The organism is Arenibacter lacus (assembly GCF_008711145.1).
Lineage (GTDB): Bacteria > Bacteroidota > Bacteroidia > Flavobacteriales > Flavobacteriaceae > Arenibacter > Arenibacter amylolyticus.
The window spans coordinates 1-115,343 of sequence record NZ_VVIN01000004.1 but is presented as its reverse complement, the minus strand read 5'-3'; the positions used below and the strand labels follow the sequence as shown (position 1 = coordinate 115,343).

101 protein-coding genes and 1 tRNA gene (1 of these 102 running past the window's edge) are annotated in these 115,343 nt (G+C 41.1%); 29 read left to right on the top strand and 73 right to left on the bottom strand.

What is annotated here, in order from left to right; translation table 11 throughout:
• From F1E73_RS03125 to F1E73_RS03110, 4 genes are all read right to left on the bottom strand, one after another.
• Window positions 1–367 carry the start of a bifunctional 5,10-methylenetetrahydrofolate dehydrogenase/5,10-methenyltetrahydrofolate cyclohydrolase gene (locus tag F1E73_RS03125; RefSeq protein WP_086476086.1) on the bottom strand. It extends 518 nt beyond the left edge of the window, so only the first 367 of its 885 coding nucleotides appear in the window; its start codon is at window positions 365–367; the stop codon falls past the left edge of the window.
• Between the two features lie 92 nt (window positions 368–459).
• A complete protein-coding gene (locus tag F1E73_RS03120) occupies window positions 460–795 on the bottom strand; it encodes a four helix bundle protein (protein WP_317132942.1) in 336 nt (111 codons plus the stop codon).
• A 51-nt stretch (window positions 796–846) separates the two neighbouring features.
• Window positions 847–2,184, bottom strand: coding sequence for a signal recognition particle protein (ffh, locus tag F1E73_RS03115; protein ID WP_086476085.1), 1,338 nt, complete (start codon window positions 2,182–2,184; stop codon window positions 847–849).
• A gap of 140 nt (window positions 2,185–2,324) precedes the next feature.
• A complete protein-coding gene (locus F1E73_RS03110; protein WP_150451066.1) occupies window positions 2,325–4,085 on the bottom strand; it encodes a hypothetical protein in 1,761 nt (586 codons plus the stop codon).
• 119 nt (window positions 4,086–4,204) lie between these two features.
• Here F1E73_RS03110 and F1E73_RS03105 point away from each other — a divergent pair, with 119 nt between their 5' ends.
• The 3 genes from F1E73_RS03105 (at window position 4,205) to F1E73_RS03095 (ending at window position 8,435) form a co-directional block, all read left to right on the top strand.
• On the top strand, window positions 4,205–4,702 hold the full coding sequence (locus F1E73_RS03105; RefSeq protein WP_086476165.1) for an RNA polymerase sigma factor: 498 nt from the start codon (window positions 4,205–4,207) through the stop codon (window positions 4,700–4,702).
• A 273-nt stretch (window positions 4,703–4,975) separates the two neighbouring features.
• A complete protein-coding gene (locus F1E73_RS03100; protein WP_150451065.1) occupies window positions 4,976–5,890 on the top strand; it encodes a FecR family protein in 915 nt (304 codons plus the stop codon).
• Entirely contained in the window at window positions 5,874–8,435 is a 2,562-nt protein-coding gene (locus F1E73_RS03095) for a carboxypeptidase-like regulatory domain-containing protein (protein WP_223883341.1), read from the top strand. The genes F1E73_RS03100 and F1E73_RS03095 overlap by 17 nt, the downstream gene beginning before the upstream one ends.
• A gap of 130 nt (window positions 8,436–8,565) precedes the next feature.
• Here the strand turns inward: F1E73_RS03095 and F1E73_RS03090 are convergent, their stop codons facing one another.
• The 4 genes from F1E73_RS03090 to argS all read right to left on the bottom strand — a co-directional run bounded on the left by F1E73_RS03090 (window position 8,566) and on the right by argS (window position 17,675).
• On the bottom strand, window positions 8,566–11,967 hold the full coding sequence (locus tag F1E73_RS03090; protein WP_150451064.1) for a DUF1080 domain-containing protein: 3,402 nt from the start codon (window positions 11,965–11,967) through the stop codon (window positions 8,566–8,568).
• A gap of 21 nt (window positions 11,968–11,988) precedes the next feature.
• Window positions 11,989–13,257 (bottom strand): Gfo/Idh/MocA family oxidoreductase, encoded by a 1,269-nt coding sequence (locus F1E73_RS03085; protein WP_086476080.1) that lies wholly within the window; start codon window positions 13,255–13,257, stop codon window positions 11,989–11,991.
• A 149-nt stretch (window positions 13,258–13,406) separates the two neighbouring features.
• Entirely contained in the window at window positions 13,407–15,737 is a 2,331-nt protein-coding gene (locus F1E73_RS03080; protein ID WP_191088977.1) for a LamG-like jellyroll fold domain-containing protein, read from the bottom strand.
• Window positions 15,738–15,890: 153 nt separating this feature from the next.
• The gene (gene argS, locus F1E73_RS03075) at window positions 15,891–17,675 is read right to left on the bottom strand and encodes an arginine--tRNA ligase (protein ID WP_150451062.1); all 1,785 of its coding nucleotides are present in this window, start codon (window positions 17,673–17,675) and stop codon (window positions 15,891–15,893) included.
• A 151-nt stretch (window positions 17,676–17,826) separates the two neighbouring features.
• Between argS and F1E73_RS03070 the strand changes: the two genes are divergently transcribed.
• Both F1E73_RS03070 and F1E73_RS03065 read left to right on the top strand, forming a co-directional pair.
• The gene (locus F1E73_RS03070; protein WP_150451061.1) at window positions 17,827–18,252 is read left to right on the top strand and encodes a hypothetical protein; all 426 of its coding nucleotides are present in this window, start codon (window positions 17,827–17,829) and stop codon (window positions 18,250–18,252) included.
• Window positions 18,253–18,319: 67 nt separating this feature from the next.
• A complete protein-coding gene (locus F1E73_RS03065) occupies window positions 18,320–19,891 on the top strand; it encodes a BCCT family transporter (protein WP_317132943.1) in 1,572 nt (523 codons plus the stop codon).
• Window positions 19,892–19,920: 29 nt separating this feature from the next.
• Here the strand turns inward: F1E73_RS03065 and ctlX are convergent, their stop codons facing one another.
• The 38 genes from ctlX to rpsL all read right to left on the bottom strand — a co-directional run bounded on the left by ctlX (window position 19,921) and on the right by rpsL (window position 45,138).
• Window positions 19,921–20,850: a citrulline utilization hydrolase CtlX gene (gene ctlX / locus F1E73_RS03060; RefSeq protein ID WP_150451059.1), complete on the bottom strand. Its 930-nt coding sequence runs from the start codon at window positions 20,848–20,850 to the stop codon at window positions 19,921–19,923.
• A 245-nt stretch (window positions 20,851–21,095) separates the two neighbouring features.
• Entirely contained in the window at window positions 21,096–22,010 is a 915-nt protein-coding gene (locus tag F1E73_RS03055; protein WP_150451058.1) for a dimethylarginine dimethylaminohydrolase family protein, read from the bottom strand.
• 97 nt (window positions 22,011–22,107) lie between these two features.
• Window positions 22,108–23,391 (bottom strand): citrate synthase, encoded by a 1,284-nt coding sequence (locus tag F1E73_RS03050; RefSeq protein ID WP_086476073.1) that lies wholly within the window; start codon window positions 23,389–23,391, stop codon window positions 22,108–22,110.
• Window positions 23,392–23,513: 122 nt separating this feature from the next.
• Window positions 23,514–25,055 carry a glycogen synthase gene (locus tag F1E73_RS03045; protein ID WP_150451057.1) on the bottom strand — a complete coding sequence of 514 codons (1,542 nt, stop codon included), beginning with the start codon at window positions 25,053–25,055 and terminating at the stop codon, window positions 23,514–23,516.
• 143 nt (window positions 25,056–25,198) lie between these two features.
• On the bottom strand, window positions 25,199–26,488 hold the full coding sequence (gene eno, locus F1E73_RS03040; protein ID WP_086476071.1) for a phosphopyruvate hydratase: 1,290 nt from the start codon (window positions 26,486–26,488) through the stop codon (window positions 25,199–25,201).
• A 117-nt stretch (window positions 26,489–26,605) separates the two neighbouring features.
• A complete protein-coding gene (carA, locus tag F1E73_RS03035) occupies window positions 26,606–27,718 on the bottom strand; it encodes a glutamine-hydrolyzing carbamoyl-phosphate synthase small subunit (protein WP_086476070.1) in 1,113 nt (370 codons plus the stop codon).
• Window positions 27,719–27,892: 174 nt separating this feature from the next.
• Window positions 27,893–28,429 (bottom strand): 50S ribosomal protein L17, encoded by a 537-nt coding sequence (gene rplQ / locus F1E73_RS03030; protein WP_086476069.1) that lies wholly within the window; start codon window positions 28,427–28,429, stop codon window positions 27,893–27,895.
• 56 nt (window positions 28,430–28,485) lie between these two features.
• Window positions 28,486–29,478 (bottom strand): DNA-directed RNA polymerase subunit alpha, encoded by a 993-nt coding sequence (locus F1E73_RS03025; protein ID WP_086476068.1) that lies wholly within the window; start codon window positions 29,476–29,478, stop codon window positions 28,486–28,488.
• Window positions 29,479–29,496: 18 nt separating this feature from the next.
• Window positions 29,497–30,102: a 30S ribosomal protein S4 gene (gene rpsD / locus F1E73_RS03020; RefSeq protein WP_086476067.1), complete on the bottom strand. Its 606-nt coding sequence runs from the start codon at window positions 30,100–30,102 to the stop codon at window positions 29,497–29,499.
• A gap of 104 nt (window positions 30,103–30,206) precedes the next feature.
• Window positions 30,207–30,599 (bottom strand): 30S ribosomal protein S11, encoded by a 393-nt coding sequence (gene rpsK / locus F1E73_RS03015; protein ID WP_086476066.1) that lies wholly within the window; start codon window positions 30,597–30,599, stop codon window positions 30,207–30,209.
• A 13-nt stretch (window positions 30,600–30,612) separates the two neighbouring features.
• Window positions 30,613–30,987 carry a 30S ribosomal protein S13 gene (gene rpsM / locus F1E73_RS03010; protein WP_086476065.1) on the bottom strand — a complete coding sequence of 125 codons (375 nt, stop codon included), beginning with the start codon at window positions 30,985–30,987 and terminating at the stop codon, window positions 30,613–30,615.
• 2 nt (window positions 30,988–30,989) lie between these two features.
• The gene (gene ykgO / locus F1E73_RS03005) at window positions 30,990–31,106 is read right to left on the bottom strand and encodes a type B 50S ribosomal protein L36 (RefSeq protein WP_073370549.1); all 117 of its coding nucleotides are present in this window, start codon (window positions 31,104–31,106) and stop codon (window positions 30,990–30,992) included.
• 9 nt (window positions 31,107–31,115) lie between these two features.
• Window positions 31,116–31,331 (bottom strand): translation initiation factor IF-1, encoded by a 216-nt coding sequence (infA, locus tag F1E73_RS03000; protein ID WP_013305172.1) that lies wholly within the window; start codon window positions 31,329–31,331, stop codon window positions 31,116–31,118.
• 3 nt (window positions 31,332–31,334) lie between these two features.
• On the bottom strand, window positions 31,335–32,678 hold the full coding sequence (gene secY / locus F1E73_RS02995) for a preprotein translocase subunit SecY (RefSeq protein WP_086476064.1): 1,344 nt from the start codon (window positions 32,676–32,678) through the stop codon (window positions 31,335–31,337).
• Window positions 32,679–32,690: 12 nt separating this feature from the next.
• On the bottom strand, window positions 32,691–33,143 hold the full coding sequence (rplO, locus tag F1E73_RS02990; RefSeq protein WP_086476063.1) for a 50S ribosomal protein L15: 453 nt from the start codon (window positions 33,141–33,143) through the stop codon (window positions 32,691–32,693).
• A gap of 14 nt (window positions 33,144–33,157) precedes the next feature.
• The gene (gene rpmD / locus F1E73_RS02985; protein WP_086476062.1) at window positions 33,158–33,337 is read right to left on the bottom strand and encodes a 50S ribosomal protein L30; all 180 of its coding nucleotides are present in this window, start codon (window positions 33,335–33,337) and stop codon (window positions 33,158–33,160) included.
• Window positions 33,338–33,451: 114 nt separating this feature from the next.
• Window positions 33,452–33,976, bottom strand: coding sequence for a 30S ribosomal protein S5 (rpsE, locus tag F1E73_RS02980; RefSeq protein ID WP_086476061.1), 525 nt, complete (start codon window positions 33,974–33,976; stop codon window positions 33,452–33,454).
• A gap of 7 nt (window positions 33,977–33,983) precedes the next feature.
• Window positions 33,984–34,340 (bottom strand): 50S ribosomal protein L18, encoded by a 357-nt coding sequence (gene rplR / locus F1E73_RS02975; RefSeq protein WP_086476060.1) that lies wholly within the window; start codon window positions 34,338–34,340, stop codon window positions 33,984–33,986.
• Between the two features lie 11 nt (window positions 34,341–34,351).
• On the bottom strand, window positions 34,352–34,894 hold the full coding sequence (rplF, locus tag F1E73_RS02970) for a 50S ribosomal protein L6 (protein WP_086476059.1): 543 nt from the start codon (window positions 34,892–34,894) through the stop codon (window positions 34,352–34,354).
• A gap of 20 nt (window positions 34,895–34,914) precedes the next feature.
• Window positions 34,915–35,313, bottom strand: coding sequence for a 30S ribosomal protein S8 (gene rpsH / locus F1E73_RS02965; RefSeq protein ID WP_086476058.1), 399 nt, complete (start codon window positions 35,311–35,313; stop codon window positions 34,915–34,917).
• Between the two features lie 64 nt (window positions 35,314–35,377).
• The gene (rpsN, locus tag F1E73_RS02960) at window positions 35,378–35,647 is read right to left on the bottom strand and encodes a 30S ribosomal protein S14 (RefSeq protein WP_026812262.1); all 270 of its coding nucleotides are present in this window, start codon (window positions 35,645–35,647) and stop codon (window positions 35,378–35,380) included.
• A gap of 1 nt (window position 35,648) precedes the next feature.
• The gene (gene rplE, locus F1E73_RS02955) at window positions 35,649–36,200 is read right to left on the bottom strand and encodes a 50S ribosomal protein L5 (RefSeq protein ID WP_086476057.1); all 552 of its coding nucleotides are present in this window, start codon (window positions 36,198–36,200) and stop codon (window positions 35,649–35,651) included.
• 2 nt (window positions 36,201–36,202) lie between these two features.
• A complete protein-coding gene (gene rplX / locus F1E73_RS02950) occupies window positions 36,203–36,517 on the bottom strand; it encodes a 50S ribosomal protein L24 (RefSeq protein ID WP_086476056.1) in 315 nt (104 codons plus the stop codon).
• 13 nt (window positions 36,518–36,530) lie between these two features.
• A complete protein-coding gene (gene rplN, locus F1E73_RS02945; RefSeq protein ID WP_150451056.1) occupies window positions 36,531–36,899 on the bottom strand; it encodes a 50S ribosomal protein L14 in 369 nt (122 codons plus the stop codon).
• Window positions 36,900–36,901: 2 nt separating this feature from the next.
• Complete coding sequence (gene rpsQ / locus F1E73_RS02940; RefSeq protein ID WP_086476054.1) at window positions 36,902–37,159, bottom strand: 30S ribosomal protein S17; 258 nt, start codon at window positions 37,157–37,159, stop codon at window positions 36,902–36,904.
• Window positions 37,160–37,172: 13 nt separating this feature from the next.
• Window positions 37,173–37,364, bottom strand: coding sequence for a 50S ribosomal protein L29 (rpmC, locus tag F1E73_RS02935; RefSeq protein WP_086476053.1), 192 nt, complete (start codon window positions 37,362–37,364; stop codon window positions 37,173–37,175).
• Between the two features lie 17 nt (window positions 37,365–37,381).
• Window positions 37,382–37,801, bottom strand: a complete 420-nt coding sequence (gene rplP / locus F1E73_RS02930; protein ID WP_086476052.1) for a 50S ribosomal protein L16 — start codon at window positions 37,799–37,801, stop codon at window positions 37,382–37,384.
• 20 nt (window positions 37,802–37,821) lie between these two features.
• Window positions 37,822–38,544: a 30S ribosomal protein S3 gene (gene rpsC, locus F1E73_RS02925; RefSeq protein ID WP_086476051.1), complete on the bottom strand. Its 723-nt coding sequence runs from the start codon at window positions 38,542–38,544 to the stop codon at window positions 37,822–37,824.
• A gap of 10 nt (window positions 38,545–38,554) precedes the next feature.
• Window positions 38,555–38,962, bottom strand: coding sequence for a 50S ribosomal protein L22 (gene rplV, locus F1E73_RS02920; RefSeq protein WP_086476050.1), 408 nt, complete (start codon window positions 38,960–38,962; stop codon window positions 38,555–38,557).
• A gap of 6 nt (window positions 38,963–38,968) precedes the next feature.
• Window positions 38,969–39,247, bottom strand: coding sequence for a 30S ribosomal protein S19 (gene rpsS, locus F1E73_RS02915; protein ID WP_026810026.1), 279 nt, complete (start codon window positions 39,245–39,247; stop codon window positions 38,969–38,971).
• Window positions 39,248–39,260: 13 nt separating this feature from the next.
• The gene (gene rplB / locus F1E73_RS02910; RefSeq protein ID WP_086476049.1) at window positions 39,261–40,085 is read right to left on the bottom strand and encodes a 50S ribosomal protein L2; all 825 of its coding nucleotides are present in this window, start codon (window positions 40,083–40,085) and stop codon (window positions 39,261–39,263) included.
• A gap of 9 nt (window positions 40,086–40,094) precedes the next feature.
• Window positions 40,095–40,385 carry a 50S ribosomal protein L23 gene (rplW, locus tag F1E73_RS02905; RefSeq protein WP_086476048.1) on the bottom strand — a complete coding sequence of 97 codons (291 nt, stop codon included), beginning with the start codon at window positions 40,383–40,385 and terminating at the stop codon, window positions 40,095–40,097.
• A 2-nt stretch (window positions 40,386–40,387) separates the two neighbouring features.
• Window positions 40,388–41,020, bottom strand: a complete 633-nt coding sequence (rplD, locus tag F1E73_RS02900) for a 50S ribosomal protein L4 (protein WP_150451055.1) — start codon at window positions 41,018–41,020, stop codon at window positions 40,388–40,390.
• On the bottom strand, window positions 41,020–41,637 hold the full coding sequence (rplC, locus tag F1E73_RS02895) for a 50S ribosomal protein L3 (RefSeq protein WP_086476046.1): 618 nt from the start codon (window positions 41,635–41,637) through the stop codon (window positions 41,020–41,022). Before rplC ends, rplD begins: the two co-directional genes overlap by 1 nt.
• Before the next feature lie 157 nt (window positions 41,638–41,794).
• The gene (gene rpsJ / locus F1E73_RS02890) at window positions 41,795–42,100 is read right to left on the bottom strand and encodes a 30S ribosomal protein S10 (protein ID WP_010230113.1); all 306 of its coding nucleotides are present in this window, start codon (window positions 42,098–42,100) and stop codon (window positions 41,795–41,797) included.
• An 11-nt stretch (window positions 42,101–42,111) separates the two neighbouring features.
• Window positions 42,112–44,238 carry an elongation factor G gene (gene fusA / locus F1E73_RS02885; protein WP_086476045.1) on the bottom strand — a complete coding sequence of 709 codons (2,127 nt, stop codon included), beginning with the start codon at window positions 44,236–44,238 and terminating at the stop codon, window positions 42,112–42,114.
• 9 nt (window positions 44,239–44,247) lie between these two features.
• Window positions 44,248–44,724, bottom strand: a complete 477-nt coding sequence (gene rpsG, locus F1E73_RS02880; protein WP_086476044.1) for a 30S ribosomal protein S7 — start codon at window positions 44,722–44,724, stop codon at window positions 44,248–44,250.
• Window positions 44,725–44,763: 39 nt separating this feature from the next.
• Complete coding sequence (gene rpsL / locus F1E73_RS02875; RefSeq protein ID WP_026810019.1) at window positions 44,764–45,138, bottom strand: 30S ribosomal protein S12; 375 nt, start codon at window positions 45,136–45,138, stop codon at window positions 44,764–44,766.
• 414 nt (window positions 45,139–45,552) lie between these two features.
• Between rpsL and F1E73_RS02870 the strand changes: the two genes are divergently transcribed.
• The 6 genes from F1E73_RS02870 (at window position 45,553) to rlmB (ending at window position 57,140) form a co-directional block, all read left to right on the top strand.
• Window positions 45,553–48,762, top strand: coding sequence for a SusC/RagA family TonB-linked outer membrane protein (locus tag F1E73_RS02870; RefSeq protein ID WP_191088976.1), 3,210 nt, complete (start codon window positions 45,553–45,555; stop codon window positions 48,760–48,762).
• A gap of 17 nt (window positions 48,763–48,779) precedes the next feature.
• Window positions 48,780–50,162 carry a SusD/RagB family nutrient-binding outer membrane lipoprotein gene (locus F1E73_RS02865; RefSeq protein WP_150451053.1) on the top strand — a complete coding sequence of 461 codons (1,383 nt, stop codon included), beginning with the start codon at window positions 48,780–48,782 and terminating at the stop codon, window positions 50,160–50,162.
• 17 nt (window positions 50,163–50,179) lie between these two features.
• On the top strand, window positions 50,180–51,091 hold the full coding sequence (locus F1E73_RS02860; RefSeq protein WP_086476041.1) for a DUF1735 domain-containing protein: 912 nt from the start codon (window positions 50,180–50,182) through the stop codon (window positions 51,089–51,091).
• A gap of 644 nt (window positions 51,092–51,735) precedes the next feature.
• Window positions 51,736–54,948 (top strand): SusC/RagA family TonB-linked outer membrane protein, encoded by a 3,213-nt coding sequence (locus tag F1E73_RS02855; RefSeq protein WP_150451052.1) that lies wholly within the window; start codon window positions 51,736–51,738, stop codon window positions 54,946–54,948.
• 4 nt (window positions 54,949–54,952) lie between these two features.
• Entirely contained in the window at window positions 54,953–56,317 is a 1,365-nt protein-coding gene (locus F1E73_RS02850) for a SusD/RagB family nutrient-binding outer membrane lipoprotein (RefSeq protein ID WP_150451051.1), read from the top strand.
• Between the two features lie 73 nt (window positions 56,318–56,390).
• Entirely contained in the window at window positions 56,391–57,140 is a 750-nt protein-coding gene (rlmB, locus tag F1E73_RS02845) for a 23S rRNA (guanosine(2251)-2'-O)-methyltransferase RlmB (RefSeq protein WP_086476038.1), read from the top strand.
• A 48-nt stretch (window positions 57,141–57,188) separates the two neighbouring features.
• Here rlmB and F1E73_RS02840 read toward each other — a convergent pair whose 3' ends face one another.
• Window positions 57,189–57,947: a rhomboid family intramembrane serine protease gene (locus F1E73_RS02840; protein ID WP_150451050.1), complete on the bottom strand. Its 759-nt coding sequence runs from the start codon at window positions 57,945–57,947 to the stop codon at window positions 57,189–57,191.
• Between the two features lie 91 nt (window positions 57,948–58,038).
• On the opposite strand from F1E73_RS02840, the gene F1E73_RS02835 reads away from it, so the two are divergent.
• The gene (locus F1E73_RS02835) at window positions 58,039–59,316 is read left to right on the top strand and encodes a replication-associated recombination protein A (RefSeq protein WP_086476036.1); all 1,278 of its coding nucleotides are present in this window, start codon (window positions 58,039–58,041) and stop codon (window positions 59,314–59,316) included.
• 55 nt (window positions 59,317–59,371) lie between these two features.
• On the opposite strand, the gene F1E73_RS02830 is transcribed toward F1E73_RS02835, so the two are convergent.
• The 9 genes from F1E73_RS02830 to F1E73_RS02790 all read right to left on the bottom strand — a co-directional run bounded on the left by F1E73_RS02830 (window position 59,372) and on the right by F1E73_RS02790 (window position 72,253).
• The gene (locus F1E73_RS02830) at window positions 59,372–60,337 is read right to left on the bottom strand and encodes a hypothetical protein (RefSeq protein ID WP_150451049.1); all 966 of its coding nucleotides are present in this window, start codon (window positions 60,335–60,337) and stop codon (window positions 59,372–59,374) included.
• Window positions 60,338–60,349: 12 nt separating this feature from the next.
• Window positions 60,350–61,789, bottom strand: coding sequence for a DUF5723 family protein (locus F1E73_RS02825; RefSeq protein ID WP_150451048.1), 1,440 nt, complete (start codon window positions 61,787–61,789; stop codon window positions 60,350–60,352).
• Window positions 61,786–62,331, bottom strand: coding sequence for a hypothetical protein (locus F1E73_RS02820; protein ID WP_086476033.1), 546 nt, complete (start codon window positions 62,329–62,331; stop codon window positions 61,786–61,788). The genes F1E73_RS02825 and F1E73_RS02820 overlap by 4 nt, the downstream gene beginning before the upstream one ends.
• A 53-nt stretch (window positions 62,332–62,384) precedes the next feature.
• A complete protein-coding gene (locus F1E73_RS02815) occupies window positions 62,385–63,074 on the bottom strand; it encodes a YjjG family noncanonical pyrimidine nucleotidase (protein WP_086476032.1) in 690 nt (229 codons plus the stop codon).
• Window positions 63,064–64,362, bottom strand: coding sequence for a polysaccharide deacetylase family protein (locus F1E73_RS02810; protein WP_086476031.1), 1,299 nt, complete (start codon window positions 64,360–64,362; stop codon window positions 63,064–63,066). Before F1E73_RS02810 ends, F1E73_RS02815 begins: the two co-directional genes overlap by 11 nt.
• 123 nt (window positions 64,363–64,485) lie before the next feature.
• Window positions 64,486–65,184, bottom strand: a complete 699-nt coding sequence (gene radC, locus F1E73_RS02805) for a RadC family protein (RefSeq protein ID WP_086476030.1) — start codon at window positions 65,182–65,184, stop codon at window positions 64,486–64,488.
• A gap of 112 nt (window positions 65,185–65,296) precedes the next feature.
• A complete protein-coding gene (locus F1E73_RS02800; RefSeq protein ID WP_086476677.1) occupies window positions 65,297–67,066 on the bottom strand; it encodes a RagB/SusD family nutrient uptake outer membrane protein in 1,770 nt (589 codons plus the stop codon).
• Between the two features lie 26 nt (window positions 67,067–67,092).
• Window positions 67,093–70,383, bottom strand: a complete 3,291-nt coding sequence (locus F1E73_RS02795; protein ID WP_086476673.1) for a SusC/RagA family TonB-linked outer membrane protein — start codon at window positions 70,381–70,383, stop codon at window positions 67,093–67,095.
• A 508-nt stretch (window positions 70,384–70,891) separates the two neighbouring features.
• Window positions 70,892–72,253 (bottom strand): UDP-N-acetylmuramate--L-alanine ligase, encoded by a 1,362-nt coding sequence (locus F1E73_RS02790; protein ID WP_086476672.1) that lies wholly within the window; start codon window positions 72,251–72,253, stop codon window positions 70,892–70,894.
• A 185-nt stretch (window positions 72,254–72,438) separates the two neighbouring features.
• Here F1E73_RS02790 and F1E73_RS02785 point away from each other — a divergent pair, with 185 nt between their 5' ends.
• The 4 genes from F1E73_RS02785 to F1E73_RS02770 all read left to right on the top strand — a co-directional run bounded on the left by F1E73_RS02785 (window position 72,439) and on the right by F1E73_RS02770 (window position 80,363).
• Window positions 72,439–72,756: a cupin domain-containing protein gene (locus F1E73_RS02785; RefSeq protein ID WP_086476671.1), complete on the top strand. Its 318-nt coding sequence runs from the start codon at window positions 72,439–72,441 to the stop codon at window positions 72,754–72,756.
• Window positions 72,757–72,796: 40 nt separating this feature from the next.
• Window positions 72,797–73,582 carry an SDR family oxidoreductase gene (locus tag F1E73_RS02780; protein ID WP_150451047.1) on the top strand — a complete coding sequence of 262 codons (786 nt, stop codon included), beginning with the start codon at window positions 72,797–72,799 and terminating at the stop codon, window positions 73,580–73,582.
• Window positions 73,583–73,838: 256 nt separating this feature from the next.
• Window positions 73,839–79,913, top strand: coding sequence for an alpha-2-macroglobulin family protein (locus tag F1E73_RS02775; RefSeq protein WP_150451046.1), 6,075 nt, complete (start codon window positions 73,839–73,841; stop codon window positions 79,911–79,913).
• A 75-nt stretch (window positions 79,914–79,988) separates the two neighbouring features.
• Entirely contained in the window at window positions 79,989–80,363 is a 375-nt protein-coding gene (locus tag F1E73_RS02770) for a DoxX family membrane protein (protein ID WP_086476668.1), read from the top strand.
• A gap of 108 nt (window positions 80,364–80,471) precedes the next feature.
• Here F1E73_RS02770 and F1E73_RS02765 read toward each other — a convergent pair whose 3' ends face one another.
• The 3 genes from F1E73_RS02765 to F1E73_RS02755 form a co-directional block, all read right to left on the bottom strand.
• On the bottom strand, window positions 80,472–80,996 hold the full coding sequence (locus F1E73_RS02765) for a DUF4136 domain-containing protein (RefSeq protein WP_150451045.1): 525 nt from the start codon (window positions 80,994–80,996) through the stop codon (window positions 80,472–80,474).
• A gap of 120 nt (window positions 80,997–81,116) precedes the next feature.
• The gene (gene obgE / locus F1E73_RS02760; protein ID WP_086476666.1) at window positions 81,117–82,118 is read right to left on the bottom strand and encodes a GTPase ObgE; all 1,002 of its coding nucleotides are present in this window, start codon (window positions 82,116–82,118) and stop codon (window positions 81,117–81,119) included.
• Window positions 82,119–82,266: 148 nt separating this feature from the next.
• On the bottom strand, window positions 82,267–83,382 hold the full coding sequence (locus F1E73_RS02755; protein WP_150451044.1) for an adenylate kinase: 1,116 nt from the start codon (window positions 83,380–83,382) through the stop codon (window positions 82,267–82,269).
• A 149-nt stretch (window positions 83,383–83,531) separates the two neighbouring features.
• On the opposite strand from F1E73_RS02755, the gene F1E73_RS02750 reads away from it, so the two are divergent.
• From F1E73_RS02750 to F1E73_RS02740, 3 genes are all read left to right on the top strand, one after another.
• Entirely contained in the window at window positions 83,532–84,686 is a 1,155-nt protein-coding gene (locus F1E73_RS02750) for a 5-(carboxyamino)imidazole ribonucleotide synthase (protein ID WP_150451043.1), read from the top strand.
• A gap of 30 nt (window positions 84,687–84,716) precedes the next feature.
• A complete protein-coding gene (purE, locus tag F1E73_RS02745) occupies window positions 84,717–85,208 on the top strand; it encodes a 5-(carboxyamino)imidazole ribonucleotide mutase (protein WP_086476664.1) in 492 nt (163 codons plus the stop codon).
• Window positions 85,209–85,396: 188 nt separating this feature from the next.
• Entirely contained in the window at window positions 85,397–87,421 is a 2,025-nt protein-coding gene (locus tag F1E73_RS02740; RefSeq protein WP_086476663.1) for a M3 family metallopeptidase, read from the top strand.
• A 71-nt stretch (window positions 87,422–87,492) separates the two neighbouring features.
• On the opposite strand, the gene F1E73_RS02735 is transcribed toward F1E73_RS02740, so the two are convergent.
• Window positions 87,493–87,876 (bottom strand): rhodanese-like domain-containing protein, encoded by a 384-nt coding sequence (locus F1E73_RS02735; protein WP_223883340.1) that lies wholly within the window; start codon window positions 87,874–87,876, stop codon window positions 87,493–87,495.
• A gap of 74 nt (window positions 87,877–87,950) precedes the next feature.
• On the opposite strand from F1E73_RS02735, the gene F1E73_RS02730 reads away from it, so the two are divergent.
• A complete protein-coding gene (locus F1E73_RS02730; RefSeq protein WP_086476662.1) occupies window positions 87,951–88,511 on the top strand; it encodes a sigma-70 family RNA polymerase sigma factor in 561 nt (186 codons plus the stop codon).
• 206 nt (window positions 88,512–88,717) lie between these two features.
• On the opposite strand, the gene F1E73_RS02720 is transcribed toward F1E73_RS02730, so the two are convergent.
• Complete coding sequence (locus F1E73_RS02720; protein WP_086476660.1) at window positions 88,718–89,554, bottom strand: UbiA prenyltransferase family protein; 837 nt, start codon at window positions 89,552–89,554, stop codon at window positions 88,718–88,720.
• A 138-nt stretch (window positions 89,555–89,692) separates the two neighbouring features.
• Here F1E73_RS02720 and gcvP point away from each other — a divergent pair, with 138 nt between their 5' ends.
• The 4 genes from gcvP (at window position 89,693) to F1E73_RS02700 (ending at window position 95,253) form a co-directional block, all read left to right on the top strand.
• Window positions 89,693–92,542, top strand: a complete 2,850-nt coding sequence (gene gcvP / locus F1E73_RS02715) for an aminomethyl-transferring glycine dehydrogenase (RefSeq protein WP_150451042.1) — start codon at window positions 89,693–89,695, stop codon at window positions 92,540–92,542.
• A gap of 165 nt (window positions 92,543–92,707) precedes the next feature.
• Window positions 92,708–93,766: a 3-oxoacyl-ACP synthase III family protein gene (locus tag F1E73_RS02710; RefSeq protein ID WP_150451041.1), complete on the top strand. Its 1,059-nt coding sequence runs from the start codon at window positions 92,708–92,710 to the stop codon at window positions 93,764–93,766.
• Between the two features lie 13 nt (window positions 93,767–93,779).
• On the top strand, window positions 93,780–94,331 hold the full coding sequence (locus tag F1E73_RS02705; RefSeq protein ID WP_150451040.1) for a methyltransferase: 552 nt from the start codon (window positions 93,780–93,782) through the stop codon (window positions 94,329–94,331).
• Between the two features lie 70 nt (window positions 94,332–94,401).
• The gene (locus F1E73_RS02700) at window positions 94,402–95,253 is read left to right on the top strand and encodes a glycosyltransferase family 2 protein (RefSeq protein WP_150451039.1); all 852 of its coding nucleotides are present in this window, start codon (window positions 94,402–94,404) and stop codon (window positions 95,251–95,253) included.
• Between the two features lie 44 nt (window positions 95,254–95,297).
• Here F1E73_RS02700 and pafA read toward each other — a convergent pair whose 3' ends face one another.
• Complete coding sequence (gene pafA, locus F1E73_RS02695) at window positions 95,298–96,980, bottom strand: alkaline phosphatase PafA (RefSeq protein WP_086476655.1); 1,683 nt, start codon at window positions 96,978–96,980, stop codon at window positions 95,298–95,300.
• A 115-nt stretch (window positions 96,981–97,095) separates the two neighbouring features.
• Between pafA and F1E73_RS02690 the strand changes: the two genes are divergently transcribed.
• Window positions 97,096–97,833, top strand: a complete 738-nt coding sequence (locus tag F1E73_RS02690; RefSeq protein ID WP_086476654.1) for an MlaE family ABC transporter permease — start codon at window positions 97,096–97,098, stop codon at window positions 97,831–97,833.
• Window positions 97,833–98,600 carry an ABC transporter ATP-binding protein gene (locus F1E73_RS02685; RefSeq protein WP_086476653.1) on the top strand — a complete coding sequence of 256 codons (768 nt, stop codon included), beginning with the start codon at window positions 97,833–97,835 and terminating at the stop codon, window positions 98,598–98,600. The genes F1E73_RS02690 and F1E73_RS02685 overlap by 1 nt, the downstream gene beginning before the upstream one ends.
• Here F1E73_RS02685 and F1E73_RS02680 read toward each other — a convergent pair.
• Genes F1E73_RS02680 through F1E73_RS02670 form a run of 3 tightly spaced genes read right to left on the bottom strand, consistent with a single transcriptional unit; the run spans window position 98,597 to window position 101,751 of the window.
• Window positions 98,597–100,057, bottom strand: coding sequence for a DUF389 domain-containing protein (locus F1E73_RS02680; RefSeq protein WP_086476652.1), 1,461 nt, complete (start codon window positions 100,055–100,057; stop codon window positions 98,597–98,599). The genes F1E73_RS02685 and F1E73_RS02680 overlap by 4 nt on opposite strands.
• A 2-nt stretch (window positions 100,058–100,059) precedes the next feature.
• Window positions 100,060–101,139 (bottom strand): mannose-1-phosphate guanylyltransferase, encoded by a 1,080-nt coding sequence (locus F1E73_RS02675; protein ID WP_150451038.1) that lies wholly within the window; start codon window positions 101,137–101,139, stop codon window positions 100,060–100,062.
• 9 nt (window positions 101,140–101,148) lie between these two features.
• Window positions 101,149–101,751: a SprT-like domain-containing protein gene (locus tag F1E73_RS02670; protein WP_150451037.1), complete on the bottom strand. Its 603-nt coding sequence runs from the start codon at window positions 101,749–101,751 to the stop codon at window positions 101,149–101,151.
• Window positions 101,752–102,297: 546 nt separating this feature from the next.
• Between F1E73_RS02670 and F1E73_RS02665 the strand changes: the two genes are divergently transcribed.
• Entirely contained in the window at window positions 102,298–103,362 is a 1,065-nt protein-coding gene (locus tag F1E73_RS02665) for an AI-2E family transporter (RefSeq protein ID WP_086476649.1), read from the top strand.
• A 35-nt stretch (window positions 103,363–103,397) separates the two neighbouring features.
• Here F1E73_RS02665 and F1E73_RS02660 read toward each other — a convergent pair whose 3' ends face one another.
• The 6 genes from F1E73_RS02660 to porV form a co-directional block, all read right to left on the bottom strand.
• The gene (locus tag F1E73_RS02660; protein ID WP_086476648.1) at window positions 103,398–104,078 is read right to left on the bottom strand and encodes an SDR family NAD(P)-dependent oxidoreductase; all 681 of its coding nucleotides are present in this window, start codon (window positions 104,076–104,078) and stop codon (window positions 103,398–103,400) included.
• A complete protein-coding gene (locus tag F1E73_RS02655; protein ID WP_150451036.1) occupies window positions 104,078–105,097 on the bottom strand; it encodes a M28 family metallopeptidase in 1,020 nt (339 codons plus the stop codon). The genes F1E73_RS02660 and F1E73_RS02655 overlap by 1 nt, the downstream gene beginning before the upstream one ends.
• A gap of 203 nt (window positions 105,098–105,300) precedes the next feature.
• Window positions 105,301–106,944 (bottom strand): pyruvate dehydrogenase complex dihydrolipoamide acetyltransferase, encoded by a 1,644-nt coding sequence (locus F1E73_RS02650; protein ID WP_086476647.1) that lies wholly within the window; start codon window positions 106,942–106,944, stop codon window positions 105,301–105,303.
• A gap of 4 nt (window positions 106,945–106,948) precedes the next feature.
• Window positions 106,949–107,947 carry a pyruvate dehydrogenase (acetyl-transferring) E1 component subunit alpha gene (gene pdhA / locus F1E73_RS02645; RefSeq protein WP_086476646.1) on the bottom strand — a complete coding sequence of 333 codons (999 nt, stop codon included), beginning with the start codon at window positions 107,945–107,947 and terminating at the stop codon, window positions 106,949–106,951.
• Between the two features lie 187 nt (window positions 107,948–108,134).
• Window positions 108,135–108,620, bottom strand: coding sequence for a cytidine deaminase (gene cdd, locus F1E73_RS02640; RefSeq protein ID WP_086476645.1), 486 nt, complete (start codon window positions 108,618–108,620; stop codon window positions 108,135–108,137).
• A gap of 89 nt (window positions 108,621–108,709) precedes the next feature.
• Window positions 108,710–109,855 carry a type IX secretion system outer membrane channel protein PorV gene (gene porV / locus F1E73_RS02635; protein WP_086476644.1) on the bottom strand — a complete coding sequence of 382 codons (1,146 nt, stop codon included), beginning with the start codon at window positions 109,853–109,855 and terminating at the stop codon, window positions 108,710–108,712.
• 434 nt (window positions 109,856–110,289) lie between these two features.
• Between porV and gldJ the strand changes: the two genes are divergently transcribed.
• Window positions 110,290–111,954 carry a gliding motility lipoprotein GldJ gene (gene gldJ, locus F1E73_RS02630; protein WP_086476643.1) on the top strand — a complete coding sequence of 555 codons (1,665 nt, stop codon included), beginning with the start codon at window positions 110,290–110,292 and terminating at the stop codon, window positions 111,952–111,954.
• Window positions 111,955–112,027: 73 nt separating this feature from the next.
• Window positions 112,028–113,302: a UDP-N-acetylmuramoyl-tripeptide--D-alanyl-D-alanine ligase gene (locus F1E73_RS02625; RefSeq protein WP_150451035.1), complete on the top strand. Its 1,275-nt coding sequence runs from the start codon at window positions 112,028–112,030 to the stop codon at window positions 113,300–113,302.
• Between the two features lie 30 nt (window positions 113,303–113,332).
• Here F1E73_RS02625 and F1E73_RS02620 read toward each other — a convergent pair.
• Both F1E73_RS02620 and F1E73_RS02615 read right to left on the bottom strand, forming a co-directional pair.
• Window positions 113,333–113,407, bottom strand: a tRNA-Val gene (locus F1E73_RS02620).
• 136 nt (window positions 113,408–113,543) lie between these two features.
• Entirely contained in the window at window positions 113,544–115,022 is a 1,479-nt protein-coding gene (locus tag F1E73_RS02615) for an arylsulfatase (RefSeq protein ID WP_150451034.1), read from the bottom strand.
• Between the last annotated feature and the right edge of the window lie 321 nt (window positions 115,023–115,343).

Genomic DNA, 115,343 nt, shown 5'->3' with positions numbered 1-115,343 from the left:
GGTGGAAACCGTCTACATCCTTATCTGGATCTATGGCCAATAACACCCGTTGGGTATCTATTTGGTCTGGTAATGGCAACTGCACAATAAATCCGTCTATATTCTCGTCTTTGTTGAGTTCTTCAATCTTATTTAACAACTCACTTTCGGAGGTGGTACTGGGTAGTTGCACTAGGGTAGATTCAAATCCTACGCGTTCGCAAGATTTCACTTTACTACCTACATAGGTTAGGCTAGCACCATCGCTACCTACAATTACTGCGGCCAGATGAGGCACTTTTTCTCCCCGTTCCCGCATTTTCGCCACCTCTTCGGCGATTTCCTCCTTAATTTGATTCGATACTTTTTTACCGTCTAAGATTGTCATTAATTTAAAGTTTAAAGATTAAGGTTCAAGGTTGGCACTAGGTAAACTTTGAGCCTTTATATTCTGATTTGGAAAGATAATTCATAAAGGAGCTAATTTTTTTTACTTTCCAAAAGCACCTTTTCCATTAGTTCGTCGAAAGTTTTTTTATCTATATATTTTCGATCCAGTGTGCGATAAAGCTGAGAACGAAGTTCGCCACAGGACGCTTTAGCTATACTTAAGAATTGCATAAACTCGCAGTTACCATTTCGTTCAAAACCCTCGGAGATAGTATCCATAATGGACCCAGAACTTCTATCCATCTGGTTCCTTAAAACATAATTTTTCCCTAAGGCAATGGTTTCAAATATTTGGTTTACTTCATTACAGATCTCCCTAGCCAATTGCCATATTTCCAAATCCTCAAATCTTTCAATCTTGGCCATTTTGGAGTTTTCTTTGAACATTAAACTTTGAACCTTGAACCTAAGACAAGCCTACCTCATCCCCTTCATGGAATTCATCATCTGCATCATCTTTTTACCGCCACCACCTTGCATCATCTTCATCATCTTGCTCATCTGGTTAAATTGTTTTAACAGCTGATTTATTTCTTGGATACTAGTACCACTTCCTTTCGCGATTCTCTTTTTACGACTGGCATTCAGCTTGGAGGGCGTGGCTCTTTCATCTGGGGTCATAGAATGGATAATAGCCTCGATATGTTTAAAGGCATCATCATCTATATCCAATCCCTTTAAAGCCTTGCCTGCTCCTGGGATCATCCCCATCAAATCCTTAAGACTCCCCATCTTTTTAATCTGCTGAATCTGACTTAGGAAGTCGTCCAGTCCAAATTTATTCTTGGCAATTTTCTTCTGGATCTTTCTGGCCTCTTCTTCATCAAACTGCTCTTGGGCACGTTCTACCAAAGACACCACATCTCCCATCCCTAGGATCCTTTCGGCCATACGAGAAGGGTAGAATATATCTATGGCATCCATTTTCTCTCCGGTACCGATAAACTTAATAGGCTTATCAACCACGGATTTAATGGATATGGCGGCACCCCCACGGGTATCCCCATCCAATTTGGTTAATATTACCCCATCAAAATTAAGGATATCATTAAAGGCCTTTGCAGTATTTACAGCATCCTGACCAGTCATGGAATCTACAACAAACAAGGTCTCTTGGGGCTCAATTGCCTTATGGATGGCCGCAATCTCATTCATCATTTCCTCATCTACGGCCAATCTACCCGCGGTATCTATAATCACCACGTTATTCCCATTCGCTTTAGCGTGGGCAATTGCTGCCTTGGAAATAGCAACAGGGTCTGTATTTCCACGATCGGAAAAGACCTCTACTCCTATCTGCTCCCCTACCACATGTAGCTGATCTATAGCTGCAGGCCTATATACGTCACAGGCAACCAATAAGGGGTTTTTGGTTTTCTTAGTCTTAAGAAAGTTTGCAAGCTTTCCTGAAAAAGTTGTTTTACCAGACCCCTGTAAACCCGACATTAAGATCACAGATGGTGTTCCAGAAAGATTGATTCCCTCTGCATCACCCCCCATAAGTTCGGTGAGTTCGTCTTTAACCAGCTTTACCATTAATTGGCTGGGCTGCAAGGAGGTCAATACGTTTTGGCCCAAGGCCTTTTCCTTGACCGTATTGGTAAACTCCTTGGCAATTTTAAAATTGACATCGGCATCCAATAGGGCTCTCCTAACCTCTTTTAAGGTTTCCGCAACATTAATTTCCGTAATTTGTCCATGTCCTTTTAGAACATGTAACGCCTTATCTAACTTATCACTTAAATTATCGAACATAGTCTTACCGTATTAACAGGAAAGCGCAAATTTAAGAATAAGTAAGGGAAGTGTGAAGCTTGAGATTAAAAATATAAACCTAAAAAGGGCAATCCCAGCTTGGGATTGCCCTTTTATAAAAAAATCTGGGGCAAATTTGGTTATTTTCTCTCAAAAACTAGGAGGTCTACACTGCCATCCGAACTGACATCCAGTAATTCAATTCTATTTTCAGTGACTCCTACTATTCTCCAATGGTCCGTAAGGTCTTCCAAAGACGCTTCCAATCCAAAATTTAGATAAAACTTTAGCTTGCCCTCGCTATTTCTAATAACGCGCCACAATCCGAAGTGCAAAGGAACATCATTAGTTGATACTGTTACCAAGGCATTTAGAGCAAAATTAAAATCCAGATTGGCATAATCTTCGGTCTCATCTTCTCCATCGTCCATATACTTAGCAACTACCCACTTGCCTTGTCTTAGGATATTTCTGATTTCAACCACATCGCCATCGCCATTATTATCATCACACACCCTTTCAAGAATAAGCTCGTAATCATCGTCCTCACCTATAGAGAACCCTAGATATTTATCCCTAAGATCAGATAACAACCATTCAAAACTAACTCCAGGCTCTTCGCCCATAGTAATAGCCATTACCAAACGACCTTGTGCATTGGTGGTAATTCCCCATGTTCCTTCGGAAGTATCAGTTCCATTGCTCAGGGTAACTACTCCTTCTGCCTTAAAGCTGAATTCGTACCCCAACAGCCTGTCTAACTCTTCATCATCTACTTCAATCTTCCTAATTACCCAGCTACATTCCTTCAGAATTTCCCTTAGGGTATCTGGAGTATTGTCTACAATACCACAGGCCTTTCTCAGGATAATCTTATTATCATCATCGGCAAATAATTTAATTTTTCCGTCACCAATATCATATACAAACCACTCCAAGGAGATGTCTACCAATACATCAAATTCCAGTTGTAATTTTACACGTTCATTAACCACTACGGACTTCCAGCTTCCCACAAGTTGAGTTCCAGACCTATCCCTTACTACTACCGTACCATCTTCCTTAAAGTTCATAAGGTTATCAAAATATTGCGGAGTATTGTTTTGATCTTTGGTTTCCACTTCTTTCATCAGCCATGGGCAAGCCACCAAATACTCATTTAAACGCTCCAAGGTAAAATCGCGCTCCTTTTCATCATCGTCATCATCGTCTTCACATTCATCCTTAGCATTTTCTATCACCTCGGCCATTTCTGCATTGCTATTTACCCTAACCTCGGTATCATTGTATAACTTTAAGGTAATTGGAAACTGGAAACTCACCAATTGATCATCTTTCAAATCTTTAAAATAACGTCTTAACTGCATATCATTGGCCACGCTTACACTACCAGTTTGCTGTAAGTTAACATCAAAGGAGTACACAGTAATTGGATATACAAATTCCACACAGTCTATATCATCGTCATCCCCACCTTTTCTACAACTTTCTGCCAGCTCCTTCATTTGCCCCATATTGGCAATAGTGATCTCACTGTAGTCTGAAAAGGTAATGGTAACCGGGAATACAATATTTAAAATACTTCTATCGAACGCTACTCCTCCCAATAGATCTTTCACGAATTTTAGATCTTCCTTGGAGTTTATTTTTACCTCCAGGCCATTCACATTTACCACATACGGAAAATTAATAGCAAAACAACTAGAGTCGTCTATAATATCATCATAGGAACCATCCCTAGCAGAGGCCCTCTTAACTAATTTCGCTGTGCTGGAACTGGCATTAATAGCCTCCTGATTGTTCCCCTCTGGCAATTCCTCTATTTCCTCCTGGCAGGCACCAAGACCAATCAGCAGCAAGAGCATACTGATATATCCAAAATACGACAATAACTTTTTCATAATGATTTGGTTTTCTGTTTGTATACCCTTATAACACCCTACTTTAAATATACCCTACTTCGTTTATTAATTATTTTTAAAATATATTTGAACAAAACAAGAGTTTGAAGGCAGATAATATAAACAATGTTTGCGAGGAAGAGGTGTACGCATCCATTTTTAGCACCCACTCCAAAACTATTTTCAATTATATATACTATAAGTTTGGGAATGAGGAGAAGGCTTATGATGCGGTACAGGAAGCTTTTATAAAACTATGGGAGAACTGTGCCAAGGTTTCCCCGCAGAAAGCTAAGTCTTTTGTCTATACCGTAGCCAACAACCTGTACCTAAATGTAATAAAAGCAGAAAAGGTACGCCTAAAGTATAAGGAGAAGGGCCCCAGCACGGAATATGAGTCCCCAGAGTTTATTTTGGAACAACAAGAGTTTAAGGAAAAATTAGACAATGCGCTACAAGCTCTCCCAGAGAATCAGCGCACCACCTTTTTACTTAATCGGATAGATGGAAAAAAATATGCAGAAATCGCGGAAATGGAAGGAGTAAGCGTTAAAGCCATCGAAAAAAGAATGCATCTAGCTCTGAAAACGCTTCGGGAGCAGATTGATGGAATATGATTTTATAGTAGTAAGTGATCAGTAGGCAATAGGCAATAGGCAATAGGCAGTAGGCAGTAGGCAGTAGGCAAAATAAAACTTCCCTGCATAAACAAGACTAACACCAGTTTTATTGCTGCCTGAAAACTGAATACCACCTACTAGTTATTAGTTACTAAAAATGGCATCAAAGCGTTTTAATAAAAATCAAATCTCAACACAATATAAATATCTCAACATTAATGGTAGGGTTTCCACTCTTTAAGTTGTTATACTGATATAAAGCAGATTACCATGGAAGAAAATTATTTGGCAAAGTGGCTCAACAACGAGCTTTCCGAGGAGGAGGTCACCAAGTTTAAGGCCACCAAGGAATATGCGACCTATAAAAAAATAGTGGACGCCACCGCTTCAATGGAAGCGCCGGAATTTGATATAGCCAAAGCTAAGCACGACCTGGATCATAGGAAGAACAGTGACCAAGGCGGTAAGGTGGTTACTTTGGGTTCTTTCAAAAAATACCTGCGAATTGCAGCGGTAATAGCATTGGTGGTTGGTATCTCTTATTTTTACAACACCGCTTCCATGGATCAGGTTGTAAGTACCCAGTATGCAGAACGGGCCGCTGTTACCCTCCCGGATAATTCCGAGGTGCTATTAAACGCCGGCTCCAAGATTTCTTACCAAAAAAAGAAATGGGAGAAAAACAGAAATATCGTTTTAGAAGGGGAAGCCTTCTTTAAGGTAGCTAAAGGGGAAACCTTTCACGTTACTACCAATATGGGGGTAGTAAGAGTGCTTGGGACCCAGTTTAATGTAGAAAACAGAGAAGATTTCTTTGAGGTGAGCTGTTATGAAGGATTGGTAAGCGTACGTTATAAAGAAAAAGACATTGAACTTCCCGCAGGCCAAGCCCTTATGGTCATCAACGGACAATTAACAACCTATACCATAGCAGAGGCGCAACAACCTTCTTGGTTACTTCAGGAAAGTTCCTTTAAAAGCGTTCCTTTAAAATTTGTTCTGCAAGAATTGGAGCGACAATTTGACGTAGAGGTAGAAACCAAGAATATCGACTTAAATCAATTATTTACAGGGTCATTCAGCAATACAGACAAAAATCTAGCGTTGCATAGTATAAGTGCTCCTTCTGGCATGAAATATGTACTGGAAGGCAATAAAGTGCTGTTCTATGATGAGACGCCCTAAATACGTTGCAGTTTTAATCTATTTTTCGCTTCTCTTTGTTCCATTTATGGGAAGCACCCAGGAAAAATCCCCCCAAATTCTACCCCTTACACCCTATATAGAGCAACTGGAAAGGGAGCATAACGTAAAATTCTCTTTTATAGATGACGATATCCGCTCTATTAGGGTTACCCTACCCGCCTCCCAGTTATTGGATGAAATACTTAAGGATCTAGAGGTCCAAACAGGCCTGAGAATCTCAAAGCTCAACAACCGCTACTATACGATTGTGAAAGATCCGCTGGTGGATATATGCGGATTGGTGGTAGATAATTTTGAGAACAGCACCCTAAGCAGTGCCACGATTGAGGTATTGGGCACCCCCAAACACATTATTACGGATACCAATGGTCAGTTTCAGCTCTCTGGCATCCCTAGAAAAGCATATATCGCTATTAAGCATCTAGGATACAAGACCAAATACATTGTTGCGGAAGAATTGGCAGGGCCTGCGCCTTGCAGCCTAATCCCCTTAGCAACCCGCTATGAGGAATTGAACGAGGTAGTGGTATATCAGTTTCTAACAACGGGAATTAGCAAGGAAGAGGATGCCAGCATTGTTTTAAATACGGGCAAAATTGGAATTTTACCAGGCCTTATAGAACCCGATGTACTGCAAACCATACAGGCACTACCGGGAATAAAAAGTGTAGACGAAACAGTATCGGACATCAATGTACGAGGCGGCACCAACGATCAAAACCTAATTCTTTACGACGGCATTAAAATGTATCAATCCGGGCATTTCTTCGGGTTAATCTCTGCCTTCAATCCCTATTTGACAGAGAAAGTAACTTTGATAAAAAATGGGACCAGTGCGGAATATGGCGATGGCGTAAGTAGTGTGATAAGCATAGAGACCAAAAATAAGGTGAAACAGCACTTTGTAGGAGGTGCCGGCTTTAATTTATTGAGTGGCGACGTATTTGGACACGTTCCGGTGAGTGAAAAGGTCTCGCTTCAATTCTCCGGAAGGCGATCTACCACGGATTTTTTAAAAACTCCTACCTATGACCGGTTTTTTGAAAAAGCATTTCAAGACAGTGAGGTGGGAGCTGGTAATTCTACCGAAGACAATAAGGGCCTTATCCAAAAAGAGGACTTTTACTTCTATGATGTTACTGGAAAAATTTTATATGACATTAACGACAAACACAAGGCAAGAGTCAGTTTTATTCACATTGACAATCACCTCAACTACAATGAAACCACAGAGAACGACCATAAACAGAGTCTTCTAGAACAGCAAAACTTTTCTATTGGAGGGAGCTTACAAAGTAGCTGGACTCCGCGATTCTCAAGCCACTTAAACGCATACTATACCCGGTACGATCTGGATACGCAAAATTCGGTTTCAGAATCACAGCAGCTATTCCAAAAAAACCAAGTATTGGAGAATTCCATAAAATTGAATACCAACTACCAGCTGGGAAACACCCTAAATTGGCTTAACGGATACCAATTGAATGAAACTGGGATTACCAACCGGACCGTAGTAACGCAGCCTGCCTATAGAAGCAATATAAAGAGTGTAATACTCACTCACTCCTTCTTTTCCGAATTGGCCTACCGCTCCCCCAATAACAAATGGTTTGCCCGCGGAGGTGCCCGATTAAACTACATTAACAATCTAAAAACTTTCGACACTTTTGACGCCCTTTTAGTAGAGCCTAGGATTAACCTCAACTACGCCATCACCAGGGATCTAAAAGTTGAGGCATTGGCAGAAATTAAGAGTCAGACCTCTAACCAGATCATAGATCTAGAGCAAAACTTTTTAGGCATAGAAAAAAGAAGGTGGATTTTATCGGACAATCAAAAGCTACCCATTACCAAGAGCAAACAAGCCTCCTTAGGATTCAACTATGATAAGAACAACCTTTATGTAGGATTTGAGGGTTTCTATAAAAAGGTAGAGGGTATAAGTACTGCTACCCAAGGATTTCAAAACAAGGATCAATTTAATGGTGAAATTGGAAGCTATGACGTTTCTGGTCTGGAGTTCCTTATCAACAAAAAAACCAATACCTATAGCACTTGGTTAAGTTACACCTATAACTACAACAACTATTATTTTAAGGACCTTGTACCGCATACATTCCCCAATAATTTAGACATACGGCATACCATTACCTTTGCCGGCACCTACACCATTAATGATTTTAAGATTGGACTAGGAGCCAACTACCGCACCGGAAAACCTTACACCCAACCACAGGAGGGAAACAATGCCATAGACACCAGCACCTTTCCCAATAGAATAAATTACCAGGAACCCAATAGTAGCAGGTTGCCAGCATACCTAAGGGCAGACGCATCCTTTCTTTATAATTTTAATTTGGGAAGTAGTATAAAGGCCACCGTTGGTGCTTCCGTATTGAATATATTGAACAAAAAGAACATTCTTAACACCTACTATCGTTTAAACGATGAAAACGAAATAGAAACTATCAATAGGGTGTCATTAGGGGTTACCCCTAATGTAAGTTTTAGGATGAATTTTTAGGCTGTAACCACACTGGGCAGTTGCCAGTCCTTCTAATTAAAAAAGTATGATTCTGCCAGGATAGCTATAAAAAAATCGGAGGTCCCGGGAACATTCCCCAAAACCTCCGATTATATATTTATAGTATAATTTATTTGGACAGATCCTTTATTCTAATGTTTCTAAAGGCTAGTTCTGAGCCATGTCCCAGAAAAGCGATATGTCCTTTTTTCCTTAACAATCCTGGGTGATCTTTTTTATCCAAGGTCCCATTTTTGGTGGCCTCCTTTATATTCCCGTCCAAGATTACTTTTCCGTTTAGGGTAATCTTTATATGATCTCCCTTTACAATCACCTCTTGGGAATTCCATTCCCCAACCGGATTTAATGCGCCTCTTTGGGCAGCCATAATCCCATATACCGAACCATGGTACTGGTAGGGCTCTAAGTTGGCATATATCTCGGCAGTATCGTCCAAGATCTGCAATTCTTTCCCTACATAGGCAACATCTCCGGTAAGAGGGGCATGAATCCCTAAACCATTGTTAGCACCAGGAGTTAGTTTAAAATCGAACCTAAAGATAAAATCCGAATACTCTTCGATGGTATATAGGTTACCATGGCCTCCTTGTTTTGGGCGCACCAGCAACTCATTGTTTTCCACAATATAATCGGTTTTATTTCCCGTCCAATGGTCCAATTCCTTTCCAGTAAGCAACGATTTAAATCCGTCTTTCTTTTCAGCATCGGACAATTGATCGCCTCCAGAGCTTATTTCCCTTACGTAGATATTTCTAAAACCGAGATCTTCTCCGTGCGCCTGCAATTCTATGGCTTCTTTTGGAAAGATGGATTGGCTACGATCCCAGTAGTTTTCTAAAACTACATTATCCGTTACCAGCACCCCATTTAGATAAACGGTAACCCGTTCTCCTACCATCTTAATTCTAAACGTATTCCACTCATCCACCGGATTATCTGCAACCACCAACGGATCGCTCTCGTGCTTTTGGTTGTTATAGAGTCCGCCAGACCCTACTTGGGCACCTACTTTTACTAGGGCAGTATCCCAAATCTGTACTTGTGGAGTACCTCTTAAGTAAATTCCGGAATCCCCACCATTGGTAATTTTCCAGTCTACGATCATTTCAAAATCGCCATAATCCTTAATCGTACAGATATTGTTATATCCTTCTCCTTTAAAACCAATAACACCATCCTCTATATACCAATCCCTCATCATCTGCTCGTTGGCTTTTGCCTGCTCCCTTGCCAGTTGCTTGGCAGACATTTTGGATCGTGCAATCGGGTTTTGCACCAAGCCTTCCCAACCTGTAAAGTCTTTTCCATTAAAGATGGGAAGAAAACCTGGGTCATTGGACATATTATTTAAAAACTCCCTTACGTCAATTTTAATATACTGGCTATCAGGACCGGTTAAGTTATCTACGCTCCTAGAAACAATATCACGCACCACATCCCCACTAAGGCCATTATTCTTACCTGGGGTCGGTAGCGCGATGGCAATAGCCGCATTAGAGGCTGTAGTAACCAGCTCCTCATCATTTAGGTACTCGGACACAAAGACCAAAGAAAGGAAGGTCTTCACATTTCTTGCAGCCCTCAATACCTGTTGTTTTTCCCCTGTGTTTTGTGCCTCGGGCATCAATTTCCTAATCAAAAGCAATTTTTGATCGTCAGGATAGTTGGAGCGGACTACTTTGGTAAGATAATTTCCAAAAGATTTTTTTCTGATCTCCCCTTCCTTGACGTTTTTCACCGACTGAAATAGGTAGGGAATGGCATCATTATTCTTCCAATTGGATAGGGCGTTAAGAGCAACTATCTTTTCCTTATCATTCCCAGTAGACAATTGATGGGAAACCAACTTCAATGCCTTATCACTACTTAAGGAAGCCAACACCGGCAACAACTTAGTCTTATCCGATGCTGCATCGTATGCCTCGTATAGGGTATTGGAGAATTTACCGTTCCCATTATTTACAATTTGAAGCAACGCTCGCTGAACGTTTCCTATTTGATTCTCTTGATCCGTTTTACTAAGCAGTCCTAATAGTACAGGTAAATCTTTTTCCGCACTTATGGACGGCAGAGCTTGGTAAACGGCTGTATTCACTTTTTCACTTCCTTGATTTAGTAGCGAAAGAAGGGTATTAAACTGCTCCTTGGCATCTCTGGCCGACAATACATTTACCAATACTACCTTGGCTTCTTCTCCTACTACGGCCAGTTGATCTGCCAACAACTGGTTGTCCTCTGCGCTAACCAACCTCAACAAGGTTTCTTCAATAGCCAATAAGGCTTTAGGAGATTTGGCAGTTAATAAACTGTTGAACAATACGGGCAAAGCCTTGGATTTGTCCTGGTAAGACAATGCTTTAATTCCGGCAATACGCACCGCAACATCCTTATCCTTCACAGCTCTTAGGAGAACCGATTGAAACACTACCTCTTCCTTGTTTTTGGCTAGCATTCTGATAAGTAAGGGCTTGGTTTCCGCAGCAGCCCTCCTATATTGTTTTGCCCATTTGGCCACCTCAGCAGATGATAACTCTTCCCCCGCAGCATCAAAAACAGCACCTACATAGGCGGTATTTTTATTTCTGGATTCCTTCAGCAATACCCTAGTAGCACCCCTACCTTCATTTTTATTTAAGATGTGCACTCCGGCAGACCTAAAATGCAATTGATCCTCGCTCTTGCATTCTTTAAGCAGGGTATTGGCAACCTTATTACTCAAGGCCTTATTAGCTTGTTTCTGGAGGGTATTTCCATAATGGATAAAGGCTATAATACTTTTGGTGTCGTCTAATTGAAAGTTAGACTTGGCAGCCCATTTTTCTAGCACTTCGTAAGAAGCAGGACTTGCAATATTGGCCAGTGCCATTAAGGCTTGCTGCTGCACTGCCTTAGAAGAGGAAGAAAGTGCCGTGTATATGGCATCAACTGCAGGAGCAAACTCTAGCGTTCCCAAGGCATGAAGCAAATCGGCCAACTTATCCCCTGCCGCATAATTGGCAGCATCCAATATGGCATTGGCAGCATTCTCTGTTCCGATAGAAGTAAGGGCAGCAAGAACTGGCTTATAAAGTGCATCGTTCTTTAGCAATTCGCTTAAGGTCGCTACCGAAGCATCTGTCCCGCAATAGATGAGCCTATCTATAAGAAAGGTTTTCACCTCATGGTCCGAAGCCTTATTCAGCGCTTTTAACAACGCATTTTCTACTACGCCGTTTTCTATTGCAGGCTGCAATCCACCGCTATAAATTGCTAGGCTGTTTACGGCGTATCGTACTACGGTATCATCTCCTGTTCCCAGGGGAATTAACCTATCGGTAAATTTCAGTATTCCATTTTCCCCTAGTTCTATAAGCTCTTGCATCAATCGATCGGAATGCTCCAAATCTTCCGTTGGCAATTGTGCCAAAATATCAGCAACCTTGGTATCTAAGGTTCTGTTGTCCTGTGCATTGATAACTTGTGCGCTAACGAACAACAATAGCACACTTATGGTTTTATATAAATTATTCATCGTTTAAATTCTTCTTATTGATTAATATGCCCAAGAGGTTCTCATGGGTTGATCGATCAGTCTATTGGCCTCCTCATCATTGATAAATTCCTGCTTCACCGGATCAAACTCTAAGGTACGTCCTAAACGCAAGGCAATAAGCCCCATATTTACAACAGTACAAGATCTATGGCCGTTTACCTCGTTCAAGGCAAATTTCTGTCTCGTTCTTACCGATTCCGAGAATTCGGTAATCTGCTCTTCAGGATCGGGCATACTATTGATTAAACCTTCAATATTTGGGATGGTAGACTTAAATCCGTTATAGATCTTTCCATTAGGTCCTTCTATATAGGCAGCATCCTTGTCTTTGTTCTCTCCATCAAGAATAATTTGACATCCATCTGCATACGTATAGACTACTTTTCTCCAGGTACCGATGGCATCATAATGTTGTTCTGGGGCATCTACTTCCACTTTTACCGGGCTGGTATTATCCTTCCCTAGGAAATACTGCACAGGATCTATGTAGTGCTGGCCCATATCGCCAAGACCACCACCGTCATAATCCCAATACCCTCTAAAAGTACCATGTACCCTGTGTGGGTGATACGGCTTCTCCGGAGCTGGACCCAACCACATATTGTAATCTAACTCTGAAGGTACGGGCTGCGGGGTTAAATTTTCCTTTCCCACCCAATAGAATTTCCAGTTAAACCCAGTAACCCCACTAATGGTAACTTTTAGCGGCCATCCCAAGGCACCACTATCTACTACCTTCTTTAATTTTCTTACTGGGGTACCCATGCCGTAAAAGTTATCTTTAAATCGGAACCAAGTATTTAAACGGAACATTTTCCCGTGTTGTTCCATGGCCTCCACCACTTTTTTACCTTCCCCAATGGTTCTGGTCATTGGTTTTTCGCACCAAACGTCCTTACCAGCCTCTGCAGCCATAATAGACATTAATCCGTGCCAATGCGGTGGTGTGGCAATATGTACGATATCGACATCCGGGCGCTGCAACACCTCACGAAAATCGCGATATCCGGTTACCCCACTACCAACCTTTTTAAGGGTATTGGCCAAGTGATTGGCATCGGCATCACAAATGGCCAATAGTCTGGTTCCTTCATAAGTTAAATGGCCTTGTCCCATGCCTCCTACTCCAATAACCGCTTTTGTTAATTGGTCACTTGGGGCTATAAAATTGGTTCCCCCCATTACATGTCTTGGAATAATACTGATCCCTGCAGCTGCCACAAGGGATTTTCTTACGAAATCCCTCCGGCTTGTTGAATTTTTCTTCATCGATTCCTATACTATTTCTATTAATTATATGAATATGTGCTATTTACTTCGTCAAAGAAACACCACACTGCGTAAAAATAGGGGTAATATTTGGGGTAATATTTACAGGAAAAGTGAAATGTTTCTAAAAACCTTTCACAAAATGAGGATTAGACCATAGAATTTCCAATGATCTCCTCAAATTTCACAGGGTATGTTTCCCCGTAAAGTTTTTGATACAATTTGGAAAATTTGTCATAGACCGAATGGGCTGTACTTAGTTTCCCTTGGAGAATTAGTATTTTTAATTTTAACTGCAGGGCATTTTCATTTAAATCGTCATAGATATACATCACTTGCGCCAAATCTTGGAGTAGCACCTGATGTTCCTCCAACGATAACCTGGATACAACTACTTGGCAGACTTCCAATACCCTATTACTTAATTCTTCCACAAAGGGATCTAACCAAGCATCCTCTATATTCGCCAAAAAGCGTTCTTCCTTAAGGATAGTCAGTAGTTTTGGCAAGGTTTTCTCTAATTGCATAACCCCAATATCCGTCTTAAGGAAGAAATCTAGGTAATAGAGCACCTCCCTGTATTCACAGAAACAGTCATCCCCTATTTCTAGCACCCAGTGCCTATCCTTAAAGACCAATTGAATGGTAGTGGAAGCAGCCAATATTGCCCTTAGATTCTGAATATTGGTCCCTCGGGTATTTTTGGCCCTGCTTGGACTCATTCCAGGCCAAAGATATTCGGTAAGTTTTTTGGTGCTAATCCCCTTCCTATCCCCCATACTATACAACAGCACAACAAGAAAGAGCTGTTTAAGCTTAGGGGAAAGCTTTTTTGCGATATCGGCCCCGTCTCCTAAGATAATCTTAAGCGGACCAAAGCAGTGGATACTCTCCACAAAGGTCGCACGTTCCTGCTCCAAATTAGGATTTACCTGCCTTGCAGTTACTATAGAAGTAGCAACGGGCTCGCCAGCCTTCCGTATTGTCCGTTTTCTTCTCCGATAGCCATACAGCGAAAACACCAACAGGAGCAGCCCTATCACAATTAGTGGTATAAGAAATCCGCTTAACCCCTTGGCCTTCGCGATGGAGTCTCCCTTGAATTCCTCTTTTATTTCAGAGGGATTAAGTTCCCGATCCCATATTTTAATATCATCTAGATAACCGATGAAAAACTCTTGCCACAAATTACTCCCTACCACCAAGTTATAGTCCGAGGTATCATAATCCTCAATCAACTGGATTTTATCTGTCTGCACCCCGTTTATAAAAAAGGAAAGCTCGTGGTTCCATTTGGAATGCACTAGGGCTACATGAGTCCATTGGTCCACCGGGACCGGAGAGGAGCGGGAGATATAGTCTTTTATATCGGCCATTGTGAAAGTAAGAAAGCCTTTATGTAGCTTTAACACAAAATTCTCCCCCTTGCCCAAAATACTGTTGTTGTTACTGAGGACAGTTGGTTTGATCCATGCTGCGATGGTAAAACTACCTTGCAAGGCCATTCTACTATCCAGACCGGCATCCACATAAGCGCCATCATTAAAATAGCCAACCGTAGCACGATTTCTATCTTCCTCTAATTGAACCTTATTTACAATAAGCTCCTTATTATTTTTTCTGCTAATATTCCTAATCGTAGGACTGAAAGAAAAATGATCGGTAAGCCCATACTCTGGGTCTAAAGGAAAGCCGACAAACTCTTTTAAATTGCCACTATTATCTGCCGTGGTACGAATAATGTCTGGGGAGAAATAATATCCTGCTTTATAGGGGATAAACACCGGCAAATCATCCACAGCTTCCATTGGAAGACTAAAATAGGCGTTCACCCGTAGGTTTTTATGATTCTTGAACCCTACATCCTTTAAGGGTCCCGTTTTGGAATTCACCGTCCCAAAAACCCGTTTCACCTTATTTAACTCCTGTACCAAACTATCGGCCCCTAAGAATTTGGACGGGTCTACTTGTAGAAAGTTAGGCACCCTGCCCATTGCTCTCCAAAGTTGCAACAAGAGACTGTCCTTCATAGGGTGCTCATTCTTCAGCACCACCAAGCTTAGCTCTTTACTCACAGTAAACTGCAAGGAATCTACTTCTTTAGCCTTTCCATTCCACGGCAGGGCATCTACCAGATCTATGGGCACTACAGATACACTATCAATAGAGAAATCCAAATTCTTTAAGGAATTACCGCCCCATAACAACACGGCATCCTTCCCTGAAACTAGCTGTTTTAAAAAGCTCTGGTATTGTTCTCTGGCTTCTGGGACATACACAGCCAGCGGAGCCTTCCCCTGCATTATGGTAGCTAAGTTGGAGTCTTTCACCTCATCAATATCGATTAAGACGTGCGAACGCAACCTAAGCTTCCACTTATCTTCCTCGGAAAGCAGGGAGTATTCTTGCGCAACGCCCTTCCCCATCAAGGGAAGGATCAGCAAGCTGATGAAATATAAAATTAAAGGTCTCTTTAGCAAAATTTACGCAATCGCCCCTTACCGGGATTTAATATTGATTCCGCAATTTAGAAAGAATAAATAGAAAATACACTAAAGACCCAGAGGTATCCAAAAGGTCATCATTAGACAGCCCATCCAGCTTTACTAACTAGGAAATGAACATGAAAAAGCCTACATTCTTTCTGGCACTTGGATTCCCAAAAGCCCAAAAGCAGTGCTAATAACCTCGCTTACCTTTTTTGACAGTTGAATTCTGAAAATCCGTTTATTTTCATCCGACTCCCCTAAAATGGATACGTTTTGATAAAAGGAGTTAAACTCTTTCACCAGGTCGTAGGTATAATTTGCTATTAAAGCCGGACTAAAATTTTCTGCGGCAAGTTGTATGGTTTCAGGAAATAATTGAAGTTGCTTTATAAGCTCCTTTTCCTTCTCATGCATTTCAACCAAATTTGATGGCTCAGAGGCATTTAGGTTCAATTCCTTTCCTTTTCTTAGGATAGATTGGATTCTTGCGTAGGTATACTGTATAAACGGCCCTGTATTTCCTTGAAAATCTACTGATTCCTCCGGATTAAATAGGATGCGTTTTTTGGGATCTACCTTTAGAATGTAATATTTAAGAGCTCCCATCCCTATAATTTTATAGAGCTCTTGCTTCTCCTCTTCCGAATAATCTTCCAACTTACCAAGTTCCTCGGAAATATCGGCGGCAGTACGGGCCATATCCTCCATCAACTCATCGGCATCTACTACAGTTCCCTCCCTACTTTTCATCTTCCCACTTGGCAAGTCTACCATCCCATAACTTAAATGGTACAAGTTGTCTGCCCAATTGAAGCCCAACTTTTTTAAGATCAGGAAGAGTACTTTAAAATGATAGTCCTGTTCGTTCCCTACGGTATAAACCATTCCACCAACGTCTGGATTATCTTTTACCCGTTGTATGGCAGTTCCAATATCTTGGGTCATATAAACCGCAGTACCATCGGATCTAAGCACAATCTTTTCATCGAGGCCCTCATCGGTAAGGTCTATCCACACACTACCATCGTCCTTCCTGTAAAAAACACCTCTTTTTAATCCGTCTTCCACAAAATCCTTACCTAATAGATAGGTATCACTTTCATAATATAGTTGATCAAAATCTACTCCTAGATTTTTATAGGTCACATCAAAACCATCATAGACCCAGGAATTCATGGTTTCCCACAACTTAACCACTTCTGGATCTCCTGCCTCCCATTTTCTTAGCATTTCCTGAGCTTCCGATAAAATAGGCGCTTCTTTCTCTGCCACCTCCTTATCTACACCTTGGGCCACCATATCCTCTATTTGCGACTTATAAGCTTTATCGAAGGCCACGTAATAATTACCTACCAACTTATCGCCTTTGAGTCCGGTACTTTCCGGAGTTTCCCCATTACCAAAATGTTGCCAAGCCACCATACTTTTACAAATATGGATTCCCCTGTCATTAATTATTTGGGTTTTATATACCTTTTTCCCAGCTGCTTTTAGAATTTCGGCCACCGAATATCCCAACAAATTATTTCTAACATGTCCCAAATGGAGGGGTTTATTGGTATTTGGCGAGGAGTACTCCACCATAACAGCCTTATCTTGTTCTTGGCCTACCAAACCAAAGTCTGGATTAGGTAATATTCCTTTAAAGAACTGAAGGTAATAGGCATCACTGATAATGATGTTAAGAAACCCTTTTACCACATTAAAATCCTGAACTTCTTCTACCTTATCTTTTAAGTACTGACCTATTTGCTCCCCTATTTGCACAGGGTTTCCTTTCACCACCCTCAACATGGGGAAAATAACGACCGTTAGGTCCCCGGCAAAATCCTTACGGGTAGGTTGAAACTCTACCGTGGGCAATTCTACCTGATATATTTCGGATACTGCTTCCTTTACCTTCTGGGATAAGACTTCTTGAATGTTCATTAAGTTCTGGTGTTTAAGCCTGCAAAATTAAACAATTTTCTTGTTACTACGAGATGATGTACCCATACAGCCATGGAAGTAAGAAGATTTCTTTAACTTTATATGCTATAACGCCCTAACAAAAGCCCTAGTAGGGAAAAAACAAACTAGAATGCTACTCAACGTTTCCTATAACAATAAAGAAGTCTTCCGAAAAATAGACAAGGAAGTAGGCAAGCCATTTACTATAAAAGAACGGTTTGCCCTAAACGGTATAGGCTCTCCCAAACTGTTTATCGTGGACAGCAGTAGTCAAATAAAGAATTTACTGCTCTTAGACAATAACACAAATACTTGCAATATAGAACTCCGCCCTCAGGGAATCATTATACGATTTAGATCTTTATTGGAGACCTTCGGACTCATTATCCCCTATTATAAATTATCGCTATACAAAACGGATTTGGGACTATATACCATTTACAGGGACGAGTATTATATTCAGATAAAAGCAGACACCAAGGCAATACAGAAGTTTTTTACTAAGATGCTGGGATATAGGACAGACAATTCCCCCACTTCCATTGAAGACCTCTAATTCCTAATTTTTCAATTGACACCAGTTTCTATGAAAACAACAATTTACATCTTGGAAACACGTATTAATTATAAGGGCAGTTAGACTCCGTAAACTATTAATCGAGAAAAAAATTAAGGCACTCAGATCCATTTTTAAAAACCCACTACTCTCCATTTCAATCGGGATCTTAACCCTCCTGATTTTAACGGTGTTCCTAGCTACCGAGGCTACCTACAACACCATAGAAGCAACCTCACTTTGGGTACGAAATTATTTTGGAGCCTTTTATCTCTATTTAGGCTTAGGCTGTGTGCTCTTACTATTGGGCATTGCCTTGTCCCCCTTAGGGAGCATCAGACTTGGAAAATCTTCACAGTTTCCGGAGCATAGTTTTTGGGCATGGATTGCCATGTTGTACAGTGCCGGGATGGGCGCCGGTATATTATTACGGGCGGTACAAGAACCTGTTTTTATGCAACAACATCCACCCTACGCTTCCCAGGCCTCCCCAGACATCCTTGCCTTAACCTACACCTTTTATCAATGGGGCTTTACGGCTTGGGCATTTTACGGACTTTTCGCAATGGTCATCGGCTATTTCCTTTTCACAAAAAAACGAAAGGTATTGGTAAGCGCCACTCTTGAAGACGCAGTATCCCAAAAGCCCATAAAACTGGGCATCGACATTTTAACCATTATTACCACGGTATTTGGTCTGGTAGCCGCCATTGGCCTGGGTACTACTCAGATAAATGGGGGAATAAACCATGTATTCTCTGCAAATAACGGACTATATGCCACCTTATTATTAACCACACTTATCTCTTCCCTTGCCCTATATTCTGCCTGGAACGGTGTTAAGAGAGGGATAAAAGTAATCTCTAAAATAAACATCCGAATTACCCTTGCCTTGTTGTTATTTACTTTTTTCAACAGCGATATCAATATGGTTCTTATAAATTTTTTCAAAGCTACTTGGCAATATTTCATAGATTTTATCCCTATGAGTTTAGCCTATGGAGACTATGATCCGGGCATTGCATTTTTAACGGACTGGACCTATTACTATTGGGCATTTTGGATTGCCTGGGCTCCTTTTACAGGAATTTTCATTGCACGCATATCCAAAGGACGCACCTTGCGACAATTGTCATTGGGAGTATTAATTGTCCCTAGTTTGGGAACATTTTTCTGGTTTTCCGTTTTTGGAAGCTCGGCCTTTCAACTCATAGAGGGCTGGGGCGGTTACCAGGGGGAGTTTAGCGGGGTATTTTCATCCCTATTTATATTCTTTGCCAATTACCCCATGGCCACCCTATTAAACTTGACCACCATTGTACTCTTAATCGGATTCTTGGTTACTTCGGTAGATTCTGCAGTTTATGTATTGAGCATGTTTTCGGATAAGGGGAACAAAAACCCGAAAAAATTACATCGCCTGCTTTGGTCTATTTTCCTATTTCTTACTACCGTTGCCATGATTCTTTTGGGAAATGCCAAACCAGCGGTAGATGTGTTGGTAGCGGCACAAAAGTTATTGATCATCACCTCCCTACCTTTTGCCTTTTTCATGATAATTATGACCCTATTATTTCTAAGGCAGTTGATAATACAAAAAAGGCTTCCTAAATCCGGGCATGAGAATAGCCTAAATTAGGAAGCCTATTAAATTTTGAGTTAAAAAGACTATTCTTTTGGCAAAAACACCTCTGCCATCATGCATCTTGCACTTCCTCCCCCACAGGTTTCAATGGTATCCAAGGAACTGTGTACAATTTCACAATGTTTTTCGATCGCTGCAATCTGGTCGGGCCTAAGGCTCTCATAAGCAGTGGTACTCATCACAAGAAGTCGCTTACTCCCCATTCCCAACACTTGAAGCATATTGCCGGCAAATTGGTGCATTTGCGCCTCGGTAATAGCGATAATTTCCTTTCCATCTTTCTTTAAATGGGAAACCACATTTTTCTTTTCCTTGTTATCATCTATCGAATCCAAGCAGATAACGGCAAAGGTTTCTGCCAAGCACATCATAACATTGGTGTGATAAATTGGTTTCCTTCCTCCATTTACAGATTGGTAAGCGGTAAATACTACAGGAGTAAATTCAAAATCCTCACAAAATTCTATCAAAAGATCCTCATCTGCACGCTGGGAAAGGGCACAATACGCCTTTTGGTTTTCCCTATCCAAGATCATAACCCCGGTAGCCTCAAGGAACAATTCTTCGGCCTCTGCAGCGGTATAATCCATAATATTACGGATAACAAAACCTTTTTCCTCCAAAACATCCAAAACATCCTCCCTACGCTCCTTTCTCCTATTTTCCGCAAATAAGGGATAAAGTCCCACAGTACCATCTTCATGAAAAGATATCCAATTGTTAGGGAACACTGCATCTGGAGTATCTACCTCCTTCCTATCTTCCATTACAATTACGTTTACACCCTTTTCCCTTAGCACACGTACAAAGGCATCGAACTCTGCCTGGGCTCTACTATTTATCTCTTTATTTTTTAAATCAATATCTTCCTGAAAGTAATTGTTTACTGCAGTCTGCTCGTTCATCCGAAAATTTACCGGACGGATCATAAGAATGTTATTGGTAATCTGCATTATTTTAATTTTTAAAAAATTGAAACACTAAACCTAAACGAATTGAATTGGAATGATAATTTGGCTGGCAACGGACCTTAAACTGTCCATGGCCACCGTTTTAAGCCGGGGCAAAGATATCTTTTATTCCCGTAAATGGAGTACTATTGATTTTGTATAAAATAAGCCTTTAGCCTCCCCCACTTTACTGGTACCACTGTCAATTTTTATAGGAAATACGCAACACGTTGTGGCATCCACATAAGCTACTCCCTAACCAGTGGTAAGGTGCTACACCTAAGCAAACCTCCCTGTTTGGAAACTTCCGCATAGGGAATTTCCTCTACGGTTATCCCACGGTCCCTAAGCCAGTTGTTTAACCTGGTAAAATTACGCTCCGACACCACCACGGTTGGCGAAATGGAAAAAACATTGCTCATCATATTATACATCTCCTCTTTGGTAATCTCAAATACCTTGTCTTTCCCAAAGTAATCTACCAACCATTGGTATTCCTCTTCTACCAAGAATCCATTTTTATGCAAAATTGCCATATCCCTACCTATGGGCTGAAAACAACAATCCAAATGCAGGGCATTTTCCTTGGGATTGGTATTGGATTTACGAAGTTCGAAGGCCTTAACCGTCTTATTCGGAAACTTTTCCTTTAAAAATTCCACAGCCGCTTTATTGGTTCTAGCGGTTATATAATCGGCATAATCCAGCCCGGTATAAGTGCCTATAAATATATGATCGTTCCACGGCATTACATCCCCGCCTTCTATATGAACCTCCTTAGGAGGGTAAATAATTTGGTCTTCATGTATTTTCTTTAGGACGTATTTTATAGCATCGAACTCTCTTTCCCTGTCTGGAAGGATATTTGCTTTAATCAACTTATCTTCTATGACAAAGGCGATATCCCTAGCAAAGATCTGGTTGCAATTTGCAATGACCTTCGGACTAAACACTTGTACATTATGTTTTTCCAAGACCGCGGTAAAGGCCGCTATTTCACCTATCATATCTTCCTCCTTGGGATAGGTACCCGCTAGAATGTGCTGTAACGACTTTGGATCATACGCCTCCTCTGCCAAGGGGACTGGACCGCTATGAACTGCTGTTCCCAACACCACCGACTTTAAACTTGAAGTCTCGTCCTTAATATTCAACTTTATCATTGCCGATTTTTAATCAAATATAAAATACTTATACTTATAAATAACCTGCCCCAAGCATTTTAAATACTTGGGGCAGTGTAATCAATAGGGGGTCCTATTATCTTTTATCCAATTCTACAAACTCCCTGGACGGATGCCCAACGTATACCTGTCTAGGACGACCTATAGGTTCGTTGTTCAACCTCATTTCCCTCCACTGGGCAATCCACCCCGGTAAACGGCCCAAGGCAAACATTACCGTGAACATTTCAGTTGGAATTCCTAGCGACCTGTAGATGATTCCAGAATAAAAATCTACGTTTGGATATAATTTTCTATCTACAAAATAGGAATCTTCCAGTGCTTCTTTTTCCAAGCCTTTGGCAATATCCAAAATAGGATCTTCCAACCCAAGATCACTCAACACCTCGTCTGCTGCCTTTTTTATTATTCTAGCCCTTGGATCAAAATTCTTATATACTCTATGCCCAAAGCCCATTAATCTAAATGGATCGTTTTTATCCTTGGCCTTGTTCATATATTTCTTGGTATCCCCACCATCGGCCGCAATAGCCTCTAGCATCTCCAATACGGCTTGATTAGCCCCACCGTGCAAAGGACCCCATAATGCAGCGATCCCTGCGGACAAGGAGGCAAACAGCCCCGCGTGAGACGACCCCACCATACGTACGGTAGAGGTGGAGCAGTTCTGCTCGTGGTCTGCATGTAGGATCAATAATTTATCCAGGGCATCGATGACCACCTTGTTCTTTTCATATTGGTGGTTGGGTCTTTTAAACATCATCTTATGGATGTTCTCCACATAGCCCAAGGTATCATCCCCATAATCTAACGGAAGGCCTTTTTTCTTTCTTAAGGTCCATGCTACCAGTACGGGAAATTTTGCCAAGATTCTTACAATGGCCCAATACATCTCCTTTTCGGAGGATACATTCACAGAGCTGGGGTTAAATGCAATCAAAGCAGAAGTTAAACTAGTAAGCACTCCCATGGGGTGCGCCGATTTTGGAAAACCGTCCAAAATTTTCTTCATCTCCTCATCTACATGAGACTCTCCCTTAATATCGTTATGAAATTTGTTGAGTTCCTCTTGATTGGGCAATTCCCCAAAAATCAACAAATAGGCCACTTCTAAAAAATCTGCCTTTTCCGCTAATTCTTCAATGGAATACCCTCTGTACCGCAACATGCCTTTTTCCCCGTCCAGAAACGTAATGGCACTTTGACAAGAGCCCGTATTCTTATAGCCAGGATCGATAGTGATCATTCCCGTAGCGGAACGCATAGTTTTTATATCGATGGCCAATTCATTCTCAGTACCTTTTATCACTGGAAATTCGTAACTTTTTCCAGCATATTCCAATCTTGCGTTATTTGACATTTCTTAGCTTCCTATTTTTTTGATTAACGGTAAAATTACTAAAAACACCTAAGTTTAACAATTCAGGATTTCTTATTTTACAAATTATTATGAAATCGATTTAATAAAAGCGGAGCCTTTATTTATGGATTAATGGAATACAAATATTTATAGTAGTCATCCAAGGATTTTTCCCAGGTAAATCTCATTTTTTTGGCGTTGGCCCCTATCTTCTTCCATTTTGGTTTATCGTTGATAAAAATGTCAATTGCCTGTTCTGTCACTTCCAACATGTTTTTGATCTTCTCATCATAGGTGTCCCCATCAAAACTAAAACCAGTTTTCATATGTTCCACAGTATCCTTTAGCCCCCCAGTGTTATGAACCAAACAGGGATTTCCATTTCGCATGGACAACATCTGACTTATTCCGCATGGCTCAAATAAGCTGGGCATAAAGTAAAGGTCGGTTTCCAGATAAATAGAATCTATAAGGTCTTCGGACTGTCCGTTGGTAAAAATAAAGTTTTCGTGCTTATAGCTCAACTCGCGAAACAGTTGCTCATAATCTGGCGCCCCAGTTCCCAAGAGCATAAAAATTCCATCAACCTTTTTCAATTTTTCCAGAATTTCTTCAAATGCTTCTGGAGATCGCTTAAAAAAGTAAAACTTCTGTTCTGTTAATCTGGCCACACTAGAGATGATAAATTTAGGCCTATTGGAAACATACCTCATTACCTTCTCTCCTGTATGGGCAAGGAAGTCGGCCTTATATTTTTTATTCTCGTCTTGTAGCCATCCAAAAAGGGCTTTTACAATATTTCTATAAATAAAACCTGTTTCTGCTACCCTAATATTATTGTAGTTGGCACCATTTAAGATTCCAAACAGCCTTCCTTCGTTATTCGCTTGCTGCAGATCCGTTTCCAATCCTTCTCCCCCAATAAACTCTGGCGGATTGCTAGGCAACAGCACATCTTCCTTATAGGAGGGAGATACGGTATGCACAGCATCTGCAAGCCGAATCCCTACGGCCATAAGGTTAATACAGTCTTGGTAACGATGGTCCCTTAAGGCTTCCTCATCAATAGGGATATTTGGAAACCAATGGGACAAGGACGAATAGTTATTGTAGAAGGGTCTTATCCCTTGAATAGCGAGATTGTGTATGGTATACACAAAACGCATCTTCTTTAAATCGGTGTAATCCGGGTGGTACGTTTTTAAGAACAGTAAAAGACTAGAGTGCCAGTCGTGCATATGCACAATATCTAGCTCGCCAAAGTACCCCAACTTTATAGCTTCGGCAACCGCTGTACAAAAAATGGTGTATTTTACATTGTCGGTATAGAAAGCCTCCTCAGGATCGTCATGGTAGATATGACCTATTTCCCCTGCGGTTATTTCCGGATGATGTACAACATAGTGATGCACATTATCAAACTCCCTCTTCGGAGGAACTTTATATAGTTCCGCCAAATATTCCATCCCCCTTAGATTAAGAGACATGGTCCCCACCAGCGTTCCGTTTTGGTGTAGCCTGGAATAGGAAGGCACAACGATATGCGCAGCATCTCCGCGCCCAGAAATATGTCGTGGTACATCACGGACCACATCCCCCATTCCACCCGCCTTGCATCTAGCAATGCCATCGTTCTCTGCGGATACAAATAGAAAGTTGATCATAGGTTATTTTAAAGGGTTGGTTAATAAAGTATAATATAAATATTTATTTCTGATATAATAACAATAGCTCGATTTAATTAATAAAAAATGCCATTCAAGTTTTGAATGGCATTTTTTTATTGTTGCAATTAAAAGAAAAGCTATTAAATGTTAAAAGCATTTCTCTGCGGATAATAGGCCACAGTTCCCAATTCCTCTTCAATTCTAAGCAACTGGTTATATTTTGCCATCCTATCGGACCTTGAGGCAGAACCTGTTTTAATCTGTCCGGTGTTCAGTGCAACGGCAAGATCTGCAATGGTATTGTCCTCAGTCTCTCCTGAACGGTGCGACATTACGGAGGTAAATCCTGCATTCTTAGCCATATTGATAGCTGCTATAGTTTCGGTAAGTGTTCCAATCTGGTTTACCTTAATCAAAATGGAGTTTGCGATACCCTCTTTAATTCCTCTGGATAAACGCTCAACATTAGTAACAAACAAATCGTCTCCTACTAATTGTACCTTATCCCCAATTTTTTCGGTCAGGGCTTTCCAACCATCCCAATCGTTTTCATCCATACCGTCTTCAATGGAAAGGATAGGGTATTTGGCGCTTAGATCTGCCAAGTATTGAGCTTGTTCCTCAGAGGTTCTTACCACTCCCTTGTCTCCTTCAAATTTAGTATAGTCATATTTACCATCCACGTAGAATTCTGCAGCAGCACAATCCAAGGCGATCATTACTTCGTCTCCTAATTTATAGCCTGCTTTTTCTACTGCTTTAGCTATGGTGTCCAAAGCATCTTCGGTACCTCCTGCAAGATTAGGTGCAAAACCACCTTCATCACCTACAGCTGTACTTAACCCTCTTTCGTGAAGAACGTCTTTTAGGTGGTGGAAAATTTCGGTTCCCATCTGCATAGCGTGGGAAAAACTTTTTGCCTTAATGGGCATCACCATAAATTCCTGAAAAGCGATCGGGGCATCGGAGTGAGAACCACCGTTAATTATATTCATCATAGGCACAGGCAAAGTGTTTGCACTTACCCCTCCTACATATCTAAAAAGGGAAAGTCCCAATTCATTTGCTGCCGCCTTGGCTACTGCCAAAGATACACCTAGAATGGCGTTAGCTCCCAGTTTTGATTTGTTTGGCGTACCGTCCAAGTCGATCATCACCTGGTCTACCAAGTTCTGCTCAAAAACGGACATACCCAATATTTCTTCAGCAATCACGGTATTCACATTTTCTACCGCCTGTGATACCCCTTTGCCCATAAAAGTCTTGCCTCCATCACGCAACTCAACGGCCTCGTGCTCTCCAGTAGAAGCTCCGGATGGAACAGCAGCCCTACCCATAATACCATTTTCGGTGATTACATCTACTTCTACCGTAGGATTACCTCTAGAATCAAGAATTTGTCTTGCATGAACGCTTAGGATGATACTCATATATCGTAATTTTAATTTTATTTAATTTATTATGCAAATATAGTAAAGGAAGCCCGTTCCTCCCTATTATTATCGCCCAAATAGCCGTTTTAGGGCCTATTATGGGACTCTATCGTTTTAGTTGGATGCAGATTGGATCATTTCTAAGAATTGATCAAATAGGTAATTGGCATCATTGGGTCCTGGACTAGCTTCTGGGTGGTATTGAACCGAAAATACATCCTTCCCCTTTATCCTCATCCCAGCCAAGGTATTGTCATTTAGATGCACATGGGTCAACTCTAAATTAGGATTAGCCTCTGCTTCTTCCTTATTCACCGCAAAACCATGATTTTGGGAAGTGATTTCCCCTTTCCCTGTCAATAGGTTCATAACCGGGTGGTTAATACCCCTATGTCCGTTATGCATTTTATAAGTAGACACCTCGTTAGCCAAAGCCAACACCTGATGTCCAAGGCAAATACCAAATACTGGCTTACCAGATTCGATCATTTTCTTAGCAGCTGCTACGGCTTCGTGCAAAGGATCTGGATCTCCAGGTCCATTAGAAATAAAATATCCATCCGGATTCCATTCACTCATTTCCTCGAAGGTAGCGTTGTAAGGAAACACCTTTATATAAGCATCCCTTTTGGCTAGGTTTCTAAGAATATTCCTTTTAATCCCAATATCCAAAGCTGCAATCCTATACTTTGCAGTTTCCTCACCAAAGTAATAAGCTTCTTTGGTAGAAACTTTGGAAGCCAGTTCCAAACCTTCCATATTAGGCACTTCGGCCAGCTGCTTTTTTAATTCTTCAATATTGTTAACATCGGTGGTCATAACGGCGTTCATGGCTCCATGATCTCTAATATAACCTACCAAAGCACGGGTATCTACATCGGATATGGCAAACAAATTGCTCTTCTCCATAAACTCTAACAAACTTGCATCGGATAGATCCCTGGAATAGTTATAACTGAAATTCTTGCATACCAAACCAGCTATTTGTACCGTATCAGATTCTACTTCTTCGTCACGTGTACCATAATTGCCAATATGGGCATTGCTTGTTACCATGATCTGCCCGTAATAGGAAGGATCAGTGAATATTTCCTGATATCCGGTCATTCCGGTATTAAAGCACGCCTCTCCAAAGACCGTTCCTTCTTTGTCACCTACAGACTTGCCGTGAAATATAGTTCCATCGGCCAATAACAAAATTGCTTTTTTTCTTGATTGATACTTCATTTACTAGTGTTCCCTTTATTAAATTGACAAAATGATATATAGTTGGATGCTTTCCCTAGCCGGCTATAGCACTCGCAGCCACAAAGTTACGAGAAAACCGGATTATTTGATATAAAAAAAGGATAAGCTTTAAGGCTTATCCTTTTTAAAAAATAGTATTATTTAAAAGCTGACTTATTCTTTGGAATCATCACCTTTAGGTTCTGCTTTAGAATCCGTATCCGCTTTTGCTTCAGTGTTAGTAGCAGGTGCTTCGGGCGTAGCAGCCTTTTTAGCTCCTCTACCTCTTCTGGTAGTTTTTTGCTTCTTAGGCTTGTCAGCATTGTAGATTTCGTTGAAATCCACCAATTCTATCATCGCCATATCAGCATTATCCCCCAAACGGTTACCCAGCTTAATAATTCTGGTATACCCACCTGGTCTATCGCCTACTTTCTCCGCTACAGTCCCGAAAAGTTCGGTAATTGCATTTTTATCGCGAAGGTTTTTAAAAGCGATACGGCGGTTGTGGGTTCCTTTCTCAAGAGTTTGATTGTTCTCTGCCTTAGACCTAGTGATCAATGGCTCTACAAACTGCTTTAAAGCTTTCGCCTTAGCAACAGTTGTATTAATTCTCTTGTGCTCTATTAAAGAACAGGCCATGTTAGCCAACATCGCGCTTCTATGGGCTGTCTTTCTTCCTAAATGATTAACTTTTTTGCCGTGTCTCATTGTACTTTTCTATAAACTTTTCGTAGATAGGGTTATCCCATTCTTAAAAAGCGGTATTAATCTTTATCCAATTTATATTTTGATAAGTCCATTCCGAAACTTAATCCTTTGTTCATCACCAATTCTTCCAATTCGGTCAAGGATTTTTTTCCAAAGTTTCTAAACTTCATTAAATCGTTTTTGTTATAGGCAACCAAGTCTCCCAAAGAATCCACTTCAGCTGCTTTTAAGCAGTTAAGTGCCCTTACGGAAAGATCCAAATCTACCAATTTAGTCTTTAAAAGCTGACGCATGTGCAAAGATTCCTCATCATAGGTCTCTGTTTGCGCAATCTCATCGGCTTCCAAAGTAATACGCTCATCCGAAAACAACATAAAGTGGTGAATAAGAACTTTCGCCCCTTCCGTTAAAGCGTCTTTCGGGTGGATAGAGCCATCGGTAACAATTTCGAAAACCAATTTTTCGTAATCCGTTTTCTGTTCTACCCTAAAGTTTTCGATACTATACTTTACGTTTTTAATAGGTGTAAATATAGAATCTACTGCAATGGTCCCCAACATGGCGTTGGATTTCTTGTTTTCCTCTGCTGGCACATAGCCCCTGCCTTTTTCAATGACAATATCCATGTTAAGGTTTACCGAGGACTCCATATTACAGATAACTAAATCTGGGTTCAATACCTGGTAACCAGAGATAAACTTTTGAAAGTCACCTGCTGTTAACTGCTCTTTTCCACTAATGGAAATGGAAACTGTCTCACTGTCCACGTCTTCGATCTGCCTCTTAAAGCGAACTTGCTTTAAGTTAAGGATGATTTCGGTAACGTCTTCAACAACACCTGAAATTACAGAAAACTCGTGCTCTACCTTATCAATTCTGACTGAAGTGATAGCGAAACCTTCCAACGAGGAAAGCAGAACCCTTCTTAATGCGTTCCCAATAGTAAGGCCATAACCTGGTTCCAACGGACGAAATTCAAATTTGCCTTCGAAATCGGAGGAATCAATCATTATAACTTTATCGGGCTTCTGAAAATTTAATAATGCCATAATTGGATCAGTGTTGTTTTATTTAGAGTATAACTCAACTATTAATTGTTCTTTTATGTTTTCCGGAATTTGCATTCTTTCTGGGATGGCAACAAAACTACCCTCCTTTTTTTCTGAATTCCATGTAATCCACTCGTACACCTTAGAATTGGCGTCCAAAGATTCTACAATGGCTTTTAGGGATTTAGATTTTTCCCTTACTCCTACAACATCACCTGGCTTTAGGGTATAAGAAGGAATATTTACCAATTCGCCGTTCACGGTAATGTGTCTGTGGGAAACCAATTGTCTGGCTGCGCTTCTAGTAGGAGCAATCCCCATTCTGTAAACCACATTATCTAGACGGGACTCACAAAGCTGAAGCAATACCTCACCGGTAACTCCACCACTTCTGTTGGCCTTTCCAAATATGTTTCTAAATTGTTTTTCCAAAATACCGTAGGTGTATTTTGCTTTTTGCTTTTCCATTAACTGGATAGCATATTCGGACTTTTTACCACGGCGTCTGTTGTTACCATGTTGTCCAGGAGGATAATTTCTTTTCTCAAAAGCTTTATCGTCTCCGAAAATCGCTTCCCCGAATTTACGGGCGATCTTTGTTTTTGGTCCTGTATATCTTGCCATTTCTCTTTAATTTTGGAAGTGTGATTATGAATTAAGGCTTATCCTTCGATAATCGTAACTACACTCCTTTGAAAAACCCAATTTCGGGTCAATGATTATTAAAATTATACTCTTCTTCTTTTTGGTGGTCTACATCCGTTGTGCGGCATTGGGGTAATATCGATTATTTCTGTTACCTCAATTCCGGCATTGTGTAGAGATCGGATGGCAGATTCCCTTCCATTTCCTGGTCCCTTAACGTAAACCTTTACCTTTCTTAAACCAGCCTCATGCGCAATTCTTGCACAATCTTCGGAAGCAACCTGAGCTGCGTATGGGGTGTTCTTTTTAGAGCCTCTAAAACCCATTTTACCTGCTGAAGACCAAGAGATAACATCTCCTTTTTTGTTGGTTAAGGAAATAATAATATTATTAAAAGAAGCTGTCACATGGGCTTCGCCCACAGACTCTACCACTACTTTGCGCTTCTTAGCCGCTTTTGAACTTGCCTTTGCCATAATATCCTACTTATTATTTAGTTACCTTCTTTTTGTTAGCAACTGTTTTTCTCTTTCCTTTTCTTGTTCTAGAGTTGTTCTTGGTTCTTTGACCTCTTAAAGGCAGACCCGACCTATGGCGTATACCTCTATAACAACCTATATCCATTAAACGCTTAATGTTCATTTGGTTTTCGGAACGCAATTCCCCTTCAATTGTCAAAGAAGAAACTACCTCACGAATACGGCCTATCTCATCATCGTTCCATTCAGATACTTTGGTATCTTCACTTACTTGGGCTTTGGATAAAATTTCCTTTGCCCTACTCTGTCCTATACCAAATATATAGGTCAGGGCTATAACCCCTCTTTTTTGTTTTGGTATATCTACACCTGCGATTCTTGCCATAACTACCCTTGTCTTTGTTTAAATCTAGGATTCTTTTTATTGATTACGTACAATCTGCCTTTTCTGCGCACAATCTTGCACTCGGCACTTCTTTTTTTTACTGATGCTCTAACTTTCATCCTATTTGCTTAATATCTATATGTAATTCTTGCTTTAGTTAAATCGTACGGACTCATTTCAAGTTTTACCTTATCTCCCGGAAGCAACTTAATATAATGCATACGCATCTTACCCGAGATATGTGCCGTTACCACATGACCGTTTTCCAACTCTACGCGGAACATGGCATTGGATAATGCCTCGATTATGCTTCCATCCTGTTCTATTGCTGCTTGTTTAGCCATAAACTACGCTACCTTTCTATTTTTACCAGATTTCATTAAACCATCATAATGCCTGTTAAGCAAATATGAATTCACCTGCTGCACGGTATCAATGGCTACTCCCACCATAATTAATAAGGAGGTACCACCATAAAACAGAGCCCAACCCATTTGCACGCCCATTAACTTGGCAATTACTGCCGGAAGAACCGCCAGCAAGGCTAAGAAAATAGAACCTGGCAGGGTAATTAGGGACATAATCTTATCTAAGTATTCCCCTGTTTCCTTTCCTGGTCTGATTCCAGGAATGAATCCGCCGCTTCTTTTAAGATCATCGGCCATCTTATTGGTCGGTACTGTAATCGCCGTATAGAAATAGGTGAAAACAATGATTAAAAATCCGAACAACAAATTATAAGCCAAACCAAAAATATCTTCAAATTGGACTTCCATCCACTGCCCTACTGCTGTATTGTTAAAAGTTTTACCTAGTAATCCAGGTGCAAACATAATAGCCTGAGCAAAGATAATGGGCATTACCCCGGAAGCATTCAATTTTAGAGGTATATATTGTCTAGACCCCATAATGTTCTTCTCGTATCCTCCGGAGGCGGTACGTCTGGCATACTGAACAGGTACCTGACGTGTAGCCATCACCAATAGCACGCACAATAAGATCACGACAAACCAAATAATAACTTCGATCAGCATAAACATCAACCCTCCAGTATTATTGGTAGTTCTAGAGATAAACTCTTGAACGAAACTCTGAGGCATGGTAGCAATAATACCCACCATGATCAACAAGGAGATTCCGTTCCCAATCCCTTTATCGGTAATCTTTTCACCCAACCACATTGCGAATATGGTTCCAGATACCAAGATAATTACCGAGGGAACAATAAAGTCTAACCCTTTTCCAAAGACGAATGCGCTTTCCGGTACTCCCAACGCTCCAAGGCTATACAGATAAGTAGGGGCCTGAACAACACAAATACCAATGGTTAACCATCGGGTAATTTGATTGATTGTTTTTCTACCACTTTCCCCTTCCTTCTGTAACTTCTGAAGATAAGGAATAGCAATACCCATTAACTGTACTACAATAGAAGCGGAGATATAGGGCATAATCCCCAATGCAAAAACGGAGGCATTAGATAATGCTCCTCCGGTAAATGCATTTAAGATTCCTAAAATACCGCTATCTGTACTGGAGGCAAGTGCGTCCAATTGCGTTGAATCAATACCTGGAAGTACTACTTGCGCACCAAAACGGTACACTAAAAGCAAGCCAAGGGTTACCATAATTCTACCCTTGAGCTCTTCTATCTTCCAAATGTTTGATACTGTATCGAAAAATTTCTTCATAGTAATATTTGCTTATAAACTTATTGCTTCACCACCTGCAGCTTCAATAGCAGCCTTTGCTGTAGCAGTAAATTTATGAACAGAAACTTTAAGGGATGCTTTAAGCTCCCCACCACCCAAGATTTTTACAAGATCGTTCTTACCTACCAAGCCGTTCTCAATAAGCAGCTCTAAAGTAACCGTATCTTTAACGATTCCTCTATCCACTAACTCTTGCAACTTATCTAGGTTGATACCTGCATAATCTTTTCGGTTAATGTTGGTAAATCCGAATTTTGGAACACGTCTTTGCAAAGGCATCTGTCCACCTTCGAAACCAAGTTTCTTGGAATATCCAGATCTGGATTTTGCCCCTTTGTGTCCTCTGGTAGCTGTACCACCTTTACCAGTACCTTGTCCTCTACCTACAATTTTACCGGCTCTTTGTTTCGCTCCCTCTGCAGGTTTTAAATTACTTAAATTCATAACACTAAAATTGTTTAAGCCTCTACTATAGAAACTAAGTGTTTAACTTTATTTACCATACCAAGAATATTAGGGGTATCATCATGTTCTACCACTTGTCCTATTCTTCGTAAGCCAAGAGCCTCTAGGGTCCTCTTTTGATTTTGAGCCCTATTAATAGCGCTCTTTACCTGTTTTACTTTAATCTTTGCCATGTTTTTTAGTATTCAGCATTCAGTAATCAGTAACCAGTACCAGCAGCTTGCTTTATTGCATCGGCAAAAATAAACCAACCAATACTTAAGTACCTAATACTTTGTACTATAATTTTATCCTTTAAAAACTTTTTCCAAGGAAACACCTCTTTGAGCTGCCACTGTTTTGGCATCCCTAAGTTGTAAAAGCGCATCAAAAGTAGCTTTCACTACGTTGTGCGGGTTGGAAGACCCCTGGGATTTAGACAATACGTCCTGCACCCCTACAGATTCCAACACGGCTCTTACAGCACCACCGGCAATTACTCCGGTACCCTCAGAAGCAGGCTGGATATAAACTCTTGCCCCACCGTATTTTCCTTTTTGCTCGTGTGGCAAAGTTCCTTTATTAAGAGGTATTCTAACAAGGTTTTTCTTGGCATCCTCGATGGCTTTTGCAATAGCGGTAGCCACTTCTTTGGATTTCCCCAAACCATGACCAACAACACCATTCTCATCACCAACAATAACGATAGCGGAAAATCCGAACGCTCTACCACCTTTGGTAACTTTGGTAACACGTTGTATCCCTACCAATTTATCCTTTAATTCTAATCCTCCCGGCTTAACAGCCTCTACGTTTTTGTATTTCTGATACATAATATTCTTAGAATTTTAATCCTGCTTCCCTTGCGCCTTCGGCCAATGATTTAACACGTCCGTGGTATAAGTTACCACCTCTATCAAAAGCAACCTCTTCTATTCCGGCCTCTTTTGCCTTTTCGGCGATAGTTTTACCTACCAAGTTAGCAACTTCTGTTTTAGTTCCTTTTGTCTTTGCCAATTCTTTGTCTCTAGATGAAGCAGCCACTAATGTAGTTCCGGCAACGTCGTCTATCAATTGAGCATATATTTCACTATTACTTCTAAAAACAGCTAGTCTTGGTTTTTGAGCAGTACCTGAGGATACTTTTCTTATCCTCCTTCTGATACGTAGTTTTCTTTCAGTCTTCGATAATCCCATATTCCTAATTATTAGGCTGATTTACCAGCTTTTCTTCTTAATTCTTCTCCTACGAATTTAATCCCTTTTCCTTTGTAAGGCTCTGGCTTACGGAAAGACCTTATTTTGGCAGCTACTTGACCCACTAGTTGTTTATCATGGGAACTAAGCTTTATAATAGGATTCTTACCCTTATCCGAGACAGTCTCTATCTTCACCTCTGGGGCGATATCCATAATAATATTATGTGAAAAACCTAAAGCAAGATCTAACTTCTGACCTTGGTTACTTGCTCGGTATCCAACACCGACCAATTCAAGTTCTTTTACCCAACCCTTGGAAACTCCTTGGGTCATATTATAAATTAAAGATCTGTAAAGACCATGTTTTGCCTTGTGCTCCTTGGAATCGGACGGTCTTGTAACAAAAATTTGACCTTCCTCTACCTTCACAGCCGCTCCAGTAAACTCTTGGGAAAGTGTTCCCAGCTTACCTTTCACGGTAACCACTTCGTCCTTTACTTCTACGGTTACTCCTTCTGGAATTGCTATTGGATTATTACCTATTCTAGACATTCTTCTAAATCTTTAGTATATTAATAGACATAACATAAAACTTCCCCACCTGCATTCTCAAGCTTTGCTTGCTTACTGGTCATTACCCCATGTGAAGTTGAAACGATGGCAATACCAAGACCGTTTAGAACCCTAGGCAACTCTTTGGAGTTGGCGTACTTCCTAAGTCCAGGCTTACTCACACGCTTAAGTTTTCTAATGATAGGCTCTTTTGTAACCTTATCGTACTTTAAAGCGATCTTAATCGTACCCTGAATGGAATCGTCTTCAAATTTGTAGCTTAAAATATATCCTTGATCGAATAATATTTTAGTAATTTCTTTCTTTAAATTGGAAGCTGGTATTTCTACCACTCTGTGCCCTGCACTACTTGCGTTCCTAATTCTTGTTAAATAATCCGAGATTGGATCTGTGAACATAGTTATTGATTTACGGTAACGGTTTTCAACATTAACATTGAACCTGCCACCTGTTTATAAAATTTTACCAGCTTGCTTTCTTAACCCCTGGTATAAGACCGTTATTTGCCAGTTCCCTAAAGGTAACCCTAGATACTCCAAAAGTTCTCATATAACCTCTTGGCCTACCAGTAAGTTTGCAACGATTGTGCAAACGCACCGGAGATGCGTTCTTTGGCAATCTCTGCAATGCCTCATAATCTCCAGCTTCTTTTAAAGCCTTCCTTTTCTCAGCATACTTAGCTACAGTCTTTTCTCTTTTGACCTCACGGGCCTTCATAGATTCTTTAGCCATACTAATTCTTTTTAAAAGGTAATCCTAATTCTGTTAATAATGATTTGGATTCTTTATCTGTTTCCGCAGAGGTTACAAATGTAATATCCATTCCATTGATTTTATTAATTTTATCAATGTTTATTTCAGGAAATATGATTTGCTCTGTAATTCCAAGGGTATAATTACCTCTTCCATCGAATCCGGTAGCTTTTAAACCTTGAAAATCCCTTACCCTTGGAAGGGCAGCTGTAACCAACCTGTCCAAAAATTCGTACATCCTTTCACCTCGCAAGGTAACTTTTGCCCCAATCGGCATCCCTTTACGCAGTTTAAATGCTGCAACATCCTTTTTGGAGATTGTTGTAATTGCTTTTTGGCCAGTGATCAAGGTTAGCTCCTCCACCGCATAGTCGATAAGCTTCTTGTCCGCAACCGCGGCACCAACACCCCTGCTTACAACAATTTTCTCTAATTTGGGAACCTGCATTACATTCTTGTAACCAAACTCCTCCTGAAGAGCATTTACCACTCTTTCTTTATATTCCTGTTTTAATCTTGGAACGTAAGCCATAATTAAATTACTTCTTTAGATTTCTTAGAAAATCTCACTTTTTTACCATCTCTCACCTCAAACCCAACTCTTGTGGTCTCTCCCGACTTAGGATCGATCAAGGATAGGTTAGAAATGCTTAAAGGAGCCTCTTTCTTCACGATACCTCCTTGCGGATTGTTCGCGCTTGGTTTTTCGTGCTTGGAAACCATATTGGCACCTTCCACGATCGCCTTGTTCTTCTCACGGTCTACCATAACTACTTTGCCTTCAACCCCTTTGTGGTCTCCTGCTATAATCCTTACGGTATCCCCTGTTTTTATTTTCAATTTTCCCATTTTGCTGTTTTTATTAAAGCACCTCTGGAGCCAATGATATAATTTTCATGAACTGTTTGTCACGAAGTTCTCTGGCCACAGGACCAAATACACGTGTACCTCTCATTTCACCGGTAGGGTTTAAAAGCACACAAGCATTATCGTCAAAACGAATATAGGAGCCATCTGGTCTTCTAACCTCTTTCTTTGTCCTTACAACAACCGCCGTGGAAACCGTACCTTTCTTAACACTTCCGTTTGGGGTAGCTTCCTTAACAGTTACTACAATTTTATCTCCTACAGAAGCATACCTTCTTTTGGTACCTCCCAGCACACGAATGGCCAAAACTTCTTTTGCCCCCGTATTGTCCGCTACTTTTAGTCTAGATTCTTGCTGTAACATAATTATTTGGCTCTTTCAATGATTTCCACTAATCTCCAACATTTGGTTCTGCTCAATGGACGAGTCTCCATGATCTTTACAGTATCCCCAATATTGCAATCGTTCTTTTCATCGTGCGCAACGTATTTCTTAGTTTTTAACACGAACTTTCCGTACATAGGGTGTTTAACACGCTTAACTTCTGAAACCACTACTGATTTCTCCATCTTATTGCTAGTGACAACTCCTATTCTCTCTTTTCTTAAATTCCTTTTTTCCATAAAGCAGAACCAATTATTGTAATTCTCTTTTTGTTAACTCAGTTGCCAATCTCGCCACTGTCTTTCTCACTTTTCTGATAAGCAAAGGATTTTCCAATGGTGTTACGGAGTGAGCCATTTTAAGATCGGCGTACTGCTTTTTGTACTCAGCACTCTTTCCTTTGAGCTCCTCAACTGATAATTCTTTAATTTCTGATTGTTTCATGATTCCTTGCAATTATATTAAGCAGAATAGTCCCTAGCAATAATAAATTTTGTTCTTACTGGCAATTTCTGAGCTGCAAGACGTAAAGCCTCTTTAGCAACATCAATTGGAACTCCAGCAACCTCGAACATTATCCTTCCTGGCAACACTCTAGCCACAAAATATTCAGGGGCACCTTTACCTTTACCCATACGTACTTCTAAAGGCTTTCTGGTGATAGGCTTGTCCGGGAATATTTTTATCCACAACTGCCCTTCCCTTTTCATATATCTAGTTGCCGCGATACGAGCTGCCTCTATCTGCCGCGATGTGATGAAAGAAGTGTCCAAGGATTTGATTCCGAACATACCGTTGGAAAGTTGATGTCCTCTTCCAGAGATCCCTTTCATACGCCCTTTCTGCGTTTTGCGGTACTTAGTTCTTTTTGGCTGTAACATTTTCTTTGTTCTTTAAAAAATTACTTTCTACGACGTTGTTTCTTCGGTCCTTCGTGCTTTCCACCTTTTCCGCCAGTCTGACCTTTAGCCATACCAACTAATGGAGAAAGCTCTCTCTTTCCGTAAACCTCCCCTTTCATGATCCAGACTTTGATCCCCAACCTTCCGTAGGAAGTATGAGCTTCATGCATTGCATAATCAATATCTGCCCTGAAAGTGGACAAAGGAATTCTACCTTCCTTATAAGATTCGGACCTAGCCATTTCCGCTCCGTTCAAACGTCCAGATATCTGTATCTTGATTCCTTCAGCGTTCATTCTCATTGCCGCGGCTATTGCCATCTTGATAGCTCTTCTAAAGGAGATTCTGCTTTCGATCTGACGTGCCACACTAGCAGCAACCAAATTAGCGTCCAATTCCGGTCTCTTGATCTCAAAAATATTGATCTGGATCTCCTTATCCGTAATTTTCTTCAACTCCTCTTTAAGCTTATCAACCTCTTGACCACCTTTACCGATAATAATACCAGGTCTAGCCGTGGTAATGGTTACTGTGATCAACTTAAGGGTTCGCTCAATGATAATCCTAGACACACTAGCTTTCGCTAAACGCGCATGTATATATCTCCTGATCTTATCGTCTTCGGCAAGCTTATCGCCATAATCGTTTCCACCGTACCAGTTAGACTCCCATCCCCTGATGATTCCTAGGCGATTTCCGATTGGATTTGTTTTCTGTCCCATACTAAATGCTCTAGCTTTGTGTATTATTATTAGATCCCAAAACCAAGGTAACATGGTTGGAACGTTTTCTTATTCTATGCGCTCTTCCCTGAGGGGCTGGACGTAGTCTCTTCAACATACTTCCGCTATCTACTCTGATCTCTTTTATAAAAAGCTCAGCATCCTCAATACTCGCATCTTCGTTTTTGGCTTGCCAGTTTGCTATTGCGGACAACAACAACTTCTCTAACCTTCGTGAAGCTTCTTTAGGGTTGAACTTTAAAATAGCAAGCGCCTTTTCAACCTGCACACCTCTAACCAAATCCGCAACCAAGCGCATTTTTCTTGGAGAGGTAGGACAATTGTTTAATTTGGCAAATGCTACTTGCTGTTTTTCCGCCTTTATCCTTTCGGCCATTTGTCTTTTTCGAACTCCCATAGCTTACTACTTTTTACCTTTATTTTTTGCTCCTGCGTGACCTCTAAAAGATCTAGTCGGAGAAAATTCACCTAATTTGTGACCCACCATGTTCTCTGTAACAAAAACTGGTACAAACTGCTTTCCGTTGTGCACCGCTATGGTCTGCCCCACGAAATCTGGAGTAATCATAGATGCCCTGGACCAAGTCTTAATGACTGCCTTTTTACCGGATTCTACATTTTGCTGGACTTTCTTATCCAAACTATAGTGAACGTAAGGTCCTTTCTTTAATGAACGTGCCATTTCTTTCTACTTTTTATTTCTTTCTACGTTCTAATATATACTTGTTGGTACTCTTGGTCCTAGAACGAGTTCTATACCCCTTAGCTGGGATTCCGTTCCTAGATCTTGGATGTCCTCCAGAAGCTCTACCTTCACCACCACCCATCGGGTGATCGATTGGGTTCATCGCTACCGGTCTAGTCCTTGGCCTTCTACCTAACCATCTACTTCTACCCGCTTTACCGGATACCAATAACTGATGGTCGTGGTTAGAAACAGCACCAATAGTCGCCATACACTCAGACAATACCAATCTGGTTTCACCTGAAGGCAACTTGATAGTTACAAACTTACCTTCCTTAGCCATCAATTGAGCAAAAGTACCGGCACTTCTCGCCATAACCGCTCCCTGACCAGGACGTAATTCAATTGCAGAAATAACAGCCCCTAAAGGAATAGACTTCAAAGGAAGTGCGTTTCCTATTTCGGGAGATGCGTCGGCACCGGAAGAAACTTCCTGTCCTACTTGCAAACCACTAGGTGCAATGATATATCTTTTCTCGCCATCGGCGTACGACAACAAGGCAATAAACCCTGTTCTGTTTGGATCGTATTCAATAGACTCCACTTTAGCGACAACACCTTGCTTGTCTCTTTTGAAATCGATGATACGATACCTTCTCTTATGACCTCCACCTTTCTGGCGAATAGTCATCTTTCCTTGACTGTTTCTACCTCCGGACTTTTTTATCGGAGCAAGCAAGCTTTTCTCCGGCTTATCAGTAGTGATGGCGTCAAATCCATTTACTACTCTAAAACGCTGTCCTGGAGTGATTGGTTTTAATTTTCTAACTGACATGTTTTGTCTTTATAGATTACTGTAAAAATCAATGATATCCCCTTCTGCAAGATCTACAATTGCTTTCTTATAAGCATTGGTCTTACCGTGCTGCACACCTGTTTTGGTGTAACGCGATTTGCGTGAGGGACCATAATTCATAGTTCGAACTTTCTCAACTGAAACACCATAAGTAGCCTCTACCGCTTCTTTGATCTGAATCTTGTTAACCCTAGGATCAACAAGAAAACCGTAGCGATTGTTCAATTCGCTCTCAGCTGTCATTTTTTCCGTAATAATTGGCTTTATCAACACACTCATGACTAGTTGTTTGTTAAGTTAGATTCGATTCCTTCTAAGGCACCTTCCGTCAACACCACGCTTCCTGCATTCAATATCTTGTAAGTGCTTAGCTCTGAGTTAGTTACAACCTCAGACTTTTCCAAATTGCGAGAGGACAAATATACGTTATTATTTCTATCACCCAATACAATTAAGGACTTTTTACCTTCCAAGCCCAAGGAATTCAATATGTTAAGGAACTCCTTTGTCTTTGGCGTCTCCATATTAAAGTCTTCCACAACGATTATCGCATTGTCACTAGACTTAATGCTAAGAGCCGATTTTCTGGCCAAACGCTTTAAGTTCTTGTTCAATTTCTGCTTATAATCTTTTGGTCTAGGTCCGAAAATTCGGCCTCCACCCCTGAAAACAGGAGATTTGATACTACCAGCTCTAGCGGTACCCGTACCTTTTTGTTTCTTGATCTTTCTTGTACTACCTGCTATTTCGGCACGCTCCTTAGTTTTGTGCGTCCCTTGTCTTTGGTGTGCCAAGTATTGCTTAACATCCAAATAAACAGCATGATTGTTCGGCTCTATTGCGAATACAGCATCAGAAAGTTCTACCTCTCTACCTGTTTCTTTTCCCTTTATATCTAAAACTGCTACCTTCATTACTTCTGAATAGTTACGTAAGCGTTCTTATGTCCAGGAACACAACCTTTTACTACTAAAAGATTTTTCTCTGGAACAATTTTCAATACTCTCAAGTTCTGAACGGTCACCTGATCGTTACCCATTCTACCGGCCATCTTCATACCCTTAAATACTTTTGAAGGATCGGATGCCGCACCAATGGACCCCGGAGCTCTTAACCTGTTGTGCTGACCGTGAGTTTGCTGACCAACACCACCAAAGCCGTGTCTTTTAACAACCCCCTGGAAACCTTTACCCTTAGATGTACCAACTACATCTACGAATTCGCCTTCCACAAACAGATCCACACCTAAAGTGTCACCTAATTTAAATTCACCTTCCCAATCTTGGAATTCAACGACTTTTTTCTTAGGAGAAGCCCCTGCTTTTTTAAAGTGACCTGTAGCCGCTTTGTTAGCACGTTTTTCTGCCTTGTCATCGAAACCAAGCTGAAGGGCACTGTACCCGTCAACCTCTTCGGTTCTGACTTGGGTAACTACGCATGGCCCAGCCTCGATTACCGTACATGGAATATTCTTCCCGTTCTCGTCGAAGATGCTGGTCATACCAATTTTTCTACCTATTAACCCAGACATACTTATAATTGATTATTAATTGATTACTACTCAAATTTTTAGATAAAAAAAGGGTCAAAAATAAATCGACCCTGATTTTATTTTTTTCTCCATCTTTCCTTCGCGAAACGCTCCGGACATGTCATTTTCACCACTCAGGCGAAAAAGTTTTGCAAAACTACACTTTTATCTCGACTTCTACACCACTTGGAAGCTCTAATTTCATTAAAGCATCAATAGTTTTAGAAGAAGAGCTGTAAATATCCAGTAATCGCTTGTAAGAACTCAATTGAAATTGCTCTCTTGCTTTCTTATTTACGTGCGGTGAACGCAATACTGTAAATATTTTTTTATGTGTTGGCAAAGGAATTGGACCAGTTACAACCGCCCCCGTAGTCTTTACCGTTTTTACGATCTTCTCGGCAGATTTATCTACCAAGTTATGGTCGTACGATTTTAATTTGATTCTAATTTTCTGACTCATCTTAGTTAGATTTAAGCGGTTATTCCCTTAGCTTTTTTAATAACTTCCTCTGCAATATTGGAAGGCGTTTCCGCGTAGTGCGAGAATTCCATAGTAGAAGTTGCCCTTCCTGACGACAAGGTCCTTAAAGAGGTAACATACCCGAACATTTCAGATAACGGCACCGATCCTTTTACCACCTTAGACCCAGCTCTATCATCCATACTGGTAATAGTACCCCTTCTACGGTTAAGATCCCCAACGATATCACCCATATTCTCTTCTGGGGTTAACACCTCAATCTTCATAATTGGCTCCATCAACACGGCACGCGCGGCTTTAGCAGCTGCTTTGTATCCCATTTTAGCTGCCAATTCAAAGGACAACGAATCGGAATCCACTGCGTGGAAAGATCCATCCTTTAAAGTAACCTTCATACTATCCATCTCAAATCCGGCCAAAGGACCATTCTTCATAGCCTCTTTAAAGCCTTTCTCAACAGAAGGAATATATTCTTTAGGAATATTACCACCTTTGATAAGGTTTTCGAACTCAAGACCATCCTTACCTTCATCTGCAGGACCCATAGTAAATACGATATCCGCAAACTTACCACGACCACCAGACTGCTTCTTATAAACCTCTCTGTGATCTGCTGTAGCAGTCAATGCTTCCTTGTACTCTACCTGCGGCTCACCTTGGTTAACATCTACCTTAAACTCACGCTTAAGACGATCTACAATAATATCCAAGTGAAGCTCTCCCATTCCTGAGATGATAGTTTGTCCAGAAGCCTCATCGGTCTTTACCTGGAACGTTGGATCCTCTTCGGCCAACTTAGCAAGCGCCATTCCCAACTTATCAACATCCGCCTTGGTTCTTGGCTCCACTGCGATACCGATAACGGGATCTGGGAAATCCATACTCTCCAAAACAATTGGATGCTTTTCATCAGACATGGTATCCCCTGTCTTAATATCCTTAAATCCAACCGCAGCACCAATATCACCCGCCTCAATAAAATCGAGTGCATTTTGCTTATTGGAGTGCATTTGATAAATTCTTGAAATTCGCTCTCTCTTTCCTGAACGATTGTTCAAGATATACGAACCAGCATCCAAACGACCGGAATACGCTCTAAAGAACGCTAAACGACCTACAAATGGATCTGTTGCAATTTTAAATGCAAGTGCAGCAAACGGCTCCTTCACATCTGGCTTACGCTTTTCCTCTTCACCTGTATCCGGATTAGTACCAATAATAGCCTCTTTATCCAATGGAGAAGGCAAGTACCTACAAACCGCATCCAACAAGAACTGAACCCCTTTATTTTTAAAGGAAGAACCACACACCATAGGAATGATACTCATATCCATTACGGCAGCTCTTAGAGCAGCATGGATCTCCTCCTCGGAAATAGAATTTTCGTCCTCGAAGAATTTCTCCATCAAAGTCTCGTCATACTCAGCAACCGCTTCAATAAGCTTGGCTCTGTACTCCTTAACCTCATCTACCATATCAGCAGGAATATCGACCACATCAAAAGTAGATCCGAAATTCTCATCGTGCCAAATGATAGCTCTATTCTTTACCAGATCAACTACCCCTTTAAAATCAGCCTCATCTCCAATAGGCAAAACAATTGGCACCGCATTGGACCCCAACATATCTTTCACCTGATTGTTAACACTAATAAAGTTAGCTCCCTGACGGTCCATTTTATTTACGAAACCAATTCGAGGAACCTTATAATTATCGGCCAATCTCCAGTTAGTCTCTGATTGAGGCTCTACTCCATCTACAGCACTAAAAAGAAAAACCAATCCATCAAGAACCCTCAACGAACGGTTTACCTCCACTGTAAAGTCTACGTGACCAGGAGTATCTATAATGTTAAAATGGTAAGACTCCGTGTCATCCAGCACTTGACCATTTTCCATGGGGAAATTCCAATCACAGGTAGTAGCAGCAGAAGTAATTGTAATACCTCTTTCCTGCTCCTGATCCATCCAGTCCATTGTTGCAGAACCTTCATGGGTCTCACCTAGCTTATGGTTAACTCCAGTGTAAAAAAGAATTCTTTCGGTAGTTGTTGTTTTCCCAGCATCAATATGCGCTGCAATACCTATGTTTCTTGTTAATTTTAAATCTCTTGCCATTTGCTTTTATTAAAATCTAAAGTGGGAGAAAGCTTTATTTGCTTCGGCCATCTTATGAGTATCAACTCTCTTTTTAACCGCCGCACCTTCTTCTTTAGAAGCCGCCAAAATTTCGGACGCCAACTTTAAAGACATTGCTTTTTCGTTTCTTTTTCTTGAAAAACCGATAAGCCATTTCATGGCTGTTGAAATCTTACGATCCGGTCTTATTTGCATAGGAATCTGAAAGGTAGCCCCTCCAACTCTCCTACTTCTCACCTCTACGTGTGGCATCACATTAGATAATGCATCCTTCCACAACTCCAAGGCTGTTTTCTCCTCGTCAGTCTTCTTCTCTTCTACGATATCCATTGCATCGTAAAATACCTTAAAGGCTGTTGATTTCTTACCATCACGCATCATCATATTCACAAAACGTGTCACCAACTGGTCATTATACCTTGGATCCGGTAAAAGTGGCCTCTTTTTTGCCTGCTTTTTTCTCATTTCTTATCATTTAATTGTTTGGACAGGGATCCCCTATCTTTACTTCTTAGGTCGTTTTGCGCCGTATTTAGATCTTCGCTGAGCTCTTCCAGCAACACCTGCTGTATCCAAAGCACCTCTAACGATGTGATACCTAACTCCTGGCAAATCCTTAACCCTTCCGCCCCTTACTAATACTATCGAGTGCTCTTGCAAGTTGTGCCCTTCTCCAGGTATGTAAGCGTTTACCTCTTTTCCGTTTGTTAACCTTACCCTTGCAACTTTACGCATTGCAGAGTTTGGTTTTTTCGGAGTAGTAGTATAAACACGCGTACAAACACCTCTTCTTTGAGGGCACGAATCCAAGGCAACCGATTTACTCTTCTTAGTAATAGTGACTCTTCCTTTTCGTACTAATTGTGAAATTGTTGGCATACTATATATGTATAATAAAACTTATCCCCTCTTTTTAAGGGCTGGCAAATGTAACAATTATCCAGAATAATTCAAATTGCATAATAGTTTTTTTTTCATTTTTTTTTGAGAATCAACCCATTGCATCAAAAAAGCACTCCAACAAAACCCTCTTCTCCCCTAAGCACACCGCCACTCCAATTTTTTTCACCAAACCCCTCCCAACCCTCTATTGCGCCAATACGGACGGCACCTCCCCTAATTTTAACAAAAATTGTTATAAATCCCCCTGCAATAGAAGCGATTGTTAATTATGAAAGAAAACAACCCGTATTTGTTGGATTCATGACTCAAAACTTAAAGTTTTATTAAAATTATTTTTTTTATTAACATCTATTTATGATTTTTGCTCCAGCTAATTCAAATAATTTTAAAATGAAAACAAAACTAAATGGAATCCTAACGCTATTCCTAGCGTTAGTGGTGCAACTTGCTTTTGCACAGGAAAAAACGATTTCAGGGACGGTGACGGATCAAGATGGTCTCCCCCTCCCTGGAGTAAACATTCTTGTGCAGGGCACTACTTCGGGCACACAAACCGATTTTGATGGAAACTATTCGATAAGTGCTTCTGAAGGCCAAAGCCTTATTTTCACTTATATAGGACAGAAAACCGTTACGCGGACTGTTGGATCTGGTAACACCATAGATGTTCAGATGACAGAGGACGCCCAAGCATTGGAAGAGGTGGTTATTACCGCGATAGGTATTACCAGGAGCGAAAAAGGACTAGGCTACAACGTACAAACGGTAGATGCCGAAGCTATTAGCTCTAAGCCCAACGCCGATGTGGTTAACTCACTTTCTGGAACAACTTCTGGGGTACAGATTGTAAACTCTTCTGGTGAGGCAGGTGCATCTACCTTTATCACCATTCGTGGATCTGCATCCATTACTGGTAACAACCAGCCTTTATTTGTTGTTAACGGACTTCCTATAGCTTCTGGCGGTGGTTCTAGTGGTACTGGTGGAGTAAACACTTCTAGCCGTTCCATAGACATTAACCCAGATGACATTGCCAGCGTATCTGTTCTTAAAGGAGGTGCTGCAACTGCCTTGTACGGTGTTAGGGCTGCCAACGGTGCTATTATCATCACCACAAAGTCTGGTAAAAACCTAAACGCCAAGAAAATTGAGGTTCACAGCTCCATAGGGGTAGATGTAATTTCCCATGTACCGGGAAGACAAGACAAATACTCCCAAGGAAGTGGAGGCGCTTGGGCTGGCGGTAGCGCTACCTCTTGGGGCGCCCCTATTGCCGAATTGGAATATGACGGAGACAGCTCCTACAAGTGGGATCCTTTTGGAAGATTGGTACCTAAAGGCACTGGCAACGGTATGCCGGCAAAAGCCTATGATGTTTATGATTTCTTCCAACATGGTTCGGTAAGCAACAACAGCATCAGCATTAGTAACGGAAACGATCAAGGAGACTACTTCTTCTCACTATCTAACAGAGAACAAGAAGGTATTATACCTAATAACACCTATGGTAGAACCACGGTAAGATTAAATGCCAACACCAACATTTCAGATAATATCAAGTTTGGTGCAGATATGGCTTACACCAATTCTAGAGCAGTCCAAATCCAAAAGGGTTCTAACGTATCCGGTATTATGCTAGGGCTATTACGAACTGCCACTACCTTTGACAACAGTGCTGGATATGAATTCCCGGATGGATCCCAACGTAACTACAGAAACGGTGGAGGTTATGACAACCCCTATTGGATTTCTAACAACATTGCCTTTGATGAGGATGTAAACCGTTTTACCGGAGGTGTTAATTTAAACGTGAAATTTACAGATCATCTAAGCTTAACGTACAACACAGGTATTGACTGGTACAACAGACGCTATGTGGATAGGTTTAAAATAAACTCTAGAGGTAATCCAAGAGGGTATTTGGGTGAGTATATGAATTTCAACAGCGTATTCAACTCCGACCTTCTTTTAAACTATCGCAATGACATCACTGAGGATTTAAACTTGAGTCTTACGGTAGGAAACAACTACTATTCCACCAACAGTAAATTTCTTTTTGGAGATGCAACCGGATTGGAAATTCCAGATTTTTATCAGCTAAACAACACCAGTAACAACACCACCTCTACGGGCACAAGCCGCTCTAGAACCATGGCTGTTTTTGCTGATCTTCAATTAGCCTGGGACGATATGATCTTTTTAGGTTTAACCGGTAGAAATGATTGGGCCACTACGATGCCGAAGAAAAACAATAGCGCTTTTTACCCTTCCGCAAGTTTAGGTTTTGTATTCACTGAAATTGATGGATTAAAAAACAATCCCGTCCTATCTTTTGGTAAATTGAGGGCTTCTGCTGCTACTACTGCAAACATTGCCCCTGCCTACCAAACTACCAACAACTTTGTAGCTGCAGGTACGGCTGATGGTTGGACAGGTGGTGTAGAATTCCCCTATGCAGGTCAGACCGGATTTGCTGTTAGCTCTGGCTTAGGAAACCCGGATCTAAAACACGAAACCCAGGATTCTTGGGAAGTAGGAGCCGATCTAAGGTTCTTTAATAGTCGCTTAGGAGTAGACTTCACTTATTTCAACAACAACAATACAGACCTGTTGATGAGTGTGCCTATTGCAGCCTCTTCTGGATTTACCTCCGTATTCCTAAACGCCGCCTCCATGGAGTCTAAGGGTATAGAGATTAGCTTAAACGCCACGCCGGTAAAGACCGAGAACTTTCAGTGGGATTTTGTTGCCAACTATACTGAATTCAGTAACATCGTTACCAAATTGGCCGATGGTGTGGACAATATCTTCTTAGGTGGATTTACTACCCCACAAGTAAGAGCCGTTGTTGGTGAAGAATACAGAAGTATTTTTGGTGAGGACTGGTATAGGGATGCCAATGGAAACGTAATCATCAACGATGATCCAACCGATAATTTCAGGGATGGCTATCCAATGACCAATACCGCTCAAGGATTGGTTCCCATTGGAAACTTCAACCCGGATTGGACGGCCAACATGACCAACACGCTTACCTACAAGAACCTAAGCCTATCTTTCTTAATAGATGTAAAGTCGGGCGGGGTTATGTACAACGGAACTGCCTTTGCAATGAACTTCTTTGGGGTACATGAGCGTACGGAAAAAAGAGAGGTATATTACAATACCGATGGCAGCATCGACTTTGACAGAACTCCTGCAGAAAACATCGTAGTGATGGATGGAGTATACGGTCATATAGATGATGACGGCAATGTAGTTTCTAGTGGTGTTAAGAACGTTACTCCCGTAGTTCAGGACCAAGCTTGGTTCCAAGGAGCTGGTAGTAACTTTGGTGGAGGACCATCCTCGGCCGCAATGGAGCCCGCAGATTGGGTTAGGCTAAGAGATTTAACCGTCGCTTACAACTTACCTGAAATATCTCCGCTAATCAAAGACGCTCAAATTTACTTTTCCGGCAGGAATCTTTGGATAGACACCCCTTATACAGGCATCGATCCAGAAACGAACCTAGGGGGAGCAACCAACGCCCAAGGTATGGACTACTTTAACAGTCCAGGCACCAGAAGTTTCACTATGGGCCTTAAATTGACCTTCTAATTGTAAAAAACAAAATCATGAAAAAAAATAAAAGTAACATATATAAAAACCTGATGGCGGTAATAGGCTTATTACTTGTATCAGTGTCTTGTAACAATTGGATCGACCACGATCTAAACATTGATCCAGATGCTCCTGCAGATGTTCCAATGAGCCTACTTTTACCGGCCATTCAGCAGTCTATGGGGTACAACCTTCTAGGAAACAACACCGTAAGGACCAACAACATCTGGATGCAACACTTTGATGGAACGGATAGGCAGTCCTACACCGAAACCAGGTATCAATTAACCCCGGCAGATGTAAATAACGTATGGGGGTCTATTTATACTGAAATGATGATGAACAGTACCCTGATTGTAGACAAGGCAAGTACTGAAGCAGCACCTTCACCCCATTTTGAAGGGGTTGGACAAGTATTGTTGGCCACCACATTAGGTATTACCACGGATCTTTTTGGATCTATCCCTTACACCGAGGCCTTTCAAGGCTCGGAGAATGTTTTGTCTCCTGCCTATGACACTCAGGAATCCATCTACAACAGCATATTTTCGCTGTTGAATTCGGCGGTGACCAATTTGAATAGCTCCACAAATACCATCCCTGTAGAAGGTGATGTTATCTATGGTGGCGACTTGAACAAATGGAAGAAAGCTGCGAACTCTATTAAAGCGCGGCATCATTTACAGCTTTCCAAAGTAAACGGAAATGCAGCATACACCGCAGCTTTAGAGGCAGTAGCTAAAGGATTTACTTCTAATGCCGATGATATGCTAGTACCATTTGAGGACAAGAACCGTAACCCCATCTACCAATTTATGGAAGAGCGTACAGATATTAGAATGGGCGCTACCTTAATTGATCTTTTGGCTTCTAACGATGACCCTCGTCTTCCTTTCTACGCAGAAATGGATGCAGACGGAAATTATACGGGTAGTACACCAGGAGGACAAAATGATGCTGCTTCCAAACCGGGAGAAAACATAGCAGGATTTGATGCTTCCACCAAATTAATGACCTATTCAGAATTAAAGTTCATTGAAGCTGAAGCTAAGTTAGCTTTAGGTCAGGCTGGTGCTCAGGAAGCCTATGAAGCTGCAGTTGCTGCTTCTGTATTAAGGGTTACCGGAGAGGCCAACCAAGCTTGGTTAGATGCTAACATCAATGGGGTTCCAGTTTCCCTAGAGGGCATTATGACCCAGAAATATATTGACGGTGTTGCTACCAACCAGCCCTATGCAGATTGGAGAAGAACTGGACTACCTGCACTTGAATTGGCAGAAGGTGCAGTAATTCCAAATATACCAACAAGGTTTCCATACGCTCAAAGCGAATTGGACTACAATAGTGAGAACGTACCGGCGGTTACCATTTCGGATAAATTATGGTGGGATCAATAAAATTAAAAAGATAAAAGATGAAAAATAAAATCATATATTCAGCTCTACTACTGGTTGGCGCACTATTTGCGGTTTCCTGTGAGTACGATGAAACAGAATTTGCTAAACTAACCAACAATGCTCCAGACCCTAATGCCACCTATTACGTGCAGTTTAAGGATGCATCTAAAGACCTGGAATCAGGGGTAGACGAGTCTGGTAATTTGGTAGACATTGAGACCTCGATTGTGGTTGCTATTCTGGGTACTCCTCAGTCCGCAGATATCACGGTGAACTTAGAAGTAGACCCCTCTACCACCATAGCATCCAATATGTACGAGCTGTCCTCAACATCCGTAACAATCCCTGCTGGTTCTACAGGAGGATCTGTAACAATGAAAACCAACACCTCGGAAATGCCCGTTGGCGAGAAGTTACAATTGGTCTTAAATATTGACGCAGGAGCCAATACCGCTACAGCTGGGACTAAATTAACATACCAGCTTATGCGAATCGCATTTTGCCCATTAGAGAACGGTACTGCAGACCTTGCTGGATCCTATGCCTCTACCATAGACCTTAACGGTTACGGCGACGCTATTACTGCGACGGAGGTAGATGGTAAACTATCCATTTCTGGACTAGGGGTGTCATTTATTAATAACTTCTGGGGTGAAGATGTGATTGCTGGAGGCACTATTACTGCCGAAGTAGCAGGAAATGGCGTTATCACCATTCCAAGACAGTATATCTATACCACCACCTATCAAGGCGATCCGTATGAGTACGAAATAGCTGGAACAGGGAAATGGACTAACTGTGACGCCAAACCAACACTAGTGATAGATTATGATATCTATTATGTGGGTGAAGACCAAGGTCTTGCATCACAATATTTCCCAACCTACCTAGCATCATCTACTTTAGGAGGCACCTTTACTATGAATTAATTTTCAAAAAGTACATTCACAACCTATTACCTAGGTAAAACTACAAAGGGGCATTCATAATTTTTTGAATGCCCCTTTTACTTTTATAAGATGTTAAATCAAGAATTGCCATACTATGCCAGCATAAGTGTTACCTCCTTAGGCACATAACTTTCATCCTAATTTTTAGCTAGAAGCACGCTATACCTTAACTCCCTATCCCTCTAAGAAAATAGCGTTCTCTTACTAAAAATGGGAACCCTAATTTACAAAAACGGCATCCCTACCCTTCCATCCCGGTGATAAAACAAAACTTTATCTACAAAAACAACCAACGAAGAGTAGCGTCAAACTTTACCACCCTATTATGCCAGGTTCAGTTGAAAAGAGGACAACTTACATGTTAGCAAAAAGAGGGCTCTAATTAAACCTCATCCTAACAATAAATCCAATTCCAAAAGTTGTTCGATTCGGATAATAATAAATATCTCCTACAAGATTTACGAAAATAAAATACTTTTTAAAAGAATTTATTTTTCATTTTGTAACAATTATAAGTATTTTTTTAACAAACCATCAATACATTGCTATATTTTTTGTTAATTCCATTGTTTAGTTAACATTCTTTTATGAATTTTACAATAGGATATTCAAATAAATATATTATGAAAGCAACACTACATGGAATCCTGACGCTATTTTTAGCATTGGTTGTGCAACTTGCATTTGCACAAGAGAAAACAATTTCAGGAACGGTCACGGATCAAGACAATCTACCGCTCCCTGGAGTTAACATCCTTGTACAGGGTACCACAACCGGGACTCAAACCGATTTTGATGGTAATTACTCCATTAAAGCAAGCGAAGGACAGACTTTAGCATTCTCTTTCATAGGTTTTCAAACCGCTGAAAGGGTTGTTGGTGCAGGTAGCACCATCAACGTACAGATGGAGGAAGACACAGAGGTACTGGAAGAGGTGGTGGTAACCGCTCAAGGTATTAGGGCACAACCCAGATCTTTAAGTTATTCCGTACAGTCCGTAGATTCGGAAGACATTACTAAGTCTAGGGAGACCAACTTAGTGTCTGCCTTAAGCTCTAAGGCCGCTGGGGTTCAAGTAACCACCTCATCGGGATCGGTAGGCGCATCGGCAAATATTAGAATTCGTGGTAATACTTCCATCACCCGGTCAAATTCTCCCTTGTTTGTCGTAGATGGCGTACCCATTGACAACTCCTCATTCTCGGAAGACCCCACCCAAACCTTTAATAACTCTAGTGTAGGGGGAAGTGATTTTTCCAACCGTGCCATAGATATTAATTCCAGTGATATTGAATCGGTCAATATACTTAAAGGAATTGCCGCCCAGACCCTTTATGGACTTCGTGCGGCAAATGGGGTTGTTCTCATTACCACCAAGAAAGGTAAAGCGGGTAAGACTAGGGTTACACTGACCACCTCTAGCACACTATCTGATTATAACCAGGTACCCTCCTTACAAAAAATATATGCTCAGGGACGTCACAATAACGGGTTGGAATATAGAGGGCCTGAAACTTTTGAGGGCGATTCTTGGGGACCAAAAATATCCGATCTGGAGTTTGACGGTGACACTTCCTATCCCTTTGATAGGGGCGGTCGTCTAGTTCCTGCCGGAACAGGAAATGGCACTCCCGCTAGAGCGTATGATCACTATGATTTTTTTAGGACGGGAGATGCTATTGATATCAACTTAGCTGTCAGTGGAGGAAATGAAAACATTAACTACAGGGCATCAATTGGAAGATTAACCCAAAATGGAATTTCCCCAAACGAAGAATTTGAACGCAAGACCTTTAGATTGGATATGCAGGCTAAGTTAAATGAAAAGATCACCTTGGATGCATCCGGGCAGTATACAAATTCTGGGGGCGTTAGAGTTCAAAGGGGATCCAATATATCGGGTATTATGTTAGGACTGTTACGTACCACTCCTACTTTTGACAACGGTAATGGTCTTAGGGGACAAGCCGCTGCTGATAGTCCAGCATCCTATTACTATGACATCGCTGGTTCTGAACTACCGGGACATAGAAGTTATCGTGATGGTATTTACAACAACCCGTACTTTACAGTTGCCAAAAACCCAAACTTGGATGATGTTAACCGGACGATTGGAAAAATGGGGCTAACCTATGAGTTTAACGATTGGCTAAGTGTTAAATCGACCGCCTCCATCGATAGATACACCGATACTAGAAAAATTGGTTTTGATATCCTAGATGCCAGTTTTGGAAATGGCCGTACCCTCAATGATGTTATTGCCAATCAGGATATAAACTGGAATTTCCTTATTAGTGCAAATCATGATTTCAGCGAGAAGATTGGGATAACCGCTAATATTGGTTATGACGGGTATTATAACAAGAGTAATAGGCAAACCGTCATTGGCGATGGGATGACCATTCCCGGATTCTTTAATTTAAGCAACGTTGAAACTACACAGGCTTCGGAAATTTCCAACTCAAAAAAACTTATCGGAGCCTTTGCAACGGCTACTATAAGTTACGACAATATGATTTTTTTAACACCGTCCTTTAGAAATGACTGGTCTTCTACCCTACCCGTTGGCGATAATACCTTTCAATCTTATTCCATTGGGGGCAGTTTTGTATTTAGCGAATTGCTCAACGCAGATTCTTTTATTAATTATGGTAAGCTAAGGGGGTCCTGGGGTAAATCCGGTAATGATGCGCCTGTCTATGCCACCATCACCAATTTCATAGGCACCTCTGTAAGTGGTGACGGATTTATACAAAATGTCACTTTCCCCGCTTACGATGCTACTTCTTTTGAGCGGTCTTCAAGAGCTGGCAACCCGATATTAAAGCCTGAGGAAACCACGGAGTTTGAGGTAGGCTTAGAATTAGGTATGTTAAGGAACCGATTGAAGTTCGATTTCTCCTATTATGACAAAGAAACATCTGACCAGATAATTCCAGTGGATGCTGCTCCTTCTTCCGGGTTTATAGACCGATTTGAAAATGTTGGAATCGTTTCCAATAAAGGTTATGAAGTAACTTTAAGTGGTACACCCATCAGAACGGATGATGTTTCTTGGAATGTGAGTGTTAACTGGACCACGTATGAAAATGTGGTAGAAGAACTAGTAGAAGGTGTTGAAAGTGTCACATTAAACGGTTTTTCCAGTACCAGTTCACGTGCGGTTGCCGGAGCATCCTATGGAGTTATTTTTGGCTCAAGATTCCTTAGAAACGAAGCGGGAGCTATATTAATAGATGATGACGGTTATCCGCTACAAAATCCTGAAGATGGTGTTGTGGGAGATCCCATTCCGGATTGGCTTGCCGGCATTAGCTCCTCCCTAAGATATAAAGGCTTTGGTCTTTCTGTCCTGTTCGACATTAGAGAAGGTGGTGATGTATGGTGCGGTACCTGCGGCATCTTAGACTATTTTGGGGTTTCGGAGGCCACATTGATCCGGGATCAAACTACTTTATTTCCAGGAATTGTTGAGTCTACCGGCGCAGCAAATACCCAAACTGTCCCTTACTCAGACCCATCGATCAGCGAGAATAATAACTGGTGGAGACGCTATGGATTTGGGGGGCTTTCCGAAACCGCTATTTATGACGGCTCTTGGATACGCTTAAGAGAAATTACAGTTTCATACGATCTACCCTCTAAATGGCTTGAAGGCACCTTTATAGAAGCTATGTCCTTATCAGCTTTTGGACGAAATCTATGGTTGAACACCGATTATCCCGGTGTAGATCCCGAGACCAACTTGACCGGTGACACCAATGGTATTGGATTGGATTATTTTAATCAGCCCAACACTACAAGTTATGGCCTTAACCTAAAATTAAACTTTTAAGAAGATGAAAACTACAAACTTAATATTTGGCATGCTATTTATTGGCCTGTTGGCTTCTTGCGAAATCACAGACGTTAATGTCGATCCAGACAATCCATCTGCAGAATCTATCAATGCTGGAGCCATATATCCTGGAATGATAGCCCAAACCCATAGGAATTCGGTGGCATTGGGTGGTAGAATAGCGGGAATAGTAATTCAACATTTTGAAGGCCTAGATGCACAGCAAATTGCCTATGGGCAATATAATATTGGAGAAAGCGATACGGACGACCTATGGGACTTTGGTCTTTATGGAGCTGGTTCTATGAGGGATTGCTTTGTAATAATGCAAAATAGTGAAGGAGAGGTAAGTGCATTGGCTAAATTATATATGGCCGCCAACTTAGGGGTTGCCATAAGTACTTGGGGAGATGTCCCATACTCTGAAGCCTTTATAGGGGACGCGGGAAATCTAAACCCCGTATATGACAATCAATTAGCTCTTTACGGTACTATTCAGACGCTGTTGAATGAATCCCTTTCCGAAGGTGTGAAATCTGGCATTGGTGCATTTATGGGTGCAGGATCCACAGGCAATATAGATTGGGAAAAAACCGCGCATGCCTTAAAGGCACGTTACTACTTGCACCTTACGTCTGTTGATGGTACAGCTGCCCAAAGCGCCCTACAGGAAGCTCAACAAGCCTTTAGCAGCACCTCGGAACAACCAGATTTTATCTATAGTTCACCAGCGCAAAACGCAAACCCTTTCGCACTTTTCGACAATGACAGGCCCAGCACTTTAGGATTTTCAACATCGCTTTTTACTATGATGACCGGAGACCCCAGATTACCTTTCTATACTACCGATGGGGAAAGCTTTGCCGGCGTACCCGGTTTGTTTTGGGGACAATTTGAATCTCCTACCCCACTCATTTCGTATTGGGAAGTGAAATTCATTGAGGCGGAAGCGATTGTTAGGACCGGAGGCTCCGATGCAGCTGCATTGTCGGCTTTACAAGAGGCAGTAATGGCAAATATGCTTTACGTAGGGGTTACCCAAGCTGATGCGGATACCTACACCAATACCTTGGCACTTACAGGTAGTGAGGCCAATAAAATAGAAACCATTATTGTGGAAAAATACAAGGCTCTGTATGGAAACGCCCCGTTTGAAGCATGGGTAGATTACCGTAGAACCGGATTTCCAAATTTGACGCCCAATCCGGATGCCGTTCCCAGTAATAATCCCTCTGGGGTAATACCGAGGCGATTTTTATACCCCCTTTCTGAGCGCACCACTAATTTAGCAAATTATGAAGCTGCTATTTCTGCACAAGGCGGACATTTACTGGATGATGATTTAGCATCATTTCCAAGCAACTAAAACAAAAGGATTTTCATCTTCATAAAGCCATCTGCCTAGCGGCGGGTGGTTTTTTTTATCTACCTTTGCGTCTATGGAAAAAACAACCCAAATTTACGGTATTAGAGCCGTTATGGAGGCCATCAATGCCAACGAGCCCATAGATAAAGTCTTTATCCAGAAAGGATTAAAAGGCGATCTCTCTCGGGAGATGGAGACCCTACTTCGCAAGAAGGGCATCAGCGCCTCTTATGTCCCCGTTGAAAAACTAAACCGCATTACCAAAAACAACCACCAAGGAGTGGTAGCCAACATATCTCCTGTTGACTTTCTTTCCATAGAGGAATTAATTGCACAAGTAGCGGAGAAAGAAACGGCCCCTCTTTTTCTTTTATTAGACCAACTTTCCGATGTCCGTAATTTTGGCGCAATTATTAGAACTGCAGAATGCACAGGCGTAGATGGAATAATTATTCAGAAGAGAGGAGCAGCACCCGTTACCGCCGACACCGTTAAGACTTCGGCCGGAGCTGCTTTTAGAGTACCTATTGCAAAGGTAGACCATATAAAAGATGCCGTTTTCTTTTTACAGGCATCAGGAATTCAAGTGGTTGCCGCCACGGAAAAAACAGACAACACCCTTTATGAGGTATCGTTATCTGCCCCCACGGCAATCATTATGGGATCTGAAGATCAAGGCATCTCCCCCTCCATCCTAAAAGCCTCGGACCATATGGCCAAATTGCCCATGCTGGGAACCATTGGATCCCTTAATGTATCTGTAGCTTGCGGCGTTTTCCTATACGAGGTAGTACGGCAGCGTTTGGGCAAAACCTCCAAATAAACGAAACATATTGTTACCAGGCTGGCGGCCCCTAGTGGGCCACCACACCTACTCCCTACTATCAGCGGAGTCCCCTTTTTCCGACTTCCTATAGTGGTAAATAATTTTAGGTGGCTCTTTATGGGGCACCGCCTCCTGCTCGGATGGACGCTCAATAAAATTACCATCTTCATCAAAGTGTCTTAGGAACTCATCTTCCTCCTCATTATAATCTTCCCTTTCCCAATCGTATTTCCTAGGTTTTGGCAAGGAAGCCTTTACTAATAGGGCCAACAACAATCCCGTTGAGAATCCGCCTAAGTGCCCCTCCCAAGAAATCCCTTCCTTTACCGGAAAAATATACCACAGCATACTTCCGTAGATAAATACTACGATAAGGGAAAGTGCTACCAACCTGTAGTGTTTGGAAATAATTCCCTTAAAAAAAATGAAACTAGCCAATACATATATAAGACCACTTGCGCCAATATGAAAGCTAGGCCTACCAATTAACCAGGTAATAAAACCAGATATTAGTATTCCAAGTAGTAGCACTTTGGCAGTGATTCCCCTATAAAAATATGTCAAGCCAGCTGTAAGTATCGCCAACGGGAGGGTGTTATTGTACAGATGGTCTACCGATCCATGAAGGAAGGGACTAAAGATAATCCCCCTTAATCCGCTAAACGTTCTTGGATAGATACCATACTCGTTTAAGTTTACTTGGAATTTAATTTCTACCCAAAATACGGTCCAAATGGCAAGCACTGAAATTAGCGGCAATACAATGACCGAATTTGAATATTTAAAATACGATTGCTCCGTCATACTTGAAATATAAGTATAAAATCAACATCCCTGCCAAGATTCCATTTTTCGATAAAATGTCATCTATTTAAAAGTCTTATTTTTGTGCCCTATGAATAAACCACTTGCAGAAAGAGTACGCCCCAAATCACTGGAGGAGTACATAAGTCAACATCATCTGGTAGGTGAAAAGGGATCGCTTACCCATCAAATTAAACAAGGAATTCTTCCTTCCCTCATCCTATGGGGCCCCCCAGGAACGGGCAAAACCACCTTGGCCAATATCATTGCCGAGACCAGCGGAAGACCCTTTTACACTTTGAGTGCTATTAGCAGTGGTGTAAAAGAGGTAAGGGAGGTAATTGAAAAAGCTAAACAAAGCGGCGGTTTATTCACAACTAAAAACCCTATCCTTTTTATTGATGAGATCCACCGGTTTAGCAAGTCGCAACAAGACTCCCTTTTAGGTGCTGTTGAGAAAGGCTGGGTCACCTTAATTGGAGCGACTACCGAAAACCCCAGCTTTGAGGTAATCCCCGCGCTCCTATCCCGTTGTCAGGTCTACATCCTGAATCCGTTTGGAAAAGAGGACTTGGAAGCTCTTTTAAAAAGGGCCATGAATCTGGATACCCATCTTAAGAAAAAAACCATTCACCTGAAGGAGACCGAGGCACTGTTAAGACTTTCCGGTGGGGATGGCAGAAAACTATTGAACATCTTTGAGCTTATTATAAACTCCGAAGCCAAAGAGGAAATTAATATAACAGACGAACTGGTTTTAAGTAAGGTTCAGCAAAATACGGTGCTCTATGACAAAACTGGGGAGCAACATTACGACATCATCTCTGCTTTTATCAAATCTATACGCGGCAGCGACCCCAATGCCGCCGTATATTGGCTGGCTAGGATGATAGAAGGTGGAGAAGACGTGAAATTTATTGCCCGAAGACTGTTGATATTGGCCTCCGAAGATATTGGCAATGCCAATCCCACCGCATTGGTAATGGCAAATACCACATTCCAGGCAGTTACTACCATAGGATATCCAGAAGCGCGTATAATTCTAAGCCAGTGTGTTATTTATTTAGCCACTTCCCCTAAAAGCAATGCCAGCTACATGGCTATCAATAAAGCGCAACAAACCGTTAAACAAACGGGAGACCTATCGGTACCGCTACCTTTACGAAATGCGCCTACCAAACTAATGAAAGATCTAGGGTACGGGCAAGAATACAAATATGCACACGATTATGACCAAAACTTTGTGGACGAAGAGTTTATGCCGACCGAGTTAAAAGGGGCCAGCTTTTATAGCCCAGGCAACAATAATCGAGAAAATGCTATAAAGGAATTCCTTAAGAAACGCTGGAAAAATAAATATAAGCTATAAATACTGCTTCCAAGCACCCTTGAAGGTCACTAGAGGGCCATTTGATTTCAGGAGATTAGAATTTAATGTTCATCTTTTTGTTCATCAGTTCGCCTCCCTCATAGTATTCGAACACCCAATTTCCACCTCTTTTATACAAGATTCCATTTGCTTCTTGCCAATTAGGTTTCGCCATATAAAAGTTACTGAAACTAGTCTGCTGCAAGATCATCACAATTTTAGGGGTGCTATCCACTAATTGGTAGCCATTGGGAATGGCCTGAGCATACAAAACATCGCTTTCCACCACATTTTTCACCTGCGTGGCAGTTTCGGTTAGCTGCCCTTCCCCTTGCTTAAAATCTGACTGCACTGGAGTTAGATCCTTAAAGGACTGCTCCTCCAAAGTAGCCTTTTGCTGAACTACCTTCTGCTGATTGGAGTCGGTTTTATTTTTAGCTACGTCTTCAAATCTTATGTCTTTGTCCTTTTCATTGGATTTGGCTTTATTCTCAGCTACATCTTCAAATCTTATATTTTTGTCTTTTTCAGCTGGGTCTTCCAATTGTATAACATCGTCCTTAAAACTAATAACAACAGGCTCCTTATTAGCTGCCGGTTGGTATTGGTAATTTACATCGGACAGGGACTGCATACTTTCTCTTATGGCCCCTGAATACGCTGCTTTAAAATCTTTTTCTTTACTCCTTCCTTCCTTGGTTACATACACCTCTTTAGAGAAACAGTCCTTTAAACTAAGGGTAAGTTTAGTGGTAAACATGGAAGAATCATCGTTTAAGGACAATACCAGTCCCAAACATCTATTGTTCAACAAATCCTCTGGCATAGCATTGTCGTACACCGCATTAAATCCATTTTCCACCAATAAATATTTAATCAAGGTACTGGTCTGGTACTGATTCTCCTGCTTAAAGGCATCTAACTTAACAGGTACGATAATGTATTTATACTTATTTAATTCTGCCTGTGACATTCCTAAAAAACAATTCAGCAAAAAGATAGCAATCAGTAAATTTCTCATGTAAAACTCGGATTATTTCTTGCCCCAAGATATAATATTTAATCCAAACTGAAAAGAAGCATAGTGACTATCAGCCACATTCCCATAGGCTAGAAGGTTATCTGCCATTACATATAAATTAACCGGACCTGCTTGTAAACTTAGTCCCAATCCTATATTTGAAAATGAAAACTTATCTACCGTATAGGTAGCTTTTACGGCCAAGGCATGCCCGAAGCGACGCAGATAAAAGGCCGTTAAAGCAGCTTGCGGTCCCCTAGGCCTGTTAATAACATACAATTGTCCTCCCACCGCATTGTTGAAGTCTTTAAAACGCTGTCTGCCAAACACCAAATCCTTACAGTCACACCTACCACGAGATGGCATAGGCTTGCCAAAGTTATAGCGAAGAGACCCATATAGTTTAGTAGGTCTAAAGCTAAGATAGCTTTTTGTATTATTTTCATAGGGAATCAAAGATTCTACCTCCTCTATTAATTCTTGCCAAAGGTCGTCGTTAAGGTTAGAAAATGCCTCTGGCAAAATAAACTCTATTCCCTCTACGGTAGCCGCCCCATTTAGGCTATAGTTTTTTACATCGGTGGTATTGTAAATAAATCCAAGGTCTAACAAGCTACCCGTTAGTAGGGTTCTTTCGTTTAAGTGATAGGTAAACCCTAAATCCACACCCAGTCCCAAATCGCCCCCAAAAAACATTCTACGGCTAAGAACCTCAGATAAAGAAGTATTTTCGTTGTCGTCCAAGGCATCTTTAATTTCATCTAAACCAGAGGAGCGAAATTCCATATCTGCCACCAAGGTGTTAGCTCGTAGATTATTCTCTCCCTCCGTAGTAACAAAATACCCGCTGTTCTTTGTAGAGAAAGCATGAAATACACTTGAATATATTTTTGCCCTTGCCCCTACAGTAAGCTTTTTATGGATTCTTTTATTAAGTCCAAAATGAAACACATTCACCATTTCGGACCTAGCTTTTAAGTGGTCTAGATTAAACCTTCTTCCCAAATGAGGGGCATTGCCCTCAAATGCTAGGATGGCAAGATCCTTAAACCAATAGCCTATAGCATCTCCCTCCGTATAAATCCCGAAGGAATAAAAGTTATCTGGATTCCTTCCCCTAAATCCGGCATTAAGAAGGTGTGTTTGAAAAGTTCCGCTTAGTTCGTCCCTTATCCCCATCCTATCTATTGCCTTTTCCCGGACTTTATCATTAAAGTCTTCCCCATCATCCGCAAAAAGATCATGGACAGTGAGGGCATTGGAGCCTGCTTGAATAGACAGACCGGAAACAACCGGTAGACCGGCATACCACTGATAATCCGTCAGCATCCCGGGATTGACCATCAGGGCATCGGGGATTTCCGTGAAATCGTATAACAATTGTTTGTTCTGGGCTAGAAGCGGGACATTGCTCGTGAGCAATATCAATAAAATAATAGCCCAAGACCTCATCGTATCCGCATCGTAAATTCACCCATAGACCTAAAAATGATCTTTGGGTCTGGAAGGTTAGAAACACTGGTATTGTCGCCCAAGTTCTGCACATGAACCCTAATACTGGAGGTGTTTTTGATAATTTCTATGTTTTTTCCAGAAGCGCCACCATAAGCTACCTCCTTTTCTACGGTAGCCGTTGGCCCTGGATCTACGTGAATGTACATAGTATCCAGAATTAGCTTAGCTTCATCCAAAAACTCTACAGTGAGGTCTAATTCCTTGCTTGTGGTGTTTTCAATTTCATATATAATAGAACCTTCCAACACCCGGTCTGCAAAGATATCTTCATTAAATCCGTCAAAATTAAAATCCTGGCTTACGGAACCTCCTACAATAGGCTGATTAAATACATCTTCCGGCGCTTCCACATATAGGATACTTCCCTCAATGGTAGGCTCTATGAATAAATCATCCAATTGATCAAAATTCTGCTTCTCCACACAGGAAACTAGTCCTAGTAGCGTAATTATAGACAGAATTAAAATCTTATTTACCATAAGGTGCACATTGCAAAATCAGACTATAAGATCATGATCTACAATATACAACTTTATAAAAACAATTTTATTTCATTCAAGTTCTGAATAATTTCGCAATAATTATGCTTAGGTTCCTTATGGGCATTAAAATGAAGTACGTGAAATCCCACCCTTTGAGCCCCAATAATATCTGCCTCCACGCTATCTCCTATCATTATAGATCTTTGGGGAACTGCCTTGGCCTTATCCAGTGCTAATTGAAATATTAAGGGATCTGGCTTTTTTGCACCGGCCATTTCCGAATTAATAACCTGATTAAAAAAGTGGTCGATTTTGGCATTGCGCAATTTCCTATCCTGTACCTCCTGAAATCCGTTGGTAATGATATGAAGCTTGTATTTGGGTTGTAAGTACCCCAAGATCTCTAAGGCATTTGGAAATAGGTTATTATAGGAAGACAAGTGCTCTATATACTGATTGGCCAAATAATGTATAAGCTCATCACCTACCCCATACCTCAACGAGTCGAAGGTGTTTTTAAGCCTTTGATATCTCAACTCTTCTTTAGTGACTTTCCCCTCCCTATACTTCTTCCAAAATTCTAGGTTAATGGGAATATAGGTTTTTAAAAAGTCATCCAAATCCACCCCCACGGCACTTTCAGACAAAATCTTCTGGAAAGTAAGGGCAGAATTCTTTTCGAAATCCCAGAGTGTATGATCTAGATCGAAAAACACATCGGTAACCGTATTACTGTACATATACTTTCTTTAAAATATTTCTATATAACTCCTTCCAATTCAGCTTCGCTTCGCCCCCAAGCAGCTCATTAGAAAAAATGGTTACAAACGTACCATTTACCTTTTTCACTTCCAAAGCAAGAGACGCTACCACCTTAAGTGCCTCTTCTTTTGAATTGGTAGTTAACAAGCTATAATCATGGAGGGCAAATGGGTGAATTTCTATAGGCTGTTGAACCTCCAGAAGAATGTCATAAAAATAGAAAGGGGTGCAACTCCCCGCTCTAAATCCACTTTCATGGGTATACCCCATGGTATAATCGTTTGTAAACCCCGCATCCACTAAATTCCGATAGGTTTCTGGAATATCTACCCTGTTAAAACGCATGCGGGAGCTATTGATGGGTCTATGAATTACATTGGAAAGATTCTTTTTCTCTTCCATCAACAAGGTTTTGTTGTTAAAGGAACTGTACGAACAGCAAAGAGAAACCACCTCGTAATCTGCAACCGACTTAATAAGGTATTTAAATTTGTTATTACTGGGAGACACATTCTTGTCATAGGTAGAATATTCCGCAAATTGGAAAAAGAACCTGCCCTTAGCATTGTATTGTTTGTGCAATTCTATGAGCTCAAAAAAATTATCATAGGGATCCCTCTTTAATTTCATCAACACAGATATCCGATCTACCACCCGTCTTAATCTTAGAGAGACCAAGTCTAATAAGAAGCCCGAAATCCCCCTTACCAACCCCCTGTGCAAAAAACAATGGGAAGTGGTAACATCAATGATGGGGTTAAAACGGTATGATCTAGGCTTGTATTCCAATTCTGGAAATTTTTCTTTAAGCCCTTCCAATAACCTAAGCGCCCATATATCTACCACTGGAATCTGCAAAAAGTTATTCTGATACGCCAAACTGTCTTTCGGAGGAAACCTACCGTGGATATCCTTAACGTGTGGCAAATACTCCTCATACCTACTGAGTAAATAAAAACTAGCGGCAAAAATGTCGAAGGGCAGGTTACTCCTTTCCCCGGCGGCAAAAAAACAAGGTACGCCTTCCCAATCCGATACATGTATTTGAAGATCGTTAATTCCCTGCTCGAACAATAGATCATTGCTCCTTAAAAAAAACTCGTTTTGAAGTGGCTGCTTCGTATAGGTTATTTTGGGACCGGCGTGTTTTATAAAATCTTCCACTTTGGTTGTGAAGGAAACCTCTATACCCAAAATATTGGTGAATAAATGCTTCGTTATATATCTAAAGCGGGAAGTGATCTTATGGGTGTAAATAAGCAGCATAGTCTTTATTTTTCTCTAACGGGTTTTATTACCGATATCCTTTGGCGCCTCCCTATGACCGGAAAGAACCGATTGATATTTAGAAATACGTTTCTACCCGAAGCTAACACTTTAAATTAGTTTTTATAGCAGGCCTTCATCAGCAAAACTAAAGTATTCTTTTTGAGTAATGATAATATGATCTAACACTTTTATGTCCAAGGCTTGAGACGCCAACTTCAATTTTTGGGTTATCTGTTTATCGGCCTCACTGGGCTTAAGGGTACCTGATGGGTGGTTATGGGCAAGTATAAGGCCCACGGCTCCAAGCTCTAAAGCTTGCTTTAATACCAAGCGGACATCTACCAAGGTTCCGGTAATACCCCCTTTACTCTGCTGACCGGCAAAAAGAACTTTATTGGAGTTGTTAAGGTATACAATCCAAAACTCCTCATGGGGGAGTTCTCCCATTTTAGGCTGCAAAAGATTAAAAACACATCTACTGGAAGAGATTTTGGTAATCTTCTGTCCGTCTTCTCCCCTTCGCCTTCGTCCAATCTCTAAGGCAGCAACAATAGATACAGCCTTGGCCTCTCCAATCCCCTTGAACTTCATAAGCTGTTTTACGGAAAGTTTGCCCAATTCGTTAAGGTTATTATTTACCGAGGCCAAAATACGCTTGGAGAGCTCCACCGCACTTTCATTTCTACTGCCGGAACCGATAAGAATAGCAATCAATTCTGCGTCAGTTAGGATTGTCCGCCCCTTCTGGACCAGTTTCTCCCGTGGCTTATCATCATCGGACCAATTTTTTATGGAAAAGGTGGTAGATTTTTCTTGCATAGGTTAAAGATAAGAATTATAGTCTATTGGAGGATTTACTTTGAAAAAAAGAAGCCATTCCAATTGTTGGAATGGCTTCTTTCATTTAAAGACTTTACTGCTCTGCAGGGAATTAGTACCCAGGATTTTGTTTTAGGGTAGGCTCCCCATCTGCACCTACACTCAAGTCTATTTGAGCTTGTGGAATGGGATAATATTCACTTTTTCCAGGAATAAATCTTCCACCTCTCACATCAGTGGTTATATTTCCCTGATAATCAAAATAGGTATTAAGGGTTTCTTCTGCAATACCCCATCTAACCAAGTCGAAGAATCGGTGCCCTTCCATAGCAAGCTCCAATTTTCTTTCGAAATAGATTCTCTCCAACGCCATTTCTTTAGATGCAAAGTCGGCCAAGGTATAATCTGCTATCACGTAATTGGCTGCATTACTGTTCTCGTCAAATCCAGCCATTGGGTCATCTTCATCCACATACTGCTTTAAATAGCCATCTGGATTTGCGGCTCTTTGACGAACTCGATTTACATAATCTAAAGCTACATCCAAACTACCAGCCTGTGCTTCTGCCTCAGCTGCCATCAGCAAGACATCTGCAAATCGGATCACACGAACATTAATAGCTGTACCCGGCGCCCAAGAGCTTTGATCCGCATACTGATCTTGCGTAGCCTGCCAATAGATATTCTTTTTTGGCGCATAAGGACCTCCATAGGTCTGCTCCCTTATCCAAGCCATACCAGGATGCTTGCCCCAATCATGAAAAGGTATACCTCTTCTTCCTACTGTCCAGTCTAGCCTTGGATCCAATGTCCTCGTATCGGGACTAAAGGGCTCGCTACTGGTAATCCCCATATCGCTTTTCACTGGATCTGAGTTGTAATTTGAAATATCGGGAAGTCCGGTTACCGGATCCGTCTTATAGGAATTAACCAAATCCTGTGAAGGCTGAAAGAATCCACAACATCTGAATGGACTATTATAAGGGAAGTTTAGCATGCCACCTTGATTAGCATTGGCAATGGAACCGGTCCCATCGTTAGCTACCATTTGAATATCGAAAACTGTTTCAGAATTATTTTCAGTAGCTGCATCAAAATTATCCCTGAATCGTTCAACCAAAGCATACTTAACTCCTCCTGAATTAACGCCATTATTGATCACATCGGTAAAGACAGTTTTAGCTTCGTTAAACTTCTTTTGATATAAATATGTCTTTCCTAAATAGGCCGCTGCTGCCCATTTATTTGCTCTTCCAAAATCGTCCTGTGCTGCAGGTAAGTTATCAAATGCAAATTGGAAATCTGCTTCAATGTTAGGCCATATATCTACATCATTTGGCTGCTTGGGATCTTCAGTTGTTTCATCGATCCAAGGAACCATATTCCACATTTTCTTCAGCTCAAAATAAAAGTGCCCTCTTAAGAATCGAGCTTGAGCAGCAATATTTTTGCTGTCCTCCTCTGAGATATCTGTGGCCTTAGCTAATAATTTCAAGGTGTTATTCGCTCGGGTAACTCCTCCATATAGCGCTCTCCATTTGCTATTGTAATAACCGTTGGATGGATTGGAAATAAACTTTACAATTTGATCAATAGCAGGTTGGTCACCTCCGAAACTTCCTTTACTTGCTTCACCACCCGCTACAGTACCGTAAACCCAATTATCAGGCGCTGCTTCCCAAGCTGCACCTCCAAATCCAACCCCATCCAGGGCCGCGTAAGCACCGGTCAGCAAATTATCTACACCATCCTTATTGGCAATTACATCCTCACTTAAAGCTCCTAAGGCAGGTTGCTCTAGGAAATTATCACTACAACCTACAATTAACAGCGATGTTAGTATAGGTATATATAGTCTACTTAGTTGTTTTATAATTTTCATATACTTTATTTTATCGTTCATCCTCATTAAAAAATTACGTTTACCCCAAATAGAAGTTGTCTCTGATTGGGATAAGCACCTTCATCTATTCCAAAATTAACGGTACCACCAGAAATTTCCGGATCTATTCCTGAATAGGAGGTAATTGTAAAGGCATTTACCATTTGAGCATACAACCTCAACTTGGAAATATTGGCTCTGTTCATTAATTCTGTAGGGAAGGTGTACCCTAACTGAATGTGTTTTGCCCTTAGGTAGGAACCGTCCTCAACAAAATAGGAGTTAGGAACATCTGCTACACTAAACGATCCCGTAGTTTCCTGAATGGGGGCTTTAGCATCCATATTTTGCGGAGTCCAGGAGTTGTAGAGTGCTGTATGACTCTTAGCCCCTGTAAATGAACTATAAAAATCTGTCCACCATTTCACATTATTCCAAATATCGTTTCCTTGGGATCCATATAGAAACATGCTCAAATCCCAATTTTTGTATATCAATTCTAAGTTTAACCCATAAGTGAAGTCGGGATTTGGATTTCCTAGGAAAACCCGATCATCAGCGGTTATTCTGCCGTCACCATCACTGTCTGCATACCTAAATCTACCTACGGCAACATCTGGTTGATAAGTAGCATTCGGATCGCCAGTTACTGCAATTGCTTCCGCATTAGCATCGGCAATCTCATCTTCTGAATTCCAAAATCCTACAATTTTGTATCCATAAAACTCACTCACAGATCGCCCCACCGCATTTCTAATAATTGTACTACCGTTAAATCGTCTGCCTTCCCGGTCAAAGTAGCTATAACCATCGGCAATCTTTTTAATTTCGTTATTGTAAGTAGTTAAGGTTAGCGTAGTGTTTAAACGCAAATCGTCAGTTAGGTTAAAAAAGGTAGATACATCCATATCCAACCCATTGTTTGCCATTTCCGCAACGTTTACGAAGGGAACAGTAGCATTCCCAACAGTGGCCGGTAAGCTAGGATTAAAAAGTAAGTCTTTAATCTCCTTTTTGTAGTAATCTAAACTTAACTGTACACTGCTATTAAACAAACTTGCATCCAATCCTATGTTAGAATTGATATTCTTTTCCCAAGTTGCATCTGGGTTTCCAATTCGTTGTTGTTGGAAACCTTCTGAAATTGTTTGATTACTTCCTGAAATCGCATAGTAAGAATTCTGCTGATTTCCACCAAAGGTGGTAAACGAGTTTGCAGGATCTACGTTCAATTGATTCCCCATTACTCCATAACCACCACGGATTTTAAGATCATTTAACCAATCCATTTCTGGCATAAAAGCTTCATTGCTAATGTTCCACCCTGCACTGACTGCCGGAAACCATCCATACTGATTATTTAAAAACCTAGAGGACCCATCGCGGCGAATAGTAGCACTCAATAAATATTTGTCATCATAGTTATAATCTAATCTACCTATCAAGGAAGATAATGCATCTTGTCTTTTCCAGCTGTAATTGGTCTGTGTTCCCGAACCAGTCTCCAAGGTTACATAATCTGGATCAAAAGAGAAATAACTTTGCATAGACCCACCTACTTCTCTCGCTCTGTTCTTATAGGCTTCCGTCCCCACCAAAACATTCAGGTTATGAACATCATTAAAAGTGTTTTGATACTGAAGGGTATTCGTCCAAGTATAATTGAAGCTCGTATGTGCGGCTTCCCTATAGGTGTTTACCGAACTATTTTCGGCATTTTCATATTCTGGGAAAGAGAACGAGTTAAAGCTATTAGAGTAATACTGCCCTCCAAAACTTGTTCTAAACGTAAAGTTCTCCATAAAGTCAACTTCAGCAAACATGTTTCCGAAAATTCGGTTAGACACTCCCCTGTTATTTCTAGTACGATCCATTATAGCAACTGGATTCCTCGCGTTTCCTAAATCGGAACCAAACGATCCAGCATAATTCCCTTTAATATCCCTAACAGGTATAATTGGTTGCTGTCTGATGGCCATTCCAATGGCACTACCCTCGCTCAACGCGCTAATTTGAGGATTTTCTCTAATACTGAAGCTAAGATTCTGTCCTATCCTAATATTGTCAGAAATATTGAATACCGTATTAGATCGCATTGTATAGCGCTTTAAATAAGTGTTTTTCAGAGTTCCCTCTTGGTCAAAATAGTTTAACGAGAATAAATAACTTCCTTTTTCATTTCCATTACTAACGGACAAGTTATGACTGGTTATACTAGCCGGACTAAAGATTTCTTGGAACCAATTAGTTCCTTGCTTATTAGCCTTTACAATCCTATAGAAATTATCCAAATCTGAACTACTGGTATAATTAGGATTTACGTTGTACAACGACTCATCAACGGTATCTGCACCAACAGGAGCAATATAATTTGGAAGTACCGGAGTGGCTCCATTACCGTATTGGCTATGGTTAATGGGATCCCCTGGATTGGTATTCCTCAAGGCCATAAATGTTAAGTCGGCCATTTCTTGTGAAGAAAGAATATTCCATGGGTTACCGCTCTGTACCATCTGGGTACCATAATACGCGTCATAAGTCACCCTCATTTTTCCCTTTCCTTTTTTGGTTGTAATAACAACTACACCATTAGCAGCTCTAGATCCATAAATGGAAGCAGAACCAGCATCCTTTAAAACCTGCATGGATGCCACATCGTTAGGGTTTAGATCGCTAATATTATCGGTTGGAATACCATCTACCACGTATAGTGGATTGTTGTTTCCAAAAGTGTTAGACCCCCTAATTTTTACTTGAGGTGCCTCGCCAGGCTGTCCTCCTCCTGTAATGGTAACTCCAGAAGCCCTTCCTTGCAATTGATTGGTCACCTGTCCCGAGGGTTGCTTTTGCAGATCATCAGTTTTTACCACTGATACTGCCCCTGTAAGATCTTGTTTCCGCTGGGTTCCATACCCAACTACCACAATTTCCTCCAAGGCAGTAACATCGGTTTCCATACTAACATCAATAGTGTTTTGCCCATTTACAGCAACCTCTACATTACTATAACCAATGTAGGAAAATACTAAAACTGCATCCGAAGCAACATTTATACTATAATTACCATCAAAATCAGTTACGGTTCCGTTAGTAGTTCCCTTTTCCAAGACATTGGCGCCAGGAATGGGCATTCCAGTTTCATCTAACACAACCCCTTTTACGGTGCTTTGATATTCACCGATTATTTCGTTGGATTCATAATTGTTCGCCCATAAAGAATTTGGAAGAACAAGCCCGAGCACTACAAGGATAAAACCTGCCCAATAGGGAAAAAATTTCTGCCAGAGCTTAAAAAACAATAGTGTTCTTTTAATCATAATTTAAATAGTTTAGTTAAGTAATTTATTGTCGACCATTCAATAGGAATAATCCTATTTTTTTTTGTGCGACCACCAATATACAAATATTAACAAAACTTTAAAATTTACAAGAACACCCAATTATGCAATATAAACGTAGCTTATGCGACGATCGTCTAAAATACAACAAGCATAAAACACCCACCTAATTTACTATTAATCAGCAGGCAAAACAATCATCACCGTAAAGTAAGGGTAATTTAAAATTTGAATTCCTCCTACACAAAAGCAGTCACAGCAGACACCAAAGATCACCTTATGAATCCCTTACAAGGTTAACTTTAAAAGTATGTTTACGACAGGCTCTAGTTTATGCGAAGATACGGGTTTAAAAATAGGAATAAAATCTATAAATGTAAGTCGAGCTTGGTAAAACCAGGCTCGACTGTGACGAACAATTTGCCGCACACTTATATGAAAAATAATCTAAACTAGAAAAAGATAAAAAGCATCTCCACTAATATGGCTATACCCCTTCTACTTCCTCCTTAACTTCTTCCAGGTCTAATCCCCCGTAATTGCCAGAGCTCATCAGGAGGAGGGCCGAGTTGGCGTACTGCTGTTTAAATACAAACTCCCTAAAAGCTTCTGCATTGGTGAACACCTGTAAATCTTCACGCCCAAAAGCTTCTTTAATTTGTTCTGGGGTAACTTCTTGAAGACCTTTAATTTTCACCGATTCTGGCAAATAGAAAACCGCTGCAGTGGTAGCATCTTCCAACGCCCCTTTATAACCTTTTAAAAACTCTGGATTAAAACTACTGTAGGTATGCAGTTCCAAACATGCTATCAGATTCCTATTCGGGTATTGCTCGCGCACCGCTGCAGTACTTGCCTTTACCTTACTAGGCGCATGGGCAAAATCTTTAAAAGCAACGCTTAATTTCCCCTCAGCCATCTTTTCTAGCCGTTTTGAAGCCCCCGTAAATGTAGCTATAGCCTCATAAAAATCTTCCTCATCCAAGCCCATGTTTTGGCAAATCCACTTAGCACCTGCCAAATTGCTTAAATTGTGTTTTCCGAAGATGGGAATTGGCATAGGGCCATCTGGCGTTTCTAGAATAGTCTCCCCATTTTCCACGGAATATTCTGGAGTACGATAAGCGAGTTTTCTAATAGTATTTTCCGAAGCCTCCACTATTTTAACAACATTCTCGTCTTCCTCATTATAAGTGATACTCCCGCCTTTTACAATACTATCTACAAAACCTTTAAATTGCTCCAAATAGTATTCATAGGTAGGAAACACGTTAACATGGTCCCATGAAATGCCACTTAGCAACGCTATATTAGGACGATACAAGTGAAATTTAGGTCGTCTGTCCAAGGCAGAGGATAGATATTCATCCCCTTCCAATACGATAAAGTCATTCTCCTCACTAAGGGATACCATTTGATCAAAACCATCTAATTGGGCGCCTATTAAATAATCAACAGGACGATCATGATAATTCATAACATGAAGTACCATTGCCGTAATAGTCGTTTTCCCATGACTCCCACCAATGACCACTCTAGTTTTATACTTGGATTGTTCATATATAAATTCTGGATACGAATAGATTTTAAGCCCTAATTCCTGTGCTCGCAATAGCTCGGGATTATCCGCTTTGGCATGCATACCCAATATAACTGCATCCAAAGATGAATGCACCTTCTCTGGAAACCAGCCATAAGAAGCTGGCAGCAACCCCTTTGCCTTCAACCTGGTTTTGGATGGCTCGTAAATTATGTCATCACTACCGGTAACCGTATGTCCTTTATCCTGTAGGGCTAGCGCCAAATTGTGCATAACGCTCCCACCTATTGCTATAAAATGAATTTGCATTAAAATCGAACTTTAAAAACCGTAAAGATATGAATTGTAATAGCCTTATTCACCTTCCAAATAAAATTTTGCAATCATAATAGCTACGAAATATTCATCCCCACGCTATGTGAAAAACATCAAGACTAATTCGGCCACCTGCCACTTCCTTCATTTCCTTATCTTAGCACTAAAATCCATTAAAAATGAACATTAAACTATCCGAACTTACCTCCAAAGAAATTATGCCGGGATATCACGGTAAATTAATCCATACGCAACATATGAGTCTTGCTTTTTGGGAGGTAGAAAAAAATGCCATTGTTCCAGAACACAGCCATAAAAACGAGCAGGTAATGCAGGTACTAGAAGGAGAATTCCAATTTACACTTAATGGAGCAACCAACACCTATATTCCGGGAGATTTAGTTGTAATCCCTCCTATGGTCCCTCACAGCGGCAAGGCCCTAACAGCTTGTAAACTGATGGACGTTTTTAGTCCCACCAGAGAAGAATATCGCTAAATTAATCCCTTATACTTAGAGAAATCACACCACTGGAACTATGGAAATATCACTTAAAAACAAAAAGGCCCTTATAGGAGGAAGCAGCCAGGGAATTGGCAAGGCCATTGCACAACAATTGGCTAAAAGCGGTGCCAGCGTAACCATAATGGCGAGGAGTGAAGACAAACTAAAATCCATTATTTCCCAACTCCCTACCAATCAAGGGCAAACCCATCAATATTTAGTGGTGGACTATACCAACTATGACAGCTATAAAAAAATTATAGAGACGTATTTCACCCAAAATTCGGTGGACATTTTAGTTAACAACACCCAAGGCCCGTCCGCAGGAAATGCACTAGAGAAGGATGTACCTGATTACCAAAACGCCTTTGATCTCCTGTTCAAAACAACCGTATTTACTACGCAGCTAGCCCTTGAAGGTATGAAGGCTAAAAACTATGGACGCATTATAAATATTGCCTCCGTTACCGTGAAAGAACCAATTTCTAACCTAGTACTTTCCAACTCTATAAGGGCAGCCGTAGTTACCTGGGGCAAATCTTTGGCCATTGAAGTGGGTAAATTCAACATTACCGTCAACAATACATTGACAGGATTTTTTAACACAGAACGACTAAAAAGCCTAAATGAAAACAAGGCAAAATCAATAAATATTCCGTTGGAAGAAGTGGAAGAAGATATGATTTCCCATGTCCCAATGGGTAGAATTGGCCATCCAGAGGAGTATGGATTTTTGGTAACCTTCTTAGCTTCGGAGCAAGCTTCTTTTATAACAGGGGCTAATATCCCCATAGACGGCGGAATGCTTAAATCTATATAAGAATAGCGTACACTAAGGTTATTGTTCATTTTTTTAGGTGTAATATTACAATTACGACCAGAAGCGAGAAAGTCCTCCTATTTCTCAACCAATAATAAAAAGCAAGGGTTCTAAGCATCGTTGTACGGTAGGTATCTGAAGCCTTTTTAGATTAATTTCCCCACTCCTAGGCAACAGTGGTATCTTTTTTGCATCTAAGGATTATAGTTCGTTTTTCTTCAAATGAAAATCAACCAATATTCAATAAAGACCTCCTATGAAAAAAATAACCGCCTTAGTTATCATATTTCTTTCCATACAGCTTGCTCAATCCCAAGCAACCCCAGCTTATTATGACAGCATGTGGAAACGGGTGCAGCAATTGGAAAAAGAATCCATGACCAAATCGGCCATGGAGTTGGTTGCCCAAATTTCCGCTAAAGCAAAAAAGGACCATCAGGAGCCCCAGGTTATTAAATCCCTCTTATACGCTTCCAAATATAGTATGGTCCTGGAAGAGGACGCGCAATTGGAAATTATTGAGGATTTTAAAGATAAGATAGCAGAAAACCAGGTGCCTGTAAAAAATATTCTGGAAGGGTATTTGGCCAACTTATATTGGCAGTATTTTCAACAAAATAGATATCGATTTTACGATCGAACCAAAACGGAAACAAAAATAGATAGCGCCGATTTCAGGACTTGGGATTTAACCACCTTGTTTTATGAGGTAGGAAAACATTTTGATGCATCTCTAAATAATAAGTCCCACTTGCAACAAACACCGGTTGATCACTATAATGAAATTCTGGTAAAACAAGACGATTCGGAAATTTACAGACCTACTCTATTTGATCTTTTGGCACATAATGCTTTGGACTTTTATACCAGTTCCGAAAATAGCATCACCCGTCCAGCCGATAAATTTGAACTAAACAACCCAAGTATATTTTGCAATGCAAAGGAGTTTGTTCAGCAAAATATTACTACTAACGATAAAACATCATCACACTTTAAAGCACTTCAACTCTATCAACAATTAGTGTTGTTCCATCTATCCGATCCTTCTCTTGAAGCCTTGGTTGACGTGGATATAGCCCGATTGAAATTCATCTGGGAAAATGCCGTGTTCCCCAATAAGGATCAGCAATATATTGAGGTACTCCAAAATTCTGCCGAAACTTTTAAAGAGAACGAACACAGTGCGCTGTATCGCTATGAAATTGCATATGCACATCATCAGAGCGGAAACACCTATCACCCTACCATTAATCCAACCCCAAGATGGAAACACAAGGAAGCCTTGGATATCTGCGATTCTATAATTGAACAATTCCCGAGTAGCCGTGCAGCTGAACGATGCACCTCCCTAAAATCTCAAATTCTCACTAGCAACCTACGTCTCACCACAGAACAACATATCCCGGTACACACCCCTTCCAAGATCCTGGTCACCTATAAAAACATTTCCCGTTTACAACTGGCCGCCCACCAAATTTCAGCCAGTGAACTTAAAACATTAAACACACTATATCCTCAGGAGAAAAAACTCGCTTTCATAAAAAAGCTAGCTTTGGAAAAGCAATGGGAATCCACTTTAAAAAATGAAAACGACCATCAAGAACACCAAACAGAAGTGCTGTTGCCAGAACTCCCAAATGGCAATTACATCCTTTTGGCCACTCCAAAAGACGCCACCTACCCCAGCTCCTCGTTCACCCCTATCCAGGTCACAGACCTGGCCCTCGTGGAATCTAGAACAAATGAACTGCTCAACTTCCAAATAATAAATAGAACTAACGGGGCACCTAAGATAGGTGCTAAGCTTAAGATCTCGTATCGGTCCAGCTACCAAAGTCCTACAGAAACTAAGGTATTAACATCCGATAAATTGGGGAGGGTTTCCTTACCCCTAAATGCAAAATCTCCAAATAACATCACCGCTGAGGTCAGCCACGAGGGACAAATAGCCTATTTTAAAGACATCTATGTTCCTAAAAAACCAATGTTAGAGGAAAAGGACACCAGCTATCCCTGTTTTCTTTTTACGGATCGCAGTATCTACAGACCAGGTCAAACCTTATTTTTTAAGGGAATTGCCTTGCAAAGAACAGAAAACACCTCTGAGATATTAACCGAGACAGAAATTGAAGTGACCTTAAAGGATGGCAACCAACAAGTGGTATCGGTTCAGGAATTTAAAACCAATAATTACGGCTCCTTTTCTGGGGAATTTACCATTCCAAACAATACCCTTACAGGCAACTTCTCCTTAGAGGCCACCTCTACGGAATTTAACCTCCACGGATATCAAACTATTTCTGTGGAAGAATATAAACGCCCACGATTTGAAACTACGTTTCAGCCCATCACAGAAACTTATCAGCTCAACGACAGTGTTTTGGTCCAAGGAAAGGCCGTGGCATATGCGGGGAGTACTATAACACATGCCCCTGTAAAATACACCGTAAAAAGAATAGTAAGATCCATAATTTGGCACGGCCAACACCTTCCATATTACCAGGCAACTCCACAAATCATTGCACAGGGCACCACTACCACGGATGCCAAGGGGCAGTTCGGCATAAACTTTATGGCCATACCAGACCTAACGGTTCCCAAAGAGCAGTTACCGGTTTTTAACTACGAGGTCACTGCAGATGTAACGGATTTGAACGGTGAAACAAGGAGCGCCACCACAAACATAAAAGTAGGATACCATGCCCTTACCGCTAATATTGAAATTGCAGAACTCATTAACCAGAAGAATAAAAAGCATAAAATTACAATTAGCACCCAAAACCTTAACGGACAAGCAACTCCTACCCAAGGAACTATAAAAATGTATAAACTAAAGGGTCCAGACCGCGTACTGCGACCACGACCCTGGGCCGCACCGGATTATCCTGGTTTTGACAAAAAAGAGTTTAAAAAACGCTTTCCCCACGATTCCTTTGAAGATGAGTCCGATCCTTCCCAATGGCCAAATGGAGAATTGGTTTGGGAAGCTCCTTTTAATACTGAAAACGGCAAGACCATTGAATTGAATCTCTCTAAGAAATGGGCCTCTGGCAAATATCGCTTGGAGTTAAGCACCTCCGATATTTTTGGTCAGGACGTAAAGGATATTGCTTACACCACCCTCTATAACCCTTCCGATAAAACCCTAGCGGACCAGCAACTTTTTCAGATAAAATACGATAAACCCTCCTACACTATTGAAGACCAGGTTACACTAAAGGTGAGCTCTGCTGCCAAGGACCTATCGGTTACCCTGTTAGTAGAAAAAGAGCGAAAGATTGTTGCAACCCACCTGTTAAAACTTAACAACACCACTAAAACCTTAAGAATTCCAGTTACACCAGGCGATTTGGGAGGATTTGTAATTCATTACTCCTTTTCCTTCCATAATGCTTTTCATACAGATAAGCTGTCCATTCCCGTACCCCACCCAGATAGGGACATCCAAATTGAAACAGTAAGTTTCCGAGATAAAATTGAACCTGGCACGGAGGAAACTTGGTCATTTAAAGTAACAGGACCAAAGGGAAACGGATTAAACGCTGAAATAATGGCCAATATGTACGACGCTTCCCTAGATGCCTTTAAACCCCATGCTTGGTATTTTAATCCCAATTCACATGGAGACTACTATTCCAACATTCACCTTACCGCTTCCAAAAGCTTCCAAATAACTTCCTTTAGGACAATTACCGATTATGCACCAGGAGATGGTTATATCCCACAACGCTACGATAGTTTTAATTGGTTTGGATTACATTTTGGAAACGGCCACCTTCAGCGGAACCGTATCATGATAAAGGGCGCCGCCCCAAGTGAATTGATGGAAGAAGCAGTGGAATCTTCGGACCAAGTTCTCACCATGGCCAATGAAGCCCAGACACCTGGTGAAAAGACAGGAGATACACCAGTAGCTATGGAGGAAGACAAAAACATAATTGGATTTGAAAACATCCAGATTCGGAAAAACCTTCAAGAAACTGCTTTTTTCCTCCCTCAGCTCCACACGGATAAAGATGGGAATGTTTCTTTTTCTTTCACCACCCCAGAAGCACTTACCCAGTGGAAGGTACAGTTATTGGCACACACTAAATCCCTAAAAAGTGCCATTTCTACCCTTACCACTGTCACTCAAAAAGAATTAATGGTAACTCCCAATGCACCTCGATTCTTACGGGAGGGCGATCAGGTTACCTTTAGCAGTAAAATTTCGAACCAAACTGACCTGCTACTAGCGGGGAAAGCAAAGCTAGAATTGATTGATGCTGTCACTGGAAAAGATATTGGGAAGGAGCTACTTATTGCCTATTCCGATTCCTCTGCAGCCTTAAGCACACGAGAATTTAAGGTAGATGGCAATGGGAATACCGAGGTCTCTTGGGTCTTAACCATTCCAAAGGGAATCCAGGCGATACAATACAAAGTGATGGCTACGGCTAATAACTATAGCGATGGCGAGCAAAACATCCTACCAGTACTTAGCAATCGCACCTTAGTAACCGAAACCCTCCCCATGTGGATAAATGGCAATCAGACCAAAAGTTTCACCATGGAGAAACTCAAGAATCCCCTCTCCCCCACCTTAAGACACCATCGGTTAAGCTTGGAAATCACCTCCAATCCGGTTTGGTATGCCGTACAGGCCTTGCCCTATTTAATGGAATACCCCTCCGAAAACAACGAACAGGTTTTCTCCAGATATTATGCCAATACGCTTGGAGCACATATCGCGCAATCCAATGCAAGAATTCAGGAGGTCTTTAGCCAATGGGCCAATTCTGATGCATTATTGAGCAACTTGGAGAAAAATCAAGAACTAAAATCAATTCTAATAGCGGAAACCCCTTGGCTTAGGGACGCCCAGTCCGAAAGCGAACAAAAGAAGCGAATCGCCCTGTTGTTCAACCTAAACAAATTAAAAAATGAGCAAAACAACAGCTGGCAAAAGCTACAACAAAACCAAATGCCCTCCGGTGGATGGGCTTGGTTTAACGGAGGACCAGAAAACAGGTTTATAACCCAACATATACTTATAGGTCTTGGTCATCTTCAAAAACTCACCTCAGCTTCCCCTTCCGGTATAACATCGCCTAATCCTGAGAACGAGGAGCAGCGACCACTGATTACCAAAGCCTTTGAATATTTGGACGCCCAATTTCTTTCGGAATACGAGCGGTTGAAAAAATACCATACGGACCTCAGCAAAGACCACCTAAGCACAACCCAATTGCACTACCTCTATTTGCGTAGTTTATTCCCTAACCATGCCATGAGTGAAGAAGTAGCTAGCATCAAGGAATACTATCTAAAACAGGCTCTACAATATTGGACAAATAAAAGCCTCTATAGCAAAGGACTACTGTCGCTAATCCTCTATAGGAACAACCATAAGGAGGCCGCTAAAAAAATTATCAAGTCACTTGATGAAAATAGCATCATTAGCGAAGAAATGGGAATGTATTGGAAACAGAATACGGCTTCATGGGATTGGAACCAGGCTCCTGTAGAAACTCAATCCCTATTAATAGAAGCCTTCTCCGAAATTAACAACAACCCCAAGCAGATAGACTTGTTAAAGTTATGGTTATTAAAAAACAAACAGACCCATCATTGGACTACTACCAAAGCGACCACCAAGGCAATTTACTCACTTCTTTTACAGGGAAGTGATTGGCTAGTAGACTCTGAAGCTATAGAAGTCCAAATTGGGGATCAACATATCAATCCAGCAACCTTAGACAATGTAAAGATTGAAGCTGGAACGGGCTATTACAAAACCTCTTGGGATAGGTCCGAAATTAAACCTGCTATGGCTACTGTACAACTCAACAAAAAATTGGAGGGGAGTGCTTGGGGCACTTTAACCTGGCAATATTTTGAAGACTTGGACAAGATATCCTTCGCAGACACCCCATTAAAGCTAAGGAAAAAGGTTTTTCTTAGGAACCACATCCCAACTGGAGAGGAACTAAGCGAAGTTTCGGACACCAAACCACTTAAGATAGGAGATCTTGTACGGATACGGATAGAATTACAGGTAGATAGAGGAATGGAATTTGTACACATGAAAGATATGAGGGCTTCTGGATTAGAACCCACAACAGTACTTTCTAGTTACCAATGGCAAGATGGACTTGGTTATTACCAAAGCGTAAAAGATGCAAGCGTTAATTTCTTCTTCGACTACCTACCCAAAGGAGTTTATATTTTTGAATACGACCTTAGGGTAAACCATTCTGGCGATTTTAGCAATGGCATCACAACTATACAAAGTATGTATGCACCAGAATTTAGCAGTCACACTGAAGGCCTTAGACTACAGGTAGATTAACAAAAACCTTAGTAAATATCTGGATAACATGGAATTTTTTATTAATTTAACATAACCAATATAAAATCCATAATCATGAACTCTACATTTTTCATAGGACTAAGAATAGTCTTCGGACTTTTTCTCATTGTTTTTGGGGCTAATAAATTTCTACATTTTATGCCAGCCGGTGAAATGTCAGAGGCCGCCATGAACTATTTTTCGGCCTTAATGAGCACCAACACCCTATACATTGTTGCCATTGTTGAAATACTTGCAGGAGTTTCTTTGTTGCTCGACAAGTTTGCACCATTAATGATGCTTATTCTGATGATAATCTCTGTAAATGCAATGTTATTTCACGCTTTTCTAGAGCCAAGTTCCATAGGAGGAGCCCTAGTCCTTATAATATTGAATATCGTTATGCTCTATGCTTATAAGGAGAGATACAAAGATATTTTAAGACCCTAAAACAATAAGGATTGAATATGACCATAAACAGCAGCTGGCCAATACCAGCTGCTATTTTTTTTTTAAACCAAAAAGGTCTAATGAAAGTTAAACAGGAATGCTTGCGACTTACTTTTCTTTGGGCGGGTATTTTACAAATGCTTTCTCTACCATAGCCCTCAGTATCTCCTCTCTTTTTTGCGGACCACTGTTTGGATTAAAAGAACGCGTGGCAACAGCTTGCCAAAATAGCTCATCTTTATACCTATCTACAAAATCAAATTGTATTTCCCATTCCATCTTAGCAGCACCTACAGGAATACCAACAGACAATCCGCCCCCTACACTTCTCCCTGTACCACCAACACCAACACCTACGGTATTTCGTGGAGTGGCATGAAGGGTGCGCCCTAAGATAGCCACATAAAAATCTGGCTCCTCAGACAATAGAAATCCTTTGTTCCTCAAGGTAGAATCGATGGCTCTCATAAGCCTACGGGTATCCAGCTCACTTAGACCGGTCTCCATATCCGGATAGTAGTTATAGGTGGTATAGGCAGAAAAAACAGTTGCCTTATCGTAGTCGTATTGTACATTAATAGCACTACAGGAAACTATCGAAACAAGGATAAAAATGGATAATACCGTTTTCATGGAAGACGTTTTTATAAAAATAGTGAAAATTACACTTCCCTATTTTATAATGCATGGAAAATTAACCAACCCAAGACCAGGCATATCCGTACAAAAAAATCCTAATTGCTCGGTTTGGAATTAATCGTTCAGCATGGCCCAGAGCTTATCTTTAAGCTCTACTAGACCTAACTGCGCCACGGAAGATATAAACATATAGGGTATATCCTTAAAGTCCTTATCTAGCTCCGTTTTCATTTCGGCCATGAGTTCGTCATCCAACATATCGGATTTTGAAATGACCAAAAGTCGTGATTTTTCTAAAAGGTCTGGGTTATACCTTCGGAGTTCATCCAATAAAATTTCGTATTCCTTGGATATATCCTTACTGTCTGCAGGGATCAAAAACAACAAGGTAGAATTTCGTTCAATATGCCGTAAAAAGTAATGACCAAGTCCCCTTCCTTCAGCAGCACCTTCTATAATTCCTGGAATATCGGCTATAACAAAACTTTTAAAGTCCCTGTACTCCACAATCCCCAAGTTAGGCTTGAGGGTGGTAAATTCGTAATCGGCAATTTTTGGTTTTGCGGAAGTAAGTACGGATAGCAAGGTAGATTTTCCAGCATTGGGAAACCCTACAAGCCCAACATCGGCAAGCACTTTCAATTCCATGATAACATCTAACTCCTCCCCTTCCATTCCTGGCTGAGCATATCTTGGAGTTTGATTGGTAGAGGTTTTAAAATGCCAGTTACCACGACCTCCCAATCCACCTTTGGCCAGAATTACCTCCTCTTGGTCCTCGGTGATTTCCAGCAATACTTCTTGGGATTCTGCATCTTTTATCACCGTTCCCAAGGGCACTTCTATATATACATCTTTCCCATCTGCACCAGTACTCCTATTCTTGCTTCCATGCTCACCATGTCCGGCCCTAAAAGTACGGGTATATTTAAAGCTCAATAAGGTCCAAAGGTTTTTGTTTCCACGAACAATTACATGTCCACCTCTACCTCCATCGCCCCCATCGGGACCACCTTTAGTAATAAACTTTTCCCTATGTAAGTGTACAGATCCCTTTCCCCCTTTACCAGATTCTAGGTGTACTTTTACATAATCAACAAAATTTCCCTCAGTCATTTAATTAGTTTAATATTTCAAATCACAAGCTAGAAAAAAGCACTTTAATAAACTTTACGACCTCCTAGAGATTAGTCTGCCACGAACAAAGGTCATATCACCCATAATTACAGGCGTTAACAATGCATTGGGCCTTGTTTATGGAAGTTTAGGCCTCCTGTAATTCTTCAATTACTTTGGCCAAACGGCTGGTTATATCCTCTATGGAGCCTATCCCGTTAACACTATGAAACTTCCCTTGAGCGTCGTAGTAATCTTTTAAGGGTGCAGTTTTCTCGTTATATTCCTCAAATCTGTTACGGATTTTATCCTCATCCTGGTCATCAGACCTTCCGCTTACCTTGCCACGTTCTAGCAATCGCTGGATTAACACCTCATCATTTGCCTCCAAAGCAATAGTAGCATCAATTTTCATTTGTTTGGATACCAAGAAATCATCCAAGGCTTTTGCCTGTGCAGTAGTTCTTGGAAAACCATCAAAAATAAAGCCACTGGCATCGGCATTTTTCTCCACCTCGTCTTGCAACATATTTATGGTTACCTCATCTGGGACCAGTTCTCCTTTGTCTATATAAGACTTGGCAAGTTTACCTAATTCGGTACCATTCTTTATGTTGAACCTAAAAACATCCCCGGTGGAAATGTGTTTAAGGTTATATTTTTCTTTTAAAAACGAGGCCTGCGTACCCTTACCTGCTCCCGGTTTCCCGAACAAAACGAGATTAATCATGTGTCTTTGGTTAATTTGATAAACTTCCTTTAAATTTCTTCCCAATTCATTATAATCCAATCCGTAGCCCACAATAAACTTATCCTCAATCTTCATCCCGAAATAATCAATATCATACTCCCCACTGTAGACGTCGGATTTGTAAAACATGGTAGCAATTTTGAAGTCCTTTACGTTGGTTTCCGAAAATATATCGATCAATTTCCTCACTGTCCGCCCCGTATCGATAATGTCTTCCAAAATAATTACACTACGCCCCTCAATATTTTCCGGGACGTCCAATAGGGTTTCCACAATTCCCGTGGAGGTGAGCCCTTGGTAAGAACTCAATCGCACAAAAGAAACCTCACATGGATGCTGATACGCTTTCAGAAAATCGGACACAAACATAAATGACCCATTTAGCACACCTACAAAGATGGGAACTTCCCCTTTATAGTCTTCTGCAATGGTGTCTGCCATCTTTTTTACCGCGGCCAAAATTTCGCCCTCGCTTATAAATGGCTTAAAGTATTTGTCGTGAAGCTTTATCAATGCCACTGATTTTTATAACAAATTCAAGTTGGCAAATATAGCACTTTGATTTCTCTTTTTTACCCGATCGGGTCCAGTTTCTAAGATTTAAGCGTATTTTTGTGCTTAAAACACCACATTTCATAAATATTTAATAGCAATCATTTCTAATGAACTATTTTTCTTCTGATTTTAAATTGGGAATTCTCGGCGGCGGACAATTGGGAAAAATGATGTTGTACGAGACCCGAAAATACGATATCCACACCAAGGTAATGGACCCATCGTCCGATGCACCCTCCAGAATCGCTTGCAACGAGTTTATCCATGGGGACTTAATGGATTACGATGCTGTTTACAACCTAGGAAAGAAGGTAGATATCCTTACTATAGAAATTGAAAATGTAAACTTAGACGCCCTTGCCAAACTAGAGGAAGAGGGAGTAAAAGTATACCCTCCCACCCAGGCCTTACGCATTATTCAGAACAAGGCCAAACAGAAGTTATTTTATGTGGACAATGGCATTCCCACTGCAGATTTTCAGCGTTTTGCCTATAAAAGTGAAATTGAGGACAGCATCGCAAATGGAGGATTAAAATTCCCTTTTATATGGAAAGCCACCCAATTTGGGTATGACGGTCAAGGGGTTAAGGTAGTCCGAAAGCTTCAAGACTTGGAAGACTTGCCAGCGGGGGAATGTATTACCGAAGAGCTAGTCCCCTTTAAGAATGAACTTGCTGTGATTGTTGCCCGCAGTGCCAGTGGGGAGGTAAAGACCTATCCGGTGGTAGAAATGGAGTTTCACCCAGAGGCCAATCAGGTAGAATACGTCCTTTGTCCGGCTCGAATTTCAGAATCTGTGGCCAAAAAAGCCAATGAAATTGCCCTAAAAGTCTCCGACAAACTAAAGCAGGTGGGGATTTTGGCTGTAGAAATGTTTCAGACCGAAGATGATCAAATCTTGGTTAACGAGGTGGCCCCAAGACCACACAACAGTGGACATTATAGTATAGAGGCCAGTTATACCAATCAATTTGAGCAGCATATCCGCGCTATTTTAGACCTGCCTTTGGGCAGTACGGAAAGCAAGGTGGCTGGTATAATGGTAAACCTGGTGGGAGCAGAAGGACACACCGGCGATGTGGTATACCAGCACATTGAAGATATAATGAAGCTGGAAGGGGTTACCCCCCACATCTACGGGAAAAGACAGACCAGACCTTTCCGAAAAATGGGACACGTTACCATTGTTAACCCAGATATTAGTGAAGCCAGGAAAACAGCGGAACTGGTAAAAAACACCATTAAAGTGATTAGTAAATAATATTTGCAATAAAGAAATTTACAATATATTATGAGTAAAGTAGCGGTAGTAATGGGAAGTACCAGCGACCTCCCAATAATGCAGGAAGCCATTGACATATTAAAAGGCTTTGACATTGAAGTTGAGGTAGACATCGTATCTGCCCATCGCACCCCGGAAAAGCTATTCGATTTTAGCAAAAATGCCCATCTTAAAGGAATTTCAGTAATCATTGCAGGTGCAGGAGGAGCCGCCCACCTACCGGGAATGGTGGCGTCTATGTCTCCCCTACCCGTAATTGGGGTTCCGGTTAAGAGTCGAAATTCTATAGACGGCTGGGATTCCGTACTCTCCATACTACAAATGCCGGGCGGAGTTCCAGTGGCCACCGTAGCCCTAGATGGGGCCAAAAATGCGGGAATTTTGGCCGCCCAAATAATTGGAGCTTCAGACAAATGTGTTCTGGACAAGATTATCCTTTACAAGGAAGGTTTGAAGCAAAAGGTAATCGAGGGCGCAAAATCGGTCCACGAAAAACAGTAATACTAAGGTAGCTCTTCCCAGGATTAGGTAATTCAACTATTTTTACCTGTTAGTCTTGGGAAGTCAAGTGATGGTTGCTAACCAAAATAGAGGCCAAGCCTACTAGGGTCCCCTTCTGCTATCTTTGGGACTATCCCTATGGTCCACGTTAAAAACCATTATTTTTTACAACTTCAAAAAAATAACGCATGAACAATCCATTATTAACCCCCTTTGATACGGCTCCGTTTTCCAAAATAAAAAACGAGCACTTTAAACCTGCCATCTTGCAGGCTATTGAAGATGCCAAAAAGGAGATTGACGCCATTGCCCAAAATACAGAGGAGCCCACCTTTGAGAATACCATTGCCGCTCTGGATTTCTCTGGACAGCAATTAGATAGAGTCACCAGTGTTTTCTTCAATCTCAATTCGGCAGAGACCAACGAAGAGATCCAGAAGATTGCGCAAGAGGTTTCGCCTTTACTTTCCGAGTTCAGCAATGATATTACTTTAAACGAAACCTTATTCAAAAGGGTTAAGGCGGTTTTTAATCAAAAAGATCAGCTCTCATTAACCCCAGAAGAACAAACCTTATTAGAAAAGAAATATAAGGGCTTTAGCCGAAACGGAGCTAATTTACCCGAAGAAAAAAAGAAACGCTTACGGGAAATAGATGCGGAACTTTCCAAACTAACATTGAAATTTGGAGAAAATGTACTGGCAGAGACCAACCGATATGAAATGCACCTCACCAAGGAATCCGATTTGGACGGACTCCCAGAAGGAGAAAAGGAGGCCGCGGCAGATTTAGCGGAATCTAGAGGCAAAACCGGCTGGCTAATCACTTTAGATTATCCCAGCTACATACCTTTTATGAAATATGCTTCCAACAGAGAACTACGCAAGGAGCTTTCCATCGCCTTCGGCAGCAAGGGTTTTCACAAGGACGAACTAGACAACCAGGAAAACATCCTCAACATCACCAGGCTAAGACATGAACGGGCCACCCTGTTGGGGTACAAAACACATGCCCATTTTGTGCTGGAAGAACGCATGGCCCAAACCCCGCAAAAGGTAGAGGAATTCCTCAATGAGCTCCTGGCCATGGCTAAACCTGCCGCTATACGAGAATACAAACAATTGGAAGCGTTTGCAAAAGAACTAGACAATATAGACCGTTTGGAAAAATGGGACAGCGCCTATTACTCGGAGAAGTTAAAGCAAAAACTTTTTGATCTGGACGATGAAAAGTTAAAGCCCTATTTTAAACTAGAGAATGTAATTGACGGGGTCTTTAAAATTTCCGAAAAATTATTTGGCTTGCGATTTAAGGAAGTATTTGATGTTGATAAGTACCATCCAGATGTAAAAACCTATCACATATATGACAGAGACAACAATTTGATCTCTTTATTCTATGCCGATTTCCATCCCAGGGCCGGTAAAAGAGGCGGTGCTTGGATGACTTCCTATAAACCCCAATACATACGAAATGGAGAAAATATACGTCCACATATCTCCAATGTATGCAATTTCACCAAACCCACGGCTTCTAAACCCTCCCTCCTAACTTTTAATGAGGTAACCACCCTATTCCATGAATTTGGACATGGCTTGCACGGGATGCTGGCCAATACGGTTTACCCAGGACTTTCCGGGACATCCGTTTATTGGGATTTTGTAGAGCTACCAAGTCAGGTTATGGAAAACTGGTGTTATGAAAAAGAAGCCTTGGAATTATTCGCTACTCACTACAAAACCGGCGAACCTATTCCTATGGAATATGTATCCAAAATTAAGGAGTCAGCAACCTTCCAAGAGGGAATGGCTACCCTAAGGCAATTGAGCTTTGGCCTACTAGACATGTCATGGCACGCTGCAGACCCCACCGGCATTACCGATGTAAAGGCTCAAGAGCAAAAAGCTTTTAAGGAAACGGATCTTTTCCCAGACGTAGCACAAACCTGCATGAGCACCTCTTTCTCCCATATTTTTCAAGGGGGATACTCCTCGGGCTATTACAGTTATAAATGGGCAGAAGTTTTGGACGCCGATGCCTTTGCGTATTTTAAAGAGCATGGGATTTTTAACCAGGAAATTGCCAATAAATTTAAAGACAACATCCTTTCCCTAGGGGGCACAGAAAACCCTATGGAATTATACAAGAGGTTTAGGGGTAGGGAGCCAAAATTGGAACCACTTTTGGAACGAGCTGGATTATTAGCGAAATAGACCAAACAGCAACTAGACTAGTTTAGTTTAATGTAAACCATCTACACCCAGATTGGTAATACGGACACCCCCTATTGCTGATCTGGGTTTTTTAGTTGCTCATTCTTCCATGCGTCAAAGCCACCGGTGAGGTTCACCACTCTAGTATAGCCCATTGCCTGTAGTTTTTTCTGGGCCAAGGCACTTCGCCCTCCCACTTTACAGTACAGATAAATGGTTTTATCTTTATCTACCCCCTCAAAATTAGTGGCAAAATCTGCATCGGACCAGTTTATATTTTGAGCATTTTCTAGGTGCCCACTATTAAACTCGGCAGGAGTCCTTACATCCACCAAAATAGCATCGGCAAGCAACTTTTGATTAAATTCTACTATAGGCATTTCACCATTTACCTCCTGTTTGCAGCTCGCAATAAGAGGCAGAATCAACATAAAGCAATAAAAGGCTATTCTCATAATAAAAAAGATTGAATCCAAAATTAAACAATCCAAGTCAAAAAAAATCAATTACTTTTGAATATACAACGCGTATGACGAAGCAATTATTAAATCCGGACACTTGGGTAGATCGCTATTCGGACTACCTCTTTAATTATGCTATTTCCCGTGTAAACGATGCTGAAATAGCGAAGGATTTGGTCCAAGAAACCTTTTTTGCGGGGTTAAAATCGGCCAAAAATTTTAAAGGGGAAGCGGCAGAGCGTACATGGCTTATTTCCATCCTCAAGAGAAAGGTAATTGACCACTATCGAAAAATAAACTCCCAAAAAGCAAAATCCATGGTCCGCATAACCCAAACTAGGGACACTGAGCAGCGTGGAGATTTTATGGAGCAACAAGTAGCAGACCCTACCAGTCTTTTAGAGAACAGCGCTTTGGAAAATGAGGAATTGGGCATAGCCATCCAGGAGTGCATCAATAAACTACCTAAAAAACACGCATTGGCTTTTACGCTAAAAACAATTAATGGCTTAAGCACCGAAGAAGTGTGTAAGGAGCTCAATATAAACCCGTCTAATCTTTGGGTTATTATCCATAGGGCTAGGACCGCTCTAATGGATTGCCTAAATACTAATTGGTTCAAAATATGAGGAATTGCAGACAAGCTGAAATTATATGCACAAAAATCCAATACAAGGAAGCTACATTTCTAGAAAAACTACAGATACGATTGCACTTACTTCTGTGTAGAACTTGCAGAGCTTTTGTTAAAAAGAACAGCAGACTCACCGCACTCTGCGACAAGGCCAACTTAAAGACATTAGGCTTGGAAGAAAAGGAAAGGCTAAAGAAAAAACTATCTGGCAAACAACAATAAACGGTCCATCAGCAAGTAAATCAACCACCATAAAATAGGAATCCCCTCTACCCAAAACGAGGAGAAGTACTTAGACTGTATCCTTGTTGTTCTAAAGATCATTAACCATAATATTAATACCACAATCCCTTTTCCCAGAACCTCCAAATCCGTATAACTCCCCTTTAAAAAGGTTACTAAAAAAAACAGTACGGCACCAAAAGCCCCAAATATTTTAGAATTAATTAGCCCAAAACGCTGTGGCAAGGTTTGCAACTGCCTATCGTCGTACTTCAGATCTCTAATCTCGAAAGGAATCATTAGCACTATAACCAATATAAAACGCTGAATAGTTTCAACTAGCACATCCCAGCCAACGGGTAGGCTAGCCGACATCACCGGCAAAATTACGGTAACCCCTGCCCAAACTAAAGCCACCACCACTATTTTAAATCCGGCCAAACTCCTAAGGTTCCTAGCTCTGGGAAGCAAGGGAATGGCATACAACAAGGTCAATAATAACAGTATACCAATACCCAGCCAGGCACTTAACGTTATATGGGAGGCATGATACAAGGCCAAGGCACCGGCCACAAAACTAACTACCTGTATGTAGACATGGTAGGTAGTAGCCACCCTGATATATTTCCTGGCCAGCACCCCGTATTTCACAAAATTGTAACACACCATGGTCCCAAAAAACATCAATAAGGCAAAATGACGCCCTCCTGGAATTCCAAAGAGCATTCCCGTGACCTCTATAAGGGCAAAAACCGCCCATGCCGTATGTATACTGGCATCGAGATAAAAATGGAACAAGCGTCTTAAATAAAACATAGGGCAAGGTAACAACCAACTGTTTACAACTTGTGCAATTGGTTAAAAACTTTAATAGTGATCCATAATAAACCTACAAAATAGTTGTAAATAATGAGTACTTTTGCAGACCATTATTTTAGATAAAATATTCAAAATATGAGGACAGATGTATTTGCCCTACGGCACATCGGCATTGGAGAAAAGGATCTTCAACAAATGTTGAATACCATTAATGTTGCATCTTTAGACGAGTTGATCAAAGAGACTATCCCCGATGACATCCGGTTAAAACAACCTTTAGATCTAGATTCGCCTATGAGCGAACACGAATATTTATCCCATATTCAAGATCTTTCCGAAAAGAACAAAGTATTTAAGTCCTACATTGGCCTTGGATACCATGAAGGCTTAACCCCTTCGGTAATCAAAAGAAACATTCTGGAAAACCCGGGTTGGTATACCGCATACACCCCATACCAAGCAGAAATTGCCCAAGGGCGATTAGAAGCTTTGTTAAACTTCCAGACTATGTTGGTAGATTTAACCGGAATGGAGTTGGCAAACGCCTCCTTATTGGACGAAAGTACTGCGGCAGCTGAGGCCATGACGATGCTCTATGAGGTGCGTAGCCGAGCTAAAAAGAAGAACAAAGCACAGAAGTTCTTTGTTTCCGAAGAGATTTTACCACAGACACTGTCCGTACTAAAAACAAGATCTGCACCTTTAGACATTGAATTGGTTGTCGGGAATCACGAGGATTTTGATTTTGGCGATGATTTTTACGGGGTGCTTCTACAATATCCTGGTAAAAACGGTCAAGTACACGATTTCTCCTCATTTGCTGCTAATGCTGCAGAAAGGGATATAAAAATCGCTGTAGCAGCAGATATCTTGAGCTTGGTAATGCTTACCCCTCCCGGTGAGTTTGGTGCCGATGTAGTGGTAGGTACCACACAGCGTTTCGGAATCCCATTGGGTTATGGGGGGCCACATGCCGCCTATTTCGCCACCAAAGAGGCCTATAAAAGAAGCATCCCAGGAAGAATTATAGGCGTTACCAAAGACGTAGACGGGAAGCATGCACTTAGAATGGCCTTGCAAACAAGGGAGCAACATATAAAAAGAGACCGAGCCACCTCTAACATTTGTACTGCCCAAGTGCTTTTAGCAGTTATGGCAGGAATGTATGCGGTATATCACGGCCCAAAAGGATTGCAATACATTGCCAATAAAGTACATAGCTCTGCAACTACCTTGGCAAATAGCTTGGAAAAGTTGGGGGCAACCCAACTGAACACCTCCTATTTTGACACCTTAATGGTAAAGGCGGATGCCGTAAAAGTAAAACCGATTGCTGAAAGACAGGAAGTAAACTTCCGTTATATTGATGATACTACCATAGGAATCTCCCTAAATGAGGCCACCTCGCTAAACGACCTGCAAAAAATAACAGACATTTTTGCAGAGGCGCTGAGCAAAGAAACAAACACTCTCCAAGAATTGGATACCAACTGTAACATCACCCCTGCAGCTAGGAGAAACTCCCCGTTTTTGGAAAATGAGGTCTTTAATTCCTATCATTCTGAAACAGAGTTGATGCGCTACATCAAACGACTGGAAAGAAAAGATTTGGCCCTAAACCACTCCATGATTTCCTTGGGATCTTGCACCATGAAGCTGAATGCAGCCTCGGAAATGCTCCCCATAAGCATGGCACGTTGGGGCAACATACATCCTTTTGCCCCTATAGACCAAGCGGAAGGATATCAAATAGTCCTTAAAGAACTAGAGCGATACCTCACTATTATTACAGGTTTTGCCGGGACCTCCCTTCAGCCTAATTCGGGTGCACAAGGGGAATATGCAGGATTAATGGTTATTAGGGCTTATCACGAATCTCAGGGCGAAGGTCACAGAAACATATGTTTAATTCCCGCTTCTGCCCACGGAACCAACCCTGCATCTGCAGTGATGGCCGGAATGAAAGTGGTAGTGACCAAAACCGATGAAAATGGGAATATAGACGTAACCGATTTAACCGAAAAAGCAATTTTACACAAGGATAACCTTGCCGCTTTAATGGTTACCTACCCTTCTACCCATGGTGTTTTTGAATCATCTATTAAGGAAATCACCCAAGTGATCCATGACAATGGAGGACAGGTGTATATGGATGGCGCCAATATGAACGCTCAGGTAGGACTTACCAACCCAGCAACGATTGGAGCAGACGTTTGTCATCTTAACCTACACAAAACCTTTGCTATTCCTCACGGAGGAGGCGGACCTGGTGTGGGCCCAATCTGTGTAGCAGAGCAATTAGTTCCCTTTTTACCGGGCAACCCAGTAATAACCACTGGTGGAGAAAAAGCCATTACTGCCATCTCTGCTGCCCCATGGGGAAGCTCATTGGTATGCCTAATATCCTATGGCTACATTAAGATGCTAGGTGAAAGTGGACTCACCCATGCGACTAGAACCGCTATTTTAAATGCCAACTATATAAAGAACAGGTTGAGTGGTAGGTTTGAAGTACTTTACACAGGGGAACAGGGAAGGGCAGCCCATGAAATGATCATAGACTGCAGACCCTTTAAAGAGAAAGGCATTGAGGTTTCCGATATTGCCAAAAGACTAATGGATTATGGTTTTCACGCCCCTACAGTTTCCTTCCCCGTAGCAGGGACTTTAATGATTGAGCCCACGGAAAGTGAAAGTTTAGCAGAATTAAATCGTTTCTGTAACGCGATGATTTCTATTAGAGAAGAAATAGACGAGGCAACATTGGAGGATAGCAATAACCCGCTTAAAAACGCTCCACACACCTTGGAAATGATAACCTCGGACCAATGGCACTTTCCTTATAGTAGAGAGAAAGCGGCTTTTCCTTTACCTTATATTATGGAAAATAAGTTTTGGCCTTCTGTTAGGCGAGTAGATGAAGCCTATGGAGACCGTAATTTAATCTGTACCTGCGCTCCTATAGAAGCCTATATGGAAGCATAGAAAACACAGACAATCAACAAGATAGCAGCCCTTCAACATTATTTGAAAGGCTGTTTTCTTTTGCACTAGCGCAGAAAAATGGTTATTGAACATCGTAAGAACTGTCTGCACAGTAAAAACTTACCATGCATTATTATATATTTATACTAAAATGAGCACCTTATTATGAAAATTGGAATTACAGGCACTGGCTCTTATTTGCCAACAGAAGTAACCAAAAACACGGATTTCATAAACCACGAATTTTTAAATGACGATGGAACTCCTTTTGAGCATCCCAACGATGTCATTATCCAAAAGTTTAAGCACATTACAGGTATAGAAGAGCGCCGTTATGCCACGGAAGACTTAAACACCTCCAATTTGGCCTTCTTTGCCGCAGAAAAGGCAATCGCCGATGCAGGTATTGATAAGGAAGAACTGGATTATATTATTGTGGCCCATAATTTTGGCGATGTATCCAAGGGTAAACCACAAGGAGACACCTTGCCCAGTTTAGCCACAAGGGTAAAACACCAGCTACAAATTAAAAATCCCAAATGCGTGGCATACGACCTAATGTTCGGCTGCCCTGGCTGGGTAGAAGGAGTAATACAGGCCAATGCATTTATAAAAAGTGGCATTGCAAGAAAGTGCCTGGTAATTGGTGCAGAAACACTATCCAGGGTAGTAGATAGGCACGACCGTGACTCCATGATCTATTCGGACGGAGCTGGCGCTGCCATAGTGGAAGCTAAGGAAGACCATGGCGAGATATTAGCCCATAATAGCGCCACCTTTGCCAATGGGGAAGCTTATTTTCTCTTCTTTGGCGAGTCGTACTCCCAAGAAACCGAAGAAGATCATCGATACATTAAAATGTATGGCCGAAAAATTTATGAATTTGCAGTCACCAATGTCCCTAAGGCCATGAAAGAGTGCTTGGACGAGAGTGGGGTGGATATTTCTGAGATCAAAAAGATTTTTATCCATCAAGCAAACGAAAAAATGGATGAGGCCATTGTAAAACGTTTCTACAAGCAATACAATCGTGAAATGCCAGAAGGCATTATGCCCATGAATATTGCGAAGTTAGGAAATAGCTCGGTTGCTACCATCCCCACATTATATGATATGGTAAAAAAAGGAAAAGTAGAAAACCAATCCATTTCCAAGGGAGATGTTGTTATCTTTGCGAGCGTTGGCGCTGGTATGAATATAAACGCCATAGTTTACAGAGTATAACTGTCACTAACCCATGTACGAGAAAACTTTTCCGAACAAACGATTTAAAAACACCTTAGCTTTTCTACAGAAACACGTATCTCCGGATCAGCCTATCCTAGATCTTGGTGTAGAAAACCCCTTCTCTAAAATCATGAAAGAGAACGGATATACGGTATCCAACACCAAGGGAGAGGACCTAGACTTAGATTTTACCTCGGTACAGCAAAGCGATGCAGAGGTAGTAACCGCCTTCGAGATATTTGAACATTTAGTTGCCCCCTATAATATTCTCAGGGAAGTTAAAAGCAATAAATTAGTGGCAAGCATTCCCTTACGACTATGGTTTTCCCCTGCGTATCGCAGTAAAACAGATCCTTGGGACCGACATTACCACGAATTTGAGCCTTGGCAGTTCGATTGGCTATTGGAAAAATCGGGTTGGGAAATAAAAGACAGGGCCAAATGGACCAACCCTGTAAATAAGTTAGGAATAAGACCACTATTAAGAAGTTTTACCCCCCGATATTACATCGTGTATGCAGAACGCACTACCACTTCTAAGGACAATCTAAAAGAAAACTAACAGTAGCAATCAACAGCCCTGGGCATTCCATAGTTGCTTTTCGTATTTTAGTCGCTGTTTACGTCGAGCCATGAAATATCAAATCATTATTCCCGCCCATAATGAGGGCAACTTTTTATCTGCCCATTTGCAATCTGTGGTAGACCAAAGCTTACTACCGGCAAAGGTAGTGGTTGTTAATGACCATTCTACAGACAATACGGAAGATATCATAGACCGGTTCACCTCCCAATACAATTTCATTACCAAGCTTAACACCACTTCTTCCACGGAACATATGCCTGGCAGCAAAGTGATTAACGCCTTTAACAAAGGTCTGGAGCAAATTGACCCCGACTATGATTTTCTGGTAAAATTGGATGCAGATACCATACTTCCACCAAATTACTTTGAAACCATCTCCCAGATTTTCCGTCAGCACCCCAAAGTGGGCATTGCAGGGGGTTTTATATATGAACAAGACCAAGATGGAAAATGGATTTTAAACCATCCTATGGACCGAGACCACGTTCGCGGAGCCTTCAAGGCCTACTCCAGAAACTGTTTTAAGGCTATTGGTGGACTTAAAAACGCTATGGGATGGGATACGGTAGATGAGCTGCTAGCACAGTACCACGCGTTCGCTATTCACACCGAGGAGAGCTTGGCCGTTAAGCACCTACGCCCCTTGGGCAAGGCCTATAACCAAAAAGCTAGACTGCTGCAAGGTAAAGCGATGTACACCATGCGGTACGGATTTATAATAACTTTAATTGCCTCCATAAAAATGGCTGTAAAACACAAAAAGCCACTCGTTTTCTGGGATAATATGCGGGGTTATTATTTAGCAAAAAAGAGCAAATCGCCCTTCTTAGTCAATGCGTCAGAGGGTAGGTTTATTCGTCATTTGCGATGGAAAAAAATAAGGGCCAAACTTTTCTAAGAAGAAAAGCTTGGCCCTTTTAAAACCCTTGTTGGTACTATTCGCTACTCCAACACCTCCGAAATAGGCTCTCCAGTAGCCCCAGATGGAAATGCAATCCCTAAAAGAGCAGAGATGGTGGGCGCAATATCAGGAATTTCTGTTCTGATCACTGTACTCCCCGTTTTAATCCCTTTTCCGTAAAACAATAAAGGCGAATGGGTGTCATACATCCATGGAGATCCATGTGTAGAACCAGTTTTTGCATAACTAATGGTTGCCGGATCATTCACTATCAGGATATCTCCGGAACGCTTCTGGTTGTAGCCGTTCTGAAGGATATGGGAAACTCCTTTGCTATAATCGTTTTTCCACATTTGCTCTGCAGTGTATACTTTATAGATTCCTTTGTAGCCCATCAATTCCCTTGCAATGCCATTTTGCACCGCAACAGGATCAAGCTCCAAGCTCTTAACAACCTCATGGTCTAGAAAAATTTGATTATTGCTAACGTTCTTAACAATATCCTTGGACCCAAAGGAAAACTCCAAGAAATCATCAAAGGTTTTTCTGTGCTCCCTAAAAGAAAGGTAATTTGCAGGGATTCTTTGATCCTTCAAATACGCAGGCACATGTACCGCTGCATGATCTGCTGTAAGGAAGACGGTATATTCCCCTTCTCCTACTTTCTCATCCAAGGTATTGAAAAGTCTTTCCAAATCTAGATCTAGACGCATATAGGTATCTTGAACTTCCTTGGAATTTACCCCCCATTTGTGCCCTACATAATCCGTACTGGAATAACTAATTGCTAAAAAGTCCGTTATATCATCCGTTCCCAAGCCCTCATTTTCCAATGCAGCCAAGGCAAAATCCGTAGTCATACTATTACCATATGGGGTAGAGGCCAGAATACCATACTTCCCATTATCGTCCCATAAGGCCTTTAAGTTGTATGGAAAAGTTGCTGTAGACTTTCCTTTAAACAAGCCTTCATAATTATTTTCATCCGTTCCACTCTCCACATAGGTATCAATATCCTTTAGTGTATCCCACGTCTTTTTGTACTTATCAACACTTTTTTTGCGGTTATATTTTTGCACCCATTTAGGCAATTCTTCCATATAATAGGTACTTGTTATCCAGTTACCTTCATCTCCACCTTTAAACCAGTAGGCCGCATTGGCGGTATGCCCTCCCGGAAGAACTGCACCTCTGTCTTTAATAGCAACCGCAATTACCTTCCCCTGCATTTGGGTATGCAACCTCAATTGATCCGTAACGGTGGTAGACAGCATTCGGTGGGGCGACATTTGACCAGAAGTAGACGCTGTACCAACGGAGTGATAGGTATCGTCTCCAGCACAGTAAACACTTTTATCTTCATACTTATCATACCAGTCATTGCCAATCACTCCGTGTATGGAAGGCGTAGCCCCGGTATAAACCGACGCATGACCGGGTCCGGTATAGGTAGGCGCATAGTTAAAATGATTGTTTTTACAATTGAAACCATCATTTACCATACGCTTAAAGCCACCTTCCCCATACTGATCCCAAAATCGGGTCAGGTAATCGTACCTCATCTGATCTACTACGATCCCTACAACTAATTTTGGACTTACAGCAATCTCTGTAGCTTCCTTTACTTCTATTTTTTTCTTAGATTTTCGCTGTGCCTGCACAGGAGCACCAAGATGGCCAAGAAACACCAATAAAAACAAGACTAAAGCACTTCTATTTATCATTTTTTTTTCAGTTTAAACAATCTCAAAAATATAGAAATAAAACCTTTATCCCGTAATTGAAGGTTAAATGATTCTTAATATTGTTATTTTTACCGCTCAAGCTTATTTTTATTGAATGAACTACTTAGCATCCATAGGCAGTTACTTTATTATGATTACCGAGGTTTTTAAAAAACCCACCAAATGGTCCATAATGAAGAAGCTTATTTTAAAGGAAATTGACGAGCTTATTTACGGATCTCTCGGCATAATTATCTTCATATCGTTTTTTATAGGAGGTGTAGTGGCTATACAGACCGCCTTAAACATCACTAGCCCGCTTATTCCGAGAAACCTCATCGGTTTTGCCACTAGGCAATCGGTAATACTGGAATTTGCCCCAACCTTCACCTCGATAATTATGGCCGGGAAGGTAGGTTCCTATATAACTTCCAGTATTGGCACCATGCGGGTTACGGAGCAGATTGATGCCTTGGAGATTATGGGGGTAAACTCCCTAAACTATTTAATTTTCCCCAAAATTATTGCCATGCTGTTCTACCCCTTTGTAATTGCCATTGCCATGTACGTAGGGATTTTTGGAGGATGGGTAGCCGGTGTGTTTGGCGGATTTAGTTCCAGCGCCGATTTCTCGGAAGGTCTACAATTAGATTTCATCCCCTTCCATATTACTTACTCCTTTATAAAGTCGATTGTATTTGCGCTACTCATAGCCACCATCCCTTCTTACCATGGGTATTATATGCGAGGGGGTGCTTTAGAAGTTGGTAAGGCGAGCACTACCTCCTTTGTTTGGACCAGTGTGGTCATTATTATTGTAAACTACGTGTTAACACAATTACTATTGGGCTAATGATTGAAGTTAAAAACATACACAAATCTTTTGGTGACTCCCATGTTTTAAAAGGGATCGACTGTTATTTTGAAAAGGGAAAAACCAACCTCATCATTGGTCAAAGTGGTTCGGGAAAAACCGTATTCCTTAAGTGTCTCCTAGGCCTCTTTAAACCAGAACAAGGAACCATTAGCTATGATGGTAAAATATATTCCGAACTCACTGGAGCAGAACAGCGAGACCTGAGGCAGGAAATGGGAATGGTATTTCAGGGAAGTGCTCTTTTTGATTCCATGACCGTAGAAGGCAACGTAATGTTTCCACTGGGCATGTTTACCAAACAATCCAAATCCGAGATGCAAGATCGGGTAGACTTTGTACTAAAACGGGTAAACCTAGTAGATGCGCATAATAAATTTCCATCCGAAATATCTGGGGGAATGCAAAAAAGGGTCGCCATAGCCCGGGCCATTGTTATGAATCCCAAATACCTTTTCTGCGATGAGCCCAATTCCGGTTTAGATCCCAAAACGGCAATACTCATAGATAATCTGATCCATGAAATAACCCAGGAGTACGATATCACAACTATCATTAACACCCATGATATGAACTCCGTAATGGAAATAGGTGAGAAAATCATCTTCCTAAAAAACGGTCACAAAGAATGGGAAGGCAGCAATAAGGAAATCTTTAAGACAGACAACGAGGCGGTGACAGATTTTGTATACTCCTCCGAACTGTTCAAAAAGGTGCGTCAAATGTATATAGAGGAAAGAAATTAAATTTCATCCTCTCGCACCTGAATCTTAGGGTTTTTCAACCTCAACCGCAGCCAACTGGCCAATTTCTCGGTGTCTTTCACCTTTTGATTGGCAGATAATTCCTTATCCCACTTTACAGTGAACATAGGAATGGTATCCAGTTTATTAAAATCTGTAGTGAGGATATAGGCAAATCCCAGATTGCTTAAGTTCTCATAATTGGTCTTGGCTTCTGCACTGATTTCTTTAAAGGGGATCTGCTGGGCTGCAAGGTCACTCATTTTCTCCACGGCTTCTTTTAAAACCCGTATCTGCTCTTCCTTACTTAGGAGCTCTGCCTTCTTGGATTCGTACAATTCGTTTACATACTTCATCTGATCCAACTCCAGGTTTTTGGAGCCTTGGACAATTTTTAGATCCACGTTGCGCAACTTTACATAATCGTCTTTTTGGGCGTTCCAGGTAGCTATAATATTATCGGGGATGGGCTCACTTCCCATAAACACCAATTCTATATGGCCATTTTTTCCACGTCCGTAGTCTATTTCCGTTAGGTTATCTAGATAGCGTCCTTCCCCTGGCAATTTATAAGGAATAATATTATTGGCTATAAACTGACTGGCTTCCTTTCTAAAAAGGGATTCTTGGAAGACATTGTAAAAAGTGACTCCAGCCGGAATCATAACCAATACTGCCACTATGGAAGCCATTCTAGAGATAAATCTTCTTCGCTGAGAATTGGCATATCGCACCATGGGAAAGCGCAATAACTTTAATACCAAAAATGTAGCCAATCCAATAAAAATGGTATTGATAATAAAGAGATACATGGCTCCGGTGGCATATCCAAAATTACCAATAGCCAAACCAAAGCCAACCGTACACAAAGGCGGCATTAAAGCGGTTGCAATAGCCACCCCAAAGATAACACTAGCAATAGTCCCCTTTTTTGCCCTTGCAATTACCAAAGCCAGACCTCCAAAAAAGGCAATTAGCACATCCCTAATATCCGGAGCGGTACGGGCTAATAATTCGGATGATTCATCGCGTAAGGGGAAAAAATAAAAAAACAGGAAAGCGGTAAACACACTAAGCACCACCATTACCGCAAAATTCTTCAAAGATCTCCTTAAGGTATCAATATCATTGGTCGCCAAGGAAAGCCCCATTCCCAATATGGGTCCCATTAGCGGCGAGATTAACATCGCACCGATTACTACTGCCGTAGAGTTGGCATTAAGACCTATAGATGCTATAAAAATAGAACAGATCAAAATCCATGAGGTATGCCCCTTAAACGGTATATCTGCGATAATGGACTCCTTGGTGGCCTCTTGATCGGTGTTGTCCCTAATATCCAATAGGTCCTTTAGGAATACACCCACTCCTCCCAAGAGCCCCTTAAAATCTTTCTTTATATTCTCCGGGTTCCCATTGGCAAATTCTTGCCCTCCATTATTTTTTAACTTTTCTTCCATAATTAGCCAAACTGATCACCATATTGATCTTTAACTTTTGCACGTATATTTTTTATGTCCTGTTCTTTGGATTTGGGGTAAATTAACAATACTTCTTCCTTATCCACAATTATATAATCTGACAAACCATCTACCACCACTATTTTGCCTTTGGGGGTGCGAATCATATTGCCATTGGCATCCTCAGTTAATACGGATGCATTAACCACAGCATTGTTATCCTTATCTTTCTCCAACTTATCGTAGAGGGAACCCCAAGTCCCCAAGTCGTTCCAATCAAAAGAGGCAGGAAGGACAAAGATATTATTAGCGGGCTCCAATATGGCGTAATCTATGGAAATATTCCCAGCCTTAGGATAATGCTCTTGGATAAACGCCCCTTCTTCCGCTGTATTGTAATAGGGTAGGCCTTTTTGAAATAATTGGTACTGATCCGGGCAATACTTTTTAAATGCCTTTACGATGGTGGCCACGCTCCACATAAATATACCTGCATTCCATAAAAAATTTCCTTGAAGAAGAAATTCCTTGGCAGTATCATAGTTAGGTTTCTCCCTAAACTGCACCACTTTCTTTAAAAGATCCGCATCGTCCTTTCCATATTCTATGTATCCAAAACCTGTATTGGGAAAGCTAGGCTTCACCCCCAAGGTACATAACACCTCTTCCTTTTCACATTTCTCAAAACAAGTCACCACATCCTTGGAAAAGGCGGCCTCATCTTCTATCCAATGGTCGCTAGGAGCAACAATCATTACCGCCTCGGGATCCATTTTCTGTATTTTTAAGGCGGCATAGAGAATACAGGGCGCTGTATTTCTCATGGCAGGCTCCAATACCACCTGTTCCTGATCTACCACCGGTAATTGCTCTAACACCAAGCTGTTATACCTCTCATTGGTGAGAATCAATATATTCTCTGTGGGAACAAATTTATTTAAACGTTTAAACGTCCTTTGTATAAGAGTATCCCCAGTACCCAACATATCGTGAAACTGTTTGGGATAATCGGAAGTACTTACAGGCCAAAATCTAGATCCTACCCCTCCAGCCATTAAAACGGCATAATACTTTTTGCTCATCCTTCTTTCTTAAGTTTTAATCAACTCTACCTCGGCGTTTGGTTGAAAGAGATATACCTTTCCCGTTGTTACTTCAACACATTCGTACCGTTTTACCCTTCTATTTTTCTTTTGGAACATTTTACCATTATAGATTCGGAAGATACTTCCATGCGGCAGCTCAAACACATAATTCTTACCTTTCTCCCGCTGATCATATTCTTTAAGTGCTATGGATAATCTTGCATCGGTATCACTACTAGCCCTAGGATTCTTAAAATGATTGGCCAATAAGGGCAACAACTTTGCTGGAAATACCTCTGGCCTAAGAAATGGCAGCATTAGTAGCTGAAATGTTCTTTTCCATTCTACCCCATGTGGCTTTATAGTTCTTCCATATTTTTCAAAAGCTAGCAGATGCGCAATTTCATGCACCAAGGTAATTAAAAATCGATATTTATTGAGGCTTACGTTTACTGTAATCACATGCTTTCCATTAGCCAGCCTGCGATAATCCCCATGACGGGTAACCCGTTCGTTTACAATTTTTAAATTTATATGATTTTCCTTTATCAACTGCATGCATAAACCTACAGCTCTTTCTGGAATATATTTCCCTAACGTTTCCTGCATACGGGCAAAATTAGAAATTTTATACTGGTACGGGCATATTCCCCTTAGTTTATATGTAGTTGGAGCGTTTTGAGTTCTCCTATTCCCTTGGCCTTCTTACCGGCACATGTTTTTTTGCAGCTAGTCCACTTCTACACCATCCATTTCCTTATTTGCTCCTATATTTTATTGACAACCGTCCTAATTCCATGGAAGGGTTCACAAGATAAGATACTGGATCTAATAATCTTTGGAGAAACTTATAAAAATAAGAAAGCAAATCCATTCGGTTCTCAAGAATTAACATCCCCATTTGCAGGTAAATCACAGAATTTACACCCTTACAGGAAATAGCAAATCTACCCCAACTAGGTACTTTAGGGGTCTAAATTGGAGCCAAATGATGCAAATCATGCATTTTTACACTATTATTAACGCTTAAAAGCCAACTCTTTGCCCTAACTTTGCAGTTTATTAAACTAGAGACTGGGTAAAGTATTAGCTCCACTATATTTGAAGGCACCCACATCCTAGCAATATCAATAAAACTTTACGGTTATCTACAACATGAACGATTTAAGAACTACCAATAGATTACTGCTGATCATAGTGATTCCTCTAGTATTTTATTTACTAAAATTACTATCGTTTATCTTTATACCTTTAATTTTTTCCATGTTCATCGCCCTGTTATTTTTACCCTTGATGCGATGGCTCAACAAAAAAAAGGTATCCAAACCTATTAGCATATTCATAGTGGCCTTGATTATTTTGATGGCCTTAAAGGTCTTGGGCGGACTCATACAGCTTTCTAGTCAGGAATTGCTATCTCCAGACAACCAATTCTTAGGAAAAGCAGAAGCTAAATTAGAATTGTTATTTATAGGGTTAGAAGAGAACTTTGGACTTCCCTATTCCCAGGATAAGAACATCCTGAACAATATTTTTCCTCATGAAAACATGATGAAAAATTTTGGTGCCACTTTGGACTTCCTAGGCAATACGATTACCATGATCTTAATGACCGTCTTTTTTGTGGTTTTATGGCTAGCAGAATCCATCAACGTTCAAAAGTTAATGAACAATACCATTTTAAAACAAAAGCACACCTCGGTAAAAACCTTTCTCAAAATTGAAAAGGACCTTATAAAGTTTATTAAGGTGAAGTTTCTAGTAAGTCTTTTTACGGGAATTGGAATTGGATTGGCCTGCGTATTCTTTGACGTTAGCTTCCCGATATTCTGGGGCTTATTTGCTTTTGCCATCAACTTTGTACAGATGGTAGGATCCTTTGTGTCCGTTATTCTTTTAAGTTTGTTTGCCTTTGTAGAATTGGAGACCACCAGTATCCTACTTTTCTTCATCCTGTCTATAACGGCAGTCCAAGTACTATTTGGCTCTATTTTAGAGCCCGTATTCATGGGAAAATCCTTCTCCATAAACATTATTACAGTATTGGTGGTATTAATGCTGTGGGGCTATATCTGGGGTGTTCCAGGACTGATCATGGCAATACCTATCACGGTATTCATGAAAATTATCCTAGAACAATTTCCACAGACCAAGGTAGTGGCCAACCTAATATCTGGGAATGGGGCAACGGTACCGCTGCCCAAACCCAAGAACAAATAAAATTAGAATTACTCCAAGGTCTCCCAAGTCTTGATCTAAGGAGTAGAATTAGAAACCTGAAGCAGCTTTCCGTTAAAGAACTTACTTCCGTTAAGAGAAAAATCCTTGATATAGGTAGCCATGTCTAAGGGAGTTGTATCTACCTTATAACCGGGAAAGGCTTCCTGAAGCATTTCTGTCTGCACAGCTCCCAAGGCCAATACATTAAATATAGGACCACTCTCCTTAAACTCCTCTGCCCAAAGCTCGGTCATGGTAATTACAGCGGCTTTGCTAGAACTATAGGCGGTAAGTCCGGGAAACTTAACACTCCCCTGTACTCCACCCATGGTACTTATAGAGACTACATGCCCCGTAGGGGGCATAAGCGGAATTATTCTCTGAGTCAATTTTGCCACTCCAAAAACATTTACCCTGTAAACCTCCTCCAACTCTTCCATAGAAGTTTCCAAAAATGGTTTATTCACCAGTTTTCCGGCATTGTTTATCAGAATGTCCACTTGCTTCCAATTTTTTTCCAGGAAGGAATCCAATTTCTCAAAATCTTCCTCCTTGGCCAAATCGAATGAAAAACTACTGATATTTTTATGTTTCAATGCCGCTACGGGAGCATCGTTTCTAGAAAGTGCCAGCACCTGATGCCCTTCATTGGCAAATAATTGCGCCAATTGAAATCCAATTCCCCTACTACTTCCTGTAATAATAATATTTGCCATTAGTGATATGTTATTTCCTTCATTGGGGCATTAACGATTTGCTCCAAAACCGGAATTGTTTTATTTACTAGGTTCGCCATATGATCCAAATCCATCAAATAAGCTTCGTCCCCCACGTGGTGATAATAGTCGTAATTGGTAAAATCGAACGTACAAAAGGTCTGTGATGGTATTCCAAATTCTAAATGGAAGGGATAATTATCCGAACGCATAAACAAGTTATATTCTTTGGCGGTAGGTAAAAATCCAACCAAATTCTCCTTGGCATAGGCATTACTGACTTCTGCTAAATTAGACTCTTCGTATCCAGTAAGGTACATTAAATAATCCTTGTCTTTCATAGGCACGCCCACCATTTCAAAATTAAGCATTAGATATAGATTCAACTCCTCCTGCTTTAATTTCTGGGCTAAATGCTTAGACCCTAAGAGTCCTTTCTCCTCTGCGCTGAACAGGGCAAAAATGAGGCTGCGCTTATTGGCCCTGGTTTCCCCAAAATAACGAGCTATTTCCATTACCGTTGTGGTCCCTGAAGCATTGTCATTGGCACCATTTGCGATACTATCTCCAGCCACTGGAGAAACTATACCTATGTGATCGTAATGGGCCCCAACAATCACAAATTCGTCTTTAAGGGTCTCATCGGTCCCTTCTAAATACCCTACAATATTATAGGTAGGCACTTCAAAATTAGACAACGTATCCTTATAACTAGTGAAATAGGGAGCAACACCATAGCTTTTTAGCAAGTTTTCTAAATGCTGAGCCGCCTTGTTTATTCCTTCCGTACCTGCATCCCTACCCATCAGTTTATCCGAAGCCAGATAATTAATAATTTCTCCTACTTCCTCACTACTGGAGAACGACTCCCAATTGGCAGTTTCCGATGCGGATGAATGCCTCGGCTTCTGACGCTCCTTTGTACGAGCTTCCTTTCCAAGAAGCACCGTCTGATCTACTTTAGCTCCTCCGCAAGCCATCATTAAGCCTGCAAATCCTACTACGAATATTTTTTTCATAACCATGGTTTTATTTTGGTGTGATTAATAATCATCCCACAAATAACTGTCGGATGTATAATTTTCTTGATTGCGAACGGTTTAAATCTAAAAAAGCACCCTGAAAGACAGGATGCTTTTTTTATTGATTTTTGCCCTTCAAAAGTCCCCAATATACAAATTGGAGTGGACTGGCCCTAGAAAACCGGGACCAATTATCCTTTTTAGGCGAGCATGGTTACCGGATTCTCCAGATAAGCCCTTAAGGTCTGTAAAAACTGAGCTCCCGTAGCCCCGTCAACGGTTCTATGGTCGCACGCCAAGGTAACTTTCATAGTACTACCTACAACGATCTCCCCGTTCTTTACAACCGGTTTCTCCTCAATAGCCCCTACCGATAGAATAGCGGAATTAGGCTGATTGATGATAGAGGTAAACTCGGATATACCGAACATTCCGAGATTGGAAACGGTGAAGGTGCTTCCTTCCATTTCCGCCGGACTGATTTTTTTATTACGTGCCTTTCCAGCAAGATCTTTTACAGAAGCTCCAATTTGCGTCAAGGTCATTTGATCTGCAAATTTTAATACCGGAACCAAAAGCCCATCCTCTACCGCTACAGCAACCCCAATATGCACATGGTGGTTTATTAGCGTAGTATCGTTGTTCCAAGTGGTATTTACCTGCGGATGTTTTTTCAATGCCATGGCACATGCTTTCACTACCATATCATTAAAGGAAACCTTGGTATCTGGAAGACTATTGATCTGTACTCTAGACGCTTTGGCATGATCCATATCTACCTCAATGGTAAGGTAATAATGAGGTGCAGAGAACTTAGACTCTCCAAGACGCTTGGCAATAACCTTGCGCATTTGCGAGTTCTTAACCTCTTCTACCATTTCTTCCCCTACTGGCAAATTAATTGGAGCGGGAGCAGCTGCTTGCGCTACACCGGCCTTCTCTTGAGGAGCTGCGGCCTTTTCAGCGGCTTTTTGCACTGGCTTATACTCCTCTATATCTCTTTTAATGATCCTACCTTGATCACCACTACCTTTTACATTTCTTAGGTCTATCCCTTTCTCCTCTGCCATTTTCTTGGCCAAAGGTGAGGCTAAAATACGCTGACCATCCTGAGCTACGGCTGTTTCCGTTGCTGAAGAAGAAGTAGCAGTCGTTTGACTAGCTTCTTCTTTGGAGGCTTCTTCTTTAACCGGTGCGGGCTTACCATCACTGGCCAATACAGCGTCTACATCCGTACCTTCTGGGCCAATTACAGCAAGGACAGCATCAACTGGCGCCGTCTCCCCTTCCTGGATTCCTATATGCAAGAGCGTACCAGAATAAAAGGATTCGAATTCCATAGTTGCCTTATCGGTTTCTATTTCGGCCAAGATATCTCCTTCTTCCACCTCATCACCAACTTTTTTCAACCAAGTGGCTACGGTCCCTTCTTCCATGGTATCGCTTAAGCGAGGCATTTTCACCACTTCAACCCCTTCAGGTATCTCCACAGCTGCACTAGCGCTCTCTACATTGGCGTTTTCTTCTGCTTCCACAGTTTCTTCTTCCTTTTTCTCTTCTTCCTTAGCTTCTGGAGAAGAATTGATCAGTGAAGAAATATCCTCTCCCTCATCACCTATAATAGCAAGTAGAGAATCTACAGGAGCCGTATCGCCTTCTTCGATACCGATATACAATAAGGTACCCTCGTTAAAGGATTCGAACTCCATAGTGGCCTTATCGGTTTCTATTTCCGCCAATATATCTCCTTCTTCTACCTTATCACCTACCTGTTTTAGCCACTTAGCAACAGTCCCCTCTTCCATGGTATCGCTAAGTCTTGGCATATTTATTACTTCTGCCATTTACTTAAATTTTATGTTGTACAAATGGATAATCCTCTTGTTCGTAGACCATATCATAAATCTGGCTAATTGGAGGATAATCCGACTCATCGGCGAATTTTTCACATTCCTTAACCAAATCCTTAACTCTCGTATCTATTTCCTTGATTTCCTCATCCGAAGCGTACTTATTCTCCTTGATTACCTCTAACACTTGGGTAATAGGATCTATTTTCTTGTACTCTTCCACCTCTTCCTTGGTTCTATAGCTCTGTGCATCGGACATGGAATGACCTCTATAACGGTACGTTTTCATTTCCAAAAAGGTAGGACCTTCTCCAGATCTTGCGCGCTCTATTGCTTTGCTCATTTCTTGAGCTACGGTAACAGGATCCATTCCATCTACAGGACCACATGGCATTTCGTAACCGAGGCCAAGCTTCCATATTTCGGTGGAATGAGATGTTCTTTCCACGGAGGTTCCCATGGCATACCCGTTGTTTTCACATACAAAAACTACTGGCAATTTCCACAGCATCGCTAGGTTAAAGCTTTCGTGTAGCGACCCCTGTCTTACTGCACCATCTCCCATATAACAAATGGTAACAGAATCGCGCTTAAAATACTTGTCTGCAAAGGCTAGGCCAGCTCCCAAAGGAATTTGCCCCCCTACAATACCGTGACCTCCGTAAAATCGGTGCTCTTTAGAGAAAATATGCATAGACCCACCCATACCTTTAGAGGTACCGGTAACCTTACCATAGAGTTCTGCCATCACTTTCTTAGGATCCTCGCCCATCCCTATCGGCTGAACGTGATTTCTATAAGCGGTAATCATTCTATCCTTTGTTAGATCCATGGCGTGCAATGCACCGGCCAGGACCGCTTCCTGCCCATTGTAAAGATGTAAAAATCCACGAACTTTCTGTTGAATGTAGGCCGCAGCTAGCTTATCCTCAAATTTCCTCCAGAACAACATGTCCTCATACCACTTAAGGTAGACCTCTTTGGTTATTTTTTCCATTAATTATCAATTTTTGAAGTATATCGCATTATTTAAAAGTCCTGCTTAAAATAAAAACGGAGAACAAAAATACATATATAAATCAATAGGAAAAAAATATTATTTAAAAGGTTTAGACAAAGAACCGCTATAAGCCGCATCCTAAGAACTATGGAAGCCACTAAAAAGGAAAAAACCTCTATCTATTTTAGCCTAAAAAGCTACTATTAAAAGGAAGGGGAAGAATATCTGCAACGGAGTGACATTTTAGGACTTCCCCAGTTTCACCGGTCATAATAAGTGAAATAGGAGTCTTTTGTTTGATTTCGTATTCCGAAATGGACTGTCGGCAATTTCCACAAGGTGCAGCGGGGGTATCCATTACATAGGTAGTAGATGTAGCACTGATGGCAATGCTAAGAATAGGAACGTTGGGATATTTTGCAGCTGCGTAATAAATAGCCACCCTTTCTGCACACAATCCTGCTGGGTAGCAGGCATTTTCTTGGTTATTTCCCTGAACTACCTCACCGTTAGCCAAGAGGATGGCCGCCCCTACCTTAAAATTGGAATAGGGAGCGTAGGCTTTTTTCCGAGCCTCAACGGCTATTTTCAGCAATTCCCTGTCCTTTTCCCCCAGGTCTTCACTGGATGGATACACCAACAACTCAAAACTTATATTCTTCTTTATCATGATACATACCTATATAAAATACCAACAAAAATAAACAAAACCTGCACAAGGGCAGGTTTCGGATACTTATCAAATAAAGTATCGCTTATTTAATTATTGTAAAATTCATCCCCTAAATTAAAGGTCAAGGAGAACCGCAAGGTATTTTCTAGCGGATTTCTCACCTTGGAGGTAGAGAACAAATAAGAAAGGTCTATCTGAGCCGTTCTATATTTGAATCCGGCACCTAAGGTGAAAAACTTCCTAGAGCCTTTTTGATCGTTCTCATTAAAATACCCTGTCCGCAACATAAAGGATTCCTGATATACATATTCTGCTCCCAAAGCCCATGTTAACTCTTTAAGCTCCTCATTAAACCCTCCGGGAGCATCGCCGAAGGACTTAAAAACCCCTTCAAAAAAAGAAATCTGCTGATACACATCGTTATCGGCAGCATTAATTACTCCATCATCATTAAAATCTTTAGGTGTAGGCACCAACAATTTATTGAATTCCGTGGTGAGCCCTATTACGTTATCTTGATCTAAAATAAAATCGAACCCTACCCCAGCCTTTAAATTTGTGGGCAAGAAATTCTCTTGTCCCCCATCATCATATTTCATCTTCCCACCTAGGTTAGAAATATTGAAACCGGCCCTCCATCGACCATCAAAATTCTCATAGATCCTTTCTCTAGACCTATAATAACCGGAAACATCAACCGCAAAGGAACTTGCCGCCTTAGAATCTTCACTCCCGTTGTCTGGCAGCTTAAGATTGGAGCTTATAAAGCGCCCTGCAACGGACATGGAAAAAGTCTGACTTAACTTTAAGGAATAGGATCCATCAAAAGCCACTTCATTAGGCTTGGCCAATCTCCCTGGATCTCCAGCAAATTGCCGCAGCTCTATTTCTCCTAAGGTAAAATAGCGGATACCAATAGCAAACGCACTCCTATCATTTATTTTATTGTGAAAACTTGCACTGAGCAATGAAATATCTGTAATTATACTTTCGAGATAGGGGGTATAACTAAGTCCGAAACCCATTTTTCGATCTGCAAAGGCAAATTTAGCGGGATTCCACTGTTGTGAAAAAGCATCCATAGAGGTTGCCACGCCCATATCCCCCATACCAGAAGCCCTAGCATCGGCTGCTATAGTCAGGAAAGGGACAGCAGTGGTTATAACCCTGTCTTCTTGTGCCGACACTTTAATTACCACACAAAACAGACATAGTATTACAAAATTTTTCATTTTTTAAAAGTCTAGTTAATACGATTGGCGTAAAACTGGTCAATTATAATTAAATAAAATATAATTATAGTCCTACTACCATATTAAACGTCTATTTTAATATTATCTTGTAGAAAGCTAATTTTTTTTTGCCAAAATAGTTTAATATTCGCGATTAATGACCAACCTTGGGTGTCAATCGCACCTGATTAAAATATTTTTTATATTTTTCGCGAAAGAAGTAACCACCACCCATACTAGATTAAATTATCAGCCGTTATTTATATGTAACTATGGTTGACTGCGCAAATCATTTTCGGGATAAATTAATTTTGACCCCTATAAAATATTATGCCTCAATCATCGTTTTATATGCCAAAAGCGACACAAATTATTAAAGAATAAAAATAACAGACTTCTATTTGGAGGTTTGTTTTTGAACTCAAGTCCTAATTATGAAAAAAGAATTCATCAAAGTTGTACTCTCCTGTGCAATTGTAGCGGGTGGTTTTACAAGTTGCAAAAATGCATCGTCCAAAAACACCTCGCGAGCCACAGGCTGGAAAATTAACGCCAAGGAGGGAGGATTTCAATATAATTCAGACTTTAAGGAACAGGAAACCGCCCCAGGGCTCGTTTTTATAGAAGGGGGAACTTTCACCAAAGGGCAGGTTCAAGATGACGTGATGAAGGATTGGAATAATACGCCAACCTCCCAACACGTACAGTCCTTTTATATGGATGAAACAGAGGTTACCAATGTGATGTACCTGGAATACCTAGACTACCTTAAAAGCGTATATCCTCCAGAAGACCCAAGATACGTTCACATTTATACTGGAGCACTACCGGATACTCTGGTATGGAGAAACAGGTTGGGCTATAATGAAACCATGACCAATAATTACTTAAGACACCCTGCCTATGCAGAATATCCCGTGGTGGGAGTAAACTGGATACAAGCCACCCAATTTGCCGCTTGGAGAACAGACCGTGTAAATGAAGTAATGCTAGAACGGGAAGGCTACCTTTCCAAGGACGCAAAATACAAAGTAGTCACAGGAGAAATAGATGGCAGCTTTAGCACCGAAGCCTATCTTAACCGACCAGAATCTGTTTACAATGGACAGATAGATTCCCTGCAAGGGAAACGCAAGAGGGATTCCGTTTCTGTATTTGCAAAACGAAGCAGCGGCGTAATTTTACCTGAATACAGACTTCCCACCGAAACCGAATGGGAATATGCTGCCCAAGCCCAAATAGGTAGTAGAGAGTACAATAACTATAGGGGACGAAAGAAGTATCCATGGGAAGGAAACTACACCAGAAATGGACAGCGCGTAGGAAGAGGGGACCAATTGGCCAACTTTAAACAAGGGAAAGGAGATTATGGCGGAATTGCAGGATGGTCCGATGACGGTGCCGATATTACTGCGGAAGTAAAATCGTATAAGCCCAATGATTTTGGTCTGTATGATATGGCTGGTAACGTGGCCGAATGGGTAGCGGATGTGTACCGACCCATCGTAGATGATGAAGTAAGCGACTTCAACTATTTTAGAGGGAACGTATTTATGAAAACCGCCATTGGAGAGGACGGAAAAGTGAAAGTAATAAGGGACTCCGTTGTTTACGACACCATGCCCAATGGGAAAATCTTAGCTAGAAATCTACCGGGAGAAATTAAAATGGTCCCCGTTGGAGAGGAAGAGACCTTCCTAAGAACCAATTTCTCTACTAGCGACAACCGCGGATATAGAGATGGGGAACCAGGATCTACCCGCTACTACGACAGATTTACCAGTGGAGATACAGATGACAATAATGCAAAGAAAATGTACAATTCCCCAGTGAGCAAGGTTCAGGTAAATGAGGATGGGGAGTTAGTAAGAGCTTACGATACCTCTAACAACAGAACTACTTTGATAAATGACGAAGTTAGGGTATATAAAGGAGGTTCTTGGAGAGACAGAGCCTATTGGCTAGATCCGGCCCAAAGAAGGTACCTACCTCAATATATGGCAACGGATTATATTGGATTTAGATGTGCCATGTCTAGGGTAGGCTCCAAATCCAAAACAAATAACAAAACACCTAGAAGCAAGAAAGTGCGAAAATAAGACACTCTCCCACCTAAATAATTATAGAAAAAAAGCCCTTTACATAAAAGGGCTTTTTTTCTATCTTCGACCAATGACAATAGAACAACTGCACAGCCTTTTTTTAAAGTATCCGGATATATGTACGGACACTAGAAAATTATCCCAAAACTGCTTATTCTTTGCACTAAAGGGTGATAATTTTGATGGAAACGACTACGCATCGGAAGCCTTGGAAAAAGGGGCCTCCTATGCTCTTGTAGATAAACGCGAATTGGCAGGTTCGGAGCGCTTCATTTTAGTTGATGATGTTCTAGACACCCTACAACAGTTAGCGCAATATCACAGGCAATTTTGCAGCGCAAAGATCATAGGGCTAACCGGTAGCAATGGAAAGACCACTACCAAGGAGCTTATCACAGCAGTACTTTCAGAAAAATACAAGACCATTGCTACCAAAGGGAACCTAAACAACCATATTGGAGTTCCGCTAACCCTTCTTTCCATAACGTCCGATACGGAAATCGCCATAGTGGAAATGGGTGCCAACCACCCTAAGGAAATCGGTTTCCTTTGCCAATTGGCCCAACCAGATTACGGCTATATCACCAATTTTGGAAAAGCACATCTAGAGGGATTTGGTAGCGAGGAAGGGGTTATTGCAGCCAAGAGCGAACTCTATGACTACCTGCTGACAAACAATAATCTTGTCTTTTTTAATGCCGATGATCCAATACAGGTTCAACGACTTGCAAATACCGACAATAAATTAGGGTATAGCCAGCACCCACAAAACCACCTGCCTATAATATTCCAGGGGTGCAACCCCTATGTTACTTTAAAAGTAAAGGAAGTAACCATAGAAAGCAGGTTAATTGGCAGCTATAACTTCACCAACTGTTGTGCAGCAATACTTATGGGCCACTATTTTAAGGTACCTCTATCAGCAATTAAGTCAGCCTTGGAGAATTACAACCCAAAAAACAATCGTTCACAAGTAATAGAAAAAAACGGCACTCAGATTATCTTGGACGCCTACAATGCCAATCCCACTAGTATGAAGGCTGCCTTGGAAAACCTCCATTCAATAAAAGCAACGCGTAAGATTGCTTTTTTAGGGGATATGTTTGAGCTGGGTAGTTCAGCAAAAAAAGAGCATCAAGCCATTGCAGACCTTGCCGCAGAAATGAATTTTGATACGGTAGTATTGATTGGTGAAAACTTCCATCAAACTACAACTTCCCTACACAAATATTCATCCTTTGAAGTACTTAAAGAACACATAGGGAATATTTCCACGGAGGGAGCTACAATACTAATAAAGGGATCTAGAGGAATGGCTTTGGAAAGATTAACAGACCTTCTCTAAGCGCTACAAGCGGCGCTTTAAAGTGTTTTGTGGGACATACTGGATTCGAACCAGTGACCTCTGCCCTGTCAAGGCAGCGCTCTAAACCAACTGAGCTAATACCCCGTTTTATCCTTTTCTTCAAGTGAAAAAACAGCTGGACAAACTTACATTAAATTAACACAAGAGTCCAACAAAATTATGAAGAAATTTAAATCATGGCATGTATTGCAAATTCATTAGCAATACATGCCATATTTCTTTAAGAAGCCCCAAAGGTAAAGACCTCTGAGGGAGTTCTAGCCTCTTTTAAGATCTTCTCCATTTCCTTCACTATTGCTGGATGGTCTTCCGCAATATTATGCTCCTCTCCAATGTCGGTTGAAAGATTGTACAATTCCAATTTTGCATTCGGGTCTTTTAGAACGTTGTACTTTACACCTTTCCAATCCCCCATTCTAACCGCTTGTCTTCCTCCCAACTCGTGAAACTCCCAGTAGAGATAGGGATGATTTTGTTGTTTTTCCTCATCTCCCAGTAGGGTAGGTAAAAATGAAATCCCATCCAGATTGGACAGCTTCTCCCCGCCTAACATATCTATCAAAGTAGGAAAAACGTCCCAAAATGCAGAAACATGATCTGTAGCAACCCCCTCCTCTATAACCTTAGGCCATTTAACTGCCATGGGAACGCGGATACCACCTTCGTACAAATCGCGCTTATAACCTTTAAAAGGACCATTGCTATTGAAGTAATCTGGGTCTGCCCCGCCTTCCTTGTGCGGACCATTATCAGAAGTGAATATTATTATAGTATTATCTGCTATTCCCAGCTCCTCTACCTTTTCAACAATTTCACCCACCTGCTGATCTAGGAGTCGCACCATACCAACAAAGGCTGCGTGTGGCTCTGCTTGGGAGCCATACCCCCCATAACCATTAGCCTTGCTTCTATCTACCCCTCTATAGGGAGTTTCGGGCTCAAACTTACCACTGTATTGCTCATGGATTTCTTCGGGTACCACCAATTCTGCATGAGGGATAATAGTAGGCACATAGGCAAAGAAAGGCCCATCCTTATTTTCCTCTATAAACTGAAGGGTCTTATCATGAATAAGATCAGGAGCATACTCCCCTCTCTGATGTTCAGCATTCCCAGCCAACACAATAGAATCTTGATTAGCCCAGAGATGCTGGGGATAGTAATTATGTCCCACCCGCTGGCAGTTAAACCCATAGAAAGTATCGAACCCCTGGTAATTGGGATCTCCTTCAGAACCGGGGTAACCAAGTCCCCATTTACCAAAAGCCCCCGTGGTATAGCCAGCATCTTTAAGGAATTTTGCAAGTGTATTTGTGCCTTTAGGAAGTGGATACTGCCCCTCTGGCTGAATCTCGTAATTACCTCTAATCACTGTGTTCCCTGTGTGCATACCAGTCATCAATGCAGAGCGGGAAGGAGCACAAACCGTACTCCCGGAATAATGCTGTGTAAACAACATCCCTTGCGCAACCAACTTATCTATATTGGGAGTGGTAAATTTTTCCTGCCCCAAAACACTGAGATCCCCATACCCCAAATCATCGGCAAGAATATATATGATATTGGGTTTCCCTAAAGAAGAAACTGATTCTTGGTTAACGGCCTCCTCCTTGGAAGAAGACGATTTTCCGTTAGTTTTACAAGAGATTACACTAACAACAACAAACAATAAAAATCCAAATCGATATAATAAATGCATAGTACTCAAAAAAATTAATGACAGAGGAAGATTACAACCAATCCCCAAAAAGGTTTCGCCTCAAAAATAACTAATCTTTATAATTTTAGTTACTCAATAGAACATATTTAATCCCAACACCTATTAGCAATAGCACCTTATTCCAATAACTAAAACTTAACTGATTGAAAAAGCGCACCCTTACCAACCACCCCCTTGGGACCTATAAAAGCAGCTGCGTACACTTACAAACTGACACACCACCATCCATATAGGGGAAAAGACGTTTCAAATATCATCTAACCACCAGGGGAATCATTTTTACACAGTCTAGTTAAAATA

What these genes read in the sequence shown, in the direction of transcription:
- F1E73_RS03025 (WP_086476068.1), bottom strand. Translation starts at nt 29,478, where the DNA reads ATGGCATTATTAAATTTTCAGAAGCCCGATAAAGTTATAATGATTGAT.
- F1E73_RS03055 (WP_150451058.1), bottom strand. Translation starts at nt 22,010, where the DNA reads ATGATAAAGTTGAATATTAAGGACGAGACTTCAAGTTTAAAGTCGGTG.
- F1E73_RS02855 (WP_150451052.1), top strand. Translation starts at nt 51,736, where the DNA reads ATGAAAGCAACACTACATGGAATCCTGACGCTATTTTTAGCATTGGTT.
- F1E73_RS02780 (WP_150451047.1), top strand. Translation starts at nt 72,797, where the DNA reads ATGGAAATATCACTTAAAAACAAAAAGGCCCTTATAGGAGGAAGCAGC.
- rplV (WP_086476050.1), bottom strand. Translation starts at nt 38,962, where the DNA reads ATGGGAGTTCGAAAAAGACAAATGGCCGAAAGGATAAAGGCGGAAAAA.
- F1E73_RS02850 (WP_150451051.1), top strand. Translation starts at nt 54,953, where the DNA reads ATGAAAACTACAAACTTAATATTTGGCATGCTATTTATTGGCCTGTTG.
- gcvP (WP_150451042.1), top strand. Translation starts at nt 89,693, where the DNA reads ATGAGGACAGATGTATTTGCCCTACGGCACATCGGCATTGGAGAAAAG.
- argS (WP_150451062.1), bottom strand. Translation starts at nt 17,675, where the DNA reads ATGAACATTCAAGAAGTCTTATCCCAGAAGGTAAAGGAAGCAGTATCC.
- rpsN (WP_026812262.1), bottom strand. Translation starts at nt 35,647, where the DNA reads ATGGCTAAAGAATCTATGAAGGCCCGTGAGGTCAAAAGAGAAAAGACT.
- rpsQ (WP_086476054.1), bottom strand. Translation starts at nt 37,159, where the DNA reads ATGGAAAAAAGGAATTTAAGAAAAGAGAGAATAGGAGTTGTCACTAGC.
- F1E73_RS02825 (WP_150451048.1), bottom strand. Translation starts at nt 61,789, where the DNA reads ATGAGGTCTTGGGCTATTATTTTATTGATATTGCTCACGAGCAATGTC.
- F1E73_RS02840 (WP_150451050.1), bottom strand. Translation starts at nt 57,947, where the DNA reads ATGACGGAGCAATCGTATTTTAAATATTCAAATTCGGTCATTGTATTG.
- rpsG (WP_086476044.1), bottom strand. Translation starts at nt 44,724, where the DNA reads ATGAGAAAAAAGCAGGCAAAAAAGAGGCCACTTTTACCGGATCCAAGG.
- ctlX (WP_150451059.1), bottom strand. Translation starts at nt 20,850, where the DNA reads ATGCAGATTACCAATAACATTCTTATGATCCGTCCGGTAAATTTTCGG.
- rplC (WP_086476046.1), bottom strand. Translation starts at nt 41,637, where the DNA reads ATGTCTGGGTTAATAGGTAGAAAAATTGGTATGACCAGCATCTTCGAC.
- F1E73_RS02655 (WP_150451036.1), bottom strand. Translation starts at nt 105,097, where the DNA reads ATGAAAAAAATATTCGTAGTAGGATTTGCAGGCTTAATGATGGCTTGC.
- rlmB (WP_086476038.1), top strand. Translation starts at nt 56,391, where the DNA reads ATGGAAAAAACAACCCAAATTTACGGTATTAGAGCCGTTATGGAGGCC.
- rpsL (WP_026810019.1), bottom strand. Translation starts at nt 45,138, where the DNA reads ATGCCAACAATTTCACAATTAGTACGAAAAGGAAGAGTCACTATTACT.
- F1E73_RS02675 (WP_150451038.1), bottom strand. Translation starts at nt 101,139, where the DNA reads ATGAGCAAAAAGTATTATGCCGTTTTAATGGCTGGAGGGGTAGGATCT.
- ykgO (WP_073370549.1), bottom strand. Translation starts at nt 31,106, where the DNA reads ATGAAAGTTAGAGCATCAGTAAAAAAAAGAAGTGCCGAGTGCAAGATT.
- rplX (WP_086476056.1), bottom strand. Translation starts at nt 36,517, where the DNA reads ATGGGAAAATTGAAAATAAAAACAGGGGATACCGTAAGGATTATAGCA.
- F1E73_RS03045 (WP_150451057.1), bottom strand. Translation starts at nt 25,055, where the DNA reads ATGATCAACTTTCTATTTGTATCCGCAGAGAACGATGGCATTGCTAGA.
- F1E73_RS03100 (WP_150451065.1), top strand. Translation starts at nt 4,976, where the DNA reads ATGGAAGAAAATTATTTGGCAAAGTGGCTCAACAACGAGCTTTCCGAG.
- F1E73_RS02705 (WP_150451040.1), top strand. Translation starts at nt 93,780, where the DNA reads ATGTACGAGAAAACTTTTCCGAACAAACGATTTAAAAACACCTTAGCT.
- rpmD (WP_086476062.1), bottom strand. Translation starts at nt 33,337, where the DNA reads ATGGCAAAGATTAAAGTAAAACAGGTAAAGAGCGCTATTAATAGGGCT.
- F1E73_RS02615 (WP_150451034.1), bottom strand. Translation starts at nt 115,022, where the DNA reads ATGCATTTATTATATCGATTTGGATTTTTATTGTTTGTTGTTGTTAGT.
- F1E73_RS02700 (WP_150451039.1), top strand. Translation starts at nt 94,402, where the DNA reads ATGAAATATCAAATCATTATTCCCGCCCATAATGAGGGCAACTTTTTA.
- F1E73_RS03110 (WP_150451066.1), bottom strand. Translation starts at nt 4,085, where the DNA reads ATGAAAAAGTTATTGTCGTATTTTGGATATATCAGTATGCTCTTGCTG.
- F1E73_RS03095 (WP_223883341.1), top strand. Translation starts at nt 5,874, where the DNA reads ATGATGAGACGCCCTAAATACGTTGCAGTTTTAATCTATTTTTCGCTT.
- pdhA (WP_086476646.1), bottom strand. Translation starts at nt 107,947, where the DNA reads ATGGAAAAAATAACCAAAGAGGTCTACCTTAAGTGGTATGAGGACATG.
- F1E73_RS02735 (WP_223883340.1), bottom strand. Translation starts at nt 87,876, where the DNA reads ATGAGAATAGCCTTTTATTGCTTTATGTTGATTCTGCCTCTTATTGCG.
- rplW (WP_086476048.1), bottom strand. Translation starts at nt 40,385, where the DNA reads ATGAGTGTGTTGATAAAGCCAATTATTACGGAAAAAATGACAGCTGAG.
- F1E73_RS02650 (WP_086476647.1), bottom strand. Translation starts at nt 106,944, where the DNA reads ATGGCAGAAGTAATAAATATGCCAAGACTTAGCGATACCATGGAAGAG.
- F1E73_RS02690 (WP_086476654.1), top strand. Translation starts at nt 97,096, where the DNA reads ATGAACTACTTAGCATCCATAGGCAGTTACTTTATTATGATTACCGAG.
- rpsC (WP_086476051.1), bottom strand. Translation starts at nt 38,544, where the DNA reads ATGGGACAGAAAACAAATCCAATCGGAAATCGCCTAGGAATCATCAGG.
- F1E73_RS02785 (WP_086476671.1), top strand. Translation starts at nt 72,439, where the DNA reads ATGAACATTAAACTATCCGAACTTACCTCCAAAGAAATTATGCCGGGA.
- fusA (WP_086476045.1), bottom strand. Translation starts at nt 44,238, where the DNA reads ATGGCAAGAGATTTAAAATTAACAAGAAACATAGGTATTGCAGCGCAT.
- rpsK (WP_086476066.1), bottom strand. Translation starts at nt 30,599, where the DNA reads ATGGCAAAGGCAAGTTCAAAAGCGGCTAAGAAGCGCAAAGTAGTGGTA.
- F1E73_RS02740 (WP_086476663.1), top strand. Translation starts at nt 85,397, where the DNA reads ATGAACAATCCATTATTAACCCCCTTTGATACGGCTCCGTTTTCCAAA.
- F1E73_RS02790 (WP_086476672.1), bottom strand. Translation starts at nt 72,253, where the DNA reads ATGCAAATTCATTTTATAGCAATAGGTGGGAGCGTTATGCACAATTTG.
- porV (WP_086476644.1), bottom strand. Translation starts at nt 109,855, where the DNA reads ATGAAAAATTTTGTAATACTATGTCTGTTTTGTGTGGTAATTAAAGTG.
- F1E73_RS02670 (WP_150451037.1), bottom strand. Translation starts at nt 101,751, where the DNA reads ATGCAGGAAACGTTAGGGAAATATATTCCAGAAAGAGCTGTAGGTTTA.
- F1E73_RS02800 (WP_086476677.1), bottom strand. Translation starts at nt 67,066, where the DNA reads ATGAAAATTATAAAACAACTAAGTAGACTATATATACCTATACTAACA.
- rplO (WP_086476063.1), bottom strand. Translation starts at nt 33,143, where the DNA reads ATGAATTTAAGTAATTTAAAACCTGCAGAGGGAGCGAAACAAAGAGCC.
- rplR (WP_086476060.1), bottom strand. Translation starts at nt 34,340, where the DNA reads ATGGGATTATCGAAGACTGAAAGAAAACTACGTATCAGAAGGAGGATA.
- cdd (WP_086476645.1), bottom strand. Translation starts at nt 108,620, where the DNA reads ATGATAAAGAAGAATATAAGTTTTGAGTTGTTGGTGTATCCATCCAGT.
- ffh (WP_086476085.1), bottom strand. Translation starts at nt 2,184, where the DNA reads ATGTTCGATAATTTAAGTGATAAGTTAGATAAGGCGTTACATGTTCTA.
- gldJ (WP_086476643.1), top strand. Translation starts at nt 110,290, where the DNA reads ATGAAAAAAGAATTCATCAAAGTTGTACTCTCCTGTGCAATTGTAGCG.
- purE (WP_086476664.1), top strand. Translation starts at nt 84,717, where the DNA reads ATGAGTAAAGTAGCGGTAGTAATGGGAAGTACCAGCGACCTCCCAATA.
- rplQ (WP_086476069.1), bottom strand. Translation starts at nt 28,429, where the DNA reads ATGAGACACGGCAAAAAAGTTAATCATTTAGGAAGAAAGACAGCCCAT.
- F1E73_RS02765 (WP_150451045.1), bottom strand. Translation starts at nt 80,996, where the DNA reads ATGAAAACGGTATTATCCATTTTTATCCTTGTTTCGATAGTTTCCTGT.
- rpmC (WP_086476053.1), bottom strand. Translation starts at nt 37,364, where the DNA reads ATGAAACAATCAGAAATTAAAGAATTATCAGTTGAGGAGCTCAAAGGA.
- radC (WP_086476030.1), bottom strand. Translation starts at nt 65,184, where the DNA reads ATGCAAGAAAAATCTACCACCTTTTCCATAAAAAATTGGTCCGATGAT.
- F1E73_RS02750 (WP_150451043.1), top strand. Translation starts at nt 83,532, where the DNA reads ATGAACTATTTTTCTTCTGATTTTAAATTGGGAATTCTCGGCGGCGGA.
- F1E73_RS02680 (WP_086476652.1), bottom strand. Translation starts at nt 100,057, where the DNA reads ATGGAAGAAAAGTTAAAAAATAATGGAGGGCAAGAATTTGCCAATGGG.
- rplP (WP_086476052.1), bottom strand. Translation starts at nt 37,801, where the DNA reads ATGTTACAGCCAAAAAGAACTAAGTACCGCAAAACGCAGAAAGGGCGT.
- F1E73_RS02625 (WP_150451035.1), top strand. Translation starts at nt 112,028, where the DNA reads ATGACAATAGAACAACTGCACAGCCTTTTTTTAAAGTATCCGGATATA.
- rpsJ (WP_010230113.1), bottom strand. Translation starts at nt 42,100, where the DNA reads ATGAGTCAGAAAATTAGAATCAAATTAAAATCGTACGACCATAACTTG.
- rplD (WP_150451055.1), bottom strand. Translation starts at nt 41,020, where the DNA reads ATGAAGGTAGCAGTTTTAGATATAAAGGGAAAAGAAACAGGTAGAGAG.
- pafA (WP_086476655.1), bottom strand. Translation starts at nt 96,980, where the DNA reads ATGATAAATAGAAGTGCTTTAGTCTTGTTTTTATTGGTGTTTCTTGGC.
- infA (WP_013305172.1), bottom strand. Translation starts at nt 31,331, where the DNA reads ATGGCTAAACAAGCAGCAATAGAACAGGATGGAAGCATAATCGAGGCA.
- F1E73_RS02865 (WP_150451053.1), top strand. Translation starts at nt 48,780, where the DNA reads ATGAAAAAAAATAAAAGTAACATATATAAAAACCTGATGGCGGTAATA.
- obgE (WP_086476666.1), bottom strand. Translation starts at nt 82,118, where the DNA reads ATGACTGAGGGAAATTTTGTTGATTATGTAAAAGTACACCTAGAATCT.
- rplE (WP_086476057.1), bottom strand. Translation starts at nt 36,200, where the DNA reads ATGGCTTACGTTCCAAGATTAAAACAGGAATATAAAGAAAGAGTGGTA.
- F1E73_RS03085 (WP_086476080.1), bottom strand. Translation starts at nt 13,257, where the DNA reads ATGAAGAAAAATTCAACAAGCCGGAGGGATTTCGTAAGAAAATCCCTT.
- F1E73_RS02870 (WP_191088976.1), top strand. Translation starts at nt 45,553, where the DNA reads ATGAAAACAAAACTAAATGGAATCCTAACGCTATTCCTAGCGTTAGTG.
- rpsE (WP_086476061.1), bottom strand. Translation starts at nt 33,976, where the DNA reads ATGTATCAGAAATACAAAAACGTAGAGGCTGTTAAGCCGGGAGGATTA.
- rpsS (WP_026810026.1), bottom strand. Translation starts at nt 39,247, where the DNA reads ATGGCACGTTCATTAAAGAAAGGACCTTACGTTCACTATAGTTTGGAT.
- F1E73_RS03070 (WP_150451061.1), top strand. Translation starts at nt 17,827, where the DNA reads ATGCTACTCAACGTTTCCTATAACAATAAAGAAGTCTTCCGAAAAATA.
- secY (WP_086476064.1), bottom strand. Translation starts at nt 32,678, where the DNA reads ATGAAGAAATTTTTCGATACAGTATCAAACATTTGGAAGATAGAAGAG.
- F1E73_RS02775 (WP_150451046.1), top strand. Translation starts at nt 73,839, where the DNA reads ATGAAAAAAATAACCGCCTTAGTTATCATATTTCTTTCCATACAGCTT.
- F1E73_RS02830 (WP_150451049.1), bottom strand. Translation starts at nt 60,337, where the DNA reads ATGAGAAATTTACTGATTGCTATCTTTTTGCTGAATTGTTTTTTAGGA.
- eno (WP_086476071.1), bottom strand. Translation starts at nt 26,488, where the DNA reads ATGAGTATCATCCTAAGCGTTCATGCAAGACAAATTCTTGATTCTAGA.
- F1E73_RS02815 (WP_086476032.1), bottom strand. Translation starts at nt 63,074, where the DNA reads ATGTACAGTAATACGGTTACCGATGTGTTTTTCGATCTAGATCATACA.
- F1E73_RS02835 (WP_086476036.1), top strand. Translation starts at nt 58,039, where the DNA reads ATGAATAAACCACTTGCAGAAAGAGTACGCCCCAAATCACTGGAGGAG.
- F1E73_RS02860 (WP_086476041.1), top strand. Translation starts at nt 50,180, where the DNA reads ATGAAAAATAAAATCATATATTCAGCTCTACTACTGGTTGGCGCACTA.
- F1E73_RS02665 (WP_086476649.1), top strand. Translation starts at nt 102,298, where the DNA reads ATGAACGATTTAAGAACTACCAATAGATTACTGCTGATCATAGTGATT.
- rplN (WP_150451056.1), bottom strand. Translation starts at nt 36,899, where the DNA reads ATGTTACAGCAAGAATCTAGACTAAAAGTAGCGGACAATACGGGGGCA.
- rpsD (WP_086476067.1), bottom strand. Translation starts at nt 30,102, where the DNA reads ATGGCAAGATATACAGGACCAAAAACAAAGATCGCCCGTAAATTCGGG.
- F1E73_RS02730 (WP_086476662.1), top strand. Translation starts at nt 87,951, where the DNA reads ATGACGAAGCAATTATTAAATCCGGACACTTGGGTAGATCGCTATTCG.
- F1E73_RS03050 (WP_086476073.1), bottom strand. Translation starts at nt 23,391, where the DNA reads ATGTCAAATAACGCAAGATTGGAATATGCTGGAAAAAGTTACGAATTT.
- F1E73_RS02810 (WP_086476031.1), bottom strand. Translation starts at nt 64,362, where the DNA reads ATGCTGCTTATTTACACCCATAAGATCACTTCCCGCTTTAGATATATA.
- F1E73_RS02720 (WP_086476660.1), bottom strand. Translation starts at nt 89,554, where the DNA reads ATGTTTTATTTAAGACGCTTGTTCCATTTTTATCTCGATGCCAGTATA.
- F1E73_RS02795 (WP_086476673.1), bottom strand. Translation starts at nt 70,383, where the DNA reads ATGATTAAAAGAACACTATTGTTTTTTAAGCTCTGGCAGAAATTTTTT.
- F1E73_RS03120 (WP_317132942.1), bottom strand. Translation starts at nt 795, where the DNA reads ATGGCCAAGATTGAAAGATTTGAGGATTTGGAAATATGGCAATTGGCT.
- carA (WP_086476070.1), bottom strand. Translation starts at nt 27,718, where the DNA reads ATGAAGTATCAATCAAGAAAAAAAGCAATTTTGTTATTGGCCGATGGA.
- F1E73_RS03090 (WP_150451064.1), bottom strand. Translation starts at nt 11,967, where the DNA reads ATGAATAATTTATATAAAACCATAAGTGTGCTATTGTTGTTCGTTAGC.
- F1E73_RS02660 (WP_086476648.1), bottom strand. Translation starts at nt 104,078, where the DNA reads ATGGCAAATATTATTATTACAGGAAGTAGTAGGGGAATTGGATTTCAA.
- F1E73_RS02770 (WP_086476668.1), top strand. Translation starts at nt 79,989, where the DNA reads ATGAACTCTACATTTTTCATAGGACTAAGAATAGTCTTCGGACTTTTT.
- F1E73_RS02820 (WP_086476033.1), bottom strand. Translation starts at nt 62,331, where the DNA reads ATGGTAAATAAGATTTTAATTCTGTCTATAATTACGCTACTAGGACTA.
- rpsM (WP_086476065.1), bottom strand. Translation starts at nt 30,987, where the DNA reads ATGGCAAGAATCGCAGGTGTAGATATACCAAAACAAAAAAGAGGGGTT.
- F1E73_RS02685 (WP_086476653.1), top strand. Translation starts at nt 97,833, where the DNA reads ATGATTGAAGTTAAAAACATACACAAATCTTTTGGTGACTCCCATGTT.
- rplF (WP_086476059.1), bottom strand. Translation starts at nt 34,894, where the DNA reads ATGTCTAGAATAGGTAATAATCCAATAGCAATTCCAGAAGGAGTAACC.
- rpsH (WP_086476058.1), bottom strand. Translation starts at nt 35,313, where the DNA reads ATGTTCACAGATCCAATCTCGGATTATTTAACAAGAATTAGGAACGCA.
- rplB (WP_086476049.1), bottom strand. Translation starts at nt 40,085, where the DNA reads ATGTCAGTTAGAAAATTAAAACCAATCACTCCAGGACAGCGTTTTAGA.
- F1E73_RS02710 (WP_150451041.1), top strand. Translation starts at nt 92,708, where the DNA reads ATGAAAATTGGAATTACAGGCACTGGCTCTTATTTGCCAACAGAAGTA.